The organism is Micromonospora echinospora, assembly GCF_900091495.1.
Lineage (GTDB): Bacteria > Actinomycetota > Actinomycetes > Mycobacteriales > Micromonosporaceae > Micromonospora > Micromonospora echinospora.
The window spans coordinates 168595-280652 of sequence record NZ_LT607413.1 but is presented as its reverse complement, the minus strand read 5'-3'; the positions used below and the strand labels follow the sequence as shown (position 1 = coordinate 280652).

Genomic DNA, 112058 nt, shown 5'->3' with positions numbered 1-112058 from the left:
GCCACCTGCGGGACCGGCCGATGAAGGTCAGCATCCGGGTGGACGACCGGCCTCCGCTGCGCCGCCGTGCCAAGTCGGTGCTGGTCGCCAACGTCGGGCGGCTCCAGGGCGGGGTGACCCTGTTGACCGAGGCGGAACCGGACGACGGCTACCTCGACGTGGCTGTGCTCACCCCGCGCACGCTGCGGCAGTGGCTGGAACTCGGCTGGGCGGTGGTGCGCCGCCGCGACCGGGTGCCCCGGATGGAGGTCCTCCGGTGCCGACGCGTCGAGATCACCAGCAACCGCGCGCAGCCCCGGGAACTCGACGGCGACCTGATCGAACCCGGCCGGTCACTGCGGGCGGAGATCCGCCCCGGGGCGCTGTGGCTCTGCGTACCGCGCCCGGCGCAGGCGCCCGACCTGACCGAGGACGCGGACGCGGTGGCGGAGCGGGGTGAACGCCGGGTCGAGGAGGCACGCGGTGAGTAGCACCCGGATCGTCCCCGAGACCCGGTGCATGGCGGACGAGGAACTCTCCGCCGACGACGCCTGGCACACCCTGCGCCGCGAGGGCAGCTGGACCCTGCTGCGGGACGCCTTCGTCCGGTTCCGCTACGGCGACGGCTTTAGCCACGCCCGCGCCTTCGCCTTCCAGCTCTGCCTCGCCGTGGTGCCGTTCATGATCGCGCTCACCGGCCTGATCAGCGAACTGGGCGTGGAGGAGGGCGGCGAGGTCGTCGCGGACACCGTCCTCGCGCTCAGCCCCGGCGCGAGCGACGACATGGTCAAGGAACTGCTCAGCGACCGGGAACGCACCGAGCGGGTCGGCGAGCTGGCGCTGACCCTGGGCCTGCTGACCGGACTGGTCGCGCTGACCTCCACCATGGCCCAGATCGAGCGGGGCGCGAACCGGATCTACGGCGTCGAGCGGGACCGCCCGGCACTGTGGAAGTACCTGCGGGCCGCCGTGCTCGCCGTCACCGCCGGCCTGCCGGCGCTGCTCGGTTTCCTCATCCTCGTCGGCGGCGGCGCGATGGGCGACTCGGTACGCCGGCACTACGCCTGGGGCGACGTCGCGTACGGCGTCTGGAGCGTGCTGCGCTGGCCGCTCAGCCTCGGGCTGACCGTCCTCGCCGTCGCCGTGCTGTTCCGGCACGCGCCGCGCCGCAAGCAGCCCGGCCTGTCCTGGCTGTTCTTCGGGGCGGCCATCGCCACCGTGCTCTGGTGGCTGGCCAGCCTGCTGCTCGCCGGCTACGTCGCCTTCGGCGACAACTTCGGGCAGACGTACGGCCCGCTGACCGGAATGATGGCGTTGCTGCTCTGGGCCAACCTGACCGGCATGGCGCTCTTCGGCGGGCTGGCCTTCGCCGCCCAGTTGGAGGCGTTGCGCATCGGCGTGCAGGAGCCCGCCCAACCGGACCTCTGGGAGCCGGACTCGCACCGGGAGCAGATCCACGACACCGGGGAGATGACCGCCCTCTGACCCCCGCGCCCGGGGAGCGTGTACCGAACCGGCCGTCCGGGTACATCGCCTCGCCAGAGGCGAAAAGGGAGGCTGGGCGTGACCACGGTCAGAGAGGTTCTACGTCGACCCCTGAGACACTTCACCGAACGGAGCCTCGCCGGACTGGCGCTGGTCCTCGGTGCCGGGGTCGCCTTCGGGGTGTTGCTCGTCGGCGTCCGCAGCCGGTGGACCCCCCTCTACGACGTCGACCACGGCATCGCCGCCTGGCTCAACGAGCAGATCGCCCCGCACGGCCCGCTGGTCACCGTGCTGAACGCGGTCACCGACCTCGGCGGGTTGGCGGTGATCCTCTGGCTGGTGTCGGTCGGCGTGGTCGGCCTGCTGATCCGCAGGCAGGGCCGGCTCGCGGTCTACCTCCTGGTCACCGGGGCCGGCGCGCTCATCCTCGACCCGACGGTCAAGGCCCTGGTCGACCGGCTGCGGCCCGAGGTCGAGGTGCCCATCGGCACCTACTCGGGGGAGAGCTTCCCCAGCGGGCACGCGCTCGGCTCGATGGTGGCGTACGGCGCGCTGCTGCTGGTCTTCCTGCCCGCCATGTCCCGCCGGTGGCGCAAGCCGGCCATCGCGCTCACCGCCCTCGTCGTCGCGCTGATCGGCTTCACCCGGATCGCGCTCGGCGTCCACTTCGTCTCCGACGTGCTCGGCGCCTGGCTGCTCGGCGCGGTCTGGCTCGGCGTCACCGCGTACGCGTTCCGGCTGTGGCGGCTGGAGCGCGGCCGACCGGCCGTACCGATCGAGGAGGGGTTGGAACCGGAGGCCGCGCACGACGTCGCCCCCGCGCCCGACGAGGAGCGGCTGCTGCCCCACCCCCGGGCCGGCGTGGCCGAGCTGATCATCGGCTGGGTGCTGGTGCTCGGCGTGCTCTACGGCTTCGGCACCTTCGTCAGCTACCACGCCGACGGCACCTTCTTCGCCACCATGGACCGCGCCGTGCCGGAGTGGTTCGACGCGCAGCGCACCCCGGGCCGGGACGACCTCAGCCACTGGTGGAGCAAGGTCGGCGACACCCACGCCATCCTGCTGATCTCGTTGGTCTTCTGCCCGCTGGTGCTGGCCGTGTGGCGGCGCTGGCGGCCGGTGCTCTTCGTGGCGCTGACCATGTTCGGTGAGCTGACCCTCTTCCTGGCCAGCGCGGCGGCGGTGGACCGGCCCCGCCCGCCGATCGAGAACCTGGACGGGCCGATGCCCACCTCCTCCTTCCCGTCCGGCCACATCGCCGCGACGCTCTGCGTCTGGGTGGCCATCGCGATCGTCGTGTTCCCGCGCACCGACCGCTGGTGGCGCTGGGTGTTCGTCGGGCTCGCCGTGGTCATGCCGCTCGGGGTGGCGATCTCCCGGATGTACCGGGGCATGCACCACCCGACCGACTTCATGGGCGCGATGATGCTCACCGCGTGCTGGGTGGGCCTGCTCTACTGGGTGGTCCGCCCCAACGCCGACGTGGCCGAGGGCAACCGACCCGCGATCGAGTCGGAGGACGTGCACACCCTCGACGACGAGCTGGTCAAGGCCGGCCGGGTCGACTGAACCGTCGCCATGCTGCGGGTGATGACCTGGAACGTCCGCACCGGCGGCCGGGACCGCACCGCCGACCGCCGGGACCGGCTGGTCCGGGTCGTCGGCGAGCAGTGGCCGGACGTCCTCGCCCTCCAGGAGCTGCGCGGCTTCGACGCGCCCGGTGTGGCGGAGCGCTTCGGCGACGCGGTGGGGATGCGGGCGCACCTGGCCCGGAGCTGGTTCGGCCAGCCGGTGGCGGTGCTGGTCCGCCCGCCGTGGCGGGTGCTCACCGCCGCCCCGGTGCGCCGGCCGTTCCACCACGCCGCGCAGCGGGTCACCCTGGCCACCGCCGACGCCGGACCGTTGACCGTGGTCAGCGCCCATCTGGACCCGTACTGCGGGTGGCGACGCCGGCTGGAGGCGGGCTGGCTGGCCGCCGCGCTGCGCCGGGCGCCGGGGGAGTCCGCGCTGCTCGCCGGGGACCTGAACACCCTCGAACCGGGCGTCGACCACCGGGCGCGGATCGCCCGGCTGCCGGCGACGTACCGGCGGCGGCACCTGCGCCGCGACGGTCGGACGGTGGAGACCCGCGCGGTGGCCCGGCTGCACCGGGCCGGCCTGGTCGACCTGTTCACCCGCGCCGGGTCGGGGGAGCCGGAGACCGCCCCGACCCGGTACGGCGGGGGCGCGGAGTTCTCGGGGATGCGCCTGGACTACCTGTTCGGCACGCCCGCGCCGGCCGCCCGCGCCCGTGACTGCCGGGTGGTGCGGGGCGGCGCGACCGAGTACGCCTCCGACCACTACCCGGTCGTCGTGGACCTCGACCTCACCCCGGCCTGACCGCCGTGCCAGCAGGAACCAACCGGTCACAGAGCGAGATGCTTCTATAATTGTCAAGGGGTGGTTCCTGCCGTGTGGGCGGCGGTCAGGGTCCGGAAGAGCTGCCTGCTGATGTAGCGCTTGAGGTTGCGCATGACCTCGCGTTTGGTGCGGCCTTCGGCGGTGCGGCGGGTGACGTAGGCGCGGGTGCGGGGGTCGTGGCCCATGCGGACCAGTGCGACGGTGTAGAGGGCTCGGTTGAGGCGTCGGTCGCCGCCGCGGTTGAGTCGGTGTCGGGTGGTGTTGCCTGATGAGGCTGGTAGTGGTGATGCGCCGGCCAGGGCGGCGAACGCGGCCTCGGAGCGGATGCGTCCGGGGTGTGACCAGGCCAGTAGGACGGTCGCGGCGACGACGGCGCCGACGCCGGGCAGGTCGAGCAGTTGCGGCGCCTGCATGGTGACGGCTTCGTGCAGGGTGGTGTGGTTGGCGGCGAGTTCGGCGTCGAGGGCCCGGATGCGCCGGGCCAGGCGGATGGCCTCGGCTCGACAGACGGCCAGGGCCGGATTCTCGTCTCGGGTGCGCCAGGCCGCGATGGTGGTGATGGTCGTGGTGGTCAAGGCGCGGCGGGCGTCGATGCCGAGGTTGACGGTGCGCAGCAGGGCGGTCAACGCGTTGACGGCTCGGGTGCGTTCGCCGCTCATCTGTTCCCGAGCGACGATCAGGACCCGCAGGGCGGTGCGGGCACCGGTCGCGCGGGGCCAGCGCAGCTCGTTGATGTTCAGGCTGCGGGTTGCTTGGGCCATCGCGATGGCGTCCAGGGCGTCGCTCTTGCCGTGGCGGCGCCTGCTGATGGCCGGGACGTCGGGTGCTTCGGCAACGGTCAAACCGGCTGCGGTGAGCTGTTCGGTGAAGGTGGCGCCGTAGGATCCGGCGCCGTCGATGACGATCAGCGTTGTCGTGTCCTGGGTGTGACGCTGGATCCAGGCGGTGGCGCGGCGTAGCCCGGCCGGGCTGGTAGGGAACTGGGCCTGCTGCTGGACTGCGCCGGTGCCGGCGGTGATGAGTGCGAGGGTATGTGAAGCGGCGTGGGTGTCCACGCCGATGACGAAGTCGTAGTGGTCTGCGACGATGGCCATGGCGGCGTCCTGCCTTTCCGGGGAGACGTCGTGGCGGCGCCGGCCCGGGATGTGCTCTCGCGGCAGGACTGTGATGGGCCACGACCCGCGGCCACGGGTCGGGCAAGCTTCTGATCAAGCCACCGAGAGGGGCAGGGCCGGCGCCCCGACCTCGAGCCGGGTGGGCAGATCTCACTGAGAGCACCCCGCGGGGGCCACCCTTTTCATGAGCCACACCCAGGCCCGCGATCATGACGCCGACCCTGCCAGCCAGCCCCAGGCCAGCCAAGAGCAACCTTCACAGCCCTTCTCACCCCAGCCATCCGAGCCGGGCCCGTAACAGGGTCGGGCCCGGCGTCGTCGGGTCAGTAGCCTTCAGCTTCACTCACGGCGTCGGGGTGGGCGAAGAAGGCGCCGGGATAGCGCGGCGGATACCGCAGGGCGACGTCGCGGTCATCGGGCGGAAAGGCCCGGTTGATGCCGAGCGCCACCTCGTGGCCGCCGTGGAGGACCAGCTGTTTCGCTCCCGGGATGTACTCGTTCTCGACCTGGTACCGCAGCTCGGTGAACTTGGCCCGCACCGCGTTGCCGAGCGCCACCAGATCCAGGGCCTCGGGACCGTCGTCGACCCCTGCCTGAAGCGCTCTGGTGAGGGTGCTCGTGAACGGGTCGATCTCGCTCCCGAACAGCATCATCCGGCTCGCGCCCAGCAGCGACAGTTGTACGTCGTGCCGGTGACCGGCCGGTGGGTCCGGCCGGGTGAAGTGCCGCGCGGCGATCTGCGCGGAGCCACAGTCCAGCAGGACGACGAGTCGGGTGGCCGCACTCTCCCGCATCAGGTCGGCGACCCTCCTGAGCACGGACCGCCCGCTGCCAGGATCCTCGGTCCACTGCTCCGCGCCCTCGGGGGTCTCCCAGTGTTCCGGGCCGGTCGCGGCGTAGGAGAACAGCAGGGTGTCTGACGCCGCCGCGCCGGCCCGACGCACGGCGTCGATGACCGCGTCGGGCGACTCCCCGCGCACGAGCTGTTCGGTGTGCGCTTCGAGGAAAGGCGTACCGATGTTCGGGGAGGTGAGGGTGCGGGCCAGCGCCCTGGTCGCTTCCACCGCCGATTCGTAGCCGTGGCCGAAGCCATGGTCGGCGTCGGGGTCGGGGGTGTCCCGACCGACGAGGACGGCTCGGGAACCGGCGAGGACTGGCAGGAGCGGATGTCGTCGCGGGGTCGCGTCGGCTGTCATCTCTCCATTCTGGAGATCGAGAGTCGGCCAGTCGATGTTCCCGGCCGTGTCGGCGTCGGGGCCGCCCCTGCGAACCGGAGTCCCACACCGCGCGGACCACGTTGCCGTCCGGCCCGGTCGCCTCGACCTGGGCCCGCATCGTCCTCGGGGTGCCGGTGGTACCGACGGCCGCGGTGCACGGCCGCGCCGCGCATCACGTCCCGACGGCTCACCACCCGACGACGATGCTGTTCGTCTCGCACCGGAGTGGTTGTTCAGAGCACCGTGTTGACCAGGACGGTCAGCACGATCGAGGCGAGGACCGAGAAGAGGATCATCAGCAGGCAGCCGAGGCCGCCGCCGAGCGGCCGGATCTCCGTGTTACCGATGCGCATGGGTGTCCACCTGTCCGTCGAGGAGGTCGGGTCGGGTGAGGAAGGCGCGGACCGCGTCGGCCACCCGTGCCGGTGCCGTGGTGGCGACATTGTGCGCGGCCCCGGGCACGGTCACCGGTTCCGCCGTGGGGACCAGCCGGGCGACCGTCTCCCGCCAGGCGGGCGGCACGATCGGGTCCCGCGCGCCGGCGAGCACCAGGGTGGGCGCGATGATCCGAGCCAGGTCGGTCTCCACCGGATTGCGTACCGAGTGCGTCAGTGTGGCGTACACCCGGTGCGGGCCGGCGTCGCGGACGTCGCGGAGCAGCACCGGAAGTTGCAGCGCGCCCTCGCGGGTGGTGTCCACCAGCCAGCGGCGGACCTGCCCCCACCCGGACCGGGCGGCCGGGTCGCTGGTCGGCCCGGCCAGCACCACCGCCCGCACCCTGTCGGGGTGCCGGGCGGCGAGCGCCGCCGCCACCTCCGCGCCGAAGGAGTGCCCGAAGACGCAAACCGGCCCCAGGTCGTACGCCGCCAGCCAGGCGGCCAGGTGCGCCGCGTGCCGGACCGCGTCGTACGGCCGTGGGGGCGGGCCGCTCAACCCGAAGCCGGGCAGGTCCGGCACGTAGACCGGGTGCATGGGAGCGAGGGCGGTGGCGAGCGGGGTGAGGTACCGGTGCGAGACGGCGAGACCGTGCACCAGCAGGACGGGCAGTCGCCCGTCGGCTGGGCCGGGGGACCGCCGGCAGTGCGTGCGGATGCCGTTCACCAGCCGCCACTCGCTGGTCAGCCCGGCGGCCGGGCGCGGCGCGGCCAGCGCGACCCGTAGCTGTGTCCACCCGAACCGGTCCGGTGCCGGACCGGTCGTCCGCACCCGTCCGGTGCCCCTCGGGGCCGGGACCGACGGGGCTGTCACAGGTCGCGCAGTCGGGGCAGCAGCTCCTCGCGCGCCCAGTCCAGGAACATCGGCTGGCTGTCCCCGCCCACCTGGACGACGGCGACGTGGCTGAAGCCGGCGTCGACGAACTTCTTGAACGCCTCCACGTGCCGGTCGACGTCCGGGCCGCAGGGGATGCCCTCGGCGACGTCCTCCTCCCGGACGTACTGGCTGGCCGCCTCGAACGAGTCCGGGCCGGGCAGCTCGGCGTTGACCTTCCAGCCCAGGCCGAACCAGCGGAACTGGTCGTGCACGATCTTGCGGCACTCGGCCTCGTCCGGGCCGTAGCAGATCGCCACCTGCCCGTAGCGGGGCTGGCCCGCGCCGCCCGCGTCGTCGTACATCTGGATGATGTGCCGGTCCGGCTCGGTGGCGACGATGCCGTTGCCGTATTCGGCGGCGAGGGTGGCGGACTGCCGGCCGGAGGCGGCGATGGCCATCGGCACCGGACGCTCCGGCCGGTCCCACACGTACGCGTCGGGCACGTCGTAGTGGTTGCCGGAGAAGGTCAGCGTCTCGCCGTTGAGCAGCGGCCGGATGATCTGCAACGCCTCCTCGAACATCTCGTGCCGCTGTTGCACGTGCGGCCAGCCGCCGACCACGTGCTCGTTGAGGTTCTCCCCGGCTCCGAGGCCGAGGGTGAACCGGCCGTCGGAGAGGACGCCGACGGTGCTGGCCTTCTGCGCCACCACGGCCGGGTGGTAGCGCCGGATCGGGCAGGTCACGAAGGACATCAGCTCCGCCCGGCTGGTGGCGTGCGCGACCGCGCCGAGCACCGACCAGGCGTACGGCGAGTGGCCCTGCGAGTCCAGCCACGGGTAGTAGTGGTCGGAGATGACGAGCTGGTCGAAGCCGGCCGCCTCCGCCCGTACCGCGTAGTCGACCAGCTGCTTCGGGCCGGCCTGCTCGCACATCAGGGTGTAGCCGACGTTGACCATCGCACGCTCCTCTCGCCGCACCGGTCCCTCCGGCTTACCCCCGTCCCCGCCGCTCAACCCTCCGCCCGGCAACACGCGCGGGGCCGCAGGTGGGCGTTTTCTTAACCGGTTCAGGTTGCCTTCCGGGAAGGCATCGGCCTACGCTGATCCCGCGCCGTGGAGTCGGGCGCGGCTGTCGGGCTGCAGCCGCCCCTCGTCACACCCTTCACCCCCGTCGGGCCGGGGGTCATCCCTGAGGAAGGTCATGAAGACACGACTCTCCGTCGTCGCCGCCACCCTGCTCGCGTTCGTCGTGAGCCTGGTGGCTTTCGGTGGACAGCCGGCGCACGCCGCGACCGGGTTCACCGTCGCCAACGGCAAGCTCTACGACGCCAACGGCGCGGAATTCGTCATGCGCGGCGTCAACCACGCCCACACCTGGTACACCCACCAGACCAGCTCCTTCGCCAACATCAAGGCGCTCGGCGCGAACACCGTCAGGGTGGTGCTCTCCAGCGGCCAGCGCTGGACCAAGAACGAGACCGCCGACGTCGCCAACGTCATCTCGCTCTGCAAGCAGAACCGCCTGATCTGCGTGCTGGAGGTGCACGACACCACCGGCTACGGCGAGCAGGCCGGCGCGGCCACCCTGGCCCAGGCGGTCGACTACTGGATCAGCGTCCAGTCGGCCCTGACCGGCCAGGAGAAGTACGTCATCGTCAACATCGGCAACGAGCCGTACGGCAACCAGAACTACAGCGGCTGGGCGACCGACACCGCCAACGCGATCAAGCGGCTGCGCACCGCCGGGTTCGCGCACACCATCATGGTGGACGGGCCGAACTGGGGCCAGGACTGGACGTACACCATGCGGGACAACGCGGCGTCGGTCTTCGCGGCCGACCCGGCGAAGAACACCGTCTTCTCCATCCACATGTACGGCGTGTTCAACACCGCCGCGAAGATCAGCGACTACCTCGGCCGGTTCCGGACCGCCGGACTGCCCATCGTGGTCGGCGAGTTCGGCCACAACCACTCCGACGGCGACCCGGACGAGGACGCCATCCTCTCCTACAGCCAGGCCAACGGCATCGGCTACCTGGGCTGGTCGTGGAGCGGCAACGGCGGTGGCGTCGAGTACCTCGACATGGCCATCAACTTCGACCCGGCCAACCTCAGCAGCTGGGGACAGCGGATCTTCAACGGGGCCAACGGCATCAAGCAGACCGCGAAGGAGGCGACCGTCTTCGGCAGCACCCCGCCGACGACTCCGCCGCCGACCACCCCGCCGCCCACGACCCCGCCGCCCACCACCCCTCCGCCCACCACGCCGCCGCCGACCACGCCGCCGCCGGGCGGCTGCACGGCGACGTACACGGTGACCGGCTCGTGGCAGGGCGGCTTCCAGGGTGAGGTCAAGGTGACCGCCGGCTCCGCCGCCATCCGTGGCTGGACGGTGAACTGGACCTTCGCCAACGGCCAGACGGTCACCCAGTCCTGGAACGCCACGGTGACCAGCAGCGGCTCGGCCGTGACCGCCCGCAACGTCGCATACAACGGCAACCTCGGGGCCGGGGCCAGCACCACCTTCGGCTTCATCGGGGCGACGTCGGGTGGCAACACCGCCCCGACGCCCACCTGCACCGCCGCCTGACCCCGACACCCCGGAGCCGGGTGACCCCGACCGGGAAAGGTCCACGGCGCCGGCCGGCCGCAGCGTCGGCCGGCGCCCGGCCGGCGGGCGGTCCGTTGTGACCGGTGGTGTCCTCCCAGGTAGTTCCCAGTGGGAGCGGTTAGGGTGCGGAGAGTGGCGTCCGGCCCCACCTGGAGGGCCGGTGCGATTTCCCGGGAGTTTGCGACATGGTCTTCAAGAAGATGTTGAGCGCGTTCGGTGTCGGCGGGCCGACTGTGGACACCGTCCTCGCCAACCCGAACACCCGACCCGGCCTCATGCTCGACGGCCAGGTCAACCTGGTCGGCGGGGAGGCCCCGGCGAACATCGAGCAGATCAGCGTCGGGCTGGTCACCCGGGTCGAGGTCGAGACCGGTGACGGTGAGTACGCGGGCGTCATGGAGTTCCACCGGATGGGGGTCAGCGGCGCGCTCCAGCTCGCCCCGAAGCAGCAGCTCTCCATCCCGTTCCAGCTCCCCGTGCCGTGGGAGACGCCGATCACCGACGTGTACGGCCAGCGCCTGCACGGCATGACCATGGGTCTGCGCACCGAGCTGGCGATCGCCCGCGCGGTCGACAAGAGCGACCTGGACCAGGTGTCGGTGCACCCGCTGCCGGTGCACGAGCGGATCCTGGAGGCGTTCCAGCGTCTCGGCTTCCGGTTCAAGAACGCCGACCTGGAGCGGGGGCACATCTACGGCGTGCAGCAGACGCTCCCGTTCTACCAGGAGATCGAGTACTTCGCCGCGCCGCAGTACGCGCACACGGTCCGGGAGGTCGAGCTGACCTTCGTGACCAGCCAGCAGGGCGTCGACGTGATCCTGGAGTGCGACAAGCGCGGCGGGCTCTTCACCCCCGGGCAGGACACGTTCGGCCGTTACACGGTCTCCCACGCCGACGTCGACCGGGTCGACTGGGCCCAGGTGGTCGACGGGTGGCTCCAGGACACCGTCAACCGCTACGGCAGCATGCGTCCGCACGGCTACGCCCCGCAGGGCTACGGCCAGGGCTACGGCCACGGGCACGGTGGGCACAGCCGGGGGATGGGCATGGGCGGCGTGGTGGCCGGCGCGGCCCTCGGCGTGGCCGGCGGCATGATCGCCGGCGAGATGCTCGACGACGCCTTCGAGGGTGACGACGGGGGCGACTTCGAGGAGTGACCCACCCGGGTCGGCGGACCGGCCCGGACGATACGACGACGGTGGCCCCCGGGGAATCCCCGGGGGCCACCGTCGCGGTGACGCCGGTCAGTGACCGCGCGTACCGTCCGTCCGGTCAGTGCCGGGCGTTGCGCTCCTCGCCGCTGCGGAAGGCGCTCCCGGCCTTGGCCAGGCCACGGCTACCCAGGTAACCGAGGGTCAGCAGGGTGATCATGAACCAGGCGTTGTCGGCCCGGAAGATGTCCACTCCGGTCGAGTTCCGGCCCACCAGCTGCGAGGCGGCCAGAACGCCGATCACCGCGGCGACGTAGACCCAGAACTCGGTGGTACGGAAAGCGTTCTTCGTCTCCGTACCCGGTGCCTGCATGGCCTCGCGCCGGCCGTCGTGCATCATCGGCATGGGACGGGTGGGCGCCTCCGCCATCGCGCGGTTGGGCATGTCCTGTCCCGCCCGGTTCTGCATGTCCTGCGCCTGGCGGTTGACCGGCCTGGTGCTTGCAGCCTGCGTGCTCATCTTTCCTCCTCAGGATGCGATGAGTACTGCACCCACACCCCCACTCCGCGTTCCGGTCACGGGGCGGTACTCGGCGGGGCACCGCCTGGCTACCCGGCGCCGGCGGGGCACTAACGCCGACTCCCGGGCCGGATGACATCGTCGCCCGGGTCCGCCGGCCGGCTCAGCGCAGGCCGTTGCGGACCGCCACCTCGACCAGCAGTCGCGGGTCGTCGGTGATGATGCCGTCCACCCCGAGGTCGATGACCCGCTGCATCACCGCCGGGTCGTTGACCGTGTACGGGACCACCTTCAGCCCGTACCGCCGCTGGAGGGTCGGCACGTCCGGTCCGTGGTGGTAGGCCGGGTTCTCCCGCAGGTACCAGTCGGCGGACGGCACGGTGCCCTGCGCCGGGTCGTGCACCTGCCAGTTCGCCGACACCGTGGTCGCGCCGGACGCGCGGACCAGCTTGCCCAGGTCACGGTGCTGCCACCAGTCCAACCCGGCCGTCCACGGGCTCTTGACCGTCGGGTCGTCGTAGACCGCCCGCAGCGAGCACTCGTCGGCGAGGCCGGCGCACTCGGCCGGGCCGTACTGCCACACCAGGGCGACCGTCCCGATCCGCCGGTTCAGCTTCCGGACATGGGTGATGGTCCGCCAGTCGAAGGACTGGATCGTCACCCGGGACACGAACCCGGCCTGCTCGACCGCCCGCACCAGCTTCCGGGTGAACTCCCGGTACGGCGCGGTGTCCGCCACCAGCGGGCTGATCTTCGTCTCGATGTTCAGCCGTACGTCGTCCCGACCGCTGGCCCGGACCAGGTCGAGCACCTCGTCGAGGGTGGGGATGCGGGCCCCGGGCACGGGCACCTGGTGCGGCGCGTCCGGCGGGGTCAGCGTCCCGCAGTCCACGGTCCTGAGCTGGGCCAGGGTCAGGTCGTGCACCAGCTTCCCGACGTACGGGAACTCCGGGTCACCGGGGACAGCCGGGGCGGTGTCCTGGCAGTGGCTGCCGTTGACCCGCCGGTCGTGCAGCACCACGAGGTGCCCGTCGGCGGTGACCCCGGTGTCCAGTTCGAGGGTGGAGGTCGCCGGGTTCTCCAGCGCGTACGCGAACGCGGGCAGGGTGTTCTCCGGCCGGTCCGCCCGGCCACCCCGGTGCGCCTGGACGTCGAACGGGGAGGCGTACCCGCGCGGCAGTTCGTACCCACGCTCGGCGAGCAGGCCGCGCAGCCGGTCCGGGTAGTCGGTGATGATGCCGTCCACGCCGTCGTCGACGAGCTTCGCCATGGTCGGTACGTCGTTCACCGTCCACGGGATCACCTTGAGCCCGTTGCGGTGCGCGTGCGCCACCATCTCCCTGGTCACGTACGGCCGGTAGCCGGGATCGGTGACCGTGCCGTTCTGCGGGAAACCGTGCACCGGGGAGAACGCGTCCGCGCCGAAGCTGCGGACCGCGCGGACCGGGTCACCGCCGAAGTCGTCGATGTCGAGGCCGCCCAGCCAGGGCGACGCGCCGGGCTGGCCGACCTGGAGGAAGTCGTAGTTGGTCAACGCGATCAGGGGGAGCTTCGGGTCGACCTGACGCATCCGCATCAGCGCGCCCCAGTCGAAGCTCTGGATCGTCACCTGGTCGCGCAGCCCGGCCGCGCGGATCTCGGCGGCGGTGACCTGGACGAACTGTTCCCGGGGCGCGGTCTCGTGCGGCGCGCCGGCCTCCACCTTGGTCTCGACGTTGAGCGTCACGTCGTCGGCCCGGTACCGCTTCACCAGGTCGAACACCTCGCGCAGCAGCGGCATCCGGGAACCGGGCACGGCGACCTGACCCGGCCGGTCCGGCAGGGTCCTCGTGCCGCAGTCCAGGGTGCGCACCTGCGCCAGGCTGAGCGTGTTGACGTACTTCCCGACGTACGGGAACTCCGGGTCGCCCGGAGCGACCGGGGCGGTGTCCACGCACTTCGTCCCGCTCACCCGGCGGTCGTGGGTGACCACCGCCTGTCCGTCCTCGGTGATCTGCACGTCGAGCTCCAGGGTGGTCACACCCATCTGGAGCGCGTTGCCGAACGACGCGAGGGTGCTCTCCACCCGCAGGCCCAGCCCGCCCCGGTGGGCCTGCACGTCGAACGTCCGGTCCGGACGCGGTCGCGCCTGGGCAGGCACGCTGAGCCCGGTCGTCACGATCGCCACCGCCAGGACCGCGGTGGCGGTACGGCGTACTGTCCGCACGCTTGCTCCCCTCGGGGGCGGGTGGGTCCCGCCTACCCGCCGGACAGCATCGCCGAGCGCGGCCGTCGCGCGGGCGAGCGGCAGACGACGTGACGGTGAACGACCCCTGACGCCGGTCGCCCGGGACGGCCGGGTTTAGCCAAGCCGGGGTCGGGCAGGCCATGGGTTGCCGACGAATCTGCGAGGTGATCCACGTGTCCGAGAGCATGCGCGAGTCCGCCCGCCGGACCGAGGAGCGGCTCCTCGCCGGGGTCTACGGCGAGGACACCCTGAACGAGGTGAACTCGCCCCCGAGCGACGTGCAGCAGCAGCTCCAACGCGAGGACCCGGGCGACCCGGCGGACGTGCCGATCGACCCGGAGGTGCTGCGCGACGGCGGCCCGACCCGGGGTCAGGGGGCGGTCACCACCACCGGCGGCACCGCCGGACCGGCGAGCGTGCGGCGCATCGCCCGCCAACCGGAACGGCACCCCGGCACGGTCGCCCCGACCACCACCGGGGACGCCACCACCGGGGGCCTGAGCACCCCGGCCGGCAGCTCCACCAGCGACCAGTCCTCGGCCGCTAGCCAGGTCGGCGGCTTCACCGACGACTGACCCACCCGCCGCCGGTCAGAGGCAGACCAGGGTGGTCAGGCGTTGGGTGGCGCGGGTGAGGGCGACGTACAGGTCGCTCTCGCCGCGCGGGGACTCCGCGACGATCCTGTCCGGGTCGACCAGCAGGACGGAGTCGAACTCCAGGCCCTTGGCCTGGGCGACGGTCAGCACCACGACCTGGCTCTCCAACTCCGGGTGCTCGCCCACCGCCGCCTCCGGCAGCGCGCCGGTCACCGCCGCGCCCAACTCGTCGACGCGTCCGGCCGGCACGATCACGCCGAGCCGGCCGTTGTCGAGGTCGACCACCTCCCGGAGGGCCACGTCGACCACCTCGGCGGCGAGCCGCTCCGGGGCGACCGTACGCTCCACCGGCTCGACCCCGGTGCTGCGCACCGAGCGGGGTGGACGGAGTCCGGGGTCGATCCGGGCGAGCACGTCGGCGGCGACCGCCATGATCTCGGCCGGGGTGCGGTAGCTGACGGTCAGCTCCGCCAACCGCCACCGGTCGGCCACGTACGGCTCCAGCGCCTCCCGCCAGGACGGGGTGCCGGCGAGCGCGCCGGTCTGCGCGACGTCACCGACGATGGTCAGCGACCGGCTCGGGCAGCGGCGCATCAGCAGTCGCCAGGCCATCGGCGACAGTTCCTGCGCCTCGTCCACGATGACGTGCCCGAACGCCCAGTTCCGGTCGGCGGCGGCCCGCTCGGCGGTGGTCAACGCGTCACCGGTCTCCTGCCGTTCGAGGAGCCGGTCGGCGTCGAGCAGGTCGGTGACGCCGAGGATCTCACCGCCGTCCGCCTCGTCCTCCACGTCGATGGACCGGGAGCCCCGCCAGATCTCCAGCACGCCCTCGGCGTACTCCCGCGCCTGCGCGCGGATCCGGTCCCGGCGGGCCGCCGCCGCCCGGTCGTCCTCGCCGAGCAGTTCGGCGGCCTCGTCGAGCAGGGGAGCGTCGGAGGGGGCCCACCCGCCCGGTTCACGGTGCAGCAGCGCCCGCTCGTCGGCGTCGAGCATGGGCGCGGCGGCGGCGATGCGGTCCGGGGCGGCGAACAGGTCGGCCAGCAGGCGCTGCGGGGTGAGCACCGGCCAGAGGTGGTCCAGCGCCGCGCGGATCCCCGGCTCCTCCCGCAGTTCCCGGCGGATCTCCGCGATGTCGGCCTCGTCGAGCAGGTTCTCCCCGCCGAGCGGGTCCGCGCCGATGCGGTCGGCCTCCTGGTCGGCGAGGGCGTGGATGATCTCGATGTCGAACAGCGCGCGGGCCAGGTTGTGCGGCCGGCCGGAGCGGCGGGCCCGCTCCCGGGCCTCCCGGCACACCTGCGGGGTCAGGGTCAGCACGTCCCGCTGCTCCAGCTCGATCTCCAGCGGCTCGTCCGGCACCTGCTGCCGGTCCCGGACGGCGCCGGCGAGCACCTCGGTCATCACCAGTCGACCCTTCAGCGCGGCGGTCCGGGCCGACTCGGCGCGACGGGCGGTCACGCCCGGGAAGAGGTCACCCGGGGTGCGCAGCAGCACACCGGTCTCGGCCAGGGTCGGCAGCACCTGCGAGATGTAGCGCAGGAAGGTCGCGTTCGGCCCGACCAGCAGGACGCCCCGGCTGGAGAGCTCCCGACGGTGGGTGTAGAGCAGGTACGCGGCGCGGTGCAACGCGACCGCCGTCTTGCCGGTGCCCGGCCCGCCCTGCACGACCAGCACCCCGCCCAGGTCGGCCCGGATCACCCGGTCCTGTTCGGCCTGGATGGTCTCGACGATGTCCCGCATCCGGCCGGTCCGGCTGGCGTTCAGCGCCGCCAGCAGGGACGCCTCACCGGTCAGCTCCTCGTGTGCGGTGGGGGAGGCGCTGGCCAGGTCGAGGGTCTCGTCGTGCAGCCCGACCACCTTGCGGTCCCGGGTCCGCAGGTGCCGGCGGCGGCGTACGCCCTGCGGGTTGGCCGCCGTGGCCAGGTAGAAGGGCCGGGCGGCCGGGGCCCGCCAGTCCATCAGCAGCGGGTCGTAGTCGTCGCCGGTGTCGAAGATCCCGATCCGGCCGATGTAGTGGCGCGAGCCGTCGTCGGAGTCGAGCCGGCCGAAGCAGAGCCCCTGCTCCACGGCGGAGAACTGCTCCACCTGTTCGGCGTACATCCGCACGACGGTGTCCCGCTGGGAGCGGGCCTGCATCGTGCCACCGTCGCTGCGCAGCTCCTCGGCCAGCCGGTGGGCGGCCTGGTCGCGCAGCCCGTCCAGCCGGCGGTAGAGCATCGAGACGTACTCCTGCTCGTGGCCGATCTCGTCGGTGTGCTGCTGCTCGTCGGACTGCGTTGACAAGCCCTCTCCCAATTCGCTAAAATAGCTTCGAGCGACCATTTGCTAATGGTCGTTCTTTTTGTGTCTGAACTGAGAAAGATAGCCTGCCCCGGCGGCGCGGACCAAGTCCCGGGAAAGAATTCGCGTCACCGGAACGGGTTCCGGTGACGCGAATCGTGGGTGGTCGGAGAGGTCAGCCGCGGGCGACCTCGTAGAGCCGCTCCGGCGTCACCAGACCGGCGAGCACCCGGCCGTCGTCGGTGAGCAGCATGCTGAAGACCGTCCCGGAGAAGAGCCGGCCACTGCCCCAGGGGCCGCTGACCTTGGGCAGCTGGTTGAGCAGGTCCAGCCCGGCGGCGGCCTCCGACCCCTCCGGCTGGCGGGCGGGGGCGTCCTGACCCGCCGGCCGTCCGGCGGGGGCACCGGTCCGGGCGACCAGCACGGCGGCCCAGCCCGCACCGACCACGGTCGCGTCCCGGTCCTTCGCGCCGCCCGGCTTCTCCGACCCGGCCGGACGCTCCGGACGCGTCCCGGTCGACTTCTCCTCGTTCACCTTCACCCCGGGCGGCGGGTTGAAGGTGAACTGGTCGGCGTCCGGACGGCTGAAGTCGACCTGGGTGAAGGCCACCTCGATCGCCGGCGCGTCCCCCTCGTCGGCGAACAGCTCGAAGCGCAGCGGCACGTGCTCCTTAGCGTCCAGCGCGATCCGCACCTGGTCGACCAGGGAGGCGGTGTCCTTCGGCTTGAGCACCAGCTCGTACGCGTCCCGCCCGGCCACCGTCGCGGACCGGCCGACGCTGACCTCGGTGCTCGGGTCGATCGCGGCCAGCGCCCGGTCGGCGGCCTCGGCCGGGGTGACCGGCAGCTCCGTGCCGGCGTCGGGCCGCTGCCCGGCGTCGGCCGGCAGGGTCCGGTGGAACGCCTCGTTCTTCTTGCTGTTCCACACCCACAGGTCGGCACCGTTGCGGATCACGTCCCGCTCGCCGAGGGTGTCCTTGAAGGCGATCCGCGCCTTGTCCGGGCCGGAATACCAGACCCGCATGGTGTGGGTGCCGGCCACCAGGGCGGTCAGGTCCTCGCGGCGCTCCGCGACCGTGGCGACCAGCGGGGGCAGACCGAGGTCGGCGCGCTGCACCACGGTGCCGGAGAGCCCCTCCAACCGGGACGTCTGAAGATCCACCAGGAGCTGGGCGGCGCTCCTCGGCGGCAGGCTCGGCTCGGCCTCGGCGGCGAACCGGCCGACCGCCGCGCCACCGCCGATCAGGACGACCGTCGCGGCCGTCGGCACGATCCAGCGCAACGCCGGACGGCTAGTCAGAACAGACATGTGCACCTCCTGACCGCCATCCTGCCGGACGGATGCTGTGAGGGTGCTGAGGAGAACGAATCGGCGGGCGGCGCGACGGTGGCACCCTTGACCCGTGCGACTGCTGGTGGTGGAGGACGAGACCCGGCTGGCCGGGACCCTGCAACGGGGGCTCCAGGCGGAGGGCTTCGCGGTGGACGTGGCGACCAACGGTCCGGCCGGGCTGGACGCCGCGCGGCACGGCGGCTACGACGCGATGATCCTCGACGTGATGCTCCCCGGGCTCTCCGGCTACGAGCTGGTGCGCCGGCTCCGGGCCGAGGAGCACTGGCTGCCGGTGCTGATGCTCTCCGCCAAGGACGGCGAGTACGACCAGGCCGACGGGCTGGACTGCGGGGCGGACGACTACCTCACCAAACCCTTCTCGTACGTGGTGCTGCTGGCCCGGCTGCGGGCCCTGCTGCGCCGGGGCGCGCCGCAACGCCCCACCGTGCTGACCGTCGGCGACCTCAGCCTCGACCCGGCCGGTCGGCGGGTGACCCGGGGCGACGCCGAGATCGCCCTCACCGCCCGCGAGTTCGCCCTCCTGGACTACCTGATGCGCCGCCCCGGAGAGGTGGTCTCCAAGACCGAACTGCTCGACCACGTCTGGGACGCCAGCCTGGAGACCGCGCCGAACGCGGTGGAGGTGTACGTCGGCTACCTCCGCCGCAAGATCGGTCGGCACCACCTGGAGACCGTCCGGGGCGCCGGCTACCGCCTGAGCCCGTGAACCGACCGTCGGAGCCCGCGCCGGGCGAGGACCGGACGGGCGGCCGGGGACCGCGTCGGCCGCCGCCGCTCGGGCTGCGGGGCCGGCTCACCCTGGTCAGCGTCCTGGGGCTGGCGGTCGGGCTGGCGCTGGGCGGGCTGGCGCTGCTCAGCGTGCTCGGCCACGTCCTGCAACGCAGCGTCGACGCCGAGGCGTTCCAGACCGCCGACGCGGTGGCGCTGCTCGCCGCCGAGGACGCCCTGCCCGACCCGCTGCCGGTCGCCGCCGGACAGGTCCGGGTCCAGGTGGTCGACGGAGCGGGACGGGTCCGCGCCGCCTCGATCGACGCCGACCGGTTGGTGCCGATGCTGCCGGTGGACCGGATCGACCACTCCGCCCGGCAGCGCGCCTTCGTCCGCGGGGAACGGCTGGGACTGCCCGGTCCGGTCCGGGTGGTCAGCGTCCCCGCCGGTACGCCGACCGATCCGTTGACCGTGCTGGTCGGCAAGTCGATGGCGGACGTGAACCAGGGCGCCAGGGTGGTGCGCTTCGTCCTGCTGGTGGGCATTCCGCTGCTGGTCGTGATCCTCGGCGGGGTGACCTGGCGGGTGGTCGGGGCGACCCTGCGCCCGGTCGAGGCGCTGCGCAGCGGGGCCGAGGAGATCACCGGCCGGGCCAACGGCGGGCGGCTGCCGGTCCCGGCCTCCCAGGACGAGATCCACCGACTGGCGGTCACCCTGAACGACATGCTGGCCCGGCTGGAGGCGGCCCGCGCCCGGCAACGGGCGTTCCTCGCCGACGCCGCCCACGAGCTGCGCAGCCCGTTGACGAACATGCGGACCGAACTGGAGGTGGCCGGGCGGCTGGGGGAGCGGACCGACTGGCCGGTGGTGGCCCGCGACCTGCTCGCGGACACCGAACGGCTCAGTCGTCTCGTCGACGACCTGCTGCTGCTGGCCCGGCTGGACGAGGCCGGGCACGCCGGTGCCGTCGCTGTCGCCGATGCCCCGGCGCGGGCCGTACGCGGGCGGCGGGCCACCGGCCCGGTCGAGCTGACCGAACTGGTCCGGGCCGTCGCCGTGCGCTTCCCGTCCCCTCCGGTACGCATTCTGCCGGCGTCCGGCCCGCAGTGGACGGTCGGCGACCCGGACGAACTGCACCGCGTCGCCACGAACCTGATCGACAACGCGGTCCGCCACTGCCGGAGCACGGTCGTGATCGAGGTGACCGGCGACGCCGCCGCCGGCACCCATCTGGTCACCGTGACCGACGACGGGCCGGGCATCCCGGTCGCCGACCGGGAACGGGTCTTCGACCGGTTCACCCGACTCGACGACGCCCGGGACCGGGACGCCGGGGGCGCCGGCCTCGGCCTGGCCATCGTCCGGGAACTCGTCCGGCTGCACGACGGCACGGTACGGCTCTCCGACGCCGGGCCGGGACTGCGGGTCTCGGTGTGCCTGCCCGCCCTGCCCGACCCGGACGCCTGACCGCCCCGGTGGTCCGGCCCTGGGCTGCCCGGCCCTGGGCTGCCCGTCCCGGTGGTCCGGCCCTGGGCTGCCCGTCCCGGTGGTCGACCCGGACCGCCCCGGCTGCCCCGGCTCCGGTCAGCTCCGCTTCGTGCAGACCGGCTTCGCCCGGCCGACCGTGTCGGCCGAGTGGACGACCGCCACGGTGAAGCAGTAGTCGGTGCCACGGTCCAGCCCGTAGACGATGTAGTTGGTCGCGCCGGCCGGCAGCTCCTGGAAGGCACGTGCGTCCGCCCCCACCCGGCCGCCGGAGACCAGCACCGGACCCTCCGCCCCCGCCGGGTACGTCCAGCTCAGCGTGACGCTGTCCCGGTTGTCGCGCAGGGTCACCCCGGTGGGCGGGGCGCCGGGCGCCGCGGTGGCCGGTTTCGCCGTGCCGCCGGGCGTCGCGCCCGGGGACGGCGGAGTGCCGGGGGCGGGTGGCGGCTGCCCACCCGGCTCGTCGACCCGGGCCACCCCGGCGATCACCGCGCCGGTGCCGAGCAGCACCACGACCACCCCGGCGACGACCAGTGGCGCGAGCCGGCGGGACGGATCGGCCGGCGGACGGGGAACGTGCACCGGCAGCCGTGAACCGACCCGCACCGGCAGGTGGGCGACCCGGTGCACGCCCGGGGACTCCTCCGGGCGCCCTCCGCCGGTGAGGCCGACCACCGACGGCGGCAGTGCCGGAGCGGTCGGGGCACGGGTGCCGGCCGGCTCGTCGGGGCGGTCCACCTCTCCCTCCGGGGGCCACCAGTCGTCGCCGTCCGGGCCGTCGCGGTACTGCCCGGGGCCGGTGAACCGCTGGTCGTGCCGGTACGAGCGACCGTCGGGGTCGTGCCGGCGGCCGGTCGACCACCCGCCGTCCGGTCCGGCACCTCCGCCCTCCCGGGTGCGTTCGGCGGTGTATCCGGCGTCGTCCGCGTACCCGATCCCGTCGCTCGCGTATCCGACGCCCTCGTCGGCGTACCCGGCGTCGGTGTACCTGGCGTCGGTGTATCCGGCGTCGGCGTAACCGGGGTCGTGCCGCTGCCCGGGGTCGTGCTGCTGCCCGCCGCGCGTCGACCACTCGTCCGAGTGGTGGCCAGGGTACGTCCGGTACCGGTCGGGACCGGCCGGGTACGCGTCACCGGTGCCGGTGCCGGTGCCGTCGCCGGTGCGGTCGGTTGGCTCCTCCGGAACCCGTGGGCGTGGGACCGGGCCGTGACCGGCCCCCACCCCGTGGCCCGCGTATCCCGCCCCGGATCCGTACGGCCGTCGCGTGTCGTAGCCGGCGTCCGTCCGGTAGGCGTCCTCGTGGCCGGTGTCCCAGGGCTCCGGTCCGGGACCGTCGGCGTGGTCGGCTGCTTCGGGGGGCCAGGGTCCACCGGCGTCGCCCTCCTCGGCCGACGGGGTCCGTGCGGCGGGTACCACGGCGGACTCGGCGTCGCCGACCTCGTCGCAGGCGTGGTCCGGGTTGGCGGCGGCCCGGGCCAGAGCGGCCACCTGGGCGGCGAGCGGGTCGTCCGGGTCCAGGTGCTGCCGGCACAGTTCCCGGGCCAGGGCCAGGTTGTCGTGCGCGTCGGCGAACTGCCCGCAGTCGCGCTGCATCGCCCCGAGCCGGGCGAGCATCTTGATCCCGCTGACGTGCCCGTCGCCGTACACCTCGCGGTGCAACTCCCAGGCGTCCTGGAGGCGTTCCCGGGCGACCGTGCACTCACCCCGGGCGTACTCGACGGTGGCCAGGTCGGCGTGCGCGGCGAGCACCCGCAGCGACTCCGGCCCGTCGAGCGCGGTCAGCTCGATGATCACTTCTTGGTACAGCCGGGCGGCGCGGGCGTAGCTGCCGACCCGGTGCAGCACGGCGGCGAGGGTCGCGGCGGCGGCCACGGTCCGTTGGTCGGACGTGCCGTACAGCCGGGTCATCGCGGCGTACGCGAACGCCGCCCAGCCCCGGGCGGAGTGCGGTTCGCCGAGGGTGACCAGCACCCGGGCCTGGAGACCGGCGGCCTCGGCCAACTCGGGGGAGGCGTTCGCCGGGCGCGGGTCCGCGTCGGCCAGGGCGTCGGCGAGCAACTCCTGGGCGCCGGAGAGGTCGCCGGCGGCCACGAGCTGGTGCGCCCGGCCGGTCAGTTCACCGAAGGGGGAGGACACGCCTCATCGTGCGCATTCCGCGACGGTATGTACAAGACCCGTCAGGTGGCAGTTTGGTCAGGATAGTGGTCGATCGACGCCCAGATGGTCCACGAGGGACTCACTGATCCGGCGCAACTGGTCGACCTGCGCCGGACTGAGCGCGTCGAACAGGTGGCGGCGCACCCCCTCGACGTGGCCCGGCGCGGCGGCGGCGAGCGCGGCGAAGCCGGCGTCGGTGAGGACGGCGAACTGCCCCCGCCGGTCGGTCGGGCAGTCCCGGCGGCGCACCCAGCCGGCCGCCTCCAGCCGGGTCACCGCGTGTGACAGGCGGCTGCGCGAGGACCCGCTGGCCAGAGCCAGGTCGGTCATCCGCAGCTCCCGCCCGGGCGCCTCGGAGAGCCGGACCAGGATCTCGTAGTACGCGTGCGGCATGCCGGCGTCGTGTTGCAGCTCGCGGTCGAGGGTTTCCATCAGCGCCCGGGAGGCGGCCAGGAACGCCCGCCAGGTGCGCTGCTCGTCGGGGTCCAACCACCGGGTCATGCGGCCATCATACGACAACTAGTTGAACGCTCAACAAAATAGCGCTACCGTGGCGGGCATGGGAATCCACCGCCTCAACCACGCCGTCCTCTTCGTCCGCGACGTCGAACGCAGCGTCGCCTTCTACCGTGACGTGCTCGGCTTCCAGCCCGTGCCGATGACCCCGGACGGGTTCACCGGCGCCGCCTTCCTCCAGGCGCCCGGCTCGACCAACGACCACGACCTCGGCCTCTTCGAGATCGGCGCGGCCGCCGGCCCGTCCGAGGCGGGCCGCCGCACCGTCGGCCTCTACCACCTGGCCTGGGAGGTCGACACCCTCGACGAACTGGCCGTCACCGCCGAGCGGCTCACCTCGGCCGGCGCGCTGGTCGGCAGCTCCGACCACGGCACCACCAAGAGCCTCTACGGCCGCGACCCCGACGGCCTGGAGTTCGAGATCGTCTGGCTGGTCCCCGCCGACCGGCTCGACGCCGCGGCGCTCGCCGCGCGCACCCGGATCGGCCGCCTCGACCTGGCCCGCGAGCGGCAGCGCTACGGCGGGCAGACCCGGGGCGGCGTCGGCGTCTCCGTCCCGGCCTGACCCGGAGCGGCGTCTCCGCGTCCGGCCTGACCCGGAGCGGCGTCTCCGCGTCCGGCCTGACCCGGAGCGGCGTCTCCGTGTCCGGCCTGACCCGGAGCGGCGTCTCCGTGTCCGCCCTGACCCGGAGCGGCGTCTCCGTGTCCGGCCCGATCCGGGGCGGCGTCTCCGTGTCCGCCCTGACCCGGGCGGTGTCCCCGTCCCGGCCCGATCCGGAGCGGCCCGTCCGCCCCCGGGCCGCCGAGCCCACGCCGGACGCCTGGTAGAACCACAGGATGCCCCGTGACCCGTACGACGCCGTTCTCTGCGCGCTCCTCGCCCGCCAGCTCGACACCTGGCTCACCGGGGCGCTGCGCCGCTCGCGGCGGGTCACGATCGCCCTCGCGTACGCCGGCCCGGTGGGCGGGACCGTCGAGGCCGCCCTGGGCGCCCTGACCGACGCCGCCGACCGGGTACGCGGCTGTCGCGTCACCGTCGTGGTGGTCGGCGTCGACCCGGACCTGCCGGCCCGGCTCGCGGCGGTGACCTCCCTCCCCGCCGACGTGGCCGTGTACCCCGTACCCGGTGCGCCGGACCGGCTGCCGGTGGCGCTGAAGGCCGCCGGCGCAGCCGGCGCACCCACCCTCACCGTCCTCGACGACCCGGCCGGCGTCGTGTGGGGCGGACCGGCGGCACCCTTCCTCACCGCCGCTGGCGCGGGCCGCCCGGCCGACCTGCTGCTCGCCGTGCCCGCCGGCGCGGACGGCCCGGCCGCCCTCCACCGGGCCGGCTTCCCGCTGGTCACCGGGGTCGAGATCAGCCCGGCCGACGACGAACCGGCCCGGCTGCTCGCCCTCGGCACCGGCTCGGACCGCAACCTGGAGGCGGGCAAGGAGGCCATCTGGCAGGTCGGTGCGACGGCCGGGCTCCGGTACCGGGATCTCGACGGCGTGCCGCGCGACCTCACCGCCGCCCCGGACGCCGACCGGCTCGGCGCGCTGCTGGTCGCCGAGCTGACCCGCTCCGGCCCCCGCACCGTGACCGAGCTGCGCCGGCACGTGCTGACCGCCACCCCGTACCGGGCCACCGACGCGGTGCGGGCGCTGACCCTGCTGCTCGATGCCGGCACGGTGACCCGGGAACCGGCGGACGGCCGGCTCGGCGGGGACGTGCTCATCCACCCGGCGGCGGGGTCCCGGCGGGCGGCGGAGTCGCGGCCGACGGGGGAGTCTTCTGTGGCGGGATCGGCGGGGGGCGCTCGGTCAGACGCCTGAACAGGATCGACACCCCGGTGGCGACGACGCCGATGCTGAAGACCATCTGCCCGCCGACAACCGCCCGGGCGACCTGTCCCTGGGCGTGCACGTCGCCGTAGCCGATCGTGGTGAGGGTGGCGAGCGAGAAGTAGAGCGCGTCGATCCGGGTCCGCAGGCTGACGAACTGCGTCGGGTCGCTGATCGCGATGACGTAGTCGGCGAGCGCGAAGGTGAGCACCCCGGCGACCAGCCCCACCGCGAGGTGCCAGAGGACGGTGGCCTCCCCGTCGTCGGCGAGCTGCCGGCGCACCTGCCCGGTGACCAACCCGGCGACCACCAGCACCAGCACGGCGGTGCCGAGCGCCCGCAGCGCCAGCCGGACACCGTTGACGTCCGGTTCGACCGGGGCGACGAAGTACGCGACCAGGAGCAGCGCCGACGCCCACAGCGCGTGCCGGCGTTCGCGCCGGTAGGGCCGCCGCTCCCGGGTCATGGGGTGATTGTCGGCCCCGGGACGCCGCCCACCGGCCGGAACGGGGAACCCGGTGCCCGGCCGACGACCCGGACACGTCGAGCGGGGTGCGTGGTGGACCACCACGCACCCCGCTCGACGTCGGGAGCCTCCGGTCGTGCCCGTTACGCCCGCGACCGGGACTTGTCCTGCTTCCAGGAGAGCGGGCCGGGCAAATCGACCCGGTGCGCCCGCGCCTTGGAGTTCCAGGACCACCGGCCGAGCCGGACGGTCCAGGAGGAGAAGCCGTTCTCGGTGAAGTTGAGGACCAGGGGACCGTACTTCTTCCGCTTGCGGAACATCAGGCCCATGTCGGGGCCTCCCTTCATGACCAGCCGTCCGTGTTCGGTGTCGAACATGCCCGGATGGCTGATTCACGAAACCCGCGGGCGTTCCACCGTGGAACACCGACCGGGTCGGGCGGAGCGGTCACCCGTCGCCGGATTTCCTCAGCGCGGCTCCCAGGCCCCCGGCCGGGCGGTCAGCCGCCGCACGTGCGCCGGCAGCTTGCCGGTGGACAGGTCGGCCAGGCTCACCTCGTCGACGACCTGCCGGACCGCGGCCCGGACGGCCACCCAGAGGCGGGGAAGGTTCTCCGCCGCGCCGAGGTACTCGGTCTCCTCGGGGCGCATCCCCCGTACGCCGGCCAGCGGCCCGTCCACCGCCCGCAGGATCGCCCCGACGGCGATCTCCCGAGGCGGTTGGGCCAGGGTGTAGCCGCCCTCGGCCCCACGCTGGGCCCGGACGATGCCGGCCCGGCGCAGATCCGCCAGGACGGCTTCGAGAAACTTGCGCGGCATGTCCTGCTCCGCGGCGATGGACTGGGTGGAGAGCAGCGACGGGTACGCGGCGGCCAGACTCAGCGCCGCCCGGATCGCGTAGTCGCCGCGGGCCGAGATTTGCACGATGCCATCATGCCCGGTCGGTCCAATGCGGTGGCCGGGGGCGGACGATCCGCGCCGGCACGGCCACCCGGCCACCGGTCGCCCGGAACGCTCCCGGGCTCAAGCCGACCTCCCGGCTGAAGAAGCGCCCGAAGTTCGTCGGCTCGGGGAAACCGAGGTACCGACCGATCCGGGCGATCGGCTCGTCGGTCGCCGCGAGCAGCCGCCGGGCCTGCAACGCCACCCGTTCGTCGATGACCTGCTTGGCGCTGTGGCCGGTCATCGCCAGGCAGGCCCGGGTGAGGGTACGCACCGAGCAGCCCAGCCGCTCGGCGTAGTCCTCGACCCGGCGGGTGTACCGGTAGTGGTGCTCGACCTCCCGGCAGAGCCGCCGGAAGGTGCGCGGCTCGGTCCCACCGGTCGGGGCGGTGGTCAGCGTCAGGCGCAGCAGCAGGACGGCGAGCTGGTGTCGCAGCAGGCTCTCGCCGGCCGCGCCCCGGTGCCGCCGGCAGTCCACCACGAGCTGGCTGACCTCGTTGATCACCGCTTCCTCGTCCTCGCCGACGAGCTGGGTGTGGGTCGGTACGGCGTCCGGGTCGACGTCCAGCCCGTGCAGGGCGTGCGGGCTCCAGCGCACCATCACCGCGTCCAGCGCGTCGGTGCGCCGCAGCGCCTGACCGGGACGGATCCGGAACATGGTGCCCGGTCGGCAGGGGAACGGGCGGAAGTCGACCTCGAGGGTGCCGTGGCCGCCGGTGACCAGAACCAGGTGGTCCGAACCGATCAGCACCGGTCGCCACCACGCCGGGTCCGCACCGAGATCACCCAGGGTGAGGGTCTGGATCCCGGTCGGGGTCGGCGCGGGAGCGGCGTCCGTGGCCGGGGCGAGCTGACCGGAAGAGACCATCACCAGCGACGGTAGCCCGCCACGTCGTCCTCCGCATGTCGGCGGTGGCGACGTAGGGGCTCGCCGCCCCTCCGACAGGGGTCGGGACGGCTAGGCTACCGCTCGGTAACGCCCGGTCGGCCGGCGCGGGCGCGCCGACTCGCGATGGGATGGGCATGACGGATCTGTTCTCGGTCGAAGGCAAGACGGTCCTGGTCACCGGAGGCTCCCGGGGCATCGGGTTGATGATCGCCCGGGGCTTCGTCCGGGCCGGCGCAGAGGTGATCGTCTCGTCCCGCAACGCGGAGGTGTGCGAGCGCGTCGCGGCCGAGCTGTCCGCCGAGGGCCGGTGCGTGGCGATCCCGGCCGACCTGGGCACCGACGCCGGGGCCCAGGCCCTCGCCGCTGCCGTGCGGGAACACGCTCCCCGGCTCGACGTGCTGGTGAACAACGCCGGGGCCACCTGGGGCGCGCCGCTGGAGGCGTACCCGGAGAGCGCCTTCGACAAGCTCTGGGCGGTCAACGTCAAGGCGGTGTTCCGGCTCACCACCGCGCTGCTGCCCGCGCTGCGCGCGGCGGCCAGCGCCGACGACCCGGCCCGCGTGATCAACATCGGCTCGGTGGACGGCATCCGGGTACCGACGATGGAGGTGTACGCGTACTCGGCCACCAAGGCGGCCGTGCACATGCTGACCCGCACCCTCGCCCACCAGCTCGCCGGGGAGCACGTCACGGTCAACGCGATCGCGCCCGGCCCGTTCGAGAGCAAGATGATGGCGTTCGCCCTGGACGACCCGGCCACCCGGGCCGGCATCGAACAGCAGATACCGCTGGGCCGCATCGGCCGGCCCGAGGACATGGCCGGCACCGCGATCTATCTGGCCTCCCGCGCCGGGGCGTACCTGACCGGTGCGGTCATCCCGGTCGACGGCGGCCTCACGACGCACGGCTGACCACGTGACACGGCTGACCACGTGGCCGGGACGCTGGGCGTACCCGGTGGTCGGTGGCGGGGCGCCGCGCGGACTCGGCAGATCCGCGCGGCCCCGCCGTGGTGTGGCGGGTCAGCGACCGGCGAGCAGCCGGTTCACCGCCGTGTCGACGTCCAGGTGCTCGGCCTCCCGGCCGCGCGGGACGACGACGTAGGTGCGGCGCAGGAAGCGCACCAGCACACTGCGTGGTACCTCGAACAGGGCGTTGCCGTCGGGTGACGACAGCGCCAGCGCGACGAAGTCGCCGCGTGGGGTGGCCCAGGGCCACACCCGGACGTCGCCGATGCCGGCCGGTTCGTCGAGCCCGGTGACCAGTAGTTCGCGGGCGAACGACCAGCTCACGGCCTCGCCGCCGGCGGATTCGGCATGGAACAGGACATGGACCGCATACGGGTCAGCAGGGTCGTAGCGCAGACTGGCGCGCACCGGCAAGGCGGTGGCGTCAGGTGCGACGAGCCTTAGCGACGTCTCGACCTCTACGGTCGTCGGTCGGATGACACTCATGGACGTTCTCCCCCCGGCACCGCTGCGGAACGCGCGTGTTCCGCTTTTCCATACTCAGGCGCTCCTCATGGCTACGCTCCGCCATACGCTGACTTCACCCAGTGGTGGGAAGGGGTTCGGAAACGCCGCTAGAATGTGAGAATTCTTGTACGATATCCGGTTCTGCCCAGAACTTGGTCCCGCCCGGCATCGGGTGGTTCAGTCGTCGACTTACTCCGGTAACGTCCAGTCGTCGGTAGGAGTGACGGGCCGGGGCGACACTGGGGGTGAGATGGTCGCGGAGCATTCCTCAGTGGAGGCTGCGGCCGGGCGTCGGTTGCCGGGTCGGGTGACCGGAAAGACCGGAAAGCGGGGGTACGGGGTGCCGGAAGAAGGGCGTGGCCGTGACGGGCTGCGCGGGCACGGTGCCGGCGGCACAGGGGGTGTGCGGGTCGCCGAACGCCGGGTCCGCTGGCGGCGGCTGCGGACGACCCTGGAGCTGATCCGGGCCAACCCCACCGGCCGTATCGCGCTCAAGGTCTTCATCGCCGTGGCCGGGGCCCTGGTGGTCGCCATCGGCGCGGTCCTCATCCCGCTGCCCGGCCCCGGCTGGCTGCTGGTGATCGCCGGCCTCGGCATCTGGGCGGTCGAGTTCCACTGGGCCAAGCGGCTGCTCGGGTTCACCCGCCGACACGTGCAACGCTGGACCAGATGGGTCACCAGCCGCTCGTGGCCGGTGCGCCTGGCCCTCGGCACGGTCGGCCTGCTCTTCGTCTGCGCGGTCGTCTGGCTCTCCCTCAAGGTCGGCCTCGGCATCGACGTCGTCGCCCGGCTGTTGCACTACCTCGCGACGAACTGACCCCGGATTCGCGGAGTCCGGACCCGATCAGGTACAGTCATCCGCGCTGAGGGCGATTAGCTCAGCGGGAGAGCGCTTCGTTCACACCGAAGAGGTCACTGGTTCGATCCCAGTATCGCCCACGCAGGTCAAAGGCCACTTCCCATCGAGGGAAGTGGCCTTTCTGCTGCTCGTACAGCAATGGAGTACAGCAGCGGCGGTCACTACCTCCGGGAATGCGGTGCACGTGGCGGAGACGCTCAGGGTCGAGGAACTTCGTCAGGTGTGCACACTGTTGCTGGACGCGGTTCAGGAGCGGTTCGGTGCGGAGCTTGATCTGTCGTGCCTCGACGTCGACCTCTACTGGAACGTCGATCTGCGCTCCGCCTTCGAGTTGAGGGAGGACCCGGCGTCGGGAGTCGATGTCGGGCAGAGCAGTGACGACATGGCGGAGCTGCGCGCGTTGCTGCGCCGTCCGGCGGGCGACGGGCCGTGGCTCTGGCACGACCTGCAACACCTCGCCGGGGTACTGCGGCTGCTGGCCTATCTCGACCTGCCGGACGCCGAGGCAGCCGAGGACTGAGCCCGGTGCGGGCTCGTGGGTCGTCGACGTCAACCGTCGAGAAAGTCGCCGGACTTCAGGAACCGGCGGGCCTCGTCGCTCGACCAGGACGTGCCGCGTCGACGGCGGACGGTGGCGAGGGTGACCGGTACGGCCGGGTTCCTGGTGAGCGGCAGGGGCAGTCGTGGCGGTCTTTGCCGATCAGTTGGCCAGCTTCTCGAAGAGTTCGTTCGGTGTGTCGTAGTACCTGGTCGTCCGACCGAGGTGGGTCATGCCGAGCCGCCGGCAGACGGCCTGGGAGGCGTGGTTGTCCGGATCCGTGACCGCGATGACTCTCGTCTGTCCCCGGCTGAACGCGTCGTCCAGGGCCGCCGCCGCTGCTTCGGTGGCGTAGCCGTGCCCCCAGGCGTCCGGATGCAGGTGCCAGCCGATCTCGACATCGGTCGGTCCGTCGGTCGGCTCCCCAGCCGAGAGGGGAATTGGCTTGAGCAGGAGGTTTCCCACCAGCCGGCCGTCCGCCGCTGTGGTGATGGCCCAGATCCCGTTGATCGGATTGGCGATCGCGCGACGGCGTGCAATCGAAGCGAGGGCATCCTCGCGGTTGGTCATCAACGTGGGCTGCGCGCCCAGGAACCGCACGACCTCCCAGCGCGACTCCAGATCCCGAAGGAAGTCGGCGTCCTCGTCGCGCCACGGGCGCAGCAGGAGGCGGTCGCTGGGGATGGTTCGCATACGACCCAATCTAGCCAGTGCGGAGCAACGCGACTCAACCCAGCTTTCCTCGCACGCATAGGTGCTGCGGAGAACCAGCGAGATCGGACGAGTTGTCGAGGCTTCGCTGAAGATCGTCTACTTGGTTCTCCTCATAGCCGGTCACTGGCACTGAGGTTCGGTCGAGGACGCAGGCGATTCCTCTACCCGCGATGGGGGCCTTCTTTCGTCCGAGGGAGGTCCCCATCGCCTATTCGGGCAAGCTGCCGTTGGGTGCTGTCGACAGCAACGGTGACAGCAACCGGACTGGACGCGGAGAGCCGACCACAGAGGGCCCTGGAGCGCCCGACGTCAGAGGCGTGAGCAGACGCGTCCGGAGGAGCGCGCAGAGCTCATAAGCGAGAGGTCGGAGTGTCTGCCAGGACGTAGGGAGTCTCCCCGCGTGTGAGGGGTTATGGGGCGGCCTGCGGATCGGTAGCGTTGGGTGTGGTTGCGGCCGTTCAGTCGGTGGTGCGTCCCGCGCTACGCGAGGAGGTTCCGGGTGGATTCCTTGCCGGAGTTGACGTTCGGGCAGCGGTTGAAGGTCTACCGGGAGCGGTCCGGGAAGACTCGGGCGGTGCTCGGTGGCTTGGTGGGTCGTAGCGCCGAGTGGGTCAAGGCGGTGGAGACCGATCGGATTCTGCCACCGCGTATCCACATGCTGGATCGGATCGCGCGGGCTCTCAAGATCGATGTTTCTGTCTTGGCCGTGGAACTGGGTGACCGGTCTACTGCAATCAATGGGCCAGAGCATCCGGCACTGGTATCGGTCCGGGATGCCGTGAACCATGTCGCGTTCTCCGGTGACACGCCGGCGGAGTCGTTGTCCAGTCTGAGGGAGCGGCTTGCGATGGCGTGGCGGGCACGTCATCAGGCGGCTGATCACCGTACGGCGCTGGGCGGATTGTTGCCGGGGTTGCTTCGGGACGGGCAACGCGCCGTGTTGGCGTACGAGAGTGACGAACGTCGGCAGGCACAAGCCTTGTGGGCGGAGATGCTCGGGCTGGCGCAGATGTTTATCGCCTACCAGCCCGCTGCCGAGTTGCTCTGGCGGGTAACGGACCGGGCGATGGTGGCGGCTCAGGAGTCCGGTGATCCGGAGGCGATTGCACGTGCGGGGTGGTTCCTGGGCCAGGTGCATCGGGACGCCGGGGACTGGGACACCGCGATGGTGGTGACGCTCGACGTGCTGTCGGCATTGGAGACGCAAGCGGTCGACGGGAGCACGAATTTGCTGGCGCTGTGGGGTGCGCTGAACGTCGAGGCCGCGTACACAGCCGCTCGTGCCGGTGAGGAGGGGCGGGCCTGGCGGTACTGGGATCGTGCGGATCAGGTGGCGCAGCGCCTACCGGAGAGCTTCTACCAGCCGCAGACGTCGTTTTCCCGGGTCATCATGGGTCCTCATGCAGTGACCGTGGCGGTGGAGTTGCAGAAGCCAGGCGAGGCGGTGCGGCAGGCCCGTCGACATGACGCGGCAGCGATCCCGTCAAGGCCGCGTCGGGCACGTCATCTCATCGAGGTCGCGCGGGCGCATTACGGCAAGGACGACAGGGAATCGGCTGTGGCGATGCTGCGGCAGGCGTACGAATCGGCTCCGGAGACCATCCGTTACAACGGGTACGCCCGTCAGATCACCTTGGACCTACTTGAGGGGCCACGTTCTACCCGAGATGACGCGCGTGACCTCGCGGCCAGGGCCGGGCTCGTTTTCTGATTCAGGGGTAGGAACCTTACCTGTTTCGGCTTGCTACTGATCGTAGCTTTCCGCTTACGGGATGCGGCGGGTGGTGTTGGCCTTCCACGGGTACACCGCCGCGCCCCTACCAGCGGAGGTGGGGATGAGCGAGAACTCGTTGTCCGGGAGCCGGGGCGAGCAGGTCCAGACGGCGGAACGGGAAGCCGCAAAGCAGCGCATCCTGGCGTTGGCCGAGGCGGAGCGGATACCGGCGGAGGAGACGACCCGGGCGGTGCCGGCGCGGCGGTGGCGTCGTGGACAGCAGTGACGTGTTGCCGGTCGGTCGGCGGGTGGCGTACTGGCGAGGGCGGCGGAAGCTGTCGCAGCAGGTGTTGGCCGATCGACTGGGCAAATCGAAGAGTTGGGTCGACAAGGTCGAGCGGGGTGTCCGGTCGCTGGACAAGGTGTCGACGCTTCAGGACATCGCCACCGTGCTGCGGATCGATACGGCAGTGCTGTTCGGTCGGGACGTCCAGCCGGCTGCGGTGGTCGAGCGCGCCGAGGGCGTCGAGCGGATCCGGATGGCGCTGTCGACGTATGAGATCGCGTTGGAGCGGCCGGCTTCCCGCCGCCCCGTCATGCCGGCCGAGAGGCTGGCGCGAGAGGTCGCCCACGCCTGGACGACCTTCCAGTACGCCCGCTACCCGCAGGTGGTCGAACTGCTGCCGCAGTTGGTAGCCGACGCGCAACGTACCTACGCCCACGATCCGGGCAGGGGTCGGATGCCGCTGGTGGAGACGTATCGCGTGACGGCGGCGCTGCTGGTGAAGCTCGGTGCTCCCGACGTGGCGTGGCTGGCCGTTGACCGGGCCATGATTGTCGCTATCGGTGACCGGGTGTTGGTGGCTGCCGCTGCCGTGCAGCTTGGTCAGGTGTTGCGCGCCTCGGGGCGGACGAAGGTGGCGAAGTCGGTGATGCTGGCTGCCGCGTACCGGATCGCCCCGCCGGTGGTCGAGTTCGGCGACCCCGCCGAGTCGTCGCTGTGCGGGACGTTGCTGGTGCAGGCCGCCTTGGCCGCCGCCTGGGACGGGGATGACCGCACCGCTGTCGAGCTGCTCGACGAGGCCGCCGAGATGGCGGCGCGGGTGGGCGACGGCCATGACCACTACCGGACGGGGTTCGGAACCACGGCGGTGGATCTGGCCCGGATCGTCGTGGCGGTGGAACGCGGTGACGCGGAGGAAGCCGTGACCCGGCACGAGCAGGTGACCACGCGGGACGGCTGGAGTTGGCTGCCCGCCGAACACCGCGCCGCGTACCTGGTCGACGTCGCCCGTGCGTACCTGTATGCCGACGACCCGGTCAACGCCGGCAGGGTCCTGATGGAGGCCGACCGGATCGCACCGGCGGAGATCCGCCACCGACCAGCCGGCCGGGACGCACTCGCCCAGGTTGCCCGCGAACCCGCCGCTCCAGCGATGATCATCCAGCTTGCCGCCATCCTCGGGTTGGGCTGAGCGGTGACCGCACCGTTCCTGTCCCTGGCGCAGATCCGCAACCGGCTGATCCTCACCGCCCGCGCGATCCTCCGCGACCACCGACCCGCCCCCGACGGCCGCTGCCCGATCTGCCGGACCGCAGGCTGCCCGGTGGCGACCGCCGCCCGCGACGTCCTCCGTACGGCCGAAGAAGTACAGCAGCGGTGTACAGCAACCGAGCCGACCTCACCCAACTGGGACGACCCCCAGCAGGCCCGTTGACCTCGGACGACACTCGATCCGACCGCCTCGCCGACAGTTCACACCGAAGAGGTCACTGGTTCGATCGCGGTAGCGCCCACATCGCTACAGGAGGGGAAGAAGCTGATTGGGCAAGGTCCCAAGCGGGTTTGGTGAGCCGAAGGTGCCACGATACGGCGATCACGGACACCAGGTGCAAGTTGGTCCTGTGAAAGCCGTCTGAACTGGGAGGATTGCGGATGGAGCCGGCGTCCTCGGCTTCACCTGGCTGGCGAGGAGCCCCATGTCCGACGACCATCAGGCCACTGCCATCCCTGGGTGGCACGACGTGCCTGTCCTGGACGAGCCGCCGGGAGACGGCTACTACGAGCTGACCGAGAACGGGTGGGGTGCCATCATCGGATGGTTCAGCGGTGCCGGCCGGATGGTCCGATGCCCGGACCGTTTGCCCCACAGATACACCGAGGTGTGCATCGACCGATGCGGAACGCGGGAGAGGACCGTCGTGCGCTCGGCAGAGGACCAGCAGATGATCGACGACTCCATCAACGAGTACCTGGGCGACGCGGGAATACCCGCCCGCCCGGCCGGCTTCCGGTGGTTCCTGCGGCTGCCGGCGGGATACACCGGACCAGAGATCGAGTCGCGGGTGAGCAGGGGCGTGGGGCGCCTTCCGGTCGACCATGTGCACCCGGCCCAGTTCGCTCCGCGGATCCGTGAGGTCCTTCGAGATGTTTACGCCGGCAGATAGCGCCGCGCGGTGAGCGGCGAGGTCCGCAACCACTTTCCCGCGAGCCTCTGGTGTCGTCCGGTTGACATCACTGATCTGTCGCTGTCGATACGGTGCTGGTGTGAGCCGTACCCGAGCCCGCGCCCTGGCCCTGCTCCTGGTCGTCTTCCTCACCGCCTGTAGCGACAACACCGAGCCGGCAGCCGTCCCGTCGTCCAGTAGCGCGGACGACCGGTGGGCGTGCCGGGAGCTGAAGGCTGACCTACTGAAACCGCCCGGCATGCCGCGCGACAATGCTGCGATCGGCAGCGCCGCTGCGAGGTCCACGAACGCTGATGCCCGGGCTGCCGGTGATGCGCTGGTGGCCGCTGTGAAGCAGGCGGAGGGCACCGAGCCCGGCAGCGTCGCGTCGGCTGAGGCGGATCTCGCGATCGTTAAAGCCCGACAGGCATTGGTGGAAGCCTGCATCAGCCAGTTCGGTAACGGTCCCTGGTAGCCCGGAGCTGTTGTGGCGGGTGCTCGGTACTGATGCTTGGACGTCATGCATCGACTGCGGCGAGCGGGTGGTCTCGCGGCCGGCAGTTCCCCTGATGGCACCGTTCACCCGACTCCGGCGCAGGGGGCGGTCTCCGGGTTGTGGCCGGGGTACTTCGATGCCAGGGGCTGGGTTTGGGATGTCGGTCCGGACTCGCCATACATGCCTCGGCCCGTCGATCGGCGGCTACGGATGGCCCGGTTACTGCGGCGCCGCCTGGTACGACGATCTTGCCGAGGACCTGACGGCGATCTTCATGTTGCAGCGGGCGCACGCGGGCGGCCGGCGGCTGCCCCTGCGGATCAACCTCTGGACCGCTGTCTACCAGGCGACCGACGACTGATCGCGCCGGACCGGATCGCGGTCCCGGGTCACGCGGCAGTGTCCCCGCGCCCCGGACATCTCTCACTGGTTGTGTTTCGCAATCAGTCTGCCTAGGCTGATACCGGTTGCAGAGTGCAATCAGATGCGGAGGCGGAGACATGGCCAAGCTGATCACCACCGACATCGTGTCCCTCGACGGGTTCGTGAACGACGAGAACGGCAAGTTCGGCTGGAGCGAGCCGGTGGAGGAGGTGCACCGCTTCCTGAACGACCTGGACCGGGGCATCGGAACCCACCTGTACGGCCGCCGGCTGTACGACGTGATGTCCTACTGGGAGACCGCCCACGAACAGCCCGGCGACCACCCCGACTACATCCTCGACTACAGCGAGATCTGGCGATCCGCCGACAAGATCGTGTACTCGTCCACGCTGGAGGAGCCGCGCAGCGCCCGTACCCGCATTGAGCGCACCTTCGACCCGGAGGCGGTCCGCGGGCTGAAGGAGTCGGCCACGCGGGACCTGGCGATCGGCGGTGCCAATCTGGCCGGCCATGCCCACCGTGCCGGCCTGATCGACGAGGTCTGCCTGGTCATCTGCCCGGTGATCGTCGGTGGCGGCACGCGCGCCCTCCCCGACGGTGTCCGCCGCAAGCTGACTCTTCTCGACCAGCACACGTTCTCGCAGGGAACGATCTTCGTGCGTTACCGGGTGGACGGCTGACCCCGCGAAACCGGGCGGGTGTGCAGGCTGCGGATCAGTGGGCCGGGATGCCACTCCGGCGAGGCGGGCGGGGCCGCGACCGACAGGTCCGGGACGCGGGACAGCAGCCCGGCGAAGGTGGTCTGCCGACGACTGGGGCGCGACCCGGGCTGGTGATCCAGGGGCGGGAGCTGGTCGGCGGCGAAACGGCCTGTCGTGCCGACGGCAGCGTGTCGTAGCTCGCGTACGGTGGCGCCGTGGGCACTTTCTGGACCTTGGGATGCGATGCCGACGATCCCCAGCGGCTCGCTGCCTTCTGGGCACTGGCCCTGGGCTATGTGAAGGAACCCGGTTTCGACGAGCCCGACAACGCTTCCATCGTCGACCCGGATGGCCGGGGACCTGCCATCGGCTTCCTCAAGGTCCCCGAGGGCAAGTCCGCCAAGAACCGTACGCATATCGATATTCGGGTGGCCGGTCCGGGCCCCTGGGACATGGCGGAGCGCGCCCGACTGATCCGGAAGAAGGTGCCCGAGCTGGTTGCCGCCGGCGCGACGGTGGTCCGCGAGGAGTGGTACGGCGACGTCCTCGGGCATGTCGTCATGCATGACCCCGAGGGCAACGAGTTTTGCGTCGCTTGATGCCACGATCAGTGTGGTAGCCGTCCGTCATGCCGCCCATCGCACAGTGGCGGAGGGCCATCGGGTCAACGTCCGGTCATGCCGACGACCGGGGACTGCTCGGGCGGGTTCTTTTTCTGACCTCCGCACGGAACGTGTGGTCGTCACGCAACGCGCAACTGGCGACGGACGAGTTGAGGAGAAAAGGTGGCTGTTGGTGGCTTCTCGTCGAAGCGGCTGGCTCGGCTGCGGTCGTTGCTCGAGCGTCACGTCGAGTCCGGCTTCGTCCCGGGTGTGGTGGCCGTCCTGGCCCGTAAGGGCGAGGTGCACATCGAGGCAACGGGCAATCTGGCGTTCGAGGGCCCTGGGGCGCGGACGCCGATGGCCAGCGACACGATCTGCCGCCTGGGCTCGATGACGAAGCCCGTCGTCGCCGCGTGTGCGATGACGCTTGTCGAGGACTGCACCCTTCGTCTCGACGACCCGGTCGACGATTTCCTTCCGGAGCTGGCGGACATGACTGTGCTCGCCGACCCGGACGGGCCGCTGGAGGACACCGTAGCGGCGGAACGCCCGATCACGCTGCGGGATCTGCTGACCTACACCCTCGGCACCGGCATGGTCCCCGCCGAGCCCGGAACGGTCCCGATCGCCGACGCGTTGGACGCACTCGACCGGTCGTCGCCGGACGGATGGATCCGCCGGCTCGGCGCGCTGCCGCTCGTCCATCAGCCGGGGGAGCGCTGGATGTACGACACCGCCGCCAACGTGACGGGCGTGCTCGTCGCCCGGGCCACCGGCATGTCCTTCGGGGACGCCCTGCGCGAGCGGATCTGTGGGCCGCTCGGGATGAAGGACACCGCGTTCAGCGTGGGCGGCGAGAGCATCGACCGGTTGGCGACGGCGTACGAGCGCGACAACGCCGTCACCGGTGAGCCGGTCGTCGAAGACGCCCCCGACGGGCGGTGGAGCCGGCCGCCGGCGTTCGAGTCCGGTGGCGGTGGGCTCGTCTCCACTGCCGAGGACTACCTTGCTTTCGCCTCGGCGCTGCTCGCCGGCGGCAGCCACCGCGGCGAGCGGGTGCTCTCGCGGCCGTCGGTGACCCTGATGACCACCGACCACCTGACCCCCGCGCAGAGGGCGGTCTCCGGGTTCTGGCCGGGGTACTTCGATGCCATGGGCTGGGGTTTCGGGGTGTCGGTCCGGACCCGCCGCACGCACCTCGGCCCGTCGGTCGGCAGCTACGGATGGCCCGGCTACTACGGCACCGCCTGGTACAACGATCCCCCCGAGGACCTGACGGCGATCTTCTTCATGCAGCGGGCCCACGCGGGCGACCAGACGCTGCCGATGTGGCTCGATCTCTGGACCGCTGTCTACCAGGCGATCGACGACTGACAGAGATGATGTTCGTGAGCGTGCTGTCCTCCGAGACGGCGGGCCGGTGAGCTTCGTCAGCGGTGTCGAGAGACACCCGGGCGCGCGGCCCGAGGGGCCTGTGTCGAGGCAGGCGGGACGGAGCAGAGTGAACCCACCGCAGGCGTGGACACCCCGGGAAACCGAGGGAAACCGGTCACCTGGGGAGGCTCGGCTAGCATTGCTGGGTTCCGAGGCGGCTGCGGAGACGAGGCGACATGCGGTGGCTCCAACGGGTGTTGGGTAAGGAGCAGGTCCAGCACGACCCGGGCCGGCAGGAGGCGTTGCTCCAGGAGGTCCGGCACCGGTTCGGCGCGCGGGTGCAGATGCGGCCCTCCGAGCAGGTCGAGGCGGTCACCCGGCTGCTGGACGGGGACGACGGCCTGGTCGTAGCAGCCCGAATCCTGCACGAGTTCGCCGAGAACGCCCACACGGACCTCCTCACCCAGGCCTACGAACTGCACCGGCGCACCGGTCGCCGGCTGATCGTCGACCGGCGGAACTACCGGCCGTTGTGGAGGGAGGCCGCTCCGGCGCTGCGCTGGTCCCTGTTCGAGCTGCCCTCCGGCTTCCATCCGTACGTGCAGGTGGTCGCCGCGGTCACGGTCGTCGGCAGCGGAGCGTCCCGGTACGTGCAGACGACCGACCCGAAACCGCTGCTGTCCCACCTGTTCGAGATCCTCGACCTGACCATCGTCGGGTGGGAGTACCACCGGGTCCGGGTGGACACCGAGGCCGCCACCCTGGCGTACCGGCTGATCATGGCCGCTCGTGACATCCGGGCGGCCATGGACGATCCGCCGCCGCTTCCGCCCCCGGTCCGGGAGCTGATGCGCCGGAACAACACGGTTGACGTCCTCGACCCGGCCGGCAACCAGGTGGTCGGCGGGTTCAACCCGGGTGCGGAGATGCGAGCCGCGCTCCTGGCCTGAGTGGTCGGCCAGCCGTTGGCCCGCCGACCCCCGTCCGAGATCATTCAGGGATGACGACAGACGGCGCGGGGCAGGCTCGGCGCAGCGGTGACGGTTGGGGGCTCGCCACGCCGCCGTTGTTCGCCGCGTTGCACGGGGCGGAGCGCGTCCTGATCGCCGGGGCGGGGGGCGGGTTCGACGTGTGCGCCGGGATCGAGCAGTTCCGCGACGGGACCTCGACCCGCCTGTCCCGTGTCTTTCCGCACTGACCACCCTGCTCGGAGAGGATCGGCGTGGCGTCATGTCGATCACCATCCACGAAGAGGTGACCGCTGGGATTCCTGGCTCGGCGTGCCGGCTCTGGACGCGCCGGTGCCGGGAGTCGCTGTCTTGGCGGCGTCTGCCATGCTCGGAACGGTGACCACCGGCCAACCGCCCCGACCGCGTAGCCACCGCGCCCGCCGGAGCCGCCTCCTCCTCGCCGTCCTGGCGCTCGGCGCGGTCGCGGCCCTGGTCGCCGTCGCCGTGGTCGTCGTGCCGCTCGTCCGTCCGCCGGGGCCGCGACCGCTCTTCCAGCTTCCCGTCGCGTGCGGCGAGACCTGGCAGCTCGGCACCTACCCCGGACACGACGACTACGACGTCGACCTGTTCCCCACCGAGGGGGAGGCGTGGGGGAGGCCGGTGCTCGCGTCCTACAGTGGCACGGTCACCGTGGCCGGCGTCAACGGGTCGCTGGGTGGCCGTACCCCGGAGGACCCGGACGGTCCGCGCGGGCGGGGCGGCGGCTACTGGGTGAAGATCGACCATGGCGGTCGGTGGGAGACGCAGTACCTCCACCTGCTCGAACCGCCCATGGTCGAGGTCGGCCAGCGGGTCGAGCAGGGCGAGCAGATCGGCAAGGTGGGCAGCACAGGCAACTCCGGTGCGCCGCACCTGCACTACGAGCAGCGCCGGGGCTGGGAGAAGGTCGAGGCCCACTTCGACGGGCAGCCGTCCGGCATCACCCACGACGACACCGAGTACACGGTCCGGCGCACCAGCAACAACTGCGCCTAGTCGGGCAGTCTCCGCACGGCCAGCAGGGCGATGTCGTCGGCCGGGTGTTCGACGTCGAGGGTCGCCATCACGGTCGTGCACACGGTCTCGACGGGAGCCACCGGAATGGCGGCCATCAGCCGGGCGACCCCGGCGTCGTACAGTTCGCCGCGCCGCTCGACCAGCCCGTCGGTGTAGGAGACCAGGACCGCGCCGGGTGCGAAGTCGAGCGTGGTGGTGTGCCGGCGCGTTTGCCGGCGTCCGATGCCGAGCGGGGGATCGATGTGCACGGGGAGGACGGCGTTCGGCTGGTCCGGCACGGCCAGGACCGGGCGGGGGTGTCCGGCCAGGGAGACGTGCAGGGTCGCGCCGTCCGGGGAGATCATCGCGTACAGCGCCGTGGTCAGGTTGCCGGCCTCGAAGTGGACCACCTTCCGGTCCAGCAGGGTCAGTGCCTCCGCCGGGTCGTCGCAGACCAGGGCGTACGCCCGCAGGGCGCTGCGGACCCGGCCCATCACCACCGCGGACTGGAGTCCGTGGCCGGACACGTCACCCACGACCATGCCGAGCCAGCCGGAGGGGAGGGTGAAGACGTCGTACCAGTCGCCGCCGACGCCGGAAGCGTGACCCGGGACGTACCGCCCGGCCAGTTCGAGACCCGGCACCTTCGGCAGCTCGGTGGGGATCAGGCTCCGTTGCAGCGCCAGCGCGGCGGTCTGGTCCAGGCTGTTGGCCCGGGCGGGGAGGCCGAGCCGGATCCGGTCGGCGACCAGTTCCAGCAGGCGGATGTCGTCGGCGACGAAGCGGCGCGGGGTGAGGGTGCCGACGTGCACGACGCCGAGGAGTTCGTTGCGGGAGGTGATCGGTACGCCGAGCAGGGACCGGACACCGGTGTTCAGCAGGACCGGATTGACGACCCGGTCGGGAGTGACGTCCTCGATCACCACCGGTTGCCGGGTGAGGGCGATCCGGCCGGCGAACCCCCGGCCGACCGAGACGCGGAAGCCCTGCCGCACTTCCTCCTCCAGGCCCCGGGCCGCGGTGGCCACGAGCTGCTGGGCGCGTACGTCGAGCAGGAGGATGGCGGCCGTGTCGACCCGGAGCAGTTCGCGGACGCGGTCGAGGAGTTCGTCGAAGAGGTCGGCGGCGTCGAGGCGGGAGAGCGTCGCATCGGTCACCGCCTCGATGCGGTGTAACCGCTGCTCGTCTCCCACGTCTCCCTCGCGAACCACTCCCGGATCGTAGTTGCACCACCGCAACGTTCGCCCGGGCGGTCCAGTGCGACGTGGTGGGCGGGAGGGTCAGGATGCCAGGGCGGCGCTGGCACCGGCCAGGCCGAGGAGGCAGGTGAGGGCGGCGACGGCGGCCAGCCAGCCGGGCCGGGGTCGGACCGTCGTCAGGTTCGCGGCCGCCGGGGGGTGCCGCAGCGGCACCATGCGTCCGGCGACGCCGACCGCGAAGGCACCCAGCGCCGGTACCAGCACGGCGGGATAGGCCCAGCTGCCGAGCAGCGGTACGAGCAGGCGTGCGCTGACCGCGGCGGCCACCAGGAACGCCGCCGCGGTGCGCCGCCAGGCGAGCATGGTGCGTTCGAGTTGGAGGCCCGGGTCGCTGCCTCTGCCCGGTGCGGGCTGCCGTGGTGTGCCGCGTTCCAGGCGGGTCACACCAGGAGACCGATCAGGATCAGCCCGCCCGCGACGACCAGGCCCAGCCCGAGCGGCACCGCCAGCGTGGGCGGCGGCAGGCTCCGGCCGAGCCGCAGGGCCGCCTCGGTGCGGAGCCAGCCGAGGAACGCCTGGACCGGGGCGGCGGCGCCGAGCAGGATCAGGACGACGGCCGCCGCCCGACGGAGTCCGGGCGCGATGGGCAGGGTCAGCGCCTCCAGGGCGACACCGGCGGCGAAGAGGGCCAGTGAGGTGCGGATCCAGGCCAGGAAGGTGCGCTCGTTGGCGAGGCTGAACCGGGGGTCGGGGTCCACGCCCCGGTCGAAGACCCGACCGGGCCACCGGCGGGGCGCGCCGGCTGGGGAACGGTCGTCGTCGGTGTCGACTACCACAGTGCGGTCACTCCCTTTCCGGCGGCGACGACGCTGCCGATCAGTGCCAGGGCGACGACCCACCGTCGGGCCCGGTCCTCGGGCAGCCAGCGGGACAGGACCTGACCGGCGGCGAGGCCGACGGCCATCGCCGCGACGCAGGACAGCAGCAGTGGCCAGGACAGCTGCGGCGGACCCTTGGCGGCCAGCGAGAGCACGTTGGTGACCAGGCCGACGAGTTGCACGGTCGGGACGAAGCTGCGCTGTTCCCAGTTGGTGCTCAGCGCGTAGACGGCCAGGGGTGGGCCGCCGGTGCCGGCGGTGGTGTTGAAGAAGCCGGAGGTGAAGCCGGACAGCAGCGGCCCGCCCCGTCGGCGCAGGATCGGCACCGGGTTGCCGTGCGCGACCCAGGCGACGGACGCCGCGGTGACCGTGCCGACGCCGATGAGCAGCAGCGGACCGGGCAGCGCCGTCACCACCCACGCGCCCAGCGGGACCGCGACCAGGACGCCGGCGATCATCTCGGCGGCCAGCCGGCCCCGCAGGCCGCGCAGGGTGGTGCACAGGACGGCGACGTTGATCACGGCGGAGAGCAGGTTCGCCAGCACGACGCCGGAGAACGGGCCGAGGATGATGACCAGGAAGGGCGCGGCGACCAGGGCGAAGCCGAGCCCGGTGGCGCGCTGCATGGCCGCCCCGAGGGCGACCGCCGTCACCGCGAGGACAGCGCCGAGACCGGTCACCGGGTCAGCGGGACACCGCGTCGTCGACCACGTCGCAGAGGCGGCGCAACCGGTCCACCGAGATGGTCCGCAGGTCGTCGGCCATGGTCGGGCTGCCGACGACAGAGGCCCAGATCGCCCGGCCGGCGAGGAAACCCGAGGCGCCGGCCCCGCAGGCGAGGCGCACCGCGTCGGGGAAACGCTCGGCGGGCACGCCGGAGGAGAGCACCACCCAGGGGCCGGTGATCGCTTCGGTCAGCTTCGCGCAGCCGGTGCGGATCTCCTCGTCGGTGCCCTTCCCGGCGGTGGGGACCTCGGCCTTGTAGAGGTCGGCGCCGAGCGAACCGAGTTCCCGGGCGGCGGCGAAGATGCCCGCGTCGTGGTCGAAGGAGCCGCCGTCGCGGGGGCCCCGGGACACCGGCTCGATGATGCTGACCAGGCCGTTGTCGCGGCAGCGCCGGACGAAGTCGGTCACCAGCGAGATCCGGCCGGCGGAGTCCTCGTCGGGCCGCCAGAGGACGAGCAGCTTGAGGGCCTTGGCGCCCTGGGCGCGGACGGTGGCGGGGTCGACGTCGTCGTCGATGGCGACGTCGGCGACGAACTCGGTGGCGCTGCCGGTGAAGCGGTCGGCGGCGGCGATCAGGGCGCACCCGGGGTCGACGGCGTTCGCGGCGAGGACGGCGTCCCAGGCGAACTGCCGGTCGACCAGGATCGCCGAGGCGTACGGGCTGAGCGCGCGGGCCGCCGCGACCTTGAAGTCGGTGATCTGTTCGTCGGTCACCGGCTGGTCCTGCGTCGCGGCGAACATCGCCCGCAGGGCCTCCCGCTGGTCGACGGCGAGCATGGCGTAGCCGCCGGAGGGACGCGCCAACACGGTGGGCGACACGGTGGCGATGGTCATGGATCCTCCCCAGGATTACCAGAAGATGTTGGGAACCTACCATCGCTTGGTAACTAACGAACAGATGCTGTGGTGCTCTAAACTTCCGACGAACCCGTGTGGGCGATCGGCAGGAGGCCCGGCGTGAGCGTCGAGACGGCTCGGTACGAGGGCGCCCCCCGGCGTCGCACGCAGATCATGGCCGCGCTGCGCCGAGCGGGCTTCCTCTCCGTGGCCGAACTCAGCGCCCAGCTCGGCGTCTCGCAGATGACCGTCCGCCGGGACCTGCGCCAGCTCGCCGAGGCCAACGAGGTCACGCTCGTCCACGGTGGGGTGAGCCTGCCGCCGGGCGGCGTCGCCGGCCCCGGGTTCGCCTCCCGGGCGCAGACCCACACCCGGGCCAAGCAGGCCATCGGCGCCGCCGCCGCCCGTATGGTGCGGCCCGGCGACACCATCGGCATCGACAGTGGCACCACGGCCGCCGAGGTCGCGCACGCCCTGCCGGCGGAGTTCGACGGGTGCGTGGTCACCCACTCGGTGCCCGTGCTCGGGCACATGCTGTCGCGCCCCCGGGCCCGGGTGATCGGCATCGGCGGCGAACTGCTGCACGACAACCAGGCCCTGGTCGGCTTCGGGGTCCGGGACCTGACCCGGCGGTTACGGATCCGGACGCTGTTCCTCGGCGCCGGGGCGGTCGACGACCGTGGGGTCTACGTGCGCTCGGAGATCGAACTCAGCGCGAAGCACGCGCTGATGGAGATCGCCGACGAGATCGTCCTGCTGGTGGACGCCAGCAAGCTCACCGCGGCTGCCCCGGTGCAGGTCTGCGGGCTCGACCGGATCGACACCCTGGTCGTCGACGCGCCGCTGCCCGAGCCGGTGGCCGGGGCGGTGCGCCGCAACGGCATCCGGGTCGTCCCCGCCTGACCCGCCCACCGCCCGGCCGCTGACCGCGCGGTCCCGCCGCCCTGGTGGCCGGCCGTCCCACCCGCCCCGGCCCGCGCGGCCCCGCCACCTCCATGGCCGGGCCCGGCGTTCGCTGGCCGCGCAGGTCGCCGGTGTCGCGGTGTGCGGGCGGCTGTGTCACGCCGGTCTCGCCGAACCGGAGTCGATCAACCAGTACCGGCGACGTCGCCGGGGACGACTGTCCGGTCTGGTGTGCGGTGTCCGATCTCGCCGCCTCCGTTGCCTGATCGTGGTGCTCCGGTTTGTTTCCAGCTCTTGACCGCTCGATGAACGACGGCTAGAACTGCATGCAGTTGTTCACAGGTGTGAGAGAGGACTCATGGGCTCCAGTCGAGATCTGCACCACCTCGTGGACCGGGTGGCGGTCGAGGACGTGACCGAGTCGGCCGACGGCCACCCGGTCGACGCCGTCGCCCCCGCCGGGGCGGCCCCGCGACTGCCCGACGCCCCCGTCGCCGAGGTGCGCTGCCGGGTGTTCCGCGCCCGCCCCGACGAGCTGATCGCGATGTCCTTCGCCCCGCTCAGCCACCGGGTGATGGTCCTGGTGGAGGTGGTCCTCGCCGACGGCTCGGTCGGCGTCGGCGAGAGCTGGGCCAACTACCCGTCCTGGGCCTGGCGGGAGCGGATCTGGACGATCGACGAGGGGGTGGCGCCGCTGCTGGTCGGCACCCGGCCGGGCAGTCCCGAGGCGGCGCACCGTGCCCTGATGGCGAAGCTCGGCCCGCTGGGCCGGCAGTGGGGTGCCCCCGGCCCGATCCACCAGGCGGTGAGCGCCGTCGACATCGCGCTCTGGGACCTGGCCGCCCGGCACGCCGGGCGGAGCCTGGCGTCGCTGCTCACCGACCACCCCCGCGCCGAGCTGCCCGTCTACGGTTCGAGCCTCGGCCCGGAGGGCGTCGCCGAGACCGCGGCGCACTGCGCGGCGCTCGGCCTGACCGCCGTCAAGGTCAAGGTCGGCTTCGGCCACGACCGGGACCTCGCCAACGTCCGCACCGCCCGGCGGGTACTCGGCGACGCCACGCAGATCTTCGCCGACGCCAACCAGGCGTGGACGTTGCCGGAGGCGCTGCGGACGGTGCCGGCCCTCGCCGACCTCGGCGTCGCCTGGGTCGAGGAGCCCCTCGCCGGTGACCGACCGGCGGAACTGGACGAACTCGCCGCCCGCACCGGCATGCCCCTGGCCACCGGCGAGAACCTCTACGGCGCGGCGGCCTTCACCCCGTACCTGGCCGGCGACGGGGTCGCGATCCTCCAACCGGACCTCACCAAGGTCGGCGGCATCAGCGAGTACCTGACCGTGCTGCGGGCCGCCGAGGCGGCGGGAAAGACCGTCAACCCGCACCTCTACAACGGCGCGATCGCGACCGCCGCGACCGTGCAGGTGGCCGCGAGCAGCCCGGCGACGTCCCTCGTCGAGTGGGACGTGCGCTCCAACCCGCTGCGCCGGGCCGCCGACGCCTTCCTGACCGACCACGGCACGGTCGTCGTGCCGAACCGCCCCGGTCTCGGGATCGACCTCGATCCGGACCAGCTCGACCCGTACGAGGAGCAGCTGTGACCGACTTTTCCATCGTCGACGCGGTACTCGCGGCCCGGAGCGCGGTGCGCGTCGGGACGGAGTCCTACGCCTCCGGCCCGGTGCTGCCGGTGGTGGACCCGGCCACCGGCGACGCCTTCACCGAGGTCGCCACCGGCGGTGTCGCCGAGGCCACCGGGGCGCTCGCCGCCGCCACCGCCGTGCTGCCGACCTGGGCGGCGACCCCGGTGCCGCAGCGGGCCGCCGCCCTGCGGGCGATCGCCGACGACGTCGAGGCCCTGGCGACCCGGCCGGAGTGGGCGGCGCTGATCACCCGGGAGACCGGCAAGCGGCTGGCCGAGTCCACCGCCGAGCTGGGGCTGACCGTCACCTACTTCCGGGTCATGGCCGACCTCGTCGAGCGGCAGGAGGAGCAGCGGCTGACCGTGGTGCCGCAGCACGAGCACCGGGTCGCCGCCCGACCGGTCGGCGTCGCGGCCGTGCTCACCCCGTGGAACTTCCCGGTCTCCATCCCGGCCCGGAAGATCGCCCCGGCGCTCGCCGCCGGCTGCCCGGTGCTGTTCAAGCCGTCCGAGCTGACCCCGGTCTCGTCCCTGGTGCTCGCCGCCGTCTGCGAGCGGCACCTGCCCGTCGGGGTGCTCGGCACGGTGCTCGGCACCCCCGCCGACGTGGTCGACCCGTGGCTGTCGGACCCGGCCGTGCAGGCGGTCTCGTTCACCGGGTCGACCCGGGTCGGCCGACTGGTGGCCGCCCAGGCGGCGCCGCGGTTCCTGCGGACCGTCCTGGAGTTGGGCGGCTGCGCGCCGTTCGTCGTCCTGCCGGACGCCGACCCGCAGGCCGCCGCGGCGACCCTGGTCGTGGCGAAGTACCGCAACAACGGCCAGTCCTGCATCGCCGCCAACCAGATCCTGGTCGCCCGGGAGGTCGCCGCCGACTTCACCGAGGCGTTCGTCGCGGCCACCCGGGCGCTGACCGTCGGCGACCCCCGGGACCCCGGCACCGACCTCGGGCCGCTCGCCCCGGCCGGCGACCCGGCCCGGATGGCCGAACTGGTCGACGAGGCCGTCGCCAAGGGCGCCCGCGCGGTCACCCCGGACGCCCCGACCCCGACCGTCGGGCACTACGCCACCCCGACCGTCCTGCTCGACGCGCCCGTGGACAGCCTCGCCATGACCAGCGAGATCTTCGGGCCGGTCGCCCCGGTGCACGTCTACGACGACCTCGACGCGGCGCTGGCGCTGCACCACGCCACCGGGTACGGACTCGCCGGCTACGTCTGCGGCACCGACCTGGACGCGGCGCACGCGGTCGCCGGCCGGCTGCGCGCCGGCATCGTCGGCGTCAACACCGGCACCCCGAACACGCCGTGGATCCCGTTCGGCGGGCTCGGTGACTCCGGCCTCGGCTACGAGGGCGGCCGACCCGGGCTGGAGGCGTTCCAGACCTTCCTCAGCGTCGCGTCCCGCCCGGCGGGGGCCTGACCGCCATGCGCCTGCTCATCGGCCAGACCGGGGCCCCGACCAGCGTGGTCAACGCGAGCCTGCGCGGCTTCCTCGACGGCGCGCAGGGGCACGACGTGCTCGCCCTGCGCGGTGGCCCGGACGGGCTCGTCGACGGCCGGTTCACCCCGGCCACCCTCGCCGACGTGCCGCCGGAGTGGACCCGGCGGGGCGGATCCTGGCTCGGTGCGGGCCGCCGGGCGGTCACCGACGACGACCTCGACGCGGCGGTGGCCACGCTCGCCGCGCACCGCGTCGACGGGGTCGCGCTGATCGGCGGCAACGGCACGATGGCCCTGCTCGCGGCGCTCACCGAACGCGCGGAGCGGGCCGGGCTGCCGCTGTGCACGGTCGGCATCCCGAAGACCGTCGACAACGACCTGGTCGGTGTCGACCACTGCCCGGGGTTCGGCTCCGCCGCACGGTACCTGGCCACGGTCGTACCGGACCTGGCCCGGGACCACGCGGCCATGCGGTCGATCGAGCCGGTGCGGATCGTGGAGACCCTGGGCCGGTCGGTGGGCTGGCTGGCGCTCGCCGCGACCCGGCACCGGGACGACCCGGCGCACGCGCCGCACCTGGTGCTCCTCCCCGAGGTGCCGTTCGACTCCGCGGAGTTCCTCCACCGGGTCTCCGACACCCTCGACGCGCACGGCCGGGCGTTCGTGGTGACCAGCGAGGGTGCCGCCCGCGAGCTGACCGACGAGCCCTTCGACGCGGTCAACCACACCCGCATCCTGACCGGCGGCGTGTCCCGCCGGCTGGCCGCCCTGGTCACCGCCGAACTGGGGGTGGTCGCCCGGGGCGAGGTCCTCGGCATGGTGCAGCGCTCGGCCGCCGCCCTGGCCAGCGGGGTGGACCGCCGGGAGGCGGCGGAGGCCGGCCGGTGCGCGGCGCGGCTGCTCGCCGAGAAGGCGACCGGGCTCATGGTCGGGCTGCACCGCACCGGCACCGACCCGTACGCGGCCGGGTACGACCCGGTGCCGCTGGCCGACGTCGCCGGCCGGACCCGACCCGTACCGCCGGAGTGGCGCACCACCGACCCGGCCGAACTCGACGAATTCCACCGATGGCTCGCCCCCCTCGTCACCGAGTGACATCCCTCGAATCGGAAAGGCACACCATGCGGCACAGGTACCTGAGCACGGCGCTCGCCCTGGCCCTGATCGGCGGGCTCACCGCCGGCTGCGGTTCGGACTCCGCCGGCTCCGCCAACGAGATCAACCTGATCATGTCCAACCACCCCTGGCAGCGGGCCATCGAGCCGTTGATCGACGAGTTCGAGCAGGAGTCCGGTGTCACGGTGAAGGTGCAGACCTTCGCCGAGCAGCAGATGCGGGACAAGGTGCAGCTCAACCTCCAGTCCCGCAGCTCGTCGATGGACGTGTTCATGACGCTGCCGTCCCGGGAGGGCCCGCAGTTCGCCAAGGCCAACTACTACGAGCCGCTCGACGAGCGGGCCGGTGGGGCGACGGAGTACAAGGTCGACGACTTCCCGGAGGCGGTCCGCGCCGGGATGACCGTGAACGACAAGATGATCGCCGCGCCGATCAACGTCGAGGGCGTGGTGCTCTACTACCGCACCGACCTGTTCCAGCAGTACGGCGTCAAGCCCCCGACCACGCTCGACGAGCTGACCACCGCCGCCGAGCAGATCAAGCAGAAGTCCGGCGGCAAGGTCACCCCGATCGCGCTGCGCGGACAGTCCGCGGCGCTGCCGTTCACCTTCGGCCCGTTCCTGCACTCCGAGGGCGTGAAGTGGACCAAGGACGACGGGACCCCGAACTTCGACGACCCGAAGGCGGTCGCCGCGATCGACCGCTACGCCACCCTGGCCCGCGAGTACGGCCCGCCCGGCGTGGTCAACAACACCTTCACCCAGTCCTCCGCCCTGTTCGCCGCCGGTGACGCGGCCATGGAGCTGGAGTCCAGCAACGAGCTGAGCAGCATCGTCGACCCGAAGACCTCCAAGGTCGCCGAGAACATCGGGGTGCTCGACTTCCCCGCCGGCTCCGCCGGGTCGAAGACCACCGTGCTCTCCTGGGGCCTGGCGATCTCCTCATTCTCGAAGAACAAGGACGCCGCCTGGAAGTTCGTCCAGTGGGCCACCAGCGCCGAGACCCAGCTGGAGCTGACCAAGGCGGGCATCGCCCCGCCGCGCACCTCGGTCAGCCAGGACCCGGCCTACACCGCCACCCTGAACACCGAGACCCTCAAGCAGTGGAACACCGCGCTGACCAAGGCGCAGACCGGCGGTGAGACCGAGGTCGGCCCGGTCGGCGTCGCGGCCGCCGAGATGCGCAAGGTCATCGGCGACGCCGTGGGCAAGGTGATCCTCGGCCGGGCCAGCGCCGAGGAAGCGGCCAAGGAGATCCAGACCGGCCTCACCCCGCTGCTGGCGAAGAACACCCAGTAGGTATCCCATGAGCACCGACACGACGACGACACGCTCATCCGTCCCCCGCCCCGCTCCGGCCGGGCGGGGGCCGGGGGGCCGCCGCAGGCGGACCTCCGTCCACCCGACGGCCCGGGGGATCTGGCCCTTCGTGGTGCCGGCGGCGGCGGTCACCGCCCTGCTGGTCCTGCTGCCGATCGGGTACACGGTCTGGCTGTCGGTGACCGACCGGCAGTCCGACGGCACGAACGCCGGCTTCCTCGGCTTCGACAACTACGCGGCGATGTTCGCCGACCCGGCCTTCTACAACTCGCTGAAGGTCACGCTCTTCCTCTTCGTGGTCTGCCTGTTCGTGGAGACCCTGCTGGGACTCGCACTCGGCTACGTGATGAGCCTCGACGTCCCGGGCCGGCGGATCTTCCAGGGGATGATGCTCATCCCGGCGATCACCGCGTCGGTGGCGGTCGGCCTGCTCTGGCTGCTGATCATGGACCCGAGCCTGGGCGCGGCGAACGAACTGCTCGCCGTGATCGGGATCGACCCGGTGGTCTGGCTCGGTGACCCGGAGATCGCCCCCTGGTCGATCGCCCTGGTGGACATCTGGCAGTGGACGCCGTTCATGGCGCTGATCATCGCCGCCGGGATCCGGTCGCTGCCCGAGGAGCCGTTCGAGGCGGCCTCCATCGACGGTGCCAGCGGCTGGCGTACCGCGTGGAACATCGGGTTGCCGCTGCTGCGTCCGGTGCTGACCGTCGCGATGCTGCTGCGCACCGTCGACCTCGTCCGGTTCTTCGACACCATCTACATCATGACCCAGGGCGGTCCGGTCGACGCCACGAACACCCTCAACGTGTACGGCTACAACGAGGCGTTCGTCGACCAGGAGCCGAGCTACGCCGCCACCCTCCAGATCGCCCTGCTGGTGCTGGTCGTGCTCATCGCCGGTGTCTTCACCCTGGTACGAAGGAGGGCCGCGAAGTGAACACGGGCAAGCGGCTGGTCGGCGTCTACACCGCGTACGCCTTCTTTGCCGTGATCTTCTTCGGTCCGGTGCTGTTCATGCTCTGGTCGTCGCTGCGGCGCAACGTCGACATCACCGGCTCCCTGTTCGACGTGGGCTCGCCGTTGACGCTGGAGAACTTCACCAACCTGTTCGAGCGGTTCGAGTTCGGCCGCTACATCGTCAACAGCCTCGTCGTCGCCGGTGGGTCCACGCTGCTCGGCTTGGTGCTGGGCGCCCCCGCCGCGTACGTGGTGGTCCGGCGGCAGCTCAACACGCTGGGCTTCGTCACGCTGCTCGCCCGGATGGCGCCGGGCGTGCTCTTCGTCCTGCCGCTGTTCGTCCTCTCCATCCGCATCGACGCCCCGTCGAACACCGGGCTCAACTACGCCCTGCTCATCGTGGCGCACCTGATCATCACGTTGCCGCTCTGCATCTGGCTGCTGATCCCGTTCTTCGAGGACATCCCGATCAGCATCGAGGAGTCCACGCTCATCGACGGGGCCAGCACCTGGCAGCGGTTCCGCAGCGTCGTCCTGCCGCTGGCCATGCCGGGCGTCTCCGTCGCGCTGACGCTCAGCTTCGTCTTCTCCTGGAACTACTTCCTGTTCGCGCTGGCCCTGGCGAACGACCGGACCCTGCCGCTGACCGTCATCGCGTTCAACTTCATCGGGCAGGGCTCCAACGACTTCGGCGGGTTGATGGCCGCCAGCACGCTCATCTCAGTGCCCGCGCTGCTGCTGACGATCTTCGCGCAGCGGTGGCTGGTACGTGGAATCACCGGAGGTGCCGTCAAGTGACGACGACCACCAGCGTCCGTGCCCGGTTCCCGGGCGACGGCCGGATCGACTTCGACACGGTCACCCTCGGCCCGGTCGCCGACGGCGAGGTACGCCTGCGCGTCGACGTCTGCGCCCTGTGCGGCTCGGACAAGCGGCTGCTGCGCTCCGGTTCGCCGGTGGTGCCCGGCCACGAGATCGGCGGCACCGTCGTCGAGACCGGCGCCGGGGTCGACCTGCCCACCGGCACCCGCGCCATCGTCTACATCCCGGTCTTCTGCGGCACCTGCCGACGCTGCGCGGCCGGGCGCACCAACCAGTGCCTGCGGCTGACCCAACTGATCGGCTGGCAGCGCGACGGCGGCTTCGCCGAGCACGTCGACGTACCTGCCCGGTGCCTGCTCCCGGTCCCCGACGACGTGCCGCTGACCACGGCGGTGCTAGGCCTGGACACGGTCGGCACCGCCGCGCACGCGCTGCGGCTGTGGCAGCGCGTCCAACCCGACGGGGTGGACCGAGCCCTGGTCGTCGGCGCCGGACCGCTGGGGCTCGGGGTGATCTCCGTGGCCGGCGCGTTCGGCGTCGGCGCGGTCGACGTTGCCGACCCGCACGAGGGCCGGCTGGCCACCGCCGTCGCGCTCGGCGCGCGGGCCGCCGAAGACCTCGACTCCGAGAACCAGTACGACCTGGTGATCGAGGTCAGCGGAGCCACCGCCGCCCGGGAGACCGCGCAGCGCGTGGTCGCCCCGGGCGGCGCGGTCGTCGTGCTCGGCGAGTCCGACCAGCCGTACGCCATGCCGGCGACGCCCCGCTGGCGGCGGACCGACTGCTTCACCATCCGCTCGTTCTACTTCCCCACCAGCGAGGTCGAGGCGAACTGGGACCTGCTGCGGGACTCCGGCGCGGCCCTGCGGGACCGGCTGACCGTCCCGCTGGCCCTCGCCGACCTGCCCGACGCCTTCGCCCGCTTCGTCGCCGGTGACTACCTCAAGCCCTGCATCGTCTCGGAGGACGCCCGATGAACCAGCGGCACCTGCTCATCCTCGCCGTGGACCAGCGGCCCTGGCTCACCAAGGCGCTCTACGGCCACACCGGGACCGCCACGCCCGCGCAGCGCGCGGCCATCTGCGACGGCAAGCACATGGTGGCTGAGGGGCTGCTCGCCGCGCTGGCCGACGAGCCGCGCCTCGCCGCGCACGCCGGCATCCTCGTCGACGACACCCTCGGCGCGGGCGTCCCCGAGCGGGCCCGCGCGCACGGGGTGACCGTCAGCATGCCGGTGGAGCGGGGCGGCTGCGAGATCTACGAGACCGAACCGGCGGACCTGAAGTCCTACCTGGACCACCACCGCCCCGACCTGTCGAAGGTGCTGGTCCGCTACAACGTGGAGGGCGACGCCGACGGCAACCGGGTGCAGCGGGAACGACTGGCCGAGGTCGCCACCGCCGCCCGCGACGCCGGTGGCCGGTTCCTGTTCGAGCTGCTCGTGCCGCCCACCCCCGCCCAGCTCGACTCGGTTGGCGGCGACAGCGGACGGTTCGACCGGGAACTGCGTCCCGCCCTGGTGCACCGGGCGATGACCGAGATCCTCACCGACATGCCGGTGGACGTCTGGAAACTGGAGCACCTCGCCGCGCCGGAGCACTACCGCACCGCCGACCGGATCGCCGCCGAGACCGGCGGGGAGTGCATCCTGCTCGGCGCGAACGCCCCCGCGCCGCAGGTCGACCAGTGGCTGACCGATGCGGCCGGCGCTGGATTCACCGGCTTCGCTATCGGACGTAGCATCTGGTGGGACGCACTGCGCGGGCTGCTCGCCGGGGACCTGGCCCGGCCCCGGGCGGTGGCGACGGTCGCCGCGAACTACCGGCGGTTCGCCGCCGCCTTCCTCGCCGCGGTGCCCGACGGGCCCCAGCCACACGAGTGAGGTCACCAGTGACGACACAAGTCCCGTCGGGGTCGTCCGCCCTGACGCTGCCGGTGCTCCCGCCGGACACCGACCTCCAGACCGGCGAGCGGGTGGGTGAGCTGATCTACCGCACCCTCCGGGACCGGATCATCTCCGGGGAGCTGCGCCCCGGGGCCCGGCTCAGCGTCCCCGCCCTGGCCGAGGAGTTCCGGGTCAGCCGCAGCCCGGTCCGCGACGCGGTGATCCGGCTGGTCCAGGACGACCTGGCCCGGGAGGAGATGAACCGGGGCGCGGTCGTCGCCCGGATCGAGGGCGAGGAACTGGTCAGCCTCTACGAGGCCCGCGAGGCGCTGGAGTGGGCGGTCGCCCGGCTGGCCGCCGAACGCTACACCCCGGCGCTGCGCCGCCGCCTGCTCGCCCTGCTCACCGAGCACCGGGAGGTCGCCGAGGCCGGCGACTTCGCCCGGCACATCGAACTCGACGCGGCGTTCCACCGGGAGATCCGGCAGGCCGCGCAGAGCCCGGTGCTGATCCGGATGCTCGACGGCGTCCAGGGGCGGGTCATGATCGCGATGCGGTCGACCAGCCTCACCGGCGGCATGGTCCAGGCCGTCGCCGAACACCAGGCCATCTTCGAGGCGCTCGGCTCCGGTGACCCGGACGCCGCCGGTGAGGCGGCGCGGGCGCACATCCGACGACTCAAGGAGCTGCTGCGTGCCGCCTGCTGACACCGTCCTCGCCGTACGGTGCCACGGCCCCGGGGACGTCCGCACCGAGCGGGTGCCGACCCGTCCCCCCGGTCCCGGCGAGGTGGCCGTCGCCCCGCTGGCCGTCGGGGTCTGCGGCACCGACAGCCACATCGTCGGCGGCAGTTTCCCGGCGGCCTACCCGGTGGTGCTCGGCCACGAGGTCTGCGGCCGGGTCACGGAGGTCGGACCGGACGTCGACCGGCTCACCCCCGGTGACCTGGTCACCGTCGAGCCGCACGACTACTGCACCACCTGCGTCTACTGCCGTCTCGGCCAGGAGCACCTCTGCGACCACAAGCGGGGCTACGGGGTGCGCCTCGACGGTGGCATGACCGGACGGATGGTGCTGCCCGCCCGGATCGCCTACCGGCTGCCGCCGGACACCCCGCCCTGGATCGGGGCGCTCACCGAGCCGCTGGCGTGCTGCGTGCACGGCATGGACCAGCTCGACCCCCGCTCCGGCCTGCCCGTGCTGATCTACGGGGCCGGTCCGGCCGGGGCGATGATGGTGGCGCTGGCCCGGTCGCGCGGACTCGCCCCGATCGTGGTGATGGACCCCCGCCCGGACCGGCGGGACCTGGCGCTGCGCATGGGCGCCGACGCGGCCCTCGACCCGGGCGAACCGGGCAGCGCCGAGGCGGCCCGCGCCCACACCGACGGCCTCGGCTTCCCGTACGTGGTCGACGCGGTCGGCTCGGCCCGGATCCTCGAATCGGCGGTGGAGATGGCGAGCCGGGGCGGACGCATCCTGGTCTTCGGGGTCGCCCGACCGCAGGACGAGGCACGGATCCGCCCGAACGAGATCTTCGCCCGGGAACTGACCATCGTCGGGGCGGTGATCAACCCGTACACCCACCACCGCGCGGTGGGGCTGCTGCCGACTCTCGGGCTGGACCGGCTGCGGCCGGCGTTCTACGGCGTGGACGAGGTGACCCGCGCGTTGCGGGCGCAGGGCGGTGGCGAGGCCGACAAGGTGTTCATCGCCCCGTACGGCGAGGAGGCCGCCCGGGGTGGTGTGCGCCCGGCGCGTGTCGCCACCGGGCGGTAGCAGGGGGTGTGGGGGTGGGTGGTAGCAGGGGACCCCTGCACGACAAAAAGCGGTAACAGGGGGCCCCTGCTACCACCCGTCAGGTGTTGACCGGACGGCGGGCGACCAGGAAGACGTGGGTGACCGGCCAGTCCAGCGGTCGGCCGTCCGGGGTGGAGAGCCCGGCGACCGGGGCGAGCCGGTTGGTGACGATCCAGTCGTTGCGGCTCGGGCCGCTCGCCGGGTCGACCTCGAAGCCGACGTCGGCGAGGAGCGCCTTCCAGTCGGCGTACTCCAGGCCGCAGAACTGCTCGCGGGTCTCCGACAGCCAGTTGTCGGTGTAGTCCTTGCGGGTGAGGAAGTCCATCGCGTCGCCGAGCGTCATCTCGACGACCGCCCCGGACGCGTCGGGCGCGGGGCGGTAGGTGAACGGGAACCGGTAGTCGACGGCGAACTGGTCCAGCCGGGCCCGGGTCGACAGCCCGCCGACGTACGCGGCCACCTCCTCCGGCGGCAGGGACGCCAGGTCCGTCCGGGGCCGTGCCGGGTTGGTGCCGTCCTCGGTGGACAGGCGCAACCGCACCGTCCGGTCCCGGCCGTCCGGGCCGCACACGTCGCTGTTGATCCACACCCCGCCGGGCACGGTGTGGTCGTAGATGGCCTGCACGAACCGGCGCAGCGACGCCATCCGGTCACCGTACGACCAGATCTCGTGAGTCAGCGCGAAGGTCAACGTGGTGTCCACCGAGCGCGGCGCGAACACCGCCCCGCCGAGCACGTTACGGCGGTAGAAGAAGACGTTCGGGTTGGTGAAGAAGCCCTGCGCCTTCTTGTGCACGCACTCCTCGAACAGGTGCCGGGCCACCTCGACGCCGATCAGGTCGCTCTCCCGCAGCGCCGGCTCCCGGTCGGCCAGTTCCAGCACCGCTCCCGCGCCGCAGCCGACGTCGACGATCCGCCCCGGCCGGACGTGCTCCCGGACCGCCGACCACTTGCGCTGCGCGGCGTCGGCGAACGCCTCGGCGTACGTCCGGTAGTCCCGGGTGGCGGTGAGGCCGCCCTCGTCGCCGACGACCGGGTCGTTGACCACCGCCCGCACCAGGTCGTCCAGCCGGTAGCGGCGGTACACGTCGACGGTCGCGGGGTGGGCCAGCTCCCGCCAGGCGGGGTCCCCGGCGGCCAGCCGCAGCAGCACGTCCCACGGCCGGGCGGGGGTCGGCTCGACCTCGGCCTCCACGCCGGCGATGGTGAAGCCGAGCCGCTCGTACATCGCGGCGACCTCCGGTGTCGAGCAGGCGACCACGGTGTCGGCCGGGGTCAGCTCCCGCCCGGTGGCCGCCGCCACGTTCTTCAGGGTCACCTCGGCGAACCGGTCGGTCTCGGCGGTGTCGAAGACCGGCACCACCACCGACCGGAGCCCGGTGAGCACGCTGAACCGCTCGATCGCCGCCTCGCGCCGGTGGTAGGGGACCGGGTTGCGTCGGGTGTTCTCGTGGTTGGCCGAGGTGACCGCCCAGACCACGGTGACCCCGCCACCGCCACCGCCACCGCCGCCACCGGCCGTGGCGGTGTCACCGCTGTCGGTCGCGAGTCGGCGGAGGTACTCGGCCTGGAACCGGGTCAGCAGGTGGTGCCGACCGGGAAAGAGCAGGTAGCGGGGCATGGGACGTTCCTAGCCGATCCCCGCCGGGGCGGCCCCGCCGGGGTGTCGGCCCACCCGTCGGGTGGGATCACCGGTCCGCGAACCAGCCGAACGGGTCGGAGAGCCAACGCCAACGGCCGGTCAGCTCGCTGTCGGACGTCTGTGGTGTGATCACTCGCATGAGCCCCTCGCTGCCCCACTTCGGTGACGACTCGGTGCGGATGTGGGTCACCGCCGTGCCCCTGTCCGAGTCCGACGAGGTGAACATCGTGTTGGGCGTCGACACCCGGGGCGGTGCCGACGAACAGCTCGCCTGCGCCCTGTTCAACTACGGTCACGAGGGCGAGGAGGGTGTGTTCTACCTGCTCCCCATGGACCTGTGGGCCCGGGTCGAGGTCACCGACGACCGGCTCGTGGTCCGGCTGGTGACCTTCCCGGAGCGCGCCACCGAGGCGGTACGCCACCACGACGAGGAGTTCCGTCGGATCGTCGCAGGGCTGGGGCTGGAGGAACTCCCGGACGGCCGGGTCGTCGTGCTGCGTCGCGAGATCCGGATCGACCCGGCGGCCCTTGCCGACCAGCCGGGGCTGTTGCCGGGCCCCGGTCACCGGGCCGCGCTGAGCCCGGAGGGCGAGCCCTGCGGTGACGACCTGCGCCCCGTCCTGATCCTCGACCACGAGGGACCGGCGACGCTGGAACAGCTCGTCGCGGCCCTGGACGACGAGGAGGCCAGCGTCCTGGTGGTCGGCGCGGACTGACCGGGCCGGTCCGGCGGGGTCACGGAGACGCCGTACCGGCCGCCGGTGAGCGGGGCAGCGGGCCCTGGGAAGACGTGGTCCGTCCGTGGTCCCGGTGGGCGGTGGTGGAGCCGCAGCCGGGTGCTCGACGACGTCCGGCTACCGGCGGAACGGGTGCCCAACGGAGGCTGTGGAGCTGCCCGCACAGACGGGGCGGCTGGACAGGAAGCAACAGGGGCACAGCCGTACGGCGCGCACTGCGTCTATGGCACCGACTCGGGCGACCGGTTGCCCATGACCGGGGACCACACGCCGAGCCACTGCTCGGCGCCGTACTCCTCGAACCGCTCCACCTCGGTGAACCCCAGCTTCGCCGCGAGGCGCATCGAGCGGTCGTTGGCGGTCTGGGTGCAGAGCACCACCGGCTCGTCGGGGAACGCGCCGGCGAACCAGCCGAGTGCCGCCACACACGCCTCGGCGGCGTACCCGCGTCCCCACGCCTCCCGCAGGAACATGTAGCCCAGCGAGGCCCTGCCGGCAGCTGGCACGACGTGGTCGGGACGCTCCGCGTCGCGCCGATCGAGCGTGACCATGCCGATCATCGCTCCGTCGAGATCGACCACGAAGTGGCCGCGACGCCGCCTGGGCACCTCGGGCACGGCGCGTTCGAGCTCGTCACGCGATCGGGGGCCACCGATGTAGGTGCCGACCTCTGCCGAGGCGAACAACTCGACGAACGCCGCACGGTCCCGGGCCTCGGCCGTACGGAGCACGAGGCGCTCGGTCCTGATCGGGGCGGGCGGCCAGGCGACGGATTCCAGGTCTGCCACGTACGCAGACTAACCGGGGGACCACCCACAGCGGTCGTACCGCGTCCGTACCGTACCCGAACACGTCTCGGCTATCGTCGATCGAATGAGTGAGCGGGAAGCGGTCGCCCACCTGCTGCGGCGGGCCACGTTCGGGCCGACCGCCGGCGAGGTGGACCGGGCGGAACGGGTCGGCGTGGCGGCCACGCTCGACCGGCTGCTCGCCGTCCGCGCGGCGGCGTCCCCCCTGCCGGACCTCGGGCCGGACCCGGCCGCGCAGCTCACCCGGGAGGCTGACCGCGCGCAGCGTCAGCAGGCCAACCAGGAACGCCGGGCGCAGGTGCTCCGGTTGACCGAGTGGTGGCTGGAGCGGATGGTCACCACCGACGACCAGCTCGGCGAGAAGCTGCTCTTCTTCTGGCACGGCCACTGGGCGACCAGCGTCCAGAAGGTCAGGTCCGCCCCGCTGATGCTCCGCCAGTTGGAGACGTTGCGCCGGTACGGGCGGGGGCCGCTGCCGCCGCTGGTGGACGCGATGGTCCGTGACCCGGCACTGATCCTCTGGCTCGACGGACAGCGCAACACCCGGAAGGCCCCGAACGAGAACCTGGCCCGCGAGCTGATGGAGCTGTTCACCCTCGGCCACGGCGGCGGCTACACCGAGGCGGACGTGAAGGAGGGGGCCCGGGCGTTGACCGGCTGGGTGGTGGACCGCCGTACCGGCACGGCCCGGTTCGAGGCCCGCCGACACGATCCCGGCCCGAAGACCATCCTCGGCCGGCGAGCCGCCTTCGACGCCGGCTCGTACGCGCAACTGCTGGCCGACCGGCCGGAGACCGCGCGGTTCGTGGCCGCCCGGCTCTGGTTCCGCTTCGCCGGTCCGGACCTACCGCCGCCGGCCGACCTCGCCGGCCCGGACACGATCACCACCCTGCGCCGGATCCTCACCGCGCCCGACTTCGCGCAGACCCGGGACACCCTGGTCAAACAGCCCGTCGAGTGGCTGGTCGGCGCGCTGCGGCAGCTCGGCGTCCGGCCGGCCGCCCTGCCCGAGGCGGGCCGGCGGCGGCTGACCGCCGGTCTGACCGCGCTGGACCAGGTGCCGCTGCGGCCACCGAGCGTCGGCGGCTGGCCGGCCGGCGCAGCCTGGCTGACCACCTCGTCGCTCCAGGCCCGGCTCCGTACGGCCGACGCGTTGGCGGGGATGGCGGCGTCGACGGTGCTGGCCCGGCTGTCGGCCGCGCCGCCTGACGGGCGGGTCGACGCGCTGGCCCGGCTGCTGGTGGTCGACCGGTGGAGCGACCGCACCCGGGCCGCGCTGACCCCGTTGGCCGGGCAACCCCGCAAGCTGATCGCCGCCGGCCTGGTCAGCCCCGAGTACGTGGTCTGCTGACCGGGAGGAGGAGCACCGTGGACACCGTGACGCGACGGCGGTTCCTGGTGGCCAGTGGGGTGGTCGGGGCGACCGCGCTGGCGGCCGGGGTCACCGCGTACCGCCTGGACGACCTGTTCGCCACCTCGGGCGACCGTGACCCGCAGGCCCGCACGCTGGTGCTGGTCACCCTGTACGGCGGCAACGACGGCCTGAACACCGTCGTCCCGTACGCCGACCCGGCCTATCGGGACGCCCGGCCGGAGTTGGCGTACGAGGCGGAGGAGGTGCGGCGGCTGGACGACGAGGTCGGGCTGAACCCGGCGCTGGCGGGCCTGCACCGGCTGTACGGCGAGGGGCGGCTGGCGGTGGTCCAGGGGGTCGGCTACCCGAAGCCGGACCGCAGCCACTTCCGCTCGATGGACATCTGGCAGACCGCCGAGCCGGAGCGCCCCGGCACCACCGGCTGGCTCGGCCGGTGGCTCGACCGGGCCGGGGGCGACCCCCGACTCGCGGTCTCCTTCGAGCCGGTGCTGCCGCCGCTGCTGGCCGGCGAACGGAGCGCGGGCGCGGCGGTGCCGGTGACCGAGCGGAAGGCGGGACGGGGGCTGCCGGAGTCGACGATGGCCGCGTTCGCCACCGGCTCGCCGGACGACACCCCGGCCCGCGCCCGCGCGGCGGCGTGCTTCGCCGACCTGCGCAGCGTCGACGAGATGATCCGCGAGGTGCGCGACGCCGGAGATGCCGACGCGCCGGAGCAGGAGGGCGAGGCGACGCCGGCCACCGCGACCGGCGGCGCGCGTACCCCGCTCGACGCCCAGCTGGACCTGGTCGCCCAGTGCGTCGAGGCGGGGGTCGCCACCCGGGTCTTCTCGGTCTCGTTGGGCGGCTTCGACACCCACGCCGACGAGAGGCAGTTGCAGGAGATCCTGCTCGGTCAGGTGGACCGTGCGGTCGCCGGCTTCGTCGACCGGATGGCGCGGACCGAGGCGGGCCGGAAGGTGGTGGTGGCGGTCTACTCGGAGTTCGGCCGCCGGGTGCGGGCGAACGCCTCGGACGGCACCGACCACGGCACCGCCTCGAACGTGCTGCTGCTCGGGAACGGCGTGCGTGGCGGCCTGTACGGCGAAGCGCCGAGCCTCACCGACCTCGACGACGGCGACCTGAGGTTCACCACCGACTTCCGGGACGTCTACGCCACCCTGCTGGAGCAGACCCTCGACACCGATCCGGGCGAGGTGCTCGCCGGTTGGCGGGGCCGGCTCACCGGCGTCCTCTGACCGGCCCGGCAACCTGCCGGGAACAGACGGGGGAGAACGGCAGCGTCCTCCCCCGTCACGTCCCGAGCGTTCCGGGGCTGGCCCGGACGGTCAGGGCTGGCTGGGAGTGACCAGGGTCTGGGCGGGCTGTGCGGTGATCGTTCCGGTGCCGGCGGACGTCAGGTTCGACACGAGCCACGGGGTGACCGAGGCCGCCCCGCCGACCGTCCACAGGTCCGGCGTGCCGTTTCCGTCGATGTCGGCGGCGCGTAGGTCGATAGCGGCGTTGGTGTTCCAGTTCGTGGCCAGGTGGTACGCGGTGTAGGTGAGCTGACCGGTGTCCTGGCTGAAGGTCAGGTCGGTCCACAGGTGAAGTGCGCCGGTGGTGCGGTTCCACAGGAACATGGCGGTGCCGCCGGCGAGTTGGGTGGTGGCGATGGTCCAGTTGTTCCAGTCGGTGCCGCCGGTCGGCGTCAGCGCGGTGGCCCGGGTGGCGAGGAGGTAGCCGCCGGGCGTGAAGAAGTTCGGGTAGTAGGTGAGGTGGTGTCCGTTGGTCGCGTCGCCGCTGATGCCGATCAGGTCGGGAATGTCGTTGCCGAGCCGGCGGCTGTCCCCGGCGTTGGCGAGTTGAAGGGGCGAGTTGCCGTACTCGTCCTTCAACTGGTCCGCGATGATGGCCACGTGGTTGCCGCTGAGCTGGGGGTGCAGCGGCGACCCGTCGCCGGTGCCGCGCAGGATGGCCGCACCGCCGGCGTTGTCGCCGGTCGGGTGGTAGACGAGGACGTCCTGGAACGACTCGCCGAAGAACCGTCCCGTAATGATCTGGCTGCCGGTGAAGTCGGCGGGGTCGTTGCCGTCGATGCCGTATCCCCGGAATCCGATGTTGGTGCTGACCGGGTCGATACCGGTCGCGGCGTTCCCGGTGGCGAGCCAGAGCCCGGCCGGCAGGGTGTGGGCGCCGCCGACCGTGAGCAGGTCGGCGACCCCGTCGCCGGTGAGGTCCGCGTCGGGGGCGACGGGGGCCGGATCGGAGTTGAACGTGATGGTGGAACTCTCCCCGGCGGGGCCGCCCGTGAACAGGCCGTAGACGGTGAGCGTGTTGGTGAACCAGGTCGGCTTCACGGAAATGGTGGCCGCGCCGTTGGCGTCGGCCGGCACCTGCGCCGGCGGTCCGGCGTTCAGCTGGTAGACGTACGCGTAAGGGGTTCTGCCGCCCCCTTTGGTAACGCTGAACTCGGCCGGCACGCCGATGGTGGTCGGCTCGCTGGGCGGGGTGATGACGGGGCGGGTGGTGATCTTCTCGGTGGCGCTTCCGGCCCTGGTCGCCTCGACCGCCTCGCCCGGATGGGCGGCGGCGGGTGGGACGGTCGTCAGGACGACACCGGCGACGACGCCGACGAGCGCCGAGGACGCGACGCGCCGGCTGCGCCGGAAGGGGTTGGTTTCAGGCATGGTCGAGGGCTCCCCGAGGCTCGGCTGATATTGGTAGCGCGAGTAGTGAACCAGCCGACCAGGGGGCATGGAAGATCCAAAGTAACTCATGGCTGTCCACTTGGTACCGACTGCGACCATCTTGGGAGCCCGGTACGCCGGTGATCCGGGTGGCCTGGGCTCACCCGTCGACCGTGCGGCGTCCCTGGTCGGGTAGCGCGCGGCGGAGGTTGCCGCCGTACACGTCGGCTGCCTCGGTGGGGGAGAGCCCGTCCAGGCCGACCGGATGCAGGGTCTGGGCGAACGAGACGTGGTCGAGGCTGGGGGAGAAGTCCGAACCCCAGTAGAGACGCCGTGGTCCGAAGCCGTCGAGCAGGACCTCGACGAAAGGGCGGGCGCTGTCGTGCGGCCACGCGTGCGCCGGCTCGCTGACCGCGTACAGGCCGGAGACCTTGACCCCGACGTGCGGTAGGTCGGTCAACCCGAGCAGGGGCGCGAGCGTGACGGCCGCCGCGTCCCGGTCGGGCGGCGTGGGGTGCGCGCCGGGCAGGCCGAGGTGGCTGACCAGCACGGCGCAGTCGCCCAGAGCGGCCAGTGCCGGGCCGAGGTGGGCGGTCGCGCCGGGGGTGGCGTTCAGGCTGATCACCGCACCTGCCCGGTTCAGGTCGGCGGCGGCGTCGGCCAGCCAGCCGGCGAACGTCCGGGCGGCTCCCGCGTCGGCCAGGTAGGCCGAGATCCCGGCGAAACCCGCCGACCACCAGCGGTCCAGGCCGTCCGCCGGCCCGGCGGGCGGAACGTACGCGACGGGGGCGATCCAGTCGTGGTCGGCGGCGAGGCCGGCCAGGTGGTCGTTGTTGCCGGCGAACTCGGGTGCGCCCTCGTACCCGACGACGAGTGCGCGGTCGATGCCGTGCGTCCGGCGCAGCGACTCGTAGACGGCCAGTTCGTCACCGCCGGCCGGGGACCGTCCGTAGCGGCCCGGATACCCGGCGGCGAACAGGTGCAGATGGGCGTCGGCGCGTTCCATGGCGGGACCCTAACCCACTCCGACCAGGCCATTGACGTGGGAGGACCGCTCGCTTAAGTTCTTGTCTCAATTAGGTCCGGATTATCGGCCGCAGGCGAGGAGTGGAGCCGCGTGGTGCAGGTGCACGAGGACGTTGACGATCTGGTACGGCTGCGTCGGCAGCTCCACCAGCACCCCGAGCTGCGGTTCACGGAGCACCGTACGGCGGCTGCCCTGGCCGACCGGTTGGCTCCCATCGGCGAGGTCCGGACCGGAATTGCCGGCACCGGCCTGCTGGTCGAGATCGACGGATGTGCCCCCGGACCCTCGGTGCTACTTCGGGCCGATATGGACGCCTATCCCGTCCAGGATGCCAAGGAGGCCGCCTACGCCTCCGTCAACCCCGGGGTCTGCCACGCCTGCGGGCACGACGTGCACATGACCGTCGTCTACGGTGTCGCGGCCCGGCTCGCGGCCGACCCGCCCGCCCGGGGGTCGGTGACCCTGCTCTTCCAGCCGGCCGAGGAGATCCCGTTCGGCGAGGCGTCCGGGGCCGCCGCGGCGCTCGCCGACGAGGCCCTGCGCGGGCGGCGCTACGACGCCGTCCTCGGCCTGCACTGCTGGCCCGACCTGCCGGTGGGCACGGTCGGCGTCGACCGGGAGACGGCGATGGCCGCCAAGGACGCCTTCCGGATCGAGGTGCTCGGTCGGGCCGCGCACGCGGCCACCCCCGCCCTCGGGCGGGATGCCATCCTCGGCCTGAGCGGCATCGTGAACCTGCTGCACGCCGGGGTCGCCCGGTCTTGCAACCCGCACGAACTGGTCGCCTTCAACATCGGCACGATCTCCGGTGGCGCGAGCCAGAGCCAGGTCGCGGCCCACGCGGAGGCCACCGGCACGCTGCGTACCCACGACGAGGCCACCCGCGAGCGCCTCAAGGAGGTCATCGAGCGGATCGCCCGGCAGCAGGCCGCCGCGCTCGACCTCGGCGTGCGCTTCACCTGGGCCAACGAGATGCCCCCGGTCCGCAACGCCGGGTCGCTGGTGCGGCTCGCGCACGCCGAGCTGCCCGGCTCCGTCGAGGTGGCCGACCTGGCCGAGCCGCCGCTGACCACCGACGACTTCGCCCTGCTCGGCGCGCTCGGTCCCAGCCTCTACGTCAAGCTCGGGGTGACCGGCGAGCGCGGCGGCGCGCCGTTGCACTCCGGCAGCTTCGACGTGGACGAGCGCTGTCTCGCGGCGGGCGTGACCGCCCTGGAGCGACTCACCCGGGCCGTCCTCGACGGGCGGCTCGCCAGCGGGGACGCCGCCGCCGTCGGCGGGGACCGGATCGCGGCCGGCGACGGACGGTCCACCGAGGTCGAGGCGGTCCGGGCATGACCCGCGCGGTGGCGGTGGTCGGGGCCGGGGCGTTCGGCGTACGGCACCTGGCCGCGTACCGGTCGCTCGGCGTGCCGGTGACGGCGCTGGTCGAGCCGGACGCCCCGACCCGCGCCCGGGTGGCCGCCGAGTACGGGGTGCCCCGCACCCACGCCTGTGTCGCCGACCTGCTCGCCGCCGGCCGCCCCGACGCGGCCTCGGTCTGCGTGCCCGGCCCGGCACACCGGGCGGTCGCCGTCGACCTGCTCGCCGCCGGGGTCCCCGTGCTGGTGGAGAAGCCGCTGGCCGCCACCGTCGACGACGCCGCCGCGATCGTGGCCGCGGCCGAGCGGACCGGCGTGCTCTGCCAGCCCGGCCACATCCTGCGGCACAGCGCCCCGCACCGGGCCCTGTACGAGGCGGTCCGCGCCGGCCGGCTCGGCGACGTGCTCGCCGTGTCGTCCCGCCGGGACCGGCCCCGGACGCTGAGCCGCCTCTTCCCGCGCGAACACCCCGCGCTGCTCACCGCCGTCCACGACATCGACCTGGCGCTCTGGTACGCCGGAGCGCCGGTGGTCGAGGTCCGCGCGGTGACCCGAACCCGACCCGGACCGGCCAGCCCGGTCCTGGTGTGGGCGGAGCTTCGGCACGCCAACGACGTCGTGTCGTCGATCCGCAACAGCTACCTGCTCCCCGAGCACGCCACCAACCACACCTCGGACCTGGTCGAGGTGTACGGCACCGACGGGGTCGCGCACGTCGACCTCGGCCACCCCACGCTGCTCGTCCAGGGCGAGCCGACCGAGGCGCCCGACTGGCTCCTCTCCCCGGCCGACGGCGGCGGCGCGCTCGCCGCCGAGTTGCGGCATTTCCTCGGCCAGGTCGACGGCACCGAACCGGCGGCGGTGGTCCCGCTCGCCGACGGATTGCACGTCGTCCGGGTCGCCGAGGCCGTGGTCGACAGCGCCACCGCCGGTGGCGCGGTCCGCCGGATCCCCCCGAGCCCCCCTCACGTGACAGGAGCTTCTGCCGATGTTTCGACGTAGATTGGCCGGCGTCGTCGCCGCCGGCACGGCGGTCGCCGCGCTGCTGACCGGCTGCGGTGGCGGTGACGACGCCTCCGACGGCCCGGTCACCCTCAAGGTGCTGACCTGGGAGCCGGGCGGCACCGAGTACTGGCAGCAGGTCAAGACCAGCTTCGAGGCCGCCCACCCGGACATCAAGTTGGAGATGCAGTCCGTTCCGTTCGACAAGTACCCCGAGGTGCAGGGCCCGTACATCACCTCGCAGTCCGGGCCGGACGTGATGGCGAACAACGCCGGGCTGGAGCTGTTCGACCGGCGCGGCGCGTACGTGCCGCTCGGCGACAAGGCCGCCGAGATCAACAAGGACCTGGTCACCTACAGCGGCGCGTGCGAGGGCTTCGACACCGCCAAGCCGTGTTACGGGGTGCCCTTCTCGTACCAGGGCAACGTCCTCTACTACAACAAGGACGTCCTGCGCGCCGCCGGCCTCGACCCGGAGAAGCCCCCGGCCACCTGGGCCGACTTCGGCGCGGCCTGCGACGCGGTGACGAAGTCGGGCAAGACCTGCCTGGCGCTCGGCCTCTCCGGCACCTTCCCCGCCTACTGGGACTTCCCGGAGATCGCCCGCAACTACCTGTCCGAGGAGGACATCCGGGGCCTGCTGGCCGGCACCCTGTCCTGGACGGACCCGAAGCTGGTGTCCGTCCTGGAGAAGCTGGCCGAGATCACCACCAAGGGCTGGACGAACAAGAACGCCCCGTCGATCACGATGCTGCCCGACGGCGCGGACATCTTCCAGCGCGGCGACGCCGCCTTCGCCGGCACGATCATCTCGGACGCGGTCAACTGGGACGCCTTCGGCAAGGCCCTCGGTGACGACAAGCTGGGCGTCACCCGCTGGCCGACGATCAACCCGGACGCCCCGCTGGCGCAGAAGTTCTCCGGCATCGAGGGCGCCGTCTACGGCGTCACCAAGTGGAGCGAGAAGAAGGACGCCGGCCTGGAGTTCATCACCTGGCTGGCCGGCAAGGAGAACGGCGAACTCTGGGTGAAGCACGCCAAGGGCCAGCCGCTGAACAAGAACGTCGACCCGGCGCTGCTGCCCTCCTCCCCGGCGTTCCGGAAGATCCAGGAGCTGGTGGCCGAGCCGACCCTGCACGCCGGCGTGATGCTCTCCGGTCCGGAGGCGGACGCGCTCGCCCGGGGCTGGCAGCAGGTGACCCTGGGCCAGCTCACCGTCGACAAGTGGGCCGAGCAGATGCAGCAGGCGCTGGAGCGCAGTCCCACGAAGAAGCAGGGCAAGTGACCGTACCGGTCGCAGGCGGCCGACGTGCCGCCTGCGACCGGTGAGTCCCGGGGAAGGAACCCTGATGACCGTTTCGACCGTGCCGGTCGCGAAGTCGGCGGGCGCCGACGAACCCGCCCGGCCCACCCCCGCGCCACGCGGGGCGGGCCGGGCGCGGGAGTGGTGGCTCGGGGCCGCCCTGGTGCTGCCCGCCCTGGCCCTCGTGGTCACGTTCAAGCTGGTGCCCCTGGTCCGGGGGGTGATCACCAGCCTCGAGTCGTCCAGTGGGTTCGACGGCGGGTCGTTCGCCGGGGCGGACAACTACACCCGGATGCTCGACGACCCGATGGTGCTCACCAGCTTCCGCAACGCCCTGCTGGTGGTCGCCACCCTGCCGTTCTGGGTGGTGATCCCGCTGATCCTGGCGGTCTTCATCCACCAGCGGGCACCGGGTTGGAAGTTCTTCCGGGCCGTCTACTTCGTCCCGTACACCATCGCGCCGATCGTGGTCGGCATCATGTTCCGGCAGATCCTCGCCCCGGACGGGCCGATCAACGCGTCGCTGCGCGCGGTCGGCCTGGAACCGTTGGCCATCGAGTGGCTCAACGGCCGGTGGAGCGCGATCTTCTCGCTCGTCGCGGTGGCGCTGTGGAGCTTCTTCGGTCTGGGCGTGATGACCTACCTGGCCGGGCTTTCCACCATCCCCGACGAGGTGCTGGAGGCCGCCTACCTCGACGGGGCCGGCTTCTGGCGGCGGCTGTTCTCGGTGGTGGTGCCGATGCTGCGCCCGACGGTGGCGTACTGGAGCGTGCTCTGCGCGTCCGGCGTGCTGATCTGGCTGTTCCCGCTGATCTACGCGTTGACCCAGGGCGGCCCCGGTGACGCCACGATGATGCCGGAGTACCTGGTCTTCCTGACCACCTTCCAGTTCCTCGACCGGGGCTACGGCTCGGCCATCGGCATCGCGCTCTTCGTCTTCGTCGCCCTGCTGTCCGTGTTCAGCGTGCGGCACATGTTCAAAGAGGGGACCCGCAAGCCGCGATGAACACGCACGCCGCCCGGATCGGGCGTTACCTGTTGACCTTCGCGCTGGTGGTCGTCGCGGTCGCGGCGATCTACCCGCTGCTGTTCACCGTGGTCAGTTCCCTGAAGACGCAGACCGGCTTCGCCCGCGACCCGCTCGGCCTGCCGACCAGTGGGATCACGCTGGAGAACTACGTCGAGGCGTTCCGCCGGATGGACATGCCCCGACTGCTGTTCAACTCGCTCGTCACCACGGTGGGCGGGCTGGTGCTGTCGGTGCTGGCCGCGCTGCTGGTCGCGTACGTGGTGACCAAGCTGCGGTTCCGGGGCAAGAAACTGGTCTTCCTGCTGATCATCGTCTCGCTGACCATCCCCAGTCAGGCGATCATCTACCCGCTCTACCAGACCGTGCTGGACCTCGGCATGTCCGGCGAGTACCAGGGGCTGATCCTGGCCTACGCCGCCTTCGGGCTGCCGCTGGGCACGTACCAGCTCGCCGGGTACTTCCAGCAGATCCCGGACGAGCTGATCGAGGCGGCCCGGGTGGACGGGGCCGGGCACTTCACCGTCCTGTTCCGCCTGCTCACCCCGATCGCCACCCCGGCGCTCGCGGCGCTGGCCATCTTCAACTTCGTCTGGATGTGGAACGACCTGCTGCTGCCCCTGGTGATCATGGGTGGCTCGGACAGCAAGACCCTGATGGTCGGGGTGTCCCTGCTCAGTGGGCAGTACGACGTCTCGGTGCCGCTGGTCAGCGCCGGCCTGATCGTCGCGCTGCTGCCGGTGCTCATCATCTACCTGGTGTTCCAGCGGCAACTGGTCTCCGGCGCGCTCGCCGGCTCGGGCAAGTGAGCCCGGCCGAGGCCACCCCGGACCCGGCTGCGGTCACCCCCGGCCCGGCCGACGCCGGGCCGGGGGCGCAGGTCTGTCACCTGTACCGGCTGCGGCCCGGCGCGGAGGCCGAGTACGAGCGGCGGCACGCCGAGATCTGGCCGGAGATGTCGGCGCTGCTCGACGAGGCGGGCATCTACGACTACCACATCTACCGGCACGGGCTGCTGCTCGTCTGTGTGCTGCGTACCCGGCACGGGTTCCGGTACGCGGACCGGGTCACCGGTGCGTCGGCCGTGCAGCGACGGTGGACCCAGTCGCTGGCACACCTGTTCGCCGAGATCGCCGACGCCGACGGCGAGCCGCTCTGGGCGTACCCGGTCTTCCACCACGCCGGTCGGCCCCCGGCGGACTGACGTGCCGGTCCGGCCAGCCCCGGCGGACTGGCGTGCCGCGTGACGACGTGGCCCGGCGGGATCTGCCGCCGGGCCACGTCGCTGTCGTCGGGGAGCGCGGCGCGCTCCGGCGGTCAGACCGCGTACGCGACCGAACCGTCGGCGCGCAGCGGGATGCGGGTCAGCGGGCGGCCGGTGAGATCCAGCGGGGTGTCGTCGGCCAGGTCCAGGGTGACGCCGAGCCCCGGCTCCTCGGGCACCGGCAGCCAGCCGCCCTGCCGGCGGACGCACGCCCGGGCGGGGCCGTCGGCGAGCTGGTCGTCGAGGGGGGAGTACTCCTGCGTCACGAAGTTCGGAATGGCCGCGTCGAGGTGCACCGAGGCCATGGTCAGCAGCGGCCCGAGGCAGTTGTGGCTGACCACGGCGGCGTGGTACGCCTCGGCCAGCGCGGCGATCTTGCGGGCGTGGCTGATCCCGCCGGCCAGCCCCAGGTCGGGGCGGACGTACTGGGCGCCGCCCTGGGCGAGCAGCTCCTTGAACTCCCAGATGGTGTGCAGCCGTTCCCCGTTGGCCATCGGCACCCCGAGCGCCCGCCGGGCCACGGTGGCCTGGCTGCTGATGCTGTCGATCTGCACCGGGTCCTCGACCAGCAGCGGCAGGTGCCGGGCCAACGCCGGCACCACCGCCTCGGCCTGCAACGGGGTGAGCTTGCGGTGCAGCTCGACCAGCAGGTCCACGTCGGGGCCGACGGTCTCGCGGACCGCCGCGGTGGTGGCCTCGGTGGCGGTGACCAGCCGGTGCAGCGACAGGTCGCCGTAGTCGGCGGGGAGCGGGTCGAACTTGACCGCGGTGAAGCCGTCGGCCACGGCCGCCGCCGCCTGCGCGGCCAGTGCCTCCGCTCCGGTGCCGGGCAGCAGCAGGTGCAGCCGGATCCGGTCGCGTACCCGACCGCCGAGCAACTGCCAGACCGGCACGCCGAGTCGCTTGCCGAGCAGGTCCCACAGGGCGATGTCCACCGCGGAGACGGCGGCGGTGAGCACCGAGCCCCGGAACGGACCCATCCGGTAGAGGTGGTGCCAGTGGTGCTCGATCCGGTTCGGGTCCGCGCCGAGCAGGTGCGGCCGGAACGCTTCCACCACGGCGTGCACGGCGGTGGGGTAGCCCCAGCAGGCGGACTGGCCCACGCCGACCAGACCGTCCGACGTCCGCAGCTGGACGAAGTGCGCGTCGCCCCGCACCACCGACTCGACGGCGGTGATCTCCATACCTGCCCCCAAATTAGAGACCAATAACGGCCAGAAACTTGCTCTTGCACTCTTCCATAGCCTTACGCCGCTGGTCTAGGCTCCGATGCGAACGAGCCGGAATAAGGCTCTAACTAACACTGGGGGTGTGATGGGTCTGCCGGACGACTATCGGTCGATGGCCCGGATCCGCCGGTTCGAGGAGCGGCTGGCCGCCCTCAAGGACGCCGGTGAGGTCCCGGGTTCGATCCACCTGTGCAACGGGCAGGAGGCGATCCCGGTCGGTGCCGCCCGCGCGCTGCGCGACGGCGACCACGTGACCGCGACGTACCGGGGACACGGCTGGGCCATCGCCCGGGGCGTGGACCTGGTCGGGCTCTTCGCCGAGATGATGGGACGTGACTCGGCGCTGTGCGGCGGGCGGGCCGCCTCGCCGTACCTGACCGACCCGGGGCGTTGGTTCATCGGCGAGAACTCCATCGTGGGCGCCGGTGTGCCGGTCGCCGCCGGGGCGGCGCTGACCGCCCAGCGCACCGGCAGCGGCGCGGTCTCCGTGGTCAGCATCGGCGACGGCGCGATGAACCAGGGCAACGTGCACGAGGCGATCAACCTCGCCGCCGTGCTCGACCTGCCGCTGGTGCTGGTCGTCGAGAACAACGTCTACTCCGAGATGTCCCGGATCGAGGACATGGTGCGGATCCGGCAGCTCGCCGACCGGGCCCCCGCCTACGGCGTGCCCGGCCGGGTGGTCGACGGCAACGACTGCGACGCCGTCGCCGAGGCGGTCGCCGAGGCGGTCACCCGGGCCCGCGAGGGCGGCGGGCCGTCCATCGTGGAGGCGATGACCGAGCGGCTGGTCGGCCACTACAGCGGCGACGTGCAGCACTACCGGCCGGCCGGCGAGATCGCCGCCGCCCGGGAACGCGAGCCCCTCGCGCGGATCCGGCAGGCCGCCGACGCCGACCTGACCGCCCGGCTCGACATCGTCGACGCCGAGGTGGCCGCCGAGATCGAGGCCGCCGTCACTGCCGCCCGCGCCGTGCCGTTCCCGGACCCGGCGACCGTCAAGGAGCACGTCCATGTCTGAGTCCCTGCGCTACATCCAGGCCGTCAACGCCGCGCTCACCTGGGCGCTGGACAGCCGGGAGGACACCGTCTACTTCGGCGAGGACGTCGCCCTCCCCGGCGGGCCGTTCGGCGCGACCAAGGGGCTGCACAAGCGGTTCGGCTCCGCGCGGATCTTCGACACCCCGATCTCCGAGACCGGCTTCCTCGGCATGGCGCTGGGGGCGGCGATGACCGGCCTGCGGCCGATCGCCGAGATCATGTACGCGGACTTCTCGTTCGTGGCGATGGACCAGTTCGTCAACCAGATCTCCACCATCCGGTACGCCAGCAACGGCCGCTGGAAGGCCCCGCTGGTGATCCGGATGCAGCAGGGCTACTCGCCCGGCGCCTGCGCCCAGCACTCGCACTCGCCGGAGGCGTACTTCGCGCACACCCCCGGGCTGCGGATCGCGCTGCCGGCCACGCCGGACGACGCGTACCAGATGCTGCGCACGGCCGTGGTCAGCGACGACCCGGTGGTGGTCGCCGAGGCCCGGATGCTCTACCCGACGCGCGGCCCGGTGCGCACCGACGCCCCGGTCGAGCCGGTCGGCGGGGCCCGGGTGGTCCGCCCCGGCGGCGACGTCACCGTGGTCACCTGGTCCCGGATGGTGTCCGCCTCGGTGGAGGCGGCCGGCACCCTCGCCGAGGAGGGCATCGAGGCCGAGGTGATCGACCTGCGCTGGCTCAACCCGCTGGACTTCGACACCGTGGCCGCCTCGGTGGCCCGCACCGGCCGGCTGGTGGTGGCCCACGAGGCGAACCTGACCGGCGGGTTCGGCGCGGAGATCGCCGCCCGCGCGGCGGCGGAGTGCTTCGCCGACCTGCGCGCCCCGGTGGCCCGGGTGGGCCTGCCCGACCTGCCGATGCCGGCCGCCCCCACCCTCCAGCAGGCCGTGGTGCCCGAGGCGGCCGACGTGGTGGCCGCGGTGCGGCGGACGGTCGGTCGATGACCAGCCCCACCCCCTCGGCCGGTCCGGACCCGTCGGTCGACCACACCCCGTCGGCCGGTCCGGATTCGTCGGCCAACTCCACCCCGTCGGCCGGTCTGCTGGCCGGCCGGCGGGTGGTCGTGGTCGGTGGAGCCTCCGGCATCGGCCTGGCGACCGTACGGGCCGCCGCCGACGCGGGCGCGGCGGTCGCCGTCCTGGACGCCGACGGCGACGGCGCGATCGCCGCCGCCGACGAGGCCCGCCGCGCCGGGGCGACCGCCTGTGCCCGCCGGGTGGACGTGACCGTCGAGGACGAGGTCGCCACCGCCCTCGACGACGTGGCCGCCGAACTGGGCGGTATCGACGCCGTGCTGCACGTGGCCGGGGTGATGCGCGGCCAGGGGCTGGACGTGCGGGACGTCCCGGTCGAGCTGTGGGCGCGGGTGATCGCGGTCAACCTGACCGGGCCGTTCCTGGTCGCCAAGCACGCCACCCGGCACCTCACCCCCGGCAGCGGCGTGCTGGTGCTGGTCGGATCGAAGGCCGGCGTGCTCACCGGCTCGGGCTCGGTACCCTACGGCGCGAGTAAGGGAGGGTTGCACGGGCTGGCGCTCACCCTCGACCGGCAGCTACGTCCGCAGGGGATCCGGGTGCACACGCTCTGTCCCGGCGACATCGACACGCCGCTGATGCGGCGGTCGCTGGACGAGGCGCGGGCCAACGGCACCGACGGGGGCCGGGTCGCGGCGATCGAGGCCGCGCTGGGTCGCCCGGAGGACGTGGCGTCGGCACTGGTGCTGCTGGCGTCGCCGGCCAGCGACGGTGTCGTCGGCACCGTGCACAGCGGCTGAGCACCCCACCCGAGGGCGGCGACGACGTGGAGGCAACACGATGATCGGCATCATCGGTCCGGAGGACTCGATCCGGCTCGTACAGGAGGTCGCCGAGGGCGAACAGCGCGCCGCCGACCTCACCGTACGCGCCTACACCCGGCCGGAACAGGCTCCCGAGCTGGCCCGGGAACTCGACGAGCTGTGCCAGGTGATGCTCTTCACCGGGCGCATCCCGTACGCGTTCGCCGCCGCGACCGGTGGGCTGCGCGCCGAGATCGACTTCGTGCCGCACGCCGGCATCGACCTCTACCGGACGCTGTCCCGGATGCTGCTGGCCAACGGCGGGCGGCTGCCCCGGGTGAGTGTGGACACCATCGAGGCCGACGTCGTCCGGGAGACGTACCACGACATCGAGCAGGCCCCGCCGACCGAGATCCTGCCTATCGCCGACTCCTCCGGCCTGCTCTTCTCCGGCCTCGACGAGATCACCGCGTACCACCGGGAGCGGTACGCCTCGGGCGCGGTCGAGGCCTGCCTGACCTGCCTCGGGGCGGTGCACCGGGACCTGCGGGACGCCGGGGTGCCGGTCTGGCGCGTCGAGCACACCCGCGCCTCGGTCCGGGACGCGCTGCGCCGGGCCTGGCTCGCCGCCGAGGTACGCCAGTCCCGGGGCACCCAGATCGCGGTGATGATGATCGAGCTGGCCGAGCCGGCCGGCCGTCAGGGCGACCAGTACCAGGCGGAACGGGCCCGACTGCGGCTGCGCGAGGCCCTGCTGGAGCACGCCGAGCGGATGCGCGGCCGGCTGGGCACGATCGACGACCGGACGATGCTCATCACCACCACCCGGGGCACCGTGGAGAGCGCCATCGCCCGGTACCGGGCCGGGCACGCCTCCCTGCTCACCCTGCGCGGCGTCGACGTCGAGCACACCGTCGGCTTCGGGGCCGGCACCACCATCGCCGCCGCCGAGGACAACGCCCGCAAGGCGCTGGCGCTCGGCCGGGGCAGCGGCGACACCCACGTGGTCTTCCCGGACGGGGAGATCTACTCCAGCCGGGAGAGCCCGGTCAAGCAGCGGCTCCGGGAGACCGCGCCGGGCGTCCTGCGGGTCTCCGAACAGCTCCGGCTGGGGCCGCTCTCCACCCGCCGGCTGCTGGAGGCGCTGCACCAGATGGACCCGAACCAGGTGACCGCGCGCGGGCTCGCCGACGCGTACGGGGTGGAGGCCCGCTCCGCGCGCCGGCTGCTCAAGGCGCTGCGGGCGGCGGGCTTCGCCGAGGAGGTCGGGCTGCACGTCAGCACCGGCGCGGGCCGGCCGCAGACCGTCTACCGGGTGGCCATGCAGCGCCTCGGCGAGGCGATCGGCGGTGGCACGTGAGGTTCGAGCCCACCTACCTGGTCACCGCCACCTTCGCCGCCGACGCCGGCACCCGGCGGGAGCCGTACCGCGCCGCCCACCTCGCCCACGTGGCGTCTCTGCTGGCCGACGGCACCGCCCTGGTCGCCGGGGCGCGGGCCGACCTGGCCGCCTCCGTCCTCGTCCTGCGGGCTGCCGACGCCGACGCGGCACGGGCCCGCTGTGAACACGATCCGTACTGGCAGCACGGGGTCTGGACGGCCATCGAGGTGGTCGAGTACCTCGCCGCCACCCCGCAGTCCCTCGGGAGGTCATGATGTCGCAGTACCGCCGGATCGCCGGGGTCCGGGTGCACGGCGCCGAGTCCGCGCCGTACGCCGCCCGGCTGGTGGAGGAGGCCCTGGGCCGGGCGTCCGAGGGGGTGTCGGTCCGGTTCACCGCCGACCCGGCCCTACCCGAGGGCGGCTACCGGATCGAGGTGCCCGAGACCGGGGAGATCCGGGTCAGCGGCGACCCCTTCGCCGGGCTGGTGTACGCCGCCCGGGAACTGGCCGACTCCGCCACCCCGGCCGGCCTGCCGGTGGGCGTGCGGACCGGGGCGCCGGGCCTGCCGCTGCGCACCCTGTGGACCTGGGACCACTCCACCAACTGGGACCTGCGCCAGCTCGGCCAGCAGGAGATCGGCGCGCTCAACCCGTACGCCAAGTCGGCCGAGGCGTTCGGCGCGGACTACCGGCGGCTGGTCGACTTCTGTAGCCGGGAGCGGATCGGCGGCATCGTCGTGTACGGGCTGCTGCGCGACGCCCACGGCGGCGTCGAGGCGGCCCGTGAGCTGTGCGAGTACGCCAACGAGCGCGGTGTGCGGATCGTCGCCGGCATCGGGATCAACGCCTACGGCGGCATCTACTTCGACGGCCGGCACCGCTACAACCTCGCCACCTGGCTGCGCCAGCGCCCCGACCTCGCCGCCGAACTGCCGAAGAAGGTCGGCTTCGACATTGACGAGTTCGGCGACCTGCACTTCCCGGCCAGCGAGTACATGATGGCCGCCTGCCCGTCCCAGCCGGACAACCTGGCCTGGCACCGCGACGCCGTGGACTGGCTGCTGGACACCCTGCCGGTGGGCGGGATCAACTTCGAGACCGGTGACTACGGCAGCTGCGCCTGCGCCCGGTGCGCCGCCCGCACCGGCGGGGAACGCACCTCGTGGTCGTACGAGGCGATGCGGTCGGTGTACCCGACCCTGCTGGACACCGCCCGGCGGACCGGCCCGGCCGGGGTCCCGCTGCGGCACCTGGTCGAGGTCTACTGGGACAACATCTTCGACCTGGACGCGCAGAAGCCCCTCGCGGACCTGCCCGACGACGTGGCGTACCAGTACTGCGTGAACCGGGGCTTCTGGTACGACAACCGGGACCGGCTCACCGCCGACCACGTCGAACGGCTCCCGCACACCACCAACGTGCTGCGCACCCACGCCGGCTCGCAGTGGAACCGGCAGCGGCACTCCTGGGTGCCGGAGATGTACGCCGACATGGCCACCCGCTCCGGGGCGGCCGGACTGCGCGGGCTGACCATCTTCGCCGAGCCGTCGGCGTACCACCCGACGAACGAGGTCAGCTACCTGGCGTACGCCCGGTTCACCTGGAACCCGGAGCTGGCCTGGGCCGACTTCTGGCGCGACGACGTCGCCCCCCGCTTCGGCGGCCCGGCGGAGGCGCAGGCGTTCGCCGACGGCGCGGCCGTGCTGGACGACGCCGCCGCCACGGCGGAGGCGCTCGACGCCGTCCGGTCGGACGCCCTGGCCATGGTCGCGGCCACCGCCGGGGACGTGCAGCGCCGCTGGCTGTGGCTGGCCGAACGCGCCGCCCGGCACGCCCACTCCGCCGCCTCCTGACGTCGCCGGGCGGCCCGGCTCGGGACCGCCCCGCCCCGGCTCACCCACCCGCGCCGCCCCGACCGTCCCGCTCACGTGATTGGCGGTCGGGGTGGCCCGGATTGCGGCGCGTCGGGGTGACGGGTCGGGGCGTCGGCTAGCGGGCCACCGGCTGCGGGTGGTCGGCCTCGAAGCGCTCGCGGGTGAGGAAGGCCAGCTGGGCGCGCTTGTCGGGCATGTCGATCTCGTCGTCGAAGGTGAAGCCCTCGCGCTCCAGCCGGCGCAGGGCCAGTTCGTTGCGCACGTCGGGCTCGACCACGATGCGCAGGTGCGCGGGATTGCGGAACAGGAACCGGGCCAGCACCGGCCCGACCGCCGTGGTCAGGCCGCGCCCGGTGCCCGTGGGCGGGGCCAGCAGCAGGTGCATGCCGATGTCGCCGGGGCGCACCTCGTACCGCTCGCCGACCGGGTCGGCTGCCGGCTCGTAGGTCTGGAACAGGCCCACCGGCACGTCGTCCAGTCGGATCAGGTAGGCGTGGTGGGTGGTCAGCCCGTCGATGAACTCGTAGATCTCGCGGACGTCGTCCGGCGTGTAGGAGCCCATACCCCAGTACACTGCCCGGGGCTGGGTGACCCATCCGTGCAACAGTCCGGCGTGGACCGCGGGGTCCACCGGTGTCAGCGACAGGGTGCCGAAGCCGGGGATCGTCTCCTCGTACATCACGTGCCTCATCTCATGGTCGTGCGGGTCGTCCGGTGCGCGGCACGACACCTCTCCCCAGAACCGATCGTTTAGGTTAGCCTTGCCTAACTGGGCAGGACTGTACGGGAGGACCGCGTGAAACGGAACTGGGAAGCCCTGGTGCTCAAGGCCATGGGAGGCAGGGACTTCCGGCTGACCGTGCTCGAGTCCGAGTCGGTGAACGCCCGCTACCAACGGCTGCTGGTCGACGGCGGCGGCCTGCTGGAAGCCTGCGGCGTGCACCCGACGATGTGGGTCCGACTGTGGTTCGACAACGCCGGCAAGGCGCACCAGCGCGCGTACACCCTGGTCGACCCGGACCCGGACACCGGGCGGTTCCACCTGGAGTTCGCCCTGCACGACGGCGTCGCCGCCCGGTGGGCCACCGGCGCCCGCCCCGGCGACACCATCGACGCCACCGTCCAGGGCACCGGGTTCGCCCTGCCTGACGACCCCGCCCCGCGCCACCTCTACCTGGTCGGCGACGCCGCCTCCCTGCCGGCGGTCAACAGCCTGCTCGACCACGCCGGGGACGTGCCCGCCACGGTCTGGCTGGAGTACGCCCACGACGACGAGCAGGCGTTGACCCCGCGTGCCCGGGGACACCACAAGGTGATGTGGGTGCCTCGTCAGGACGGTGGCCAGTACCTGGTCGACACGGTGTGCGCGGCGATCCCGCCGGACACCGAGGGGGCCTACTACTGGGTTGCCTGCGAGGCGGGCAGCAACCGGAGCATCGCCCGGCACCTCCGGCGCGGCCTCGGTGCCGGCAAGCAGCAGGTCTCCTCGCTCGCCTACTGGACCGCCCGGTGACCCCAGTCGTTCACTCCGGCCCGCCGGCGGTGGGTGCCCGGTGACCGCCGCGCCCACCACGGCCGGCCCCCCGACCCGCGACGAGACCGTCTCGAGCCGGCTGCCGACCCGCTGGCTCATCCTCGCCGTGCTCAGCCTCGCCCAGCTGGTCGTGGTGCTCGACAACACCGTGCTCACCGTGGCGGTGCCGGCGCTGACCCGGGACCTGAACGCCAGCACCGCCGACATCCAGTGGGTGATCAACGCGTACGCCCTGGTGCAGTCCGGTCTGCTGCTCACCGCCGGCAGCGTGGTCGACCGCTACGGCCGGCGGCGGATGCTGCTGGCCGGGCTCGTCCTGTTCGGGCTCGCCTCGCTCGCCGCCGCGGCCGCGCAGTCCAGCGGGCAGTTGATCGCCGCCCGGGCGGGTCTCGGCGTCGGTGGCGCGCTCCTGGTGACCGGCACCCTGGCGGTGGCCATGCAGGTCTTCGACGCCGAGGAGCGGCCCCGGGCGATCGGCATCTGGGCGGCGGTGAGCGCGCTCGGGTTCGCCGCCGGTCCACCGGTGGGCGGGCTCGTCCTCGCGCACTTCGCCTGGCCGGCGATCTTCCTGCTGAACGTGCCGATCGTGCTGCTCTGCGTGGTCGCCGTCGCGTCGCTCGTCCCCGAGTCACGTGGAGCCACCGGCGGACGCCTCGACTTGGTCGGGGCGGTGCTCTCCACCGGCGGGCTGACCGCGCTGGTCTACGCGGTCATCCGTGGTCCCGAGGACGGCTGGGGCGCCCCGTCGGTGCTCGGCGCGGCCCTGGCCGGCGTGGCGTTGGTCGGCCTCTTCGTCGGCTGGGAACGGCGTACCCCGTATCCCATGCTCGACATGGACCTGTTCCGGGACCGGCGGTTCGTCGGCGCGGTGGCCGGCGTCGTCCTGATCACCTTCGGCAGCGCGGGCGCGCTGTTCCTGCTGGCCCAGCAGTTGCAGTTCGTCCGGGGGCACACCGCCTGGGAGGCGGGACTGCGGATGGTGCCGTTCGCGTCGACCGTGGTCCTGCTCAACCTGGTCGGCGTCGTCGCCCGGCTGATCCGGGCGCTCGGCATCCCGGCGGCCATCGCCGCCGGCATGACGTCGCTCGCCGCCGGGCTCGTGGTCGCCGCGCACGCCCCGACCGACGGCTACGGTGTGCTGCTCGGCGGTCTGGTGCTGATGGGCGCTGGCTGTGCCGTGGCCAATCCGGCCATCGTGGAGGCGGTGATGAGCGCGATCCCCGTCGACCGGGCCGGTTCGGGGGCCGGGGTGGACGGCACCATGACGGAGGTCGGCACGAGCCTCGGCGTGGCCGTGCTCGGCGCGGTGATGAACACCCGGTTCACGGCGGCGCTGCCGGTCGCCCTGGCGGGCGCCGCCTCGTTCCCCGCCGCCATGGCCGCCGCCCGGAGCGAACCCGAACGCCAGTCGGTCGCCGAGGCGTTCTCCTCGGCCGTGGTCGTCGGCCAGACCGTCGGCGCGGTTGCCGTCCTGGTCGGCGGCCTGCTGGCCGCCCTGCTCCTGCACCGCGCGGCCCGCCGGGTCGACTGAGCCCGGGACCGGTCCCGGGCGGACGTCGCCGCCCGCTGCGCGCCGACCGGGACCGGCCCGTCATCCCCCGGACCTGGTCCGGGGGATGACGGGCCGGCTGCGGGCGCTGGTTCGGGCCGCTGTCAGTGCCGGACGGTGAACCGGACGTCCTGGCCCAGGTAGTCGATCTCGTAGAGCACCCGGTACGGCGCGCCGTCCGGCACGTCGGTGGCGAGGACCACCGGGCGGGAACGCGGGCCGTGGGAGCAGGCCGTGACCGGCTCGGTGGCGACCGGCTCGCTGCCGTCGGTGGGGTAGAAGATGACGAGGAAGTCCTGGCAGCGGTCCGCTGGCGCGGCCACGTCCACGATGTGCGAGACGCTGATGGTGGTGCAGGTCGGGTTCTCCGGCACGGTCAGCAGCACGGTGGCCACCCGGCCGCCGGCGTAGAAGTCGGACTCGGGCCGGAGCGGGGCGCAACCGTGCGCCGCCGGCCCGGGCGTCGCGCCCGATCCGGCCTGGGCGGTGCCCGGCGCGACCAGCCCGGCTGCGAGGAGGGCGGTCAGAGCGGTCACCGCGGCCAGCGGACGGATCCTGCGATTCATGGCCGTTTCCTTTCGGGAGAGGGTTTCTACCTGGACCGTCTCCCCGACCCGGCCAACCGTTCGGGACAGATCTACGACATATTCGCGGGCGGCCGGCCCGGTGCGTCCGGGCCGCCCCGACCATGCGCCTCACCCCGGACGATTGCCCGGCACGAGGTGGCCAGCAGCAGCCCCAGCCCGGCGGCCAGGACCGGCAGGCCGACGTCGAAGGGCAGCTGCGCCACCGGGTTCAGCGCGGTCTGCTCACCGACGACGGCGAAGCTGGCCGCCACCACGGCGAGGCTGGTGACCAGGGTGCCCACGGCAGCGACCACCCCGGTCATCGCCGCTGCCGTGCTGCCCCGGGCCAGCAGGGCAGCCCCGCCCGCCACCAGCAGCCACCCGAAGGTCAGCAGGGTCCAGCCGCCGCCGTCGCTGAGCGACGCGTAGGCCCAGCCGGAGAAGGACCAGGCGTAGCCGTCGCCCTTGCGGAACCAGGGCAGCAGGTACCCGGCGAGGGCGAGCAGGGTGGCCACGAGCATGCCGCCGTCGACCGCGAGCAGGGGCGATCCGGGCTTCTGCGCGGGTGAGGACATGCGGGCCTCCCGGTCCGTTGCGGTGCGACAGCCACGCTGCCACGACCGGTCAAGCGTCCGGATCGTCCCGCAGCTCGTCGGGAAGGCGGAACGTCCCGTCGGCGGCCCGGGGCAGCGGGGTCACGGCGACGACGGCGTCGAGGTTGAGCGGGCCGTAGACGTGCGGGAACACCACCCCCGGCGCGACCTCGTCGTCGCGGACCGGAGCGGTCAGCCGGGCCGGGTCGATGTGCAGCAGCAGGAGCGGCCCGGCATCGGCGTAGAACGCCTCGGCGACGCCGAGGATCTGGTCACGCCGCGAGGCGTGGATGAAGCCCTCCTCGGCGAGGGTGCGGCCCCGGGTGGACACCCGGTAGTCCCCGGCCTCGCGGGCCCGCTGCCAGTCCGCCACCTCGGCGATGTGGAAAAGCACAGCCGGACGGTACCGGACTCCCCGCCGTCCCGCCGGGTCACGGTACGTGTCGCTGGCTGAGGTGGCAGTGGGTTCTCACGCTGGGTGACCCTCTGCTGGTCGACATGTTTCCTGGCTTTCCCCTTTGCTCTGCACCCGGATGCGCGACACCGGTGCTGAGCAGGTGTTGTGGTGTGCCGACGTGTCCCGGTGCGAGGAGCCGCCAGTGACCGAGGGTGTCTGGTGCGTGAAAGGGTGCAGAGCAAAGGATGTACGGGGTGGGGCGGTGCCAGTGCGGTCACTCCGGGTGAGTTGTCCCGTCGTTGTCGGCGAGGAGATCGGCAGAAGGGTCGCCCGGCGACGGAAAACCTGTTGAGGGACGAGCACGGAACGGCGAGAAAGGGAACGTGACTCCTGAGACGGTGGTGCGGTTGATGGCGGAGCCGGATCGGCTGCGGGTGCTCGGCGCGGTCGCGCTCGGGGCGGTGACGCCCGACGCGGTGGTGGCGGCCTCCGGCGTCGGCGCGAAGGCGGCCCTGCTGGCGCTGCGCCGGCTGCGTGAGCAGGAACTCGTGGTCGCGGAGGGCGACGTCCTCCGGGTGGACTACGACCGGCTGCGCCAGCTGGCGCGCGCCACGTCGCCCGTCGCCGACGGGCCCGGCGGTGAGGTCGGGTTCCGGCCGTTCCTGCGCGGCGACCGGCTGGTCAGCCTCCCGGCCCAGCAGGGCCGCCGCCGGGACCTGCTGCGGCACGTCGCCGAACGGTCCTTCACGCCCGGCGTCGACTACCCCGAGGCGGCCGTCAACGAGCGGCTCCGCGCCTGGTGCGACGGGGGAGAAGTGGACCATGTGACGATCCGCCGGTACCTCGTCGACCTGCGGATCCTCTCCCGGGCGGACGGCGTCTACCGGCTCGGCCCGGAGCCGGCCGGCGAGCCCGGCCGGGCGGAACGGCACGTCCGGGCGATGGGTCTGAGCTGACGCCGTCGCGGCCCGTGGTGCCGTCGGGGCCCGCGCTGGCGACCAGCGCGACCACGGTCAGCCCGGCCGGTCAGAAGGCGTACGGCCCGAAACGGCCCCAGACCACCAGCACGAGCAGGGCGACCAGCACCAGGTTCCGCAGGACCGGGCCGACCTCTCGGCGCAGGGCGTGCGTGACGACCGCGCCGACCATGATGACGAGCAGCCCGACGGCGGCCAACGGCACGAGCACCGGGGCGATGTCGAGCAGGCCGGGCAGGATCAGCCCGAACGCGGCGAGCACCTCGGCCGCGCCGATGAACTTGATCAGACCGGGCGGCAACGGCTCCAGGGCCTCCATGCCGTTGGCGAGGAGCTTCTCTTTGGGGCGGGTCAGCTTGATGCCGCCGATGACCAGGAAGACGGCGGCGAGCAGACCTGCGATGGCCCACAGGGCGACGTTCATGTCCCGGCCCTTCGAGAGTTCATCCGAGAACGTGGATCAGCACGCGGAACCGTAGCAGATCAGGTGACCGCCGGGGGTCCGTCCATGCCGGACGGTCGACCGGCGCGTCCGGTCGGGAGAGCCACCTCCCGGTGACGACCTCCATGGGTCACGCCTCCTCTGCCACGGCGTCCGGGTCGGTCCGGGTCAGCAGGTCGGTGACCTGCTGACGGAGGTGCGGCCAACCCACCGGGTCGGCGGACCGGGCCTGGGCCAGGGCACCGGCGAGAGCCGCGCGGGGGTCGGCGAGCAACCGGTGCCGAGCGGCGGCGAGGGCGTGGCTCCGGCGCAGCGCGGCCTGGGCCGCCTCCTCGGCCGCCTGCTCGGCGGAGATCTCGGCGACCAGATCCTCGATGCCGCCGCCGGTCGGCCCGTCGTCGTCATCGTCCTCGTCGGCCCAGTACCGTCCGGCTCCCGCCCGGTAGCTCTCCCGGGCCGCCGCCATCAGGTCCGCCCGGCATTGTTGCCGTTCGGTCTCTGTCAGACTCGCCGGGTCGGACAGCGCCACGTCCGGGAGCACCTGCCGTACGGTCAGGTCGGCGGCCCGGCGGAGTAGCCGGCCCCGCCCCTCGGCGCGTCGCCGAAAGACCGCCCGGGCCGGCTCGGGCAGGTTCGGTCCACCCACGCTCCGCGACGACCAGTGGTGGTCGCGGATTCCGGGCAGCAGGGCGGCCAGTGTCGCGGGGCGATCGAACCGCTCCGGGTCGACGATCAATGAGGCCGGGTGCGGTGCGTGGAACCAGTCCGCGGTCAGCCGAGCACCGGCGACCCGTTCGAGGAAGGTCAACGCGGAGGCCCAGGCGAGCCCCGGGCCGAAGTCCAGTCCATCGAGGAACGGGACGAGCACCGGCGGCAGGTCCCGGGGTGGGCCGCCCAGGATCTCGAAAGCGGCGATCACCTCGCCGTCACACGCGTAGCTGAGCCGGCTGACCGCGTTGACGTTCCAGTACACGCTGGCGGCCGTCGTGCCCCGGGAGAGTCGCCGCAGCACCGGCGGCCGCGTGCCGTGGAAGCCGTTCGGCTCCACCAGCAGGACCCCGTCGCCGTGCCGGTCCGCCACGACGATCCGCACCGGCTCCATCCACACCTCCTCGGCAAGGTCGACCAGGGTGGCCCGCCGGTCGGGCTGGAAGGCGTCGTAACGGAGCAGCGCCTCGTCGGTGTCGCCGACGGCGACCACCGTCAGGCAGAGCGCCACGGTGGGCACGTCGGGCCGGGCGAGCAGATCGGTGTAGTGGTCGAGAGCATGCACGCCGGCATCCTCGCGGGCACGTACGACAGCCGCGCGCGGACGGACCACGGGGCTCGTCCCGTGGACCGCCCGCTCCCTACGATCGACTCATGGACACGACGTGGGAGCCGACCGCTCCGGGGGTGCTGCGCCTGCCCTCGGGCCGACTGGTCCGGGGGCGTGGGCTGCGGGCCGGACCGCCGGCCGGTCCCGCCCCGACCTTCGGCGTCTACCTGCTCGGCGCGCCGCCACCCCCGGTGGACTGGGAGAGCCGGTGGCTGCCCTGGCCCGACTTCCGGCTGCCCCGGGACCGGGCCGCCGTCGGACCGTTGCTGCGCGAGGCGTGGGAGCGGGCGGCGACCGGGCGGGTGGAGGTGGCCTGCGGCGGCGGCCGGGGCCGCACCGGCACCGCCCTGGCCTGCCTGGCGGTCATCGACGGGGTGCCACCGGCCGAGGCGGTGGCGTTCGTCCGGCGGCACTACCACCGCCGCGCGGTGGAGACGTTCTGGCAGAAGCGCTACGTGGCGAGCTTCCGTCCCACCGGCAGCGACGGCTGACCGTCCGGGCGCGCGCGCCCGGACGACCGTCGGCCGGGTCAGGAGGCCCTGTCGACCTGTTCCGGGGCGGGCGTCGGAGCGGGCGGGGTCGCCTCCGGACGACCGGCCAGCAGCGACTCGCCCACGACGACCGCCAGTGCCGCGACAGTGACCAGCGCGCCGATGCCGAACACGCCGCGCGCGCCCAGCGGCGTCAGCACCAGTCCGCCGACCGCCGCGCCGACCGCGATGCCCACGTTGAACGCCGCCGAGTTCGCCGCGAAGCCGATCTCGGTCCGCCCCGGGGCGACCACCAGGATCCGGGCCTGGGTGGCCATGAACACCGGTGCCGCCGACGCGCCGAGCAGGGCGAGCATGGCGACCACCACGACCTTCTCGGTGGCGAACAGCCAGAGGCCGAGCAGGGCGACCGCCTGGAGTCCGATGGTCAGCACCAGCGCGCCGTTGGGGAACCGGTCGAGGATCTGGCCGACCCCGCTCACCCCGGCGATGCCGGCGAGCCCGAAGACGAAGAGCAACGCGCTCACCGTCTCGTCGGTGAAGCCGGTGACGTCGGTGAGCAACCGGACGACGTAGGTGAACCCGGCGAACATGCCGGTCACCGAGACCGCGGTGGCCAGCAGGGTGACCACGAACCGGCCGGTGTGCGGGGCGGAACCGTACGCCCCGTGGCTGTCCTGCGGACGGCTGGTCGGCAACAGCACCGCGATCAGCACCAGCGCGGCGAGGGACAGCGCGGTCAGCACCAGGAACGGTGCCCGCCAGCCGCCCTGCTGCCCGAGCCAGGTGCCGGCAGGCACGCCGAGCACGGTGGCCAGCGAGCCCCCGACCGACATCACCGCGATCACCCGCCCGCGTACCTCGGGTGCGAAGAGCCCCACCGCGACGGGCGCCATCACCGCCCAGAAGAGGGCCTGGGCGACGGCGGTCGCGATCCGGGCGGTCAGCAGCACCCAGTAGCTGGCCGCCACGATCGAGATCAGGGTGGACACCACGAGCACCGCCAGTACGCCGGTGAGCACCCACCGGCGGGGCAGGTCCCGGGTCACCTGGGCGAGCGGCAGCGAGACGACGGCCACCGTCAGGCCGTAGCCGGTGACGAGATAGCCGACCGAGGAGAACGTGACGTCCAGGTCCTCGGAGATCAGCGGGAGCAGGCCGATCGGCAGGTTCTCGGTGGTGTTGAAGGTGAAGGCGGACAGGGCGAGAGCCAGCAGTACGGTCACGCGCCGCCAGGTGGCGGAGGCCATTCGTCGGCCGTTCCTTTCTGGGCGTACGGACGCCCGTGGTCGTCGGTGTCGGTGCCGGACAGGCAGCGGCGCAGGGCCCGGCCGAGCGCGACCAACCCCTCGCCCCGCCAGATCGAGTAGTGGTCGCCGGGGACGACGAGTTCCGTCACGTCGGCGGCCAGGCCGTCCCAGCGCATCAGGTCGGCGGGGGACTCGGCGGCGCGGACCACGGTGACCGGCCCGTCGTACCCGCCGGTGGGCCGGTAGTGGCTCAACGCCGTGAGGTGGGCGTCGAACAACGCGTACCGGTGCAGCAGGAAGGAGTGGTCGAGGTCCTCCGGAAGGACACCGGCCCGGACCAGGGCGGTGAACGCCGCCCCCGGGGTGCTTCCGGCGGGCAGGCCGTCGAGCACCGCCCGGGCCGGCTCGACCGGCTGGCCCGAGGTGGCGAGCAGGTCCACCACGAACCTCGTCGTCCGCTCCGCCCCCTCGGGATGCCGCATCAGGGTCGGTACGACGCTGTCGACGAGGACCAGCGCCGGCACGTCGAGACCGTCGGCCCGCAGCCGCTGCGCCAGGTGGTACGCGACCACACCCCCCATCGACCACCCGAGCAGGGCGTACGCCCGGTCGGGACGCACCCGGCGCAACGTGTCCCGGTAGCCGGCCGTGAGGTCGGGCAGCGAGCCGGCCGGCGGACGGTCGTCCTCGAAGCCGGGCGCTTCCAGGGCGAGGACGGGCTGGTCGGCGTCGAGCAGGGCGGCCAGCGGCAGGTAGGGGTAGGGGGACCCGGAGATGGCCGGTACGCAGCACAGCGCCGGCCGGCGTCCGGTGGCGCGGATGGTGAGCACCGCCCCGTCGTCGGTCATCGGTCCGCCCCCCGCCTCGTGTCGATCCGGGCGGCGAGGTCGCGGACCGTGGCGGTGCCGTAGAGCAGGCGCAGGTTCAGTCGCACCCCGAAGGCGCGGTTGATCCGGCTGACCACCCGCATGCCCTGCAACGAGCTGCCGCCCAGGGCGAAGAGGTTGGCGTCCGCGCCGACCTCCGGCACACCGAGCACCTCCCCGAAGATCGTCACCAGGGCGGCCTCGGTCGGGGTGGCCGGGGGAACGGCACCGTCCCGGCCGGTGGCCGGCTCCGGGTCGGGCAGGGCGGCCCGGTCGATCTTCTGCGAGCTGGTCAGCGGGAACTCGTCGAGCACGCACCACACGCCCGGCACCAGGTACGCGGGGAGCACCGCGTCGAGGTGGGCCCGGAGTTCCGCCGGGGTCGGCGGCGGCCCGTCCGCGCTGACGTACCCGACCAGGCGGGGCTCCCCGCGCGGGTCGGAACGGACCACCACCGCCGCCCGGCGCACGCGCGGGTGGGTCAGCAGCGCCGACTCGATCTCGCCGGGCTCGATCCGCAACCCGCGCAGCTTGACCTGGTCGTCGAGGCGGCCGAGGAATTCGAGCTCACCGGCGCCGTTCCAGCGCACCAGGTCACCGGTGCGGTAGACCCGGCTTCCGGGCCGGAACGGGTCGGGGACGAAGCGTTCGGCGGTCAGCGCGGGCTGGTTGAGGTATCCCCGGGCCACCCCGACACCCCCGACGAGCAGCTCACCGGGGGCGCCCCGGGGCGCGAGCCGTCCGTACCGGTCCACCACGTACAGCCACCGCCCCGGGTGGGGTCGGCCGATCGGCGGCGGGCAGTGCCCCTGACCGGGCGGGCAGTCGTGGTCGGTGCAGGCCACCGAGACCTCGGTCGGGCCGTACAGGTTGACCACGCGGCGGCCCGGTGCGTGCCAGGCGTCGACCAGGTCCGTGGTCAGCACCTCGCCGGCGCTCAGCACGACCCGGAGGTCGGGGTGACCGGTCGGGTCGAGGCTGCCGAGCATGGTCGGGGTCAGCCCGAGGTAGGTGACCCGCTGCGTCCGCATCAGCGCCGCCACCTCGTCCGGCGCGGACCCCTCCTCGGGGGAGACGAGCACCAGCGTGGCGCCGACCGTGAGCGCGGTGAGCACCTCGCCGAGGGCCAGGTCGAAGGTGAGCGAGCAGAACTGGAGCATCCGGTCGGCCGGACCGAGGTCGAGCACCCGGCGGTTGCGGTCGACGAAGCTGGCCAGTCCGGCGTGGTCGAGCGCCACCGGCTTGGGTCGACCGGTCGACCCGGAGGTGGTCACCACGGCGGCCAGGTTCGCGGCGGTGTGGGCCGGCAGCGGCCCCGGCGCGGTCGGCCCGGCCGCCGGATCGTCCCAGGCCAGCACGTGCCGGCCCGGCAGCGGCGGCAGGCGGTCGACCAGGGTGGACCGGGTCAGCACCACCGGCGGGTCGACCGCGTCGACCAGGCGGGCCAGCCGCCGGGCCGGATGCGTCGGGTCGAGGATGGTCACCGCGGCCCCGGCCCGCAGCACCCCGAGCACGGCGATGACCAGGTCGAGGTCCCGGTCGGCGACGACGGCGACCACCCGTTCCGGACCGCCGCCGCGCCGGACCAGCCGGTGGGCCAGCGCGTCCGCCCGGCGGAGCAGGTCGCCGTAGGTCAGCTCGCGTCCCCGGCAGACCGCCGCCACCGCGTCGGGGCGGGCGGTGGCGACCGCCGCGATCCGGACGTCCAGCGGGCGTTCGTCGGTCCGAGCTGGACCGCCGTCGCCGAGTTCGAGCAGCGCGGCCCGTTCCCGGTCGGAGAGCAGCGCGAGACGCGACAGCGGACGGGCCGGGTCGGCGCACCCGGCCGTCAGCAGGGTGGTGAGGTGGTCGAGCAGCGCCTCGATCCGCCACCGGTCGAACAGGTCGGTCGCGTAGGTGAGGTGGACGTCGACGCGGTCGGGCGTGACCGCGAAGTCGACGGAGAGGTCGAACGGGGACCGCTCCGACGGGGGCGGAACCAGCTCGACGGCGAGGCCCGGCAGGGACAGCCCGGCCCCCGTGGTATCCGCGCCGAGCAACTGCACGCAGGCCTGGAACAGCGGGTTGCGGCCCTCGGCGCGGACCGGCCGGACCCGTTCGACCACCGCGGAGAAGGGCACCTCGTCGTGGTCGTACAGACCGAGACTCGCCTCGGCGACCCGGTCCACCAGTTCGTCGAAGGTGGGGTCGCCGGAGAGGTCGAGACGGAGCACCACCATGTTGACGAAGAGCCCGACGACCTCCTCTGACTCTGCCTCGGACCGGCCCAGCAGCGGCACGCCGAGCGGCAGGTCCTCCTGGCCGGCCTCGGTGGCGAGCACCGCCCCGAGAGCGGCGGTCAACAGCATGAACGGGGACACCTGGCGGTCGCGGCAGAACGCCGCCACCCGGTGGCGCAGCGCGTCGGGCAGGGAGCGGACGACCGTCGCGCCGGGCCGCCCGGAGGCGGCCGTCCGGGGCCGGTCGGTGGGCAGTTCCACCGGCGGGACGTCGCGTAGCGCCCGCTCCCAGTGCCGGAGTCCGGACTCCAGCGTCTCCGAGGTCAGCCGGGCACGCTGGGCCAGCACGTGCGCGGCGTACGTGCGGCCGGGCGGAGGCAGTCGCGGGGCGTGGCCGGCGACCGCGGCGGCGTACCCGTCGGCCAGGTCCCGCCGGAGCACCCCGGCCGACCAGCCGTCGGTGACGATGTGGTGCAGGAGCAGCAGGAGCACGTGGTCGTCGTCGGCGAGCCGCAGCAGCAGGAAGCGGTACAGCGGGCCGACCCGCAGGTCGAACGGGGTGGTGACCTCCGCCCGTAGCGCCTGGTGCAGGGCCGCCTCCCGGTCGTCCGGGGTGTCGCCGGGCACCGGGCGTACGTCGAGCCGGACCGGGGCGGGCGGGGCGATCTCCTGGTACGGCGTGCCGTCCTCGGTGCCGAACGTGGCCCGCAGCGCGTCGTGCCGGGCCACCAGGTGGGTCAGCGCGGCCCGGAGCGCGGTGACGTCCAGCGTCCCGCGCAGGCGGTAGACGAGGGGGCTGTGGTACGTGGACTCGCCGGGACTGAGCTGGTCCACCAACCACAACTGCTCCTGCGCGAAGGAGAGTGGCAGCCGGGTGCTCACGGCCGGCGCGGCGGCTTCCGGGAGCACGCCGCCCACCGTGGGGGCAGGGGACGTCATCGTCGGCATCCTTTCACGGGTCGACCGGTCGTAGGGGGACGTCGGAGGTGTCACCGGTGTTTCTCCGGATTTCTCGTGTCCTGTTCGGACTGCTGTCCGATGGCGCGTCGAAGGTGTTCGTCCGGGTGGTGTATGCATTGACAAACCTTGCTAGATTTCCTTCGTTGTCCGAACGCGGGGAGGTTGATTTCTGGTGTTCCGGGAGCCGATCGCGGAAATCGCTGAGCTGTTCCACGTCTATCAGTCCGGACTGGTTTTCCACGCGATCTGCGCGGTGGCCAGGCTGGAGATTCCGGACCGGCTCGCGGACGGGCCCCGACCGGTGTCCGAGCTCGCGGTCGAGGTGGCCGCCGACCCGGACGCGCTGCGCCGGGTGCTGCGCCTGCTCGACGGGTACGAGATCGTGACGCACCACCGCGAGACGGACCGGGTGTGGCTCACCGACCGGGGCGAGCTGCTCCGCCGGGACCATTCGATGTCCGTCTGGGCCACCTTCGCCACGCTCGGCGTCTCCGACGTGGCACACCGGCTGGTCGACACGATCCGCACCGGCCGTCCCGCCGTCCCCGGCGCGTTGGGCGCCGGGTTCTGGGAGTACCTGGCGGACCGTCCCGACCAGCAGGCGGTGTTCAGCCAGGCGATGGCGGAGCAGGCGCGGCTGCTCTCGCTGCCCTGCGTGCCCCTGCTGGACTGGCCCGACGGCGGCACGGTGGTGGACGTCGGCGGCGGCAGCGGAGTGCTGCTGGCCGCGGTGCTCGACGCCGCGCCCGGCCTGAAGGGGATCCTGCTGGACCAGCCGCAGGTGCTGCCCCGGGCGGTGGACCGGTTCCGGGAACGCGGGCTGGCCGACCGGGCCGACGTCCGGCCGCACGACCTCTTCGCGCCGGTGCCGGCCGGCGACGTGTACCTGCTCTCCCGGGTGCTGCACGACTGGGACGACGACGCGGTGGTCGGGATCCTCGACGCCCTCGCCCGGGGCGCGTCCCCGGGCGCGCGACTGCGGATCTTCGAGGACCTGCTTCCCGAGTCGGGGCCGCTGGCGGCGACCCAGGCGTGGTCGGACGTGGTGATGATGGTGCTGTACCCGGGGGCCCGGGAACGGACCCTCGGGCAGTACCGCGAACTGCTGGAGCGGGCGGGCTGGGCGTTCCGGCGGACGGTGGCCGGTCCACCCGGGATGCACGTCATCGAGGCGTCCCGGAGCGCCGACGAGCCTCGGTGAGCGTCGGTGCCGTCGGGGTGAGCGCCAGGTCCAGGCGGCGCAGGCCGTTCAGGAAGTTCGACGCCTGACGGACCACCGCGCCGGCGACCTCGAACGCCTCGACCCGCCGGGCCAGGGTCTCCAGCAGACAGCGCAGCTCCAGCCGGGCGAGGGCCGCGCCGATGCAGTAGTGCGGCCCGCCGCCGAACCCGAGGTGGGGGTTGGGCCACCGGTCGACGAGGAACCGCTCCGGATCGGTGAAGACGGTGTCGTCGGCGTTGCAGGCCGGGAACCACACCACCACCCGGTCCCCGGCCCGGATCGAGGCGTCGCCCAGGGTGGCGTCGACGGTGGCGGTCCGCATCGCGTGCATGGGCGGTGACGTGTAGCGGAGGATCTCCTCCACCGCCCGGTCGGTCAGCTCCGGGTCCTGCCGCAGCCGCCGCCAGACCTCCGGGTGCCGGGCGAACGCGAGCATCGCGCCGGAGGCGGCGTGCGGGGTCGTCTCCAACCCCCCGTTCATCAGTCCGTCGCAGTTGAGGACGATCTCCTCGTCGGTCAGTGGCTGGCCGTCCACCACCGCCTGCGCCAGTGCGCTCACCATGTCGTCGCCCGGCTCGGCCCGGCGCCGGTCGAGCAGGTCGGCGAAGTACAGGAAGACCTCGGTGTGCGCCTCGGTCCGGGCCGCCGCCGCCTCCGGACCGCGTTCGTCGTCGTCGAAGGCCCGCAGGGTCAGCCCGACCAGGTGGTCCCAGTCGGCGGCCGGGACGCCCATCATGCCGAGCAGCGCCCACGCGGGCAGCGGCGCGGTGAGTTCGCCGACCACGTCGAACGGGGTGCCCCGGTCGAGCAGTTCGGCCAGCCGCGCGTCGAGCCGGCGGAGCAGTTCGGCGCGGAGCCCGGCCAGCGCCCGGGGCGTGAACCAGGCCGAGTGGGCGGTCCGCAGGCGACGGTGCGCGGGGCCGTCGGCGACCACGAGCATCCGTCCGGCGGCGGCGCGGACGGCCTGCGGACTGCTGCCCAGGCGCATGCCGAGGGTCGAGGTGAACTCGGCGGGCCGCCGGAGCAGCTCACTGCCCGGCCGGTGGCCGGTGACCGACCAGAAGCCGCCGTCGGCCGACTCCTGCCAGGCGACGGGGTGCCGGCGCCGGGCCTGCCGCCAGACCTGGTGGGGCCGGTCGGTGGTGAACAGGTGGGGATCGGCCGGGTCGAAGTCCGCGCCGCCGGCGGTGAACAGGGGAGTACGGGTCAGCACGGATCCCTCCGATCGAGACGCGGAATGGCCGTGGCGGTAGTGCCGTAAATGGGCAGCGCGCGTCGCACGCCGCCGGTTCCCAGCTCATTCCGGAGCGTTTTCCATCACTTATTTCCTGGCGTTCGAAAATATGGATTTGTGGGTTAGGCTCGGCTCATGTGACCACCCGTAATTGTGCGGACGAGGTCGTGCCGGGCTGGTGCGGAAATGCCGCCGCCCGATCCGATGGCAACGCGGGACCGGCCGGGTGCGTGTGGAACCACGTCGGTCCCTCGACGCGCGTCCGCCGGGCGTGGGGGAGGAAGCGACGATGTTCAAGGAAGCGACGTTGTACTCGCCGGTGATCCGTACCGAGAACGGCGCGGTCTCCGTGGTGTTCGCCGACGGACACCCGGGCCGGGACGACCCGGGCTACCAGCGGCACCGCGCGCAGATCGCGAAGGCCGCCCTGGACCACGTGCCCGGCGGCCCGGTCGCCGACGTGGAGTACACCGACGAGGAGCACGAACTGTGGCGGATCGTCGGTCCCGAGCTGCGGGAACGACACCAGCGGTACGCCTGCCGGGAGTTCCTCGACGGGGTGCGCCGGCTCGACCTGCCCACCGACCGGCTGCCGCAGCTCGGGGCGGCCTCGGCGCGCCTGACCGAGCTGACCGGGTTCCGCTTCCGGCCGGCCGCGGGCATCGTCGAGATGGGCGACTTCTACGGCTCGCTCGCCGACGGGCTGTTCCAGGCGACCCAGTACATCCGGCACTGCTCGATGCCCCGGTTCTCCCCGGAGCCGGACATGATCCACGAGGTGGTCGGGCACGGCAGCGCGTTGGCCAGCGACCGGCTCGCGGCGATCTACCGGCGGGTGGGGGAGGCCGCCCGGCGGCTGGAGAGCCACGAGGCGCTCTCCGTGCTCTCCCGGGTCTTCTGGTTCACCCTCGAGTACGGCCTGGTCCGCGAGGACGGCGAGGTGCGCGCCTGCGGGGCGAGCCTGCTCTCCTCGATCGGTGAGCTGGACCAGTTCCGGACGGCGGCGGAGATCCGACCGCTGGACGCGGCGACGATGGGCGCGCAGCGGTACCGGGTGGAGGACTACCAGCCCGTGCTCTTCTGCGCTGACTCCTTCGACCATCTGGAGGAGTTCCTCGACCGGTTCCTCGACCGGATCGTCCGGGGACAGTTCGCCGGGGCGATCGGATCCTGACCGGAGCGCGCTGACCGGGCCCGGCCCGGCCGTCACCCGCCCGCGCGGGACGGCCGGGCCGGTCACGGTCCCGCCCCGGCCCGCGCCGGCCGGGCGGCCGACGCGAGCACCCGCAGCAGGTTGCCGCCGAGCAGCAGCGCCCGGTCGCCACGGGACACCCCGGCGAAGACCTCGGACCCGTCGCACACCTCGGCGAGCAGCCGGGGCAGCCCACCGGTGAGCTGGTTCAACGGCCAGTCCGTACCAAAAATGATCTTGTGGTTGACGCCCATGCGGAACAGCCGGTTCAACCGCTGCGGCCAGCCGGTGCCGGGCGAGCCGGCGAAACCCCCGGTGTCGAGGTAGACGTTGCGCCGGTGCAGGGCCAGGTACGAGGTGACGTCGACGTGGCTGACCCCGCCGTGGCCGAGCACGAACACCAGGTCCGGGAAGTCCCGGGCCGCCTGGTCGACCAGGAGCGGGTGGGCCGGGCCGAAGCTCAGGCTGCGCCCGGTCGGCCCGGTGTGCACGAAGACCGGCATCGACCGGGCCCGGCACTCCTCGTAGTACGGGTAGAGCGCCCGGTCCGACGGTGAGTAGCCGCAGGGCGGGTAGAGCTTCATCCCCTCGAAGCCGTACCGGTCCACCAGGTCGGCGAACTCCCGCGCCCCCGCCTCGCCCCGGCGCGGGTCCGCTCCCAGGTAGACCCGGAACCGGCCGGGGTGCCGGGTCCGGATCCCGTGGTGCCGGCGGGCCATCTCCGCCAGGGACAGCGGGGTCGACATCACCAACCCGAAGTCCGGGACGAGCAGCACCGCCGTGGCCACGCCCGCGGCGTCCATCTCGGCCACCAGCCGGTCGGCATGGTGGTCCTGGTGCTGGGCCACGTACCCCTCGACCAGGGTGGACAGCGGCGGTGCGGTGGTGACCGCGCTCAGCCCCCGGTGCATCCCCGCCGCGACGTCGGTGAGGAAGGCCCGGGGGATGAAGTCGGTCGAGGCGACGTGGCAGTGGCCGTCGTGGATCATCGTCCGAGGCAGTGGTCGAGCAGGGTGCGGATCGACGCGTTCGGTCCCGGCACGAAGCTGGTGAAGTCGAACCGCAGGTCGAACCGCTCCTCCAGGAAGGACACGAAGGCGACCATGCCCATCGAGTCGAGCAGCCCCTTGGCCAGCAGGGGGGTGTCGGCGTCCAGCTCGACCGGGAGGTCGTCCTCGTTCCACTCCCGGACCCACTCGATGGCTTCCTTCTGCAACGCGGCGACGTCGACGCTCACTGGTGGTCTCCCGGGGTGGTGGCGGCGACCGGGTCGCCGGCCAGGCGGACGAGGGTCTCTCCCATGATCATTCTTTGGTGGGAGGGACGGACGCCGGAGAAGACGCCGTCCGAGGTGAAGGCGGCGAGCACCGCCGGCAGGGTCGTCGACATCCGGTACGACGGCCAGCAGGTGCCGAACACGATCTTGTGGTTGATGCCGCTGCGGAACAGTTGGTTCAGGTGTGCCACCCAGCCGTCGGCGGAGAGCATCGACGGGAACTGGCTGATGTCCAGGTGGACGTTGGGGCGGTGGGCGCACAGGTACGAGGCCTCCTCCACGTGGGTCACCCCGCCGTGGCCGAGGACGAAGTTCACCTGTGGGAAGTCCCGGGCCGCCTGGTCGACCAGCAGCGGCGGGCCGAAGGTGAAGTCCAGCGGGGCCCAGCCCGGCCCGGTGTGGGTCAGCACCGGCAGCCCGCGCGCCGCGCAGATCTCGTAGTACGGGTAGAGCCGCCGGTCGCTGGGGGAGTAGCCGGCCGGCGGGTAGAGCTTCAGCCCGGCGAAGCCGTACTCGGTCACCGTCCGCTCGAACTCCTCCGGCCCGGCCGCCCCGGCGCGCGGGTCCGCCCCCCAGAACACCCGGAACCGGCCCGGGTGCCGGCGGCAGACCCGGTCGTGCAGGCGGGCCAACTCGTCCGGCGGGGTGGCCCGGGGCGAGACGTGGGAGAAGTCGGCGGCCACCAGGAACGCCCCGGCCACCCCGGCGGCGTCCAGCTCGGCGACCAGGCGGTCACCGTCGTGGTCGGAGTGGATGGCCAGCAGCCGCTCGGTGATCGCCGCCCGGTCGACGTCCTGGCCGTGCGCGGCCAGCCGGTGGTGGACGTTCGCGGCCTGCTCCTCCAGGTACTCGCGGGGGATGACCCGGTCGCTCGCCAGCACCACGTGCCCGTCGACGATCATGCCGAGCCCGCCTGGGCGGGCGCGTCGACCGCGACGCGGGCCGGGCCGGCGGCGCCGGGACCTTGAGCCGAGGCGCCGGGGTCGGCCGGGTCGTCGGCGCCGACGTGGTCGGCGAACCAGTCCGCCGCCGCGGTGCGGCTGAGCTTCAGGTTGGCGGTCAGGAACCGGGGGTCGCCGCGCAGCGGCGTGGCGCTGAAGACCACGGCGGCGAGGCGTTCGTGGCTGGCCAGGCCGGCGTTGACCCGCTCGACGCCGTCCCGTACGGCCCTCCGCTGCTCGGGGGTGTCGGCGGACGGGGTGACGATCGCGCCGAGCCGGTGGGAGCGGGTCGAAACCACGATCAGGTCCGCCACCCCGGGCACGCCGGTGAAGTGGGCCTCGATCTCGGCCGGGTGCACCTTCCGGCCGTTGCCGAGGGTGATCACGTCCTTCTTCCGGCCGACCAGGGTGAGGAAGCCGTCCGCGTCCAGCCGTCCGTAGTCGCCGGTGACGATCGTGCCGTCCGGACGGAAGGTCTCCCCGGCCACCTCCGCCGGCACGTCGAAGTAGCCGAGGCTCAGCGGGGCCGGTCGCCGGATCAGCAGCTCACCGTCGGGGAGGAACTCCACCGCGTCCGGGTCGATGAGGCGGCCGACCGTACCGACCCGGTGCGCGTCGGCGGTGTTCCAGGCGATCATGCCGCTCTCGGTCATCCCGTACGCCTCCAGCAGCGGGACCCCGCCGGCCCAGAACGCGTCCAGGGTGGCCCGGGAGATCGGGGCCATGCCGGTGATCATGAAGCGCATCCGGCCGCCCAGGAACTCGGGCAGCGGCGTGCCGGCCGCGCCCCGCGCGTGCAGTTGCCGGGCCGCGTCGTAGAAGACCGGCGGGGCGATGACGAAGGTCGGCCGCTCCTGCCGGATCGCCGCGAAGACCCGCTGGTACGGGGCGAGCACCAGGTCGGCCCCCACCCACAGGCAGCAGTAGACGGAGAGCCGCTGCTGGTAGTTGGCCAGCGGCAGGAAGATCAGGTGCCGGTCGGCGGCAGTGATCCCGAAGGCGTCGACGAACCGGTTGATCACGTACTCGGTGCCGGCCCGGCTGATCCGCAACCCCTTCAACGTGCCGGAGGTGCCCGAGGAGTAGACCAGGCTGTGCAGGTCCGGCGGGATCTCGCCGACCGGGTGCGGCCGGCGGCCGGTCGGGTACGCCCGGTCGCCGTCGACCAGCAGGGCCAGCCCGTGCCGGTCGGCGAACCCGGCGTCGACGGTGGTCTCGTCGCCGAACGCCTGGAGCACCGCCCCGCGCGCCAGCACCGCGAGGTCCCACACCACCCAGTCGATGCTGTTGCCGGCCCGGATGCCGACCACGTCGCCGGGGCCGACACCGGCGGCGCGCAGCCGGCCGACCCGCTCGTCGACGGCCCCGGCCAGCTCGGCGTGGGTCATCTCCCGCCGCTGCCCGGCGGCGTCGATCTCCACGATCCGCGCGGTACGCCGGTCGCGGTACCGGGCGGTCAGGTCTGCCAGGTTCATGATCACGTCCTCGCCATCTCGTCGGCCAGTCGGGCGAGCAGGGCGTCGAGCCGGTCGCTGACGAACGGCCCGAGCTGCCCGGCCAGCAGCGGCTCGTACGGCCCGGACCCGGTGTCCCAGTCGATCCGGACCTCCACCGCGCTGCGTCGGTCGTCGCCGTCGACCGCCCGGACCCGGACGGTGCGCTCCAGCCGCCGCCAGAGCCAGTCCGGGACGGCCGAGGCGCTCACCCCGTCCGGCGTGCGGGTGACCCGGTCGGCCCAGACCACCCGGTCGTGTCCGAGCGTCCCGCCGAATTCCGGCTCCAGCCCGTCGTCGGTCGGACCGGCCGGGTCGAGCTGGTCGTCAGTCACTCCGGCCGGGTCGAGCGCGAACGGGTCCAGCAGGCGGGGCCGCCGGTGCAGCAGCTCGCGCAGTTCCGCGTGGGGCACCGGCAGCACCGCCGTCCGGACCACGGGCGAGCAGGGCACCGCCGGTCGTCCTGCCGGGTCGTCCTGCCGGGCGTCCACCTCGGCCAGCACCCGTTCCAGCACGTCCAGCCCGTACGCCAGGTCGGTCGCCGTGATGACCATCGGCGGCTGCACCCGCAGCACCCGGCTGTGGTAGAGCGAGTAGGTCGAGGTCACGCCGTGCCGCAGCAGCCGGGCCAGCACCATCCCGCCGAGCATCTCGTCGTGGAACTCCAGGCCGTGCATCATGCCGATGCCCCGGTGCGCGGCGAGCAGCCGGGGGAAGCGGGCCACCAGGGCGGGCAGCCGGACGCCGAGCGTCTCCGCGTGCGCGGCCACCGTCCGGCCGAACGACTCCTCGGTGGCGATCTCGATGGCGGCCAGTCCCACCCGGCAGCAGAGCGGGTTGCCGCCCAGACTGGACCCGAAGGTGGACGGCAGCGCCCGCAGGCTCGCCCACACCGCCTCGGTGCCGAGCACCGCCGACAGCGGGACCACCCCGCCGCCGAACGCCTTGCCCACGCAGACCAGGTCGGGGGTGACGCCGAACCGGTCGAAGGCGAAGAAGGGACCGCACCGGCCGAAGGCGGTCTGCATCTCGTCGAGGATCAGCAGGGCCCCCCGCTCGGTGCAGATCCGGCGGACCCCGGCCAGGTAGTCCGGGTCGGGGACGATGACACCCCCCTCGGCCTGCACCGGCTCCAGCAGCACCGCCGCGGTGTCGTCGTCCACCGCCCGGTCGACGGCGGCCAGGTCGTCGAAGGGCACCTGCCGGAACCGCTCCAGGAACGGGCGGTACAGGGCGGCGTGCTCGGGCCGGTTGGCGGCGCTCAGCGCGGCGAAGGTCTTGCCGTGGAAGCAGTCGAGGGCGCTGACGAACGTGCTCCGGCCGGTGGCGGCGCGGGCCAGCTTCAACGCGTTGTCGATGCTCTCCCCGCCCCCGTTCGCCAGGTAGGCGTACGGGAGCCGGCCGCCGGTCAGCTCGGCCAACCGGGCGGTCAGCCGGATCTGCTCCTCCTCGAAGAGGATCTTCGTGCTGTTCATCCGGCCGGACGCCAACTGCTCGGCGACGGCGGCCAGGATCCGCTCGTGCGAGTACCCGAACGACTGGTTGCCGTACTGGTCGAAGAGGGCGAGCAGGTCCCGGCCGTCGCCGTCGGTCACGTGCGCGCCGGAGCCGGGACCCTGCACGCCGCAGCCCATGACGAAGGACATCGTCGAGTAGGTCGGATGGTTGTGGGCCGCCTTCGCCTCGGCCAGCTCCTGACGACGTGTTCGCACCCTCGTCTCCTCCCGCCCGGGGTCACCGGGCACTGGCGTACGCGTGGTAGTCGGCGAAGAAGTACTGCAACAGGCGACTGCGCCGCCCCTCCGGCGTGCGGGACCGGGCCACCGCGTCCGGCACGTCCAGGTAGGCCACCAGGCTCAGCGGCCCACCGGCGAACCGCTCGTCGAGGTACGGCTCCCCGAGCGCCACGAACCCGATCTCCAGGTAGAAGTCCCGCAGTTGGCCGGAGTTCTCGTCGACGAAGAAGTCCCCGACGACGTGGGTCGCGCCGAAGCGCCGGACGCTGTGCACCAGCGCCTCGCGCATCAGCGCGAGCCCGACCGAGCGGCTGCGGATCGCCGGCAGGGTCATCAGGTGGCCGAACTCGACCAGCCGGTTGCCCGGCCGCAGCGCGCTCAGGTCGACCACGTCCTCGCAGGGCAGCCCGGCCTCCTGGTCGGGGATGACCTTGACGGTGCCGACCGGCTCCCCGTCGTCGAGCGCGAGGATGTAGTGGGCGTACGGGTCGAAGCGGTCGAAGGTCTCCTCCGTGTCGGTGGCGTCGTGCAGTCGTGCCTGGTCCTGGACGTAGACCGCGTCGCGCAGCCGCAGCACCGCCGCCCGGTCCGCCGCCGACTCGGCGAGCCGGAACGTGACCCCGGCGATCGACGGGGCGCTCACCGGCGCACCAACGTCCGGAAGAAGTCCACGTATCCGGGGTGGAAGTGGCGCAGCTGGTGCCGCACCTGCTGGTGCAGCTCGGGCAGGCGTTCGATCGGCAGGTTCGGCATCAGGTGGTGCTCGACGTGGAAGTTGTTGCCGTTGGTGAACCACGTCATCAACCGGTTCGACCGGATCGTGCGGGTGTTGGCGAAGGGGTCGCGGTCCAGCGTGGCGCAGCGGAAGTGTTCCGGCAGCTCGACCAGCGCGTGCACCGGCCCGGCGACCAGCAGCAGCGGGGCCAGCCAGCACCACACCACGATGGCCTGGCCGAGCAGCACCGAGCCGAGGGACGCGGCGACGAGCACGGCGAGGATCAGCCGGTGTTCGGCGCGGATCCGGCGGGAGACGGTGGCCGTCTCCCCGGGATGGTCCGCGCCGCGCAGCGCCCGTGCGGCGTCGAACAGGAACATCGCGTAGTGGTGCAGCATGGTGAAGCGCACCGTCCAGGCCCAGGCGGTGCGCACCCGGGACCGGGGTCGGTCGGTGCCGTACTGGTCGCCGTAGTCGAAGAACTCCCGGTTGTCCGGGGTGCCCAGGTCGCGGTGGTGCCGCAGGTGGGTCGCCCGGTACGCGGAGAACGAGATCAGCATCGGCAGTCCCAGCAGGACGCCGACCAGCCGGTTCGTCCTTGCGTGGCGGAACCCCAACCCGTGCAGCGTCTGGTGCTGCAACTCGGCGGCGTGGGCGAACATGCAGCCCAGCACCACCACGCCCAGCACCCGCAGGGCGGTCTCGGGGCGGGTCGCCAGCACCCCGCCGGCAACGGTCAGCAGGGCCCAGAGCGCCAGTTTCGACGCGAAGGACCGGTCGTCGACCTCGGTGCGCAGATGTCGGGCGGCGCTGCGGACGTCGGCCCGGGTGGCGCGCGCGGTGGCCTCATCGGTGGGTTTCACGGGTCCCCGTCTCCTCCTGCGGTCGCTCGGTGGCCACGGTGTCGGGTGGCGCCTCCGCTCCGGCGCCCGCCGGTGCCGGGCCGGTCGCGTCGTCGCCGGTGTCCAGGGCCGCGACGAGCGCGGCGGCGAGAGCGGTCACCGACCCGGGGGCCAGCGGATCGTGGCCGTCGACGTCGAGCACGTGCTCGCGAACCCGACCCGTCACGTACTTGCCCCAGTCCGGCCCGACCGGCGGGTGCCCCGACCCGTCCGCGCGGGTGGCGAGGACCAGCGGATCCCCGACGAACCGGCCGGGCGTGAACTCGTGCGCCAGGTGGCCGAGCCGGGCGAGGGCGTCGGCCTGGTCGCGTACGGTCGGCTCGTCGACGCCGGTCAGCCCGCCACCCCGCTCCCGCAGCAGACCGGCCACGGTGGCGGCGTCCGGGGTGACCGACCCGGGTCGGGGCACGCCGTACAGGTCGAGGACGCCGAGCAGCGCCTCCCGGTCGGTCGGCGGTGGCGCGGGATGCGTCTCGTCCGGCGGGTAGCTCTCCAGCAGGGCCAGCAGCCCGACCCGGTCACCGGCCGCCTGCAACGCCACCGCCACCTGGTACGCCAGGTAGCCGCCGGTCCCGTAGCCGAGCAGGTGGTACGGACCCTCGGGCCGGACCTCGCGGATCCGGGCCACGTACGCGTCGACCAACTCCTCGAAGCCGGTCGACCCGGTGACGCCGCCCTGGAGGCCGTACCCGGGGACCTCGGCGGGCAACTGGGCGACCAGGCGCAGCCAGGGCCAGCTCCGGCCGTCGGGCAGCGGCAGGCAGAACAGCGGCGGGCGACTGCCGGTGCGCCGCAGCGGCACGGCGACGGCCGGACCGGAGGCGGCCACCGAGGGGGGACCGATCCGGGCGGCCAGCGCGGACACGGTCGGGTGCCGGAACAGGTCCCGCACCGACAGGCGGACGTCGAGCAGGGACCGGGCCCGGCCCAGCAGGCGGGTGGCGGAGAGCGAGTGTCCACCGAGGTCGAAGAAGTTCTCGTCGGCGCCGACCGTCGGCACGCCCAGCAGCTCGGCGAAGAGCGCGGCCAGCACCTCCTCCGCGTCGGTCCGGCCGGCCGGACCGACGCCGGTCGCGCCCGGCCGGCTGGTCGACGCGGCGAACGGGTCGGGCAGGGCGGCCCGGTCGAGCTTGCCGCTGGCGTTGCGGGGCAGGTCCTCGACCGGCACGACGATCCCGGGCACCAGGTGGGCGGGGAGCGCCTCGGCCAGCCCGGCCCGGATCCGGGCCGCCTCGACCGTGCTCCCCGGGGCCGGCACCACGTACCCGACGAGGTGCCGACCGCCGGTGCCGTCGTCGCGGACCGTGGCCGCGGCCCGGACCACCCCGGGCTGCCGGACCAGCGCGGCCTCGACCTCGCCCAGCTCGATCCGGAAACCACGGATCTTCACCTGGTCGTCGTCGCGTCCGACGAAGACCAACTCACCGTCGGCGGTCCACCGGGCCAGGTCGCCGCTGCGGTACATCCGCGCCTCGCCGTCGTCGGTGAACGGGTCCGGCAGGAAGCGTTCCTCGGTGAGTGCCCGGTTGCCCCGGTAACCCAGCGACACCCCGGCGCCACCGATGTGGAGTTCGCCGACGGTGCCGGTGGGCACCAGCCGCCGCCGCGCGTCGAGCAGGTAGACCCGGACGTTGCGCAGCGGGGTGCCGATCGGCGGGGCGGCGGCCCGGTCCGGGGTGAGTCGACCGCTCATCGCGGTCGAGATGGTCGCCTCGGTCGGCCCGTACCCGTTGATCAGCCGGCAGACCGGCGCGAACCGTTCGACCACCGTCGGCGCGGACGCCTCCCCGACGATCGACACGGTGGTGTCCGGGGGAAGGTCCTGCGGGGAGAGCACGTCGAGCACGGACGGGGCGAGGACGAGGTCGTTGACGCCGCGTTCCCGGATCAGCCGCACCAGCTCGGGACCGGGCGTCAACCGGTCGGCCGGGGCGAGGACGAGGGTGCCGCCGTTCAGCACCGACTGCGTCATCTCGCCGACGAAGGCGTCGAAGCTGGCGGAGGCGAACTGGAGCGTCCGGGTGCCCGGCCCGGAGCCGAGCCGGTCCACCATCGCCGCGGTCAGGTTGACCACGCCCCGGTGGCGCACCACCACGCCCTTCGGAGTGCCGGTCGAGCCGGAGGTGTAGATCAGGTAGGCCGGCTGCCAGGGTGAGGTGGGCAGGGTCCGTTCCCGGTCGGACAGCGGGCGAGGGTCGAGGGCGGCCAGTCGTCCGGTCAGCTCCGGGTCGTCGAGGAGCAGCCGCGGCACCGGCAGGTGGTCGCCGAGCGCCGCGGTCTCGCCGGACAGCAGGAGCAGGCTCGGCTCCGCGTCGGCGACCATGAACGACAACCGGGCGAGCGGGTAGGCGGGGTCGAGGGAGAGGAAGGCCGCCCCGGACTTCAGCACCGCCAGCGCGGCGGTGACCAGCGTGGCGGACCGGGGCAGCGCGAACGCCACCACCTGGCCCGGACCGACGCCCCGGTCGACCAGGTGCCGGGCCAGCCGGTTGGCCCGCCGGTCCAGCTCACCGAAGCTCACCGGCGTGCCGTCGTCGTCCAGGGCGGGCGCGTCCGGGGTCCGTTCCGCCCACCGTTCGACGAGCTGGTGCACGCCGACCGGCGGGATGTCCCGGGTCGGGCCCCGGCCCCAGCCGAGGAGGCGCTCCCGTTCCTCGGCGTCGACCAGGGGCAGGTCGTCCACGGCGGTGCCGGGCTGCGCCGACGTCGCCGCGTCCAGGAAGAGGAGGAACCGCCGCAGGTGCGCGTCGAGCGCGGCGGGCGGGTGGGCGACGGAGTCGGCGTCGAGGAGCAGTTCGGTGTCCCCGTCGGGCAGTTGGAAGAAGACGAGGGAGACGTCGTCGACGTCCGGCAGCGAGAGGGTGCGCACCATGGCCGGGTGGCCGGCGAAGTGCAGCGGGGCGGTCGAGCCCATGACGTTGACCACCGCGCCCCAGAAGGGGCGGCCCTGCCCGGTCCGGCCGAGGTCGCGACCGAGCATCGCGGCGGGGTAGCGGCTGTGCAGCAGGCCGGCCCGCAGTTCCGCGCCCACGCCGGTGAGGAGGTCGGCCAGGCTGGTGCCGGCCGGCATCCGGACCCGCAGCGGCATCGCGTTCGTGGTCATGCCGGGCACGTCGCGCTCCGCGCGGCTCATCCGGCCGGTGACCGGGAGCCCGAGCAGGACGTCGCTGCTGCCGGACATCCGTCCGACGTAGGCCGCCGCGACCCCGACGGCGAACTCCGACCAGCCGACCCCGAGCCGCTCGGCGGCGGTCCGCATCCGTTCGGTCCGGGCGACGCCGAGGTGGGCCCGGCGACGGATCACCGTCCCGCCGCGCTGGTCGTGCCGTCCGGCGAGCCGGGTGGGCTCCGGCCGGTCCGCCAGCCGCTCCAGCCAGTGCCGCCGGTCCCGCTCCAACCGGTTCGAGGCGAGGTACGCGGCTTCGCCGTCGCCGAGGATCCGCAGCGGCGGGGGCGGTGCCGGCGGTTCCTCGCCGGTCACCAGGGCGGTGTACGTCGCCGCGGTCCGCCGGTGCAGCTGGGCGAGACTCCAGCCGTCGACCATCAGGTGGTGCACCCGGCGGTAGAGCACGAAGTGCTCCGGTGCCAGCCGGATCAGCGCGGTGGTGCAGAGCCCGCTGCCGAGCCGGTCGACCGGGGCGGCCATGTCGGCGGCCATCCAGGCGTCGGCCGCCGCCTCCGGGTCGCTCTCCGCGCCGACGTCGACCAGGTGCAGCGGGGAGGAGGCGTCCGGGTCGACGTACTGCACGGGCCCGGCGGCGGTGACCGCGAACCGCAGGCGCAGCGCCTCGCAGTCGCGTTCGACCCGGTGGTGGGCGGCGGTCATGACGGCGGCGTCGACCGGACCGTGGATGTCGACCCGGTCGGTGATGCTCCAGGATGCCCCGGTGGGGTCCAGCGACTCGGCGTACCAGATCCCGGACTGGGCGCCCAGCAGCGGCCAGTCCGGTCTGTCGTGGTCGAACAACACTGACGCCTCCAACCGGCTCTTGTGTTCCCCCGAGTTCGCGCCGCGCAGATCCAATGAGGTAGCACGACTTTCCCGTGCCCGGCAAATACCTATTTCCTCGCGCCGTCAACTTTGATTCCACATGCTGACCCGGGCTCGCCGCAGCAGCAGGTAGCGCGTTTCGAGTCGGGTGGCCGATGGGTCGAAAGTTGCGCTTCGCAAGGAAATAACTACGTGGCGAGAGGGAGCTGCGGGCGGTGGGTCCGGTCGGGTTCCGCCCGGCCCGTGGGTGAGGGGAGGGCAGGGGGCGTGCGCCTTCTTGCCTGGTGAAGGCAGTGGGCCAGGGGGTGCCGGCGCGATCCGTCCACTGTGGTTACCGTCGAGACCCGTCGATGGGGTCCAGTCGTACGCCGATGCGCGCACGCGTCGGTGAGAATGGAAGGGTTTCTGTGTAGAAATTCACCACAAGCGATCTCGTCAGGCGGTTTTAGATGCGTATACTCGTCAAGTCATGGGGATGAACGGGGATGGCGTAAAGGGTTTTGCCGAAGAGTTCCGAATGCTCGAACCGCATCTTGACGAGCGGCAGCGCCGGTTGGTGCTGGCCGCTCGGGCCCGGTCGCTCGGACGGGGTGGGATCAGCCGGATCGCGCTCGCCGCCGGGGTGCATCCGAGCACCGTCTCGAAGGGGATCGAGGAGCTTGAGTCGCCGGAAGCACGCCCCCCACGCGTGCGGCGCCCCGGCGGCGGACGCAAGCGGCTCACCGAGACCGATCCCGGACTCATGACCGACCTGCTCGGGCTGATGGAACCTCGCCACCAGCCGCGCCCGGTGCTCCAGTGGACCACCCGCTCCACCCGGCGGCTCGCCGAGGAACTGGCCGGCCTGGGGCACCGGGTCTCGGCCTGGTCGGTCAGTCGGCTGCTGCGGGAGGCCGGGTTCCGGCTGTCGACCAGCTCCCGTCCGCTGCTCGCCGGCCAGCGACTCGACCGGGACGCCCAGTTCCACCGGGTCAACGAACACGTGCAACGGTGCATGCTCGCCGGACAACCCGTGATCGTGCTCAGTCTGCGCCGTCGGACACAGACGACGACGGCCGGCGGGACCGCAGCGGTGTCCACCGCCACCGGGGCGGGGGACACGGGCACGGCCGCCGACGACGACGGCGACTGGACCGACCAGCCGGTCGACCGGGACACCTGGGCGGTGGCGCTGGCCACCGTCTGCGGCTGGTGGGCGGAGTCCAGCCAGCAGGCCGGCCACCTGCTGATCGTCGCGGACTCCCCAGGGGCGGGCGGCCGGTCCTGGCGGTCCGAGCTGACCCGCTTCGCCGCGCGGATCGGCGTCACGATCACCGTCTGCCACCTGCCCTCGAACACCCTGCGCTGGAACCAGGGAGAGGACCGGATCCGCTCGAACGTCCTGCTCCGGCTACCCGGGTCGGTCCCCAGCCGGCACGAGGTGGAGATGCGGGTGATCGCCGAGTCGCGGGACGGTGCCGACCACGCCCTGATCCCCACGCCCCCCGGCCCGAGTTCCTGGAACTACCTGGTGACCCCCTGAGACCGGGTCCGGAGCACGCTCCCGGCCACCCGGTGGTCGCCGACGGGCGGGACTGGCGACCGGCGGCTAGGCTTCCGGCCGTGGCGGGACTGTTCAGAGGTGTGGCGGCACGGGTCGGTCGGGTCGTCCGGGGCGGTGCCGGCTCCCCGGCGCACGTCCCCGCCCAGGTGGCCCGCAGGCGTCAGGCGACGGCCCTCCGCCGCCGCCAGCTCGTCTACGCGCCCGAACCGGACGGCCAGGCCGACCCGGGTGAGATCGTCTGGACCTGGGTGGCGTACGAGGACGACCCCCGCCAGGGCAAGGACCGGCCGGTGCTGGTGGTCGGCCGGGAGAGCCGGACCCTCTTCGGACTCATGCTCTCCAGTCAGGGCGACCGCGACGGCCAGCGACACTGGTTCCCCCTCGGCCCGGGTGCGTGGGACCGGGACAACCGGCCGAGCTGGGTCCGGCTCGACCGGGTGCTCACGATGCGGGAGGACGGGATCCGGCGGGAGGGCGCGGTGCTGGACCGGGCCCGGTTCGACCGGGTCGCCGAGGTGCTGCGGGCGGAGTATGGCTGGCGCTGAGCCCGCCGTGACCGGGACCCGCGCCCCGACCGGGTGGACCGGGCCCGCCGGTCAGGCGCCCCGCGCCGCCACCACCACCGTCAGGACAGCGGGTGGGCGATGCCCCGGGCGTGGTCGGTGACCGCCGCGCCGACCACCCGGGCGTCGATCGGCAGCACCTCCAGGCAGCGGCGGACGGCGGCGGCCATCAGCGCGTTGGGCACCCGCATGGAGAGCGTGCAATGCGGCACCCAGCGTCCCGGCTGGTAGTGCTCGGAGATGCCGACGCCGGCCCGGGTGAGCCGGGCGTACACCTCGGCGTGGTGGGCGAGCAGTTCCGGCGTCGGCGTCGGACCGAGCCAGAGCACCCGTCCGACGAACTGCCCGGCGTGCTGGAACGACAACCGCAGCGGCGCGGCCACCGTCAGTCCGGCGAGTGCCCCGGCGACCTGCTCCGGGTCCAGTCGGGGTGCCACCGCCAGCGACATGTGCGGGCGGTGGCGTTGGTCGAGCAGGTACCGGAGGCTCTGCACCCCCTCCGCTTCCAACGCCTCCCAGAGCACCCGGATCCGGCGGGTGGCGTCGGTGTCGAGATACAGCTCCAGCGCGGCGACCACGGGCCCACCCTAGGGCCCGCGGTCAGGGCACGATCACCGCCCGTCCCGCCACCTCGCCCGCCTGGAGCCGACGGTAGACGTCGACCGCCTCGTCCAGCCCGAACGTGGTGATCTTCGGCCGGACCAGCCCCCGGGCACCGAGGTCGAGCACCTCGACCAGCTCCGGTCGGCTGCCCCAGTAGGTGGTCTGGATGCTCACCTCGTACGGCACCGAGAAGTAGGAGACCGGCAGGGTGCCGCCGCCGATGCCGACGATGGTCAGGTCCCCGACGGTACGGGCGCTGGCCGCGCCCATCCGGAGGGTCGCGTCGACGCCGACGAAGTCGAGCACCACGTCCGCCCCCCGGCCGCCCGGCGTGGCCGCGCGGATCTCGGCCACCGCCTCCTCGCCCGAGCGCAGGGCCAGGTCGGCCCCGCACTCCCGGGCCAGGGCGAGCGCCTCGTCCCGGGTGTCCACCGCGATCACCCGTGCCGAGGTGGTGGCCTTGAGGATCTGCACGCCCACGTGACCGAGACCACCCACCCCGATCACCAGGGCGGTGCTGCCGGGCGGCAGCTTGCCCCAGGACCGGCGGACCGCGTGGTACGGGGTGAGGCCGGCGTCGGTCAGGGGCGCGGCCTGCACCGGGTCCAGCCCCTCGGGCAGCGGGACGACGTGCCGGGCGGCCGGCACGAGCAGGTACTCGGCCATGCCCCCGTCCAGGCCCAGGCCGCCGCCCCCGCCGGGCACCGGCGCACCGGCCGGGTTCTCGCAGTACGTGTCGATACCCAACTGGCAGCGCGCGCAGGTGCCGCAGCCCCACGGGCCGTAGACGGCCACCGGCTGCCCCACCTCCAGCCCGGTGACGCCGGAACCGAGGGCGTGCACCCATCCCGCGTTCTCGTGCCCGAGGGTGAACGGCGGGTTCCACGGCACCGCCCCCGCCTCGAAGTCGTGCATCAGGTGCAGGTCGGAGTGGCAGGCGCCGGCCGCCCCGACCCTGACCACCACCTGCCCCGGCCCGGGGGTCGGTTCGTCCACCTCGACGAGTTCCGGCTCGCTCTTCCATGCCAACAGTCGCAGCGCGCGCATCGTCGTCGCCCTTCGTCGTGATCCGTGCGGTCTCCTCCGTCGCGCGGCGGAGCCGGGCCGGAGACCGTCACCGGCCGTCCGGCCGTCGGGGAGCCGACGCCGCGCGTCCGGGCGAGCCGCCCCGCCGGCCCCGTCTACCCGGCTGGGCCGGGATCTCACCCCCGCCGGGTGACGCCTCGTCACCTGCGCGGGTGCGACCGTGCGGGCATGGAGGAGTGGCGGGATGCCGGCGACCTGACCGGGCCGGCGGTGGAGTACCTGACGCACCGCGCCCCGGGCCGGCACACCGGCGTGGCCGAGACGACGGCCGGGACGGTGCGCCTAGACATCAGCGAGAACGGCTGGACCGACCACTGGTACCTGACCGTCGAGCGGCAGACCGTCCGGGTGACCCGGTCGGCGGAGGAGGCGGAGCTGGTGGTCCGGGCCGACCGGGAGGTCTTCGACCAACTCGCCACCGGCCGCACCCACATCATCGGCGCGTTGCTGCGCAACGACGTGACGGCCCGGGGACGACTGCCGCTGCTGACGGTGCTGCACCGGATCCTTCCCGGCCCGCCCGGCGCCCGGCACCCCCGGGACGTCGCCCGACAGGAGGGCCGGTGATGCGGGAGGACCGCGTCCACGTCATGACCGGCAACTCCTTCGCCATCAGCGACACCGAGGGCGACATGGAGCGCGATCCGCGTACCCCGACCGGTCTCTTCTCCTTCGACACCCGGTTCCTGTCCCGGTGGGTGCTCACCATCGACGGCCGGCGGTTCAACGCGCTGTCCCGCGACGACATGACGCACTTCGAGACCCGGTTCCTCCTCGTGCCCGGCGCCGCCAGCCACTACGTCGACGCGGACGTCTCGGTGCTGCGGCACCGGTCCCTCGACAACAGCTTCAACGAGCGGATCACCGTACTCAACCACTCCGCCGAGCCGGCCGCCTTCGTCGTCCGGCTGGACATCGGGACCGACTTCGCCGACACCGGCGAGATCGCCGCGCCGAAGCGGCGGTCGATCCAGGCCACCGTCCGGCCGGAGCAGCGGGAGCTGCGCCTGCGGTACGCGCGGCAGCGCTTCTGCCGGGAGACCGTGGTGACCACCACCCGCCCGGCCGAGATCGACGAGAGCGGCATGACCTTCCGGATCGTGGTGGAGCCGCACGGGGCGTGGGCCACCGACCTGCACGTCGTCATGTTCCTGAGCACCGAGGTCGGGCGGGACCTGCGCTTCGAGCTGGAGTCACACCGCCGGCACGTCCGTGAGGACATGCGGGCGGACCTGCGCGAGTTCCTGGACCGGGCACCCGAGCTGGTCGCCGAGAGCGAGACGCTGGGTACGGCGTACCGCCGCAGCCTGCTCGACCTGGCCGCCCTGCGGTACACCCCGCTGGCGTACACCGAGCCGCTGCCCGTGGCGGGGATGCCCTGGTCGATGACCCTCTACGGGCGGGACGCCCTGATCACCGCCTTCCAGACGCTGCCGTACGTGCCGGAGTTCGCCCCGGCCGTGCTGCGCATGCTGGCACTGGACCAGGGCAGCCGGCTCGACGACCGGTACGACGAGGAGCCGGGCAAGATCCTCGCCGGAATCCGCTACGGCGAGCGCGGCGCCTTCGGCGAGGACGCGACCACGGTCTACTACGGCGCGGCCGACACCACCCCGCTGTTCGTGATCCTCCTCGACGAGTACGAGCGCTGGTCCGGCGACGCCGACCTGGTCCGCGAGCTGCGCCACCCGGCCCGGATGGCACTCGACTGGATCGACGAGTACGGCGACTCGCTCGGCGACGGCTACGTGCGCTACCAGCGCCGCAACACCCGTGACGGCCTGATCAACCAATGCTGGAAGAACTCCGACCACGCGATCGTGGGCCGGGACGGCCGGGAACCCGGCTTCCCCCGGGCCACCTGCGAACTCCAGGGATACGCCTACGACGCGAAGCTGCGGGGCGCCCGGTTGGCCCGGGACTTCTGGGCCGACCCGGACTACGCCGACCGGCTCGAACGCGAGGCGGCGCAGCTGCGGCAGCGGTTCGACCGGGACTTCTGGCTGCCGCACCGTGGGGCGTACGCCCTCGCCCTCGGCCCGGACGGGGAACCGGTCGACGCGGTCGCCTCCAACCTGGGACACCTGCTCTGGAGCGGCATCGTCGACGCCGGGCGGGCGGACGAGGTGGCCGGGCACCTGGTCGGCCCGGAACTCTTCAGCGGCTGGGGTGTCCGCACCCTGGGCTCCGGGCAACGTCGCTACAACCCGGTCGGGTCCCACCTCGGCGCGGTCTGGCCGTTCGACACCGCGCTCGCCGTGGCGGGTCTGCGCCGCTACGGCTTCCACCGGGAGGCGGCCCGGGTCGCCCGGGGCGTCGTCGACATGGCGGCGCACTTCGCCGGCCGGCTCCCCGAGCTGGTCGCCGGGTACGACCGGCAGATGACCCGTTACCCCGTGCCCCTGCCGGCCGGCGGCTCCCCGCAGTCGTGGTCGGCGGGAGCCACGCTGATGGTGTTGAGCACCATCCTCGGGCTGGCCCCGTGCGGCGGCAACCTCCTGGTGGATCCGGCGCTGCCCGAGGGGCTCGGCCGGGTCGAACTGCTCGACATCCCGGGTCGATGGGGACACGCCGACGCGTACGGACGGGACCGGGCGGCGGCGCGGAACGGCCAACGTCCCCTGCGCTGACCGCTCAGCTCCCGGCCGTTCCCGCCGTCCCGGCTGTTTCGGTCGTCCCGGTCGAATTCGGTGGTGCCGCCCGTGGCGGCGGGGCGACCGACGCTGGCGGCCGTGCGCGCCGGGCAAGGCCCCGGTCCACCCCGACGAAGACCAGGCCGAGCAGCCAGAACGCCACGGCGAAGCCCACCGCGCTCGTCGTCACCCCGGTGTAGCCGAGCTGGCCGGCGTCCACGAACGGGTACGGGTAGGAATCCACCAGTGCCCCTCTGACCAGC

General features: G+C 72.9%; 111 protein-coding genes and 1 tRNA gene (2 of these 112 only partly in view). 65 read left to right on the top strand and 47 right to left on the bottom strand.

Going from position 1 to position 112058, the window contains the following annotated elements:
• The 4 genes from GA0070618_RS01270 to GA0070618_RS01255 form a co-directional block, all read left to right on the top strand.
• Nucleotides 1–470 carry the end of a diacylglycerol/lipid kinase family protein gene (locus GA0070618_RS01270; RefSeq protein ID WP_088985197.1) on the top strand. Its footprint begins 535 nt before the window's first position, so the window shows 470 of its 1005 coding nt (coding positions 536–1005); its start codon lies off the left edge, out of view; its stop codon occupies nt 468–470.
• Entirely contained in the window at nt 463–1464 is a 1002-nt protein-coding gene (locus tag GA0070618_RS01265) for a YihY/virulence factor BrkB family protein (protein WP_088979981.1), read from the top strand. Before GA0070618_RS01270 ends, GA0070618_RS01265 begins: the two co-directional genes overlap by 8 nt.
• Nucleotides 1465–1542: 78 nt before the next feature.
• The gene (locus GA0070618_RS01260; RefSeq protein ID WP_088979980.1) at nt 1543–3033 is read left to right on the top strand and encodes a phosphatase PAP2 family protein; all 1491 of its coding nucleotides are present in this window, start codon (nt 1543–1545) and stop codon (nt 3031–3033) included.
• A 9-nt stretch (nt 3034–3042) separates the two neighbouring features.
• Entirely contained in the window at nt 3043–3843 is an 801-nt protein-coding gene (locus tag GA0070618_RS01255) for an endonuclease/exonuclease/phosphatase family protein (RefSeq protein ID WP_088979979.1), read from the top strand.
• Between the two features lie 53 nt (nt 3844–3896).
• On the opposite strand, the gene GA0070618_RS01250 is transcribed toward GA0070618_RS01255, so the two are convergent.
• From GA0070618_RS01250 to GA0070618_RS01235, 4 genes are all read right to left on the bottom strand, one after another.
• Nucleotides 3897–4958: an IS110 family RNA-guided transposase gene (locus tag GA0070618_RS01250; RefSeq protein ID WP_088979978.1), complete on the bottom strand. Its 1062-nt coding sequence runs from the start codon at nt 4956–4958 to the stop codon at nt 3897–3899.
• Between the two features lie 344 nt (nt 4959–5302).
• A complete protein-coding gene (locus tag GA0070618_RS01245) occupies nt 5303–6175 on the bottom strand; it encodes a hypothetical protein (RefSeq protein WP_088979977.1) in 873 nt (290 codons plus the stop codon).
• Nucleotides 6176–6535: 360 nt separating this feature from the next.
• Entirely contained in the window at nt 6536–7402 is an 867-nt protein-coding gene (locus GA0070618_RS01240; RefSeq protein ID WP_088979976.1) for an alpha/beta fold hydrolase, read from the bottom strand.
• A gap of 38 nt (nt 7403–7440) precedes the next feature.
• The gene (locus tag GA0070618_RS01235; RefSeq protein WP_088979975.1) at nt 7441–8403 is read right to left on the bottom strand and encodes a TIGR03557 family F420-dependent LLM class oxidoreductase; all 963 of its coding nucleotides are present in this window, start codon (nt 8401–8403) and stop codon (nt 7441–7443) included.
• A gap of 244 nt (nt 8404–8647) precedes the next feature.
• Between GA0070618_RS01235 and GA0070618_RS01230 the strand changes: the two genes are divergently transcribed.
• Entirely contained in the window at nt 8648–10036 is a 1389-nt protein-coding gene (locus GA0070618_RS01230) for a cellulase family glycosylhydrolase (protein WP_088979974.1), read from the top strand.
• Between the two features lie 206 nt (nt 10037–10242).
• Nucleotides 10243–11214, top strand: coding sequence for a sporulation protein (locus tag GA0070618_RS01225; protein ID WP_088979973.1), 972 nt, complete (start codon nt 10243–10245; stop codon nt 11212–11214).
• Between the two features lie 115 nt (nt 11215–11329).
• Here GA0070618_RS01225 and GA0070618_RS01220 read toward each other — a convergent pair whose 3' ends face one another.
• The gene (locus tag GA0070618_RS01220; RefSeq protein WP_088979972.1) at nt 11330–11728 is read right to left on the bottom strand and encodes a hypothetical protein; all 399 of its coding nucleotides are present in this window, start codon (nt 11726–11728) and stop codon (nt 11330–11332) included.
• 163 nt (nt 11729–11891) lie between these two features.
• Complete coding sequence (locus tag GA0070618_RS33835; RefSeq protein ID WP_088979971.1) at nt 11892–13934, bottom strand: glycerophosphodiester phosphodiesterase family protein; 2043 nt, start codon at nt 13932–13934, stop codon at nt 11892–11894.
• Between the two features lie 188 nt (nt 13935–14122).
• Here GA0070618_RS33835 and GA0070618_RS01210 point away from each other — a divergent pair, with 188 nt between their 5' ends.
• Nucleotides 14123–14530 carry a hypothetical protein gene (locus GA0070618_RS01210; RefSeq protein ID WP_088985196.1) on the top strand — a complete coding sequence of 136 codons (408 nt, stop codon included), beginning with the start codon at nt 14123–14125 and terminating at the stop codon, nt 14528–14530.
• Between the two features lie 15 nt (nt 14531–14545).
• Here the strand turns inward: GA0070618_RS01210 and GA0070618_RS01205 are convergent, their stop codons facing one another.
• Nucleotides 14546–16765, bottom strand: a complete 2220-nt coding sequence (locus GA0070618_RS01205; RefSeq protein ID WP_231931785.1) for a HelD family protein — start codon at nt 16763–16765, stop codon at nt 14546–14548.
• Nucleotides 16766–17003: 238 nt separating this feature from the next.
• On the bottom strand, nt 17004–18137 hold the full coding sequence (locus tag GA0070618_RS01200) for a LolA family protein (RefSeq protein ID WP_088979969.1): 1134 nt from the start codon (nt 18135–18137) through the stop codon (nt 17004–17006).
• A gap of 94 nt (nt 18138–18231) precedes the next feature.
• Here GA0070618_RS01200 and GA0070618_RS01195 point away from each other — a divergent pair, with 94 nt between their 5' ends.
• Nucleotides 18232–18888 carry a response regulator transcription factor gene (locus GA0070618_RS01195; RefSeq protein ID WP_088979968.1) on the top strand — a complete coding sequence of 219 codons (657 nt, stop codon included), beginning with the start codon at nt 18232–18234 and terminating at the stop codon, nt 18886–18888.
• Nucleotides 18885–20357, top strand: a complete 1473-nt coding sequence (locus GA0070618_RS01190) for a sensor histidine kinase (RefSeq protein ID WP_088979967.1) — start codon at nt 18885–18887, stop codon at nt 20355–20357. Before GA0070618_RS01195 ends, GA0070618_RS01190 begins: the two co-directional genes overlap by 4 nt.
• A 117-nt stretch (nt 20358–20474) precedes the next feature.
• Here the strand turns inward: GA0070618_RS01190 and GA0070618_RS01185 are convergent, their stop codons facing one another.
• Together GA0070618_RS01185 and GA0070618_RS01180 are read right to left on the bottom strand one after the other, a co-directional pair.
• Complete coding sequence (locus tag GA0070618_RS01185) at nt 20475–22511, bottom strand: fibronectin type III domain-containing protein (RefSeq protein WP_088979966.1); 2037 nt, start codon at nt 22509–22511, stop codon at nt 20475–20477.
• Nucleotides 22512–22568: 57 nt separating this feature from the next.
• Nucleotides 22569–23033, bottom strand: a complete 465-nt coding sequence (locus GA0070618_RS01180) for a MarR family winged helix-turn-helix transcriptional regulator (RefSeq protein WP_088979965.1) — start codon at nt 23031–23033, stop codon at nt 22569–22571.
• Nucleotides 23034–23091: 58 nt separating this feature from the next.
• On the opposite strand from GA0070618_RS01180, the gene GA0070618_RS01175 reads away from it, so the two are divergent.
• From GA0070618_RS01175 to GA0070618_RS01165, 3 genes are all read left to right on the top strand, one after another.
• On the top strand, nt 23092–23613 hold the full coding sequence (locus GA0070618_RS01175; protein ID WP_088979964.1) for a VOC family protein: 522 nt from the start codon (nt 23092–23094) through the stop codon (nt 23611–23613).
• A 77-nt stretch (nt 23614–23690) separates the two neighbouring features.
• Nucleotides 23691–23876: a hypothetical protein gene (locus GA0070618_RS01170; RefSeq protein ID WP_088979963.1), complete on the top strand. Its 186-nt coding sequence runs from the start codon at nt 23691–23693 to the stop codon at nt 23874–23876.
• Between the two features lie 9 nt (nt 23877–23885).
• Complete coding sequence (locus GA0070618_RS01165) at nt 23886–24863, top strand: hypothetical protein (RefSeq protein ID WP_231931562.1); 978 nt, start codon at nt 23886–23888, stop codon at nt 24861–24863.
• Here the strand turns inward: GA0070618_RS01165 and GA0070618_RS01160 are convergent.
• The 4 genes from GA0070618_RS01160 to GA0070618_RS01145 form a co-directional block, all read right to left on the bottom strand.
• On the bottom strand, nt 24763–25338 hold the full coding sequence (locus GA0070618_RS01160) for a potassium channel family protein (protein ID WP_088979962.1): 576 nt from the start codon (nt 25336–25338) through the stop codon (nt 24763–24765). The genes GA0070618_RS01165 and GA0070618_RS01160 overlap by 101 nt on opposite strands.
• 143 nt (nt 25339–25481) lie before the next feature.
• Entirely contained in the window at nt 25482–25667 is a 186-nt protein-coding gene (locus GA0070618_RS01155) for a DUF4236 domain-containing protein (protein WP_088985195.1), read from the bottom strand.
• Nucleotides 25668–25805: 138 nt separating this feature from the next.
• Nucleotides 25806–26261: an RrF2 family transcriptional regulator gene (locus tag GA0070618_RS01150; RefSeq protein WP_088979961.1), complete on the bottom strand. Its 456-nt coding sequence runs from the start codon at nt 26259–26261 to the stop codon at nt 25806–25808.
• A 7-nt stretch (nt 26262–26268) separates the two neighbouring features.
• Nucleotides 26269–27147, bottom strand: coding sequence for a helix-turn-helix transcriptional regulator (locus tag GA0070618_RS01145; RefSeq protein WP_088979960.1), 879 nt, complete (start codon nt 27145–27147; stop codon nt 26269–26271).
• 155 nt (nt 27148–27302) lie between these two features.
• Here GA0070618_RS01145 and GA0070618_RS01140 point away from each other — a divergent pair, with 155 nt between their 5' ends.
• Nucleotides 27303–28079, top strand: coding sequence for a glucose 1-dehydrogenase (locus GA0070618_RS01140; protein ID WP_088985194.1), 777 nt, complete (start codon nt 27303–27305; stop codon nt 28077–28079).
• A gap of 111 nt (nt 28080–28190) precedes the next feature.
• Here GA0070618_RS01140 and GA0070618_RS01135 read toward each other — a convergent pair whose 3' ends face one another.
• Complete coding sequence (locus tag GA0070618_RS01135; RefSeq protein ID WP_007457244.1) at nt 28191–28622, bottom strand: SsgA family sporulation/cell division regulator; 432 nt, start codon at nt 28620–28622, stop codon at nt 28191–28193.
• A 271-nt stretch (nt 28623–28893) separates the two neighbouring features.
• Here GA0070618_RS01135 and GA0070618_RS01130 point away from each other — a divergent pair, with 271 nt between their 5' ends.
• The 3 genes from GA0070618_RS01130 (at nt 28894) to GA0070618_RS01120 (ending at nt 30022) form a co-directional block, all read left to right on the top strand.
• Nucleotides 28894–29460 carry a TIGR02611 family protein gene (locus tag GA0070618_RS01130; RefSeq protein WP_088985193.1) on the top strand — a complete coding sequence of 189 codons (567 nt, stop codon included), beginning with the start codon at nt 28894–28896 and terminating at the stop codon, nt 29458–29460.
• A gap of 50 nt (nt 29461–29510) precedes the next feature.
• A tRNA-Val gene (locus GA0070618_RS01125) sits at nt 29511–29582 on the top strand.
• 32 nt (nt 29583–29614) lie between these two features.
• On the top strand, nt 29615–30022 hold the full coding sequence (locus GA0070618_RS01120) for a hypothetical protein (RefSeq protein WP_143740284.1): 408 nt from the start codon (nt 29615–29617) through the stop codon (nt 30020–30022).
• A 180-nt stretch (nt 30023–30202) separates the two neighbouring features.
• Here the strand turns inward: GA0070618_RS01120 and GA0070618_RS01115 are convergent, their stop codons facing one another.
• The gene (locus tag GA0070618_RS01115; RefSeq protein ID WP_088979958.1) at nt 30203–30733 is read right to left on the bottom strand and encodes a GNAT family N-acetyltransferase; all 531 of its coding nucleotides are present in this window, start codon (nt 30731–30733) and stop codon (nt 30203–30205) included.
• A gap of 520 nt (nt 30734–31253) precedes the next feature.
• Here GA0070618_RS01115 and GA0070618_RS01110 point away from each other — a divergent pair.
• The 13 genes from GA0070618_RS01110 (at nt 31254) to GA0070618_RS01050 (ending at nt 40458) form a co-directional block, all read left to right on the top strand.
• The gene (locus GA0070618_RS01110; RefSeq protein WP_088985192.1) at nt 31254–32465 is read left to right on the top strand and encodes a helix-turn-helix domain-containing protein; all 1212 of its coding nucleotides are present in this window, start codon (nt 31254–31256) and stop codon (nt 32463–32465) included.
• Nucleotides 32466–32526: 61 nt separating this feature from the next.
• Nucleotides 32527–32754, top strand: a complete 228-nt coding sequence (locus GA0070618_RS01105; protein ID WP_088979957.1) for a hypothetical protein — start codon at nt 32527–32529, stop codon at nt 32752–32754.
• The gene (locus GA0070618_RS01100; protein ID WP_231931561.1) at nt 32741–33943 is read left to right on the top strand and encodes a helix-turn-helix domain-containing protein; all 1203 of its coding nucleotides are present in this window, start codon (nt 32741–32743) and stop codon (nt 33941–33943) included. The genes GA0070618_RS01105 and GA0070618_RS01100 overlap by 14 nt, the downstream gene beginning before the upstream one ends.
• Nucleotides 33944–33946: 3 nt before the next feature.
• A complete protein-coding gene (locus GA0070618_RS01095) occupies nt 33947–34186 on the top strand; it encodes a hypothetical protein (protein ID WP_088979956.1) in 240 nt (79 codons plus the stop codon).
• A gap of 262 nt (nt 34187–34448) precedes the next feature.
• On the top strand, nt 34449–34916 hold the full coding sequence (locus tag GA0070618_RS01090; protein ID WP_088979955.1) for a DUF5956 family protein: 468 nt from the start codon (nt 34449–34451) through the stop codon (nt 34914–34916).
• A 100-nt stretch (nt 34917–35016) separates the two neighbouring features.
• On the top strand, nt 35017–35391 hold the full coding sequence (locus GA0070618_RS01085; RefSeq protein ID WP_088979954.1) for a hypothetical protein: 375 nt from the start codon (nt 35017–35019) through the stop codon (nt 35389–35391).
• Between the two features lie 178 nt (nt 35392–35569).
• On the top strand, nt 35570–35773 hold the full coding sequence (locus GA0070618_RS33250; protein WP_094977954.1) for a hypothetical protein: 204 nt from the start codon (nt 35570–35572) through the stop codon (nt 35771–35773).
• A 139-nt stretch (nt 35774–35912) separates the two neighbouring features.
• A complete protein-coding gene (locus GA0070618_RS01075) occupies nt 35913–36476 on the top strand; it encodes a dihydrofolate reductase family protein (RefSeq protein ID WP_088979953.1) in 564 nt (187 codons plus the stop codon).
• A 236-nt stretch (nt 36477–36712) separates the two neighbouring features.
• A complete protein-coding gene (locus GA0070618_RS01070) occupies nt 36713–37096 on the top strand; it encodes a VOC family protein (RefSeq protein ID WP_088979952.1) in 384 nt (127 codons plus the stop codon).
• 186 nt (nt 37097–37282) lie between these two features.
• On the top strand, nt 37283–38473 hold the full coding sequence (locus GA0070618_RS01065; protein WP_088979951.1) for a serine hydrolase domain-containing protein: 1191 nt from the start codon (nt 37283–37285) through the stop codon (nt 38471–38473).
• 236 nt (nt 38474–38709) lie between these two features.
• Nucleotides 38710–39423 carry a hypothetical protein gene (locus GA0070618_RS01060; RefSeq protein ID WP_088979950.1) on the top strand — a complete coding sequence of 238 codons (714 nt, stop codon included), beginning with the start codon at nt 38710–38712 and terminating at the stop codon, nt 39421–39423.
• Between the two features lie 50 nt (nt 39424–39473).
• The gene (locus tag GA0070618_RS01055) at nt 39474–39671 is read left to right on the top strand and encodes a hypothetical protein (RefSeq protein WP_088979949.1); all 198 of its coding nucleotides are present in this window, start codon (nt 39474–39476) and stop codon (nt 39669–39671) included.
• Between the two features lie 136 nt (nt 39672–39807).
• Nucleotides 39808–40458: a M23 family metallopeptidase gene (locus GA0070618_RS01050; RefSeq protein WP_088979948.1), complete on the top strand. Its 651-nt coding sequence runs from the start codon at nt 39808–39810 to the stop codon at nt 40456–40458.
• Here GA0070618_RS01050 and GA0070618_RS01045 read toward each other — a convergent pair.
• From GA0070618_RS01045 to GA0070618_RS01025, 5 genes are all read right to left on the bottom strand, one after another.
• Nucleotides 40455–41669 carry a PP2C family protein-serine/threonine phosphatase gene (locus tag GA0070618_RS01045; RefSeq protein ID WP_088979947.1) on the bottom strand — a complete coding sequence of 405 codons (1215 nt, stop codon included), beginning with the start codon at nt 41667–41669 and terminating at the stop codon, nt 40455–40457. The two genes, GA0070618_RS01050 and GA0070618_RS01045, sit on opposite strands and share 4 nt — an antisense overlap.
• A 69-nt stretch (nt 41670–41738) precedes the next feature.
• Nucleotides 41739–42101 (bottom strand): DUF202 domain-containing protein, encoded by a 363-nt coding sequence (locus GA0070618_RS01040; RefSeq protein ID WP_143740285.1) that lies wholly within the window; start codon nt 42099–42101, stop codon nt 41739–41741.
• Nucleotides 42098–42493: a YidH family protein gene (locus GA0070618_RS01035; protein WP_088979946.1), complete on the bottom strand. Its 396-nt coding sequence runs from the start codon at nt 42491–42493 to the stop codon at nt 42098–42100. The genes GA0070618_RS01040 and GA0070618_RS01035 overlap by 4 nt, the downstream gene beginning before the upstream one ends.
• Entirely contained in the window at nt 42487–43215 is a 729-nt protein-coding gene (locus GA0070618_RS01030; protein ID WP_088979945.1) for a sulfite exporter TauE/SafE family protein, read from the bottom strand. The genes GA0070618_RS01035 and GA0070618_RS01030 overlap by 7 nt, the downstream gene beginning before the upstream one ends.
• A gap of 4 nt (nt 43216–43219) precedes the next feature.
• Nucleotides 43220–44095, bottom strand: a complete 876-nt coding sequence (locus GA0070618_RS01025) for an aldolase (RefSeq protein ID WP_088979944.1) — start codon at nt 44093–44095, stop codon at nt 43220–43222.
• Between the two features lie 123 nt (nt 44096–44218).
• Between GA0070618_RS01025 and GA0070618_RS01020 the strand changes: the two genes are divergently transcribed.
• The 11 genes from GA0070618_RS01020 (at nt 44219) to GA0070618_RS00970 (ending at nt 55956) form a co-directional block, all read left to right on the top strand.
• The gene (locus GA0070618_RS01020; protein WP_088979943.1) at nt 44219–45001 is read left to right on the top strand and encodes a DeoR/GlpR family DNA-binding transcription regulator; all 783 of its coding nucleotides are present in this window, start codon (nt 44219–44221) and stop codon (nt 44999–45001) included.
• Between the two features lie 358 nt (nt 45002–45359).
• On the top strand, nt 45360–46598 hold the full coding sequence (locus GA0070618_RS01015) for a mandelate racemase/muconate lactonizing enzyme family protein (protein ID WP_088979942.1): 1239 nt from the start codon (nt 45360–45362) through the stop codon (nt 46596–46598).
• Nucleotides 46595–48058 (top strand): aldehyde dehydrogenase family protein, encoded by a 1464-nt coding sequence (locus GA0070618_RS01010; protein WP_157748908.1) that lies wholly within the window; start codon nt 46595–46597, stop codon nt 48056–48058. The genes GA0070618_RS01015 and GA0070618_RS01010 overlap by 4 nt, the downstream gene beginning before the upstream one ends.
• Nucleotides 48059–48063: 5 nt before the next feature.
• Nucleotides 48064–49173, top strand: a complete 1110-nt coding sequence (locus GA0070618_RS01005) for a diphosphate--fructose-6-phosphate 1-phosphotransferase (RefSeq protein WP_088979940.1) — start codon at nt 48064–48066, stop codon at nt 49171–49173.
• A gap of 26 nt (nt 49174–49199) precedes the next feature.
• Nucleotides 49200–50492, top strand: coding sequence for an ABC transporter substrate-binding protein (locus GA0070618_RS01000; protein ID WP_157748907.1), 1293 nt, complete (start codon nt 49200–49202; stop codon nt 50490–50492).
• A gap of 7 nt (nt 50493–50499) precedes the next feature.
• On the top strand, nt 50500–51453 hold the full coding sequence (locus GA0070618_RS00995; protein ID WP_088979938.1) for a carbohydrate ABC transporter permease: 954 nt from the start codon (nt 50500–50502) through the stop codon (nt 51451–51453).
• The gene (locus GA0070618_RS00990; protein ID WP_088979937.1) at nt 51450–52271 is read left to right on the top strand and encodes a carbohydrate ABC transporter permease; all 822 of its coding nucleotides are present in this window, start codon (nt 51450–51452) and stop codon (nt 52269–52271) included. The genes GA0070618_RS00995 and GA0070618_RS00990 overlap by 4 nt, the downstream gene beginning before the upstream one ends.
• Nucleotides 52268–53272 carry an alcohol dehydrogenase catalytic domain-containing protein gene (locus tag GA0070618_RS00985; protein ID WP_170107837.1) on the top strand — a complete coding sequence of 335 codons (1005 nt, stop codon included), beginning with the start codon at nt 52268–52270 and terminating at the stop codon, nt 53270–53272. The genes GA0070618_RS00990 and GA0070618_RS00985 overlap by 4 nt, the downstream gene beginning before the upstream one ends.
• Nucleotides 53269–54177 carry a 2-deoxy-5-keto-D-gluconate 6-phosphate aldolase domain-containing protein gene (locus GA0070618_RS00980; RefSeq protein WP_088979935.1) on the top strand — a complete coding sequence of 303 codons (909 nt, stop codon included), beginning with the start codon at nt 53269–53271 and terminating at the stop codon, nt 54175–54177. The genes GA0070618_RS00985 and GA0070618_RS00980 overlap by 4 nt, the downstream gene beginning before the upstream one ends.
• A gap of 8 nt (nt 54178–54185) precedes the next feature.
• Complete coding sequence (locus tag GA0070618_RS00975; RefSeq protein WP_143740287.1) at nt 54186–54887, top strand: GntR family transcriptional regulator; 702 nt, start codon at nt 54186–54188, stop codon at nt 54885–54887.
• On the top strand, nt 54874–55956 hold the full coding sequence (locus tag GA0070618_RS00970; RefSeq protein WP_170107838.1) for an alcohol dehydrogenase catalytic domain-containing protein: 1083 nt from the start codon (nt 54874–54876) through the stop codon (nt 55954–55956). Before GA0070618_RS00975 ends, GA0070618_RS00970 begins: the two co-directional genes overlap by 14 nt.
• A gap of 79 nt (nt 55957–56035) precedes the next feature.
• Here the strand turns inward: GA0070618_RS00970 and GA0070618_RS00965 are convergent, their stop codons facing one another.
• Nucleotides 56036–57598, bottom strand: a complete 1563-nt coding sequence (locus GA0070618_RS00965) for a class I SAM-dependent methyltransferase (RefSeq protein ID WP_088979932.1) — start codon at nt 57596–57598, stop codon at nt 56036–56038.
• A gap of 158 nt (nt 57599–57756) precedes the next feature.
• On the opposite strand from GA0070618_RS00965, the gene GA0070618_RS00960 reads away from it, so the two are divergent.
• Nucleotides 57757–58335: a hypothetical protein gene (locus tag GA0070618_RS00960; protein WP_088979931.1), complete on the top strand. Its 579-nt coding sequence runs from the start codon at nt 57757–57759 to the stop codon at nt 58333–58335.
• A gap of 242 nt (nt 58336–58577) precedes the next feature.
• On the opposite strand, the gene GA0070618_RS00955 is transcribed toward GA0070618_RS00960, so the two are convergent.
• Nucleotides 58578–59144: a GNAT family N-acetyltransferase gene (locus GA0070618_RS00955; RefSeq protein ID WP_088979930.1), complete on the bottom strand. Its 567-nt coding sequence runs from the start codon at nt 59142–59144 to the stop codon at nt 58578–58580.
• 85 nt (nt 59145–59229) lie between these two features.
• Between GA0070618_RS00955 and GA0070618_RS00950 the strand changes: the two genes are divergently transcribed.
• Together GA0070618_RS00950 and GA0070618_RS00945 are read left to right on the top strand one after the other, a co-directional pair.
• Nucleotides 59230–60516, top strand: a complete 1287-nt coding sequence (locus GA0070618_RS00950; RefSeq protein WP_088979929.1) for a DUF1800 domain-containing protein — start codon at nt 59230–59232, stop codon at nt 60514–60516.
• Nucleotides 60517–60533: 17 nt separating this feature from the next.
• Nucleotides 60534–61775, top strand: a complete 1242-nt coding sequence (locus tag GA0070618_RS00945) for a DUF1501 domain-containing protein (protein ID WP_088979928.1) — start codon at nt 60534–60536, stop codon at nt 61773–61775.
• Nucleotides 61776–61865: 90 nt separating this feature from the next.
• Here the strand turns inward: GA0070618_RS00945 and GA0070618_RS00940 are convergent, their stop codons facing one another.
• Both GA0070618_RS00940 and GA0070618_RS00935 read right to left on the bottom strand, forming a co-directional pair.
• Nucleotides 61866–63206, bottom strand: coding sequence for a hypothetical protein (locus GA0070618_RS00940; RefSeq protein WP_088979927.1), 1341 nt, complete (start codon nt 63204–63206; stop codon nt 61866–61868).
• Between the two features lie 160 nt (nt 63207–63366).
• A complete protein-coding gene (locus GA0070618_RS00935) occupies nt 63367–64212 on the bottom strand; it encodes an amidohydrolase family protein (protein ID WP_088979926.1) in 846 nt (281 codons plus the stop codon).
• Between the two features lie 111 nt (nt 64213–64323).
• On the opposite strand from GA0070618_RS00935, the gene GA0070618_RS00930 reads away from it, so the two are divergent.
• The 6 genes from GA0070618_RS00930 to GA0070618_RS00905 all read left to right on the top strand — a co-directional run bounded on the left by GA0070618_RS00930 (nt 64324) and on the right by GA0070618_RS00905 (nt 70130).
• Nucleotides 64324–65571, top strand: a complete 1248-nt coding sequence (locus GA0070618_RS00930) for a M20 metallopeptidase family protein (protein WP_157748906.1) — start codon at nt 64324–64326, stop codon at nt 65569–65571.
• Complete coding sequence (locus tag GA0070618_RS00925; protein WP_088979924.1) at nt 65568–66596, top strand: Gfo/Idh/MocA family protein; 1029 nt, start codon at nt 65568–65570, stop codon at nt 66594–66596. Before GA0070618_RS00930 ends, GA0070618_RS00925 begins: the two co-directional genes overlap by 4 nt.
• A complete protein-coding gene (locus tag GA0070618_RS00920) occupies nt 66583–67881 on the top strand; it encodes an ABC transporter substrate-binding protein (protein WP_088979923.1) in 1299 nt (432 codons plus the stop codon). The genes GA0070618_RS00925 and GA0070618_RS00920 overlap by 14 nt, the downstream gene beginning before the upstream one ends.
• A gap of 64 nt (nt 67882–67945) precedes the next feature.
• Nucleotides 67946–68905, top strand: a complete 960-nt coding sequence (locus GA0070618_RS00915) for a carbohydrate ABC transporter permease (protein WP_088979922.1) — start codon at nt 67946–67948, stop codon at nt 68903–68905.
• Nucleotides 68902–69735 (top strand): carbohydrate ABC transporter permease, encoded by an 834-nt coding sequence (locus GA0070618_RS00910; RefSeq protein ID WP_088979921.1) that lies wholly within the window; start codon nt 68902–68904, stop codon nt 69733–69735. The genes GA0070618_RS00915 and GA0070618_RS00910 overlap by 4 nt, the downstream gene beginning before the upstream one ends.
• A complete protein-coding gene (locus GA0070618_RS00905; RefSeq protein ID WP_143740288.1) occupies nt 69732–70130 on the top strand; it encodes an L-rhamnose mutarotase in 399 nt (132 codons plus the stop codon). Before GA0070618_RS00910 ends, GA0070618_RS00905 begins: the two co-directional genes overlap by 4 nt.
• Nucleotides 70131–70243: 113 nt before the next feature.
• Here the strand turns inward: GA0070618_RS00905 and GA0070618_RS00900 are convergent, their stop codons facing one another.
• Nucleotides 70244–71374 (bottom strand): mandelate racemase/muconate lactonizing enzyme family protein, encoded by a 1131-nt coding sequence (locus tag GA0070618_RS00900; protein WP_088979920.1) that lies wholly within the window; start codon nt 71372–71374, stop codon nt 70244–70246.
• 130 nt (nt 71375–71504) lie between these two features.
• Between GA0070618_RS00900 and GA0070618_RS34210 the strand changes: the two genes are divergently transcribed.
• From GA0070618_RS34210 to GA0070618_RS00880, 6 genes are read left to right on the top strand one after another with little or no spacing between them, the layout of a single operon-like run.
• On the top strand, nt 71505–72440 hold the full coding sequence (locus GA0070618_RS34210; RefSeq protein WP_197701768.1) for a thiamine pyrophosphate-dependent dehydrogenase E1 component subunit alpha: 936 nt from the start codon (nt 71505–71507) through the stop codon (nt 72438–72440).
• Entirely contained in the window at nt 72433–73413 is a 981-nt protein-coding gene (locus tag GA0070618_RS34205; RefSeq protein WP_197701709.1) for an alpha-ketoacid dehydrogenase subunit beta, read from the top strand. Before GA0070618_RS34210 ends, GA0070618_RS34205 begins: the two co-directional genes overlap by 8 nt.
• On the top strand, nt 73410–74243 hold the full coding sequence (locus GA0070618_RS00890; RefSeq protein WP_088979919.1) for an SDR family NAD(P)-dependent oxidoreductase: 834 nt from the start codon (nt 73410–73412) through the stop codon (nt 74241–74243). Before GA0070618_RS34205 ends, GA0070618_RS00890 begins: the two co-directional genes overlap by 4 nt.
• A 40-nt stretch (nt 74244–74283) precedes the next feature.
• Nucleotides 74284–75606 carry a helix-turn-helix domain-containing protein gene (locus GA0070618_RS33245; RefSeq protein WP_094977955.1) on the top strand — a complete coding sequence of 441 codons (1323 nt, stop codon included), beginning with the start codon at nt 74284–74286 and terminating at the stop codon, nt 75604–75606.
• The gene (locus GA0070618_RS33240; RefSeq protein ID WP_094977956.1) at nt 75603–75902 is read left to right on the top strand and encodes a YciI family protein; all 300 of its coding nucleotides are present in this window, start codon (nt 75603–75605) and stop codon (nt 75900–75902) included. The genes GA0070618_RS33245 and GA0070618_RS33240 overlap by 4 nt, the downstream gene beginning before the upstream one ends.
• Nucleotides 75902–77482 carry a hypothetical protein gene (locus GA0070618_RS00880; protein WP_088979918.1) on the top strand — a complete coding sequence of 527 codons (1581 nt, stop codon included), beginning with the start codon at nt 75902–75904 and terminating at the stop codon, nt 77480–77482. Before GA0070618_RS33240 ends, GA0070618_RS00880 begins: the two co-directional genes overlap by 1 nt.
• Before the next feature lie 136 nt (nt 77483–77618).
• On the opposite strand, the gene GA0070618_RS00875 is transcribed toward GA0070618_RS00880, so the two are convergent.
• Nucleotides 77619–78185 carry a GNAT family N-acetyltransferase gene (locus GA0070618_RS00875; protein ID WP_088979917.1) on the bottom strand — a complete coding sequence of 189 codons (567 nt, stop codon included), beginning with the start codon at nt 78183–78185 and terminating at the stop codon, nt 77619–77621.
• Nucleotides 78186–78299: 114 nt separating this feature from the next.
• On the opposite strand from GA0070618_RS00875, the gene GA0070618_RS00870 reads away from it, so the two are divergent.
• Both GA0070618_RS00870 and GA0070618_RS00865 read left to right on the top strand, forming a co-directional pair.
• Nucleotides 78300–79016 carry a siderophore-interacting protein gene (locus tag GA0070618_RS00870; RefSeq protein WP_088979916.1) on the top strand — a complete coding sequence of 239 codons (717 nt, stop codon included), beginning with the start codon at nt 78300–78302 and terminating at the stop codon, nt 79014–79016.
• A gap of 40 nt (nt 79017–79056) precedes the next feature.
• On the top strand, nt 79057–80568 hold the full coding sequence (locus GA0070618_RS00865; RefSeq protein WP_088979915.1) for an MFS transporter: 1512 nt from the start codon (nt 79057–79059) through the stop codon (nt 80566–80568).
• A gap of 122 nt (nt 80569–80690) precedes the next feature.
• Here GA0070618_RS00865 and GA0070618_RS00860 read toward each other — a convergent pair whose 3' ends face one another.
• The 3 genes from GA0070618_RS00860 to GA0070618_RS00850 all read right to left on the bottom strand — a co-directional run bounded on the left by GA0070618_RS00860 (nt 80691) and on the right by GA0070618_RS00850 (nt 82139).
• Nucleotides 80691–81152, bottom strand: coding sequence for a hypothetical protein (locus GA0070618_RS00860; RefSeq protein WP_088979914.1), 462 nt, complete (start codon nt 81150–81152; stop codon nt 80691–80693).
• 71 nt (nt 81153–81223) lie between these two features.
• Nucleotides 81224–81727, bottom strand: a complete 504-nt coding sequence (locus GA0070618_RS00855) for a hypothetical protein (RefSeq protein WP_088979913.1) — start codon at nt 81725–81727, stop codon at nt 81224–81226.
• Between the two features lie 49 nt (nt 81728–81776).
• A complete protein-coding gene (locus GA0070618_RS00850) occupies nt 81777–82139 on the bottom strand; it encodes a DUF952 domain-containing protein (RefSeq protein ID WP_088979912.1) in 363 nt (120 codons plus the stop codon).
• 386 nt (nt 82140–82525) lie between these two features.
• Between GA0070618_RS00850 and GA0070618_RS00845 the strand changes: the two genes are divergently transcribed.
• Nucleotides 82526–83098 carry a DUF2087 domain-containing protein gene (locus GA0070618_RS00845; protein ID WP_231931559.1) on the top strand — a complete coding sequence of 191 codons (573 nt, stop codon included), beginning with the start codon at nt 82526–82528 and terminating at the stop codon, nt 83096–83098.
• Nucleotides 83099–83168: 70 nt separating this feature from the next.
• Here the strand turns inward: GA0070618_RS00845 and GA0070618_RS00840 are convergent, their stop codons facing one another.
• Nucleotides 83169–83543: a DoxX family protein gene (locus GA0070618_RS00840; protein ID WP_088979911.1), complete on the bottom strand. Its 375-nt coding sequence runs from the start codon at nt 83541–83543 to the stop codon at nt 83169–83171.
• A 148-nt stretch (nt 83544–83691) separates the two neighbouring features.
• Nucleotides 83692–84834 carry a DUF6461 domain-containing protein gene (locus GA0070618_RS00835; RefSeq protein ID WP_088979910.1) on the bottom strand — a complete coding sequence of 381 codons (1143 nt, stop codon included), beginning with the start codon at nt 84832–84834 and terminating at the stop codon, nt 83692–83694.
• A gap of 89 nt (nt 84835–84923) precedes the next feature.
• Here GA0070618_RS00835 and GA0070618_RS00830 point away from each other — a divergent pair, with 89 nt between their 5' ends.
• Nucleotides 84924–85370 (top strand): protein-tyrosine phosphatase family protein, encoded by a 447-nt coding sequence (locus tag GA0070618_RS00830; protein ID WP_088979909.1) that lies wholly within the window; start codon nt 84924–84926, stop codon nt 85368–85370.
• A gap of 38 nt (nt 85371–85408) precedes the next feature.
• On the opposite strand, the gene GA0070618_RS00825 is transcribed toward GA0070618_RS00830, so the two are convergent.
• The 3 genes from GA0070618_RS00825 to GA0070618_RS00815 are packed head-to-tail and all read right to left on the bottom strand — an operon-like array spanning nt 85409 to nt 90644.
• Complete coding sequence (locus GA0070618_RS00825) at nt 85409–86596, bottom strand: MFS transporter (protein ID WP_231931558.1); 1188 nt, start codon at nt 86594–86596, stop codon at nt 85409–85411.
• Nucleotides 86593–87468 carry a thioesterase domain-containing protein gene (locus GA0070618_RS00820; RefSeq protein WP_088979907.1) on the bottom strand — a complete coding sequence of 292 codons (876 nt, stop codon included), beginning with the start codon at nt 87466–87468 and terminating at the stop codon, nt 86593–86595. The genes GA0070618_RS00825 and GA0070618_RS00820 overlap by 4 nt, the downstream gene beginning before the upstream one ends.
• On the bottom strand, nt 87465–90644 hold the full coding sequence (locus GA0070618_RS00815) for a non-ribosomal peptide synthetase (protein WP_088985186.1): 3180 nt from the start codon (nt 90642–90644) through the stop codon (nt 87465–87467). Before GA0070618_RS00815 ends, GA0070618_RS00820 begins: the two co-directional genes overlap by 4 nt.
• A gap of 193 nt (nt 90645–90837) precedes the next feature.
• Between GA0070618_RS00815 and GA0070618_RS00810 the strand changes: the two genes are divergently transcribed.
• A complete protein-coding gene (locus GA0070618_RS00810) occupies nt 90838–91866 on the top strand; it encodes a methyltransferase (RefSeq protein ID WP_088979906.1) in 1029 nt (342 codons plus the stop codon).
• Here the strand turns inward: GA0070618_RS00810 and GA0070618_RS00805 are convergent.
• Nucleotides 91829–93100 carry a cytochrome P450 gene (locus tag GA0070618_RS00805; protein WP_088979905.1) on the bottom strand — a complete coding sequence of 424 codons (1272 nt, stop codon included), beginning with the start codon at nt 93098–93100 and terminating at the stop codon, nt 91829–91831. The genes GA0070618_RS00810 and GA0070618_RS00805 overlap by 38 nt on opposite strands.
• A gap of 310 nt (nt 93101–93410) precedes the next feature.
• Here GA0070618_RS00805 and GA0070618_RS00800 point away from each other — a divergent pair, with 310 nt between their 5' ends.
• Nucleotides 93411–94295 carry a phenylalanine 4-monooxygenase gene (locus tag GA0070618_RS00800; protein WP_088979904.1) on the top strand — a complete coding sequence of 295 codons (885 nt, stop codon included), beginning with the start codon at nt 93411–93413 and terminating at the stop codon, nt 94293–94295.
• A 62-nt stretch (nt 94296–94357) separates the two neighbouring features.
• On the opposite strand, the gene GA0070618_RS00795 is transcribed toward GA0070618_RS00800, so the two are convergent.
• From GA0070618_RS00795 to GA0070618_RS00760, 8 genes are read right to left on the bottom strand one after another with little or no spacing between them, the layout of a single operon-like run.
• Complete coding sequence (locus tag GA0070618_RS00795; protein WP_088979903.1) at nt 94358–95302, bottom strand: amidohydrolase family protein; 945 nt, start codon at nt 95300–95302, stop codon at nt 94358–94360.
• Nucleotides 95299–95550 carry an acyl carrier protein gene (locus GA0070618_RS00790; RefSeq protein ID WP_088979902.1) on the bottom strand — a complete coding sequence of 84 codons (252 nt, stop codon included), beginning with the start codon at nt 95548–95550 and terminating at the stop codon, nt 95299–95301. Before GA0070618_RS00790 ends, GA0070618_RS00795 begins: the two co-directional genes overlap by 4 nt.
• Nucleotides 95547–96491, bottom strand: coding sequence for an amidohydrolase family protein (locus GA0070618_RS00785; protein WP_088979901.1), 945 nt, complete (start codon nt 96489–96491; stop codon nt 95547–95549). Before GA0070618_RS00785 ends, GA0070618_RS00790 begins: the two co-directional genes overlap by 4 nt.
• Nucleotides 96488–98005, bottom strand: coding sequence for an AMP-binding protein (locus GA0070618_RS00780; RefSeq protein ID WP_088979900.1), 1518 nt, complete (start codon nt 98003–98005; stop codon nt 96488–96490). Before GA0070618_RS00780 ends, GA0070618_RS00785 begins: the two co-directional genes overlap by 4 nt.
• Before the next feature lie 2 nt (nt 98006–98007).
• A complete protein-coding gene (locus GA0070618_RS00775) occupies nt 98008–99735 on the bottom strand; it encodes an aspartate aminotransferase family protein (RefSeq protein WP_094977957.1) in 1728 nt (575 codons plus the stop codon).
• A gap of 22 nt (nt 99736–99757) precedes the next feature.
• Entirely contained in the window at nt 99758–100402 is a 645-nt protein-coding gene (locus tag GA0070618_RS00770) for a GNAT family N-acetyltransferase (protein WP_157748905.1), read from the bottom strand.
• The gene (locus tag GA0070618_RS00765; protein WP_088979897.1) at nt 100399–101337 is read right to left on the bottom strand and encodes a fatty acid desaturase family protein; all 939 of its coding nucleotides are present in this window, start codon (nt 101335–101337) and stop codon (nt 100399–100401) included. Before GA0070618_RS00765 ends, GA0070618_RS00770 begins: the two co-directional genes overlap by 4 nt.
• The gene (locus GA0070618_RS00760) at nt 101321–105346 is read right to left on the bottom strand and encodes a non-ribosomal peptide synthetase (protein ID WP_143740289.1); all 4026 of its coding nucleotides are present in this window, start codon (nt 105344–105346) and stop codon (nt 101321–101323) included. Before GA0070618_RS00760 ends, GA0070618_RS00765 begins: the two co-directional genes overlap by 17 nt.
• 538 nt (nt 105347–105884) lie before the next feature.
• Here GA0070618_RS00760 and GA0070618_RS00755 point away from each other — a divergent pair.
• Both GA0070618_RS00755 and GA0070618_RS00750 read left to right on the top strand, forming a co-directional pair.
• Nucleotides 105885–106889, top strand: a complete 1005-nt coding sequence (locus GA0070618_RS00755) for an ISAzo13-like element transposase-related protein (protein ID WP_170107839.1) — start codon at nt 105885–105887, stop codon at nt 106887–106889.
• Nucleotides 106890–106969: 80 nt separating this feature from the next.
• The gene (locus GA0070618_RS00750) at nt 106970–107455 is read left to right on the top strand and encodes a type II toxin-antitoxin system PemK/MazF family toxin (RefSeq protein ID WP_088979894.1); all 486 of its coding nucleotides are present in this window, start codon (nt 106970–106972) and stop codon (nt 107453–107455) included.
• 80 nt (nt 107456–107535) lie between these two features.
• On the opposite strand, the gene GA0070618_RS00745 is transcribed toward GA0070618_RS00750, so the two are convergent.
• A complete protein-coding gene (locus GA0070618_RS00745) occupies nt 107536–108051 on the bottom strand; it encodes a 2'-5' RNA ligase family protein (RefSeq protein WP_088979893.1) in 516 nt (171 codons plus the stop codon).
• A gap of 22 nt (nt 108052–108073) precedes the next feature.
• Nucleotides 108074–109123 (bottom strand): NAD(P)-dependent alcohol dehydrogenase, encoded by a 1050-nt coding sequence (locus GA0070618_RS00740; RefSeq protein WP_088979892.1) that lies wholly within the window; start codon nt 109121–109123, stop codon nt 108074–108076.
• 207 nt (nt 109124–109330) lie between these two features.
• Between GA0070618_RS00740 and GA0070618_RS00735 the strand changes: the two genes are divergently transcribed.
• The gene (locus GA0070618_RS00735; RefSeq protein ID WP_088979891.1) at nt 109331–109729 is read left to right on the top strand and encodes an SCP2 sterol-binding domain-containing protein; all 399 of its coding nucleotides are present in this window, start codon (nt 109331–109333) and stop codon (nt 109727–109729) included.
• Complete coding sequence (locus GA0070618_RS00730; protein WP_088979890.1) at nt 109729–111792, top strand: amylo-alpha-1,6-glucosidase; 2064 nt, start codon at nt 109729–109731, stop codon at nt 111790–111792. Before GA0070618_RS00735 ends, GA0070618_RS00730 begins: the two co-directional genes overlap by 1 nt.
• A gap of 4 nt (nt 111793–111796) precedes the next feature.
• On the opposite strand, the gene GA0070618_RS00725 is transcribed toward GA0070618_RS00730, so the two are convergent.
• Nucleotides 111797–112058, bottom strand: partial view of a Pr6Pr family membrane protein gene (locus GA0070618_RS00725; RefSeq protein ID WP_170107840.1) — the end only. The gene runs 464 nt beyond the window's last position; the window shows 262 of its 726 coding nt (coding positions 465–726); its start codon lies beyond the right edge, outside the window; it ends in the stop codon at nt 111797–111799.

Coding starts and splice junctions, on each gene's coding strand:
- GA0070618_RS00925 (WP_088979924.1), top strand. CDS start 65,568: ATGACCCGCGCGGTGGCGGTGGTCGGGGCCGGGGCGTTCGGCGTACGG.
- GA0070618_RS00860 (WP_088979914.1), bottom strand. CDS start 81,152: ATGAATCGCAGGATCCGTCCGCTGGCCGCGGTGACCGCTCTGACCGCC.
- GA0070618_RS01140 (WP_088985194.1), top strand. CDS start 27,303: ATGACGGATCTGTTCTCGGTCGAAGGCAAGACGGTCCTGGTCACCGGA.
- GA0070618_RS01245 (WP_088979977.1), bottom strand. CDS start 6,175: ATGACAGCCGACGCGACCCCGCGACGACATCCGCTCCTGCCAGTCCTC.
- GA0070618_RS01145 (WP_088979960.1), bottom strand. CDS start 27,147: ATGGTCTCTTCCGGTCAGCTCGCCCCGGCCACGGACGCCGCTCCCGCG.
- GA0070618_RS01060 (WP_088979950.1), top strand. CDS start 38,710: ATGCGGTGGCTCCAACGGGTGTTGGGTAAGGAGCAGGTCCAGCACGAC.
- GA0070618_RS00800 (WP_088979904.1), top strand. CDS start 93,411: ATGTTCAAGGAAGCGACGTTGTACTCGCCGGTGATCCGTACCGAGAAC.
- GA0070618_RS01175 (WP_088979964.1), top strand. CDS start 23,092: ATGGGAATCCACCGCCTCAACCACGCCGTCCTCTTCGTCCGCGACGTC.
- GA0070618_RS00920 (WP_088979923.1), top strand. CDS start 66,583: ATGTTTCGACGTAGATTGGCCGGCGTCGTCGCCGCCGGCACGGCGGTC.
- GA0070618_RS01220 (WP_088979972.1), bottom strand. CDS start 11,728: ATGAGCACGCAGGCTGCAAGCACCAGGCCGGTCAACCGCCAGGCGCAG.
- GA0070618_RS01180 (WP_088979965.1), bottom strand. CDS start 23,033: ATGACCCGGTGGTTGGACCCCGACGAGCAGCGCACCTGGCGGGCGTTC.
- GA0070618_RS00960 (WP_088979931.1), top strand. CDS start 57,757: ATGAGCCCCTCGCTGCCCCACTTCGGTGACGACTCGGTGCGGATGTGG.
- GA0070618_RS01015 (WP_088979942.1), top strand. CDS start 45,360: ATGGGCTCCAGTCGAGATCTGCACCACCTCGTGGACCGGGTGGCGGTC.
- GA0070618_RS00880 (WP_088979918.1), top strand. CDS start 75,902: ATGTCGCAGTACCGCCGGATCGCCGGGGTCCGGGTGCACGGCGCCGAG.
- GA0070618_RS01200 (WP_088979969.1), bottom strand. CDS start 18,137: ATGTCTGTTCTGACTAGCCGTCCGGCGTTGCGCTGGATCGTGCCGACG.
- GA0070618_RS01235 (WP_088979975.1), bottom strand. CDS start 8,403: ATGGTCAACGTCGGCTACACCCTGATGTGCGAGCAGGCCGGCCCGAAG.
- GA0070618_RS00820 (WP_088979907.1), bottom strand. CDS start 87,468: ATGACCGACGACGGGGCGGTGCTCACCATCCGCGCCACCGGACGCCGG.
- GA0070618_RS34210 (WP_197701768.1), top strand. CDS start 71,505: ATGGGTCTGCCGGACGACTATCGGTCGATGGCCCGGATCCGCCGGTTC.
- GA0070618_RS00755 (WP_170107839.1), top strand. CDS start 105,885: ATGCTCGAACCGCATCTTGACGAGCGGCAGCGCCGGTTGGTGCTGGCC.
- GA0070618_RS00830 (WP_088979909.1), top strand. CDS start 84,924: ATGGACACGACGTGGGAGCCGACCGCTCCGGGGGTGCTGCGCCTGCCC.
- GA0070618_RS01165 (WP_231931562.1), top strand. CDS start 23,886: ATGCCCCGTGACCCGTACGACGCCGTTCTCTGCGCGCTCCTCGCCCGC.
- GA0070618_RS00915 (WP_088979922.1), top strand. CDS start 67,946: ATGACCGTTTCGACCGTGCCGGTCGCGAAGTCGGCGGGCGCCGACGAA.
- GA0070618_RS01115 (WP_088979958.1), bottom strand. CDS start 30,733: ATGCGAACCATCCCCAGCGACCGCCTCCTGCTGCGCCCGTGGCGCGAC.
- GA0070618_RS01025 (WP_088979944.1), bottom strand. CDS start 44,095: ATGACCATCGCCACCGTGTCGCCCACCGTGTTGGCGCGTCCCTCCGGC.
- GA0070618_RS00965 (WP_088979932.1), bottom strand. CDS start 57,598: ATGCCCCGCTACCTGCTCTTTCCCGGTCGGCACCACCTGCTGACCCGG.
- GA0070618_RS00735 (WP_088979891.1), top strand. CDS start 109,331: ATGGAGGAGTGGCGGGATGCCGGCGACCTGACCGGGCCGGCGGTGGAG.
- GA0070618_RS01225 (WP_088979973.1), top strand. CDS start 10,243: ATGGTCTTCAAGAAGATGTTGAGCGCGTTCGGTGTCGGCGGGCCGACT.
- GA0070618_RS00855 (WP_088979913.1), bottom strand. CDS start 81,727: ATGTCCTCACCCGCGCAGAAGCCCGGATCGCCCCTGCTCGCGGTCGAC.
- GA0070618_RS00900 (WP_088979920.1), bottom strand. CDS start 71,374: ATGGAGATCACCGCCGTCGAGTCGGTGGTGCGGGGCGACGCGCACTTC.
- GA0070618_RS00940 (WP_088979927.1), bottom strand. CDS start 63,206: ATGCCTGAAACCAACCCCTTCCGGCGCAGCCGGCGCGTCGCGTCCTCG.
- GA0070618_RS01250 (WP_088979978.1), bottom strand. CDS start 4,958: ATGGCCATCGTCGCAGACCACTACGACTTCGTCATCGGCGTGGACACC.
- GA0070618_RS33245 (WP_094977955.1), top strand. CDS start 74,284: ATGATCGGCATCATCGGTCCGGAGGACTCGATCCGGCTCGTACAGGAG.
- GA0070618_RS01005 (WP_088979940.1), top strand. CDS start 48,064: ATGCGCCTGCTCATCGGCCAGACCGGGGCCCCGACCAGCGTGGTCAAC.
- GA0070618_RS01205 (WP_231931785.1), bottom strand. CDS start 16,765: ATGCTCTACCGCCGGCTGGACGGGCTGCGCGACCAGGCCGCCCACCGG.
- GA0070618_RS00780 (WP_088979900.1), bottom strand. CDS start 98,005: ATGAACCTGGCAGACCTGACCGCCCGGTACCGCGACCGGCGTACCGCG.
- GA0070618_RS01105 (WP_088979957.1), top strand. CDS start 32,527: ATGCGGCGGGTGGTGTTGGCCTTCCACGGGTACACCGCCGCGCCCCTA.
- GA0070618_RS00950 (WP_088979929.1), top strand. CDS start 59,230: ATGAGTGAGCGGGAAGCGGTCGCCCACCTGCTGCGGCGGGCCACGTTC.
- GA0070618_RS01160 (WP_088979962.1), bottom strand. CDS start 25,338: ATGACCCGGGAGCGGCGGCCCTACCGGCGCGAACGCCGGCACGCGCTG.
- GA0070618_RS01135 (WP_007457244.1), bottom strand. CDS start 28,622: ATGAGTGTCATCCGACCGACGACCGTAGAGGTCGAGACGTCGCTAAGG.
- GA0070618_RS00730 (WP_088979890.1), top strand. CDS start 109,729: ATGCGGGAGGACCGCGTCCACGTCATGACCGGCAACTCCTTCGCCATC.
- GA0070618_RS01255 (WP_088979979.1), top strand. CDS start 3,043: ATGCTGCGGGTGATGACCTGGAACGTCCGCACCGGCGGCCGGGACCGC.
- GA0070618_RS33250 (WP_094977954.1), top strand. CDS start 35,570: ATGTCGGTCCGGACTCGCCATACATGCCTCGGCCCGTCGATCGGCGGC.
- GA0070618_RS00785 (WP_088979901.1), bottom strand. CDS start 96,491: ATGATCGTCGACGGGCACGTGGTGCTGGCGAGCGACCGGGTCATCCCC.
- GA0070618_RS01155 (WP_088985195.1), bottom strand. CDS start 25,667: ATGGGCCTGATGTTCCGCAAGCGGAAGAAGTACGGTCCCCTGGTCCTC.
- GA0070618_RS01230 (WP_088979974.1), top strand. CDS start 8,648: ATGAAGACACGACTCTCCGTCGTCGCCGCCACCCTGCTCGCGTTCGTC.
- GA0070618_RS01055 (WP_088979949.1), top strand. CDS start 39,474: ATGACGACAGACGGCGCGGGGCAGGCTCGGCGCAGCGGTGACGGTTGG.
- GA0070618_RS34205 (WP_197701709.1), top strand. CDS start 72,433: ATGTCTGAGTCCCTGCGCTACATCCAGGCCGTCAACGCCGCGCTCACC.
- GA0070618_RS01000 (WP_157748907.1), top strand. CDS start 49,200: ATGCGGCACAGGTACCTGAGCACGGCGCTCGCCCTGGCCCTGATCGGC.
- GA0070618_RS00815 (WP_088985186.1), bottom strand. CDS start 90,644: ATGACGTCCCCTGCCCCCACGGTGGGCGGCGTGCTCCCGGAAGCCGCC.
- GA0070618_RS01130 (WP_088985193.1), top strand. CDS start 28,894: ATGGTCGCGGAGCATTCCTCAGTGGAGGCTGCGGCCGGGCGTCGGTTG.
- GA0070618_RS01050 (WP_088979948.1), top strand. CDS start 39,808: ATGCTCGGAACGGTGACCACCGGCCAACCGCCCCGACCGCGTAGCCAC.
- GA0070618_RS00890 (WP_088979919.1), top strand. CDS start 73,410: ATGACCAGCCCCACCCCCTCGGCCGGTCCGGACCCGTCGGTCGACCAC.
- GA0070618_RS01090 (WP_088979955.1), top strand. CDS start 34,449: ATGTCCGACGACCATCAGGCCACTGCCATCCCTGGGTGGCACGACGTG.
- GA0070618_RS00740 (WP_088979892.1), bottom strand. CDS start 109,123: ATGCGCGCGCTGCGACTGTTGGCATGGAAGAGCGAGCCGGAACTCGTC.
- GA0070618_RS00795 (WP_088979903.1), bottom strand. CDS start 95,302: ATGATCCACGACGGCCACTGCCACGTCGCCTCGACCGACTTCATCCCC.
- GA0070618_RS00910 (WP_088979921.1), top strand. CDS start 68,902: ATGAACACGCACGCCGCCCGGATCGGGCGTTACCTGTTGACCTTCGCG.
- GA0070618_RS00995 (WP_088979938.1), top strand. CDS start 50,500: ATGAGCACCGACACGACGACGACACGCTCATCCGTCCCCCGCCCCGCT.
- GA0070618_RS00840 (WP_088979911.1), bottom strand. CDS start 83,543: ATGAACGTCGCCCTGTGGGCCATCGCAGGTCTGCTCGCCGCCGTCTTC.
- GA0070618_RS00980 (WP_088979935.1), top strand. CDS start 53,269: ATGAACCAGCGGCACCTGCTCATCCTCGCCGTGGACCAGCGGCCCTGG.
- GA0070618_RS01075 (WP_088979953.1), top strand. CDS start 35,913: ATGGCCAAGCTGATCACCACCGACATCGTGTCCCTCGACGGGTTCGTG.
- GA0070618_RS00935 (WP_088979926.1), bottom strand. CDS start 64,212: ATGGAACGCGCCGACGCCCATCTGCACCTGTTCGCCGCCGGGTATCCG.